This is a genomic window from Streptomyces sp. Xyl84 (genome assembly GCF_059731885.1).
Map to the genome: position 1 here is coordinate 4,834,509 of NZ_AP029182.1, position 115,343 is coordinate 4,949,851.

Consider the following 115,343-nt stretch of genomic DNA (forward strand, 5'->3'; position numbering starts at 1 on the left):
CCGGAGGTCGAGCGCAAGGCGGTGTGGGACTACACGGACGAGCCCGACTACAACCTTCCGGCTCCGCATCCGGACGGCTGGGGCACGTACAAGGAGATGAACGGGTACCTGCGGGGCGACGCGTCGAAGTGGAGCCCATATGTCCAGCACAACATCGACGAGGTCGACAAGGCGCTCGCCGGCCACCCCGTTCCCGAGGACGTGATGGTCGTCCGTGGCACCGGCATCGGGCACCTCCAGCTCGACGACCCGCTCGAGATGCTGCACAACACCTATGACGACCCTGGATACCTGTCGACGTCGCTCGGCGACCATCCGGTGAGCGCTTTCGCGCACTCCGAAGCGATCCTGCACCTCAGGGTCCCCAAGGGGACTCCGGCTCTGTGGGTCGAGAAGGTCGGTAAATTCGGCATGGGTGAGCGGGAACTGCTGCTGGGACGGGGCACGGCATACCGGGTGACACGCGTGTTCATGGAAAATGGCCAGGTGCAGGTGTACGGGGAAGTCCTGCCGAGATAGCAAGTACAGGAAGGCAACACCATGAGCCGCGAACGGCACGTCTCTCCTCGGACCACGGAGCCCCTTCGGTTCAACGAGGTCGCCAGCGCGCCGCACTACGCCCGCAGCACGGACAAGCCTGTCCAGTTCGTGACCGTCGCGAACCCGCAGGGGACGGTCCTGGGCTATGTCTGGGCCAACGACGAGGACGACGCCGCAGGCTGGAAGGTACGCCGGGCCGGGGGCGACGAGGCCTTCAACCGGGGGGCCCTGTACGTGTCCAAGCTCCGGGACGCCAGAACGCGGGGGCTGCGCCCGACGGCGGCCCTGGCCGAGATCGTCCGGGACACCGACCCCACCGGCCCCAGTCATGTCGTTCCCGGCTCCCTGCGGCAGGCGCCGAGCCTGGCCACCGTCAAAGACCTGGCCGACCAGGACTGACCGCCGCCGGACATGTCGAGCGCTTCGAGCGGTACGCGCCACCCCGTCCACTACACCACCGCCACCACCCCCGACGGTGAAGTCATCGGCTACGCCTGGGGCGACTTCGACGATGTCGGCTGGATCGATCGGCCGGCGAGCAGTCTCAGTGCCTACCAGGCGGGGCGGGAGTGGTACCGGAAAGTGGACGAGGCTCAAAGGGAGGGCCTGGCGCCGCGCGCCGTGGTCGCCTCGCTCAGCCGGGAACCCGGTGCCGGGCCTGTCACCGGCGCCCCTTCCGTCGCCGCGCTGGAGGAACTCTCCCGTACGGTCACGGCCGCCGACGACCGGCGTCTGCTCGCCCAGCTCCATCCCTGCGACAGCCTGGCATGGCAGGAGTTGTCCGACGCCTTCGACGTGCTCACGGACGAGGACCGCAAGGTCGGATCAGGCGGCGGGCAACTGTCGCGGGAGGGGGTGTACCACGTGTCCTTCCCCGTCTACACCAAGCCGCTGTGGCGCGCCGTCCACGCGCTCGGCGGGGTGGGTGCCGTCACCCCGGAGCACCGTTGGGTCGACAACCCCATGGACCCGCACGCGCCCGTCGGCGCTCTGCACCCCGCTGACGCGGTACGCGCCGCCACCGCGATCGTGCGGGGCGAGCGGATGTGCGAGGGAACGCTGGCCACGGCCTTGAAGATCGGCCTGCTGGACGCCGTTGCGCTCTCCCTGCGCACCTGGAACGCCTCCCGGCGGGACGAGAGGGCAGGGGCCGCCGGGCCGCACCCCGGGTGTACGGGCGGTCCGTTCATGCTTTATGTTGCGGAAGCGAAGTAGGGGGATCCGCGATGCCGCAGGAAAGGTCGCCCCGCGCGGTGCGGGCGCAGGCGCCGGTGCGGGCCGGGGCACAGATGAGTCCGGCCGAGGCCGAAGCCGTCGCCCGTGCCGCGCACGCCGGGCAGACGGACAAGGCCGGACGGCCGTACGCCGAGCACCTGTCGGCCGTCGCCGAGGGGGTTCGCGCACGGGGTGGAGGTGACGACCTCGTCGCCGCCGCCTGGCTGCACGACGCGCTGGAGGACGGTGCGCTCGGTGAGGAGTGGCTCGACGCGGCCCCGCTGCCGCAGCGGGCCAAGGACGTCGTACGGGCCGTGACCAAGCGGCCGGGAGAGGAACCGGAGGCGTACGCGCGCCGGATCCTGGCCACTCCCGGCGCCCGGCTGGTCAAGGCGGCCGACCTCGCGCACAACGCCGACCCGCGCCGCCTCGCCGTCCTGGACGAACCCACCGCCCGGCGGCTCGCGCACAAGTACGCCACGATGCGCGGCCACCTCGGCCTCGGCCCGGACGACTGACCGCACGACCGCCCCACCACCGACCGACCGCTCGCACCCGGCACGGGGCGCGCACACGCCACGAGTAAGCGCCCGGCACGAGCACGTACACGACACCAGCACGTACACAGCACGAGCACGCACCTACAGCTACGCACAGGACGACGGGATGGCACGGGACTACGACAGCCAGCTGCTCGAGTCGGTGGCGGTGCGCCGGCGCCGGATGCGCGACGCACTGCTGTTCGGCGCGCAGCGCGGACGGCGCACGGTGGACGAACGGCTCGGCAAGGTCTTCGCGGGCATCGCCATCGCCGCCGTCCTGTGCGCGGGGTGCGTCGGCTGGTCGTTCCTCCAGTCCACCCTGGCCAAGCAGAAGGCCGAGCAGAAGAAGCAGCAGCAACAGCAGGAGCAGTTGTACAACCCGTCCCCCTCCGTGTCGGGCGGACCGTCCGCCTCCGGTACCCCCGCCGGTTCCAAGGCGCCCGGCAGGCAGGGGGAGAAGCGGTGAGGACACTGTGCGCGACCGACATGATCACGTCACGCAGGGCCGGTGACGGGGAAATCGCGATGATAGGTTCCGGTGAGTGGTGAGCACAGCAACGACGTCACGGACCCAGCTGAGCCGGGTCACCCTGGTCGGTGAACGCCGACGCGCCGACATCGTCCTGCCCTCGGACACCCCGATCGGCCAACTGCTCCCCGACATCCTGCGGCTGCTGGACGACCGCGCGTCCACGCGCCCGGCCACCCGGCAGTTGATCACCTCCGACGGCTCGGTCCTGCCGCACGACGCGACCCTGTCCTCGGCCGAGGTCCCCGACGGCGCGGTCCTCCAGCTCGTCCGCGCCCACGCCGCACCGCCCGCACCGGTCGTGCACGACGTCACCGACCAGGTCGCCGACGACCTCGACCTGCGCGCCTGGCGCTGGCGCCCGGCCGCGCGCCGGGCCAGCGCCGGGGTGGCCACCGTGGCCTTCGCGGTGGCCGCGGGCCTGCTCGCCCGGCGCGAGTTCGCGCTGGAGAACGTCACCGCCGCTCTCGCCGCCGTCACCGCCGTGTGCCTGGTCGCCGGCGCCCTGGTGGCCCGGATCGGCCAGGGCAACCGGGGACTGGCCACCGCGCTGCTGCTCGCCACCGGCGGGCTCGGCCTGCTCACCGCGTGGACCGCCGCCGACGCCTACGACTGGTCGGGCACCGCCCGGCTGGCCGGTGTGGTCGGCGCCCTGGTGGTCACCCTCGTACTGCTGGCCTACTTCTCACCGCTGGGCCGCGGCGGCCTCGTCGGCGCGGGCGCGGCAGCCGTGATCGCGCTCGTGTGGGAGGCCGTGGCCGCCCTCCAGGACCGGCCGGACCGGCTCGGTGCGGTGATGGCCGTGATCTCCGTGGTCCTGCTCGGACTGCTGCCGCGGCTGGCCCTGATGGCCTCCGGGCTCACCGCACTCGACGACCGGCGCAGCTCGGGCGTCTCGGTCAGCCGCCACCAGGTCGCCAACGCCCTCGCCGCCACCCACCGCGGACTCGCCCTGGCCACGGTGGTCACCGCCGCCTCCGCCGCCGCCGGAGGCTGGCTGCTGACCACCGCCCGGCAGCCGACCGCGTGGACGGTGACACTGGCCTCGCTGACCGCGGTCGTACTGCTCTCCCGGGCGCGGGCCTTCCCGCTGGTCGCGGAGGTCGTGGCCCTGTTCGCGGCGGCGGCCGTGCTCGTCGTGCGGCTCGCGGTGCTGTGGATGCACCACGCGGGCGGCGCGGGCGCGCTGGTCCTGCTCGGCGTGGCCGCGCTGCTCCCGCTGCTCGTCCTCGCGGTGGAACCGCCCGAGCACGTGCGGGTGCGGCTGCGGCGGTTCGCCGACCTGATCGAGTCCCTCGGCGTGATCGGGCTGTTCCCGCTCGCCGTCGGGGTGTTCGGCATCTACGGGCAACTGCTCGACAAGTTCTGAGACTGACGGACGACGCGCCGGCGCTCCGGGCGGGATGACGAGGCAGGGAAGAAGGCGACATGCCGAACGGGGACAACTGGCAGAGCGACGTGCTGCGCGATCTGAGGAGCGGCACGTCCCGGCGGGAACCGCAGGAACAGGAACCGGCGCAGGCGCGGCGGGCGCAGCAGGACCTGCCGCAGCAACAGCCGCAGGAACAGCCGGAGCAACGGGGGCAGGAGCAGGCGCAGGTGTGGCAGGCACCGCCCGCGGGCGCGTCCGGGCAACAGCAGCAGACACCGGCCCCGGCCCCGGCGCAGGCACCCGCCGCGGCGGCGGCCCCGGCGTACGGCTACCCGCCCCAGCAGGCCCCCGCCCAGCCCCACACCCACGCCCAGCACCCCGTGCCCCAGCACCCCCTGCCCCAGGCCCGGACCGCCCCGCAGGTCCCCGCCGCGCGTCCCGCACCCCACGCCCACCGCACCGCCACCCCCGACTCCCGTCCCGTGGTCGACAAGCGGCTGGCCGCCGCGGGCGGCAAGCCGCGCCGCGGTGAGCCGTTCACGGCGCGGGCGCTGCGCGCGGTGCGCCGTACCGTCTCCTCCTCGGCCGCGCGCGAGGTCGCCGAGACCACCGCCACCGCCGAGGTGCTCCAGCAGGCCGTCACCACCGGCCGGCAGATCGCCGTGACCTCCATCCGCGGCGGTTCCGGCAAGACCACCGTCGCCGCGCTGCTCGGCACCACCTACGCGCACTACCGGCAGGACCCGGTGCTGGTCGTCGAGGCCGACCCGGCGCTCGGCTCGCTGCCGCTGCGGCTCGGCGCGGAGAGCCTGCGCTGGACCACCGGCGACCTGGCCGGCCTGGTGGAACCGCAGATGTCCCTGCTCGACGTCACCGGCTACCTCGTCCAGCTCCCCGACAACGCCTGGCTGCTGCCCGGCAGCCAGGGGCAGGTCGGGGCGATGCTCGACACCAAGGGCTACGAGCGGGTCATGGTCTCGCTGCGCCGCTACTTCGGTGTGACCGTCGTGGACTGCGAGACCCTGCCCGCCGAGGTCGCCCGTACCGCGCTGTCCGCCGCGCAGGCCCGGGTGCTCACCGTGCCCGCCACGCTGGAGGGCCTCGCCAGCACGCACGCCGTCCTGGAGTGGATGCGCGGGCTGCCCCGCTCCATCACCACCTCCACCGTCGTCGTGCTCACCGAGACCGTGCCGCACACCGGGGTCGACCTGGACAAGGCGGCCGAGCAGCTGAAGGCGACCGGCGCGGCCGTCCGCGTGCTGCCCTACGACCGGCACCTGGCGGCCGGCGGCGCCATCCGCACCGACCTGCTCGCCCGCGCCACCCGGCAGGCCGCGACCGCCCTGGCCGCCGAGGTCTTCCGGCTGTCCCAGACACGCCGCTGAACCCCGCGGACGCGCCGCCGAACCCCGTAGACGAGCCGCTGGACCCCGTAGACGAGGGGAACACGAGGACGAGGCACCCACGATGAGCACCCGACTGATCCACCGCCCGGCCCGGACCACCCGGCCCCCGGCCGCCCCCGAGCCCCGCACCATAGAGGCGCCGCCCAACCTGCCCGAGGGCAAGGCCGGTTCCATCGCCACCTCACTGCTGCCCGTGGCCGGCGTCATGTCGTCCGTCGTGATGATGACGGTCGTGCGCAACAGCCAGTTCGCCGGCCTCGGCGCGATCATCCTCGTCGTCACCCTGGCCGGATCCCTGACGCTGGTCTTCTCCCAGCGCGGCAAGGCCCAGCGCACCCGCCGCACCCAGCGCGAGGCCTACCTCGCCTACCTGGAGGACCTGCGCGAGGAACTCTCCAAGGAGGAACGCGAGCGGCGCGAGCGCGCCCAGGTGCTCAACCCCCCGCCGGACGCCCTCTACGACATCGTGCGCGACCCCGCCCGGCTGTGGGAGCGGCGCCGGACGGACGGGGACTTCCTGCGGGTGCGGGTCGGCACCGGCGAGATGCCCGTACGGGACCTGAAGGTGGCCCAGCAGGGCTCCTCCGTGCTCACCCCGCCCGACCAGTTCATGCTGAACGAGGCGTCCGCGCTGATGTCCCGTTTCAGCACCGGCACCGAACTGCCGCTCACCGTCCCGCTCGACCGGGTCGGCAACATCAGTGTCATCGGCCGCCGCGAGGACACCCTCCGCGTCGCCCGCGCCCTGATGGTGCAGACCGCCGCCACCCACGCCCCCGACGACGTCGCCATGGCCCTGGCCGCCCCCGGCGACCGGATCGGCGACTGGGAATGGGCCAAGTGGCTGCCGCACCTGCTCGACACCGAGCAGTTCGACGGCCCCGTCGCCGCCCGCCGCATCGCCCCCTCCCTGCCCCAGCTCGCCCGGCAGGCCGGCGCCGAACTGCGCCGCCGCGCCTCCTACGCCGCCGAGGTGCGGCGCGGCCTGTCCGGCCCCGACGCCCTCGCCATGACCTCCCGGCTCCTCGTCGTCGCCGACGGACACGGCGCCGACGCCGTGGAACTGCCGCGCCCCGACGACGCGGTGGGCCTGCGCGAGATGAGCGTCACCGTGCTCCACCTGCTCGACGAACGCGTCCAGGAACCCGGCAGCGTCGGCGTGCGCATCACCGTCGAGGAGGACCGCGTCCTCATCGAGGACCTGCGCGAGGCCGAACCGGTCAGCGCGCACGGCACCGTCGACGAGGTCGGCGTGCCCTTCGCCGAGGGCCTGGCCCGCATGCTCGCCCCGCTCAGGCTGTCCGCCGAGTCCATGGTCGACGCCCCGCTGACCGGGCCCGTCGACTTCGCCGACCTCCTCGGCATCGACGACGTCGCCCGCCTCGACCTGGACCGGCTGTGGGCGCCGCGCGGTGAACGCGCCTTCCTGCGCGTCCCGATCGGCGTCAGCGACGCCCACGAACCGGTCCTGCTCGACCTGAAGGAGTCCTCCGAACTGGGCATGGGCCCGCACGGCCTGTGCGTGGGCGCCACCGGCTCCGGCAAGTCCGAGCTGCTGCGCACGCTCGTCCTCGCCCTGGTCGCCACCCACCCGCCGGAGGACCTCGCCCTCGTCCTCGTCGACTACAAGGGCGGCGCCACCTTCGCCCCGTTCGCCGACCTCCCGCACGTCGCCGGCGTCATCACCAACCTGGAGAACCAGGCCGGCCTCGTCGAACGCGTCCACGCCTCCCTCGCCGGCGAGGTCAAGCGCCGCCAGCAGGTCCTCAAGGACGCCGGCAACGTCGCCGACATCGGCCACTACGCCGCCCTGCGCGCCGAGAAGCGCCCCGACCTCGAACCGCTGCCGCACCTGTTCGTCGTCATCGACGAGTTCGGCGAACTCCTCACCGCCAAACCGGACTTCATCGACCTGTTCCTGTCCATCGGCCGCATCGGCCGCTCCATCGGCGTGCACCTGCTGCTGTCCAGCCAGCGCATCGAGGGCGGCAAGCTCAAGGGCCTGGACACCTACCTGTCCTACCGGCTCGGCCTGCGCACCTTCTCCGCCGACGAGTCCCGCACGGTCCTGGACACCACCGACGCCTTCCACCTGCCCCCGCTGCCCGGCTTCGGCTACCTCAAGGTCGACACCAGCCACTACGAGCGGTTCAAGGCCAGCTACGTCTCCGGCGCCTACCGCGGCCCCGTGCAGCGCGAGACCGAGGACACCGGGCCGCTCGCCCTGGAGTACGAGGCGTACAACACCCTCGGCCAGGACGAGTCCGCGGGAGCCGAGGAACCGCAGATGCGGCGCCGCGAGACCGGCCCCACCGAGATGGGCGTCCTCGTCCAGCAGATCGAGAACGCGGGCGCCCGCACCGTACGCCGCATCTGGCTGCCCCCGCTGCCCGACGCCGTCGCCCTCGACAAGGTCGCCGGGCCCGTCGAGGTCGGCGCGCGCGGCATGCAGCTCGCCAGGCGGCGCGGCCCGCTCCAGGTGCCGCTGGGCGTCCTGGACGACCCGACCAAGCAGTGGCAGGGCCAGTGGTACCTGGACCTCACCGTCGCGGGCGGCCACGCCGCCGTCATCGGCGGCCCCCAGTCCGGCAAGACCACCCTGCTGCGCACCCTCGCCCTGTCCCTGGCACTCACCCACACCCCCCAGGAGGTCGGCGTCTACGGCCTCGACCTGGTCGGCGGCGGCCTCCAGGCCCTGTCCGGGCTGCCGCACGTCGGCGGCGTCGCCGGCCGCGCCGACCGCGAGCGCGCCGCCCGCACCATCGACTCGGTGCGCGGCATGCTCGACCAGCGCGAGGAACTGTTCCGCATCCACAACATCGACTCCCTGGAGCAGTTGCGCACGCTGCGCGCCGCGGGCCGGCTGCCCGAACTGGCGTCCACGGAGATCGTGCTGCTCATCGACGGCTTCGGCGCGCTGCGCGACGACTTCGAGGAACTGGACGACGCGGTCGTCGACATCCTCAAGCGCGGCAGCGGCTACGGCATCCACGTCGTCGCGGGCATGCTGCGCTGGAACGACGTGCGCATCGCCACCCAGTCCCAGTTCGGCACCCGCGTCGAACTGCGGCTGAACGACCCCAGCGAGTCCAGCATCGACCGCAAGCTCGCCGAGACCCTCTCCCCGGAGGAGAAGGGCCGCGTCCTCACCGACCGCAAACTCTTCGCCCAGGTCGCGCTGCCCCGCACCGACGGCCTCGGCGACACCGCCGAACTCGGCACCGTCCTGGAACGCACGGCCCGTACCGTCCGCGCCACCTGGACCGGCGACGTCGCCCAGCCGGTGCGCGTCCTCCCGCACCTGCTGGAACCGGGACTGCTCCCCGGCCCGGCCGCCGAGCCCCGCCGCGTCCCCGTCGGCCTGGACCAGACGAAACTCGCGCCCGTCCTGCTCGACCTGTTCGAGCACGACCAGCACCTGATGATCATGGGCGACAGCGAGTGCGGCAAGACCAACCTGCTCAAGGTGATCGCCGAGGGCCTGATCGAACGCCACGGCGACGACGAGCTGGTCTTCGGCGTCTTCGACCCCCGCCGCGGCCTGCGCGGCGCCGTCCCGGAGGAGTACCGCGGCGGCTACGCCTACAACGCCAAACTGGCCGGCGCGCTGGCCACCGGCATCGCGGGCGAACTGGAGAAACGGCTGCCCGACGAGAGCGCCGACCCCGCCGACCTGGAACCCGGCAGCTGGGGCTCCGGCCCGCGCATCGTCATCCTCGTCGACGACTACGACGTCCTGACCACCGCAGGACAGCAGCCCCTCGCCCCCTTCGTCCCGTACATCCCCTCCGCCGTCGACATCGGCCTGCACTTCGTCCTCACCCGCCGGGTCGCGGGCGCCTCCCGCGGCCTGTACGAGCCGCTGCTCCAGGGCCTGCGCGAGTCCGGCTCCGCGGCGCTCGTGATGTCCGGCGACCGGGGCGAGGGCCAGCTCTTCCCCGGCGTCTACGCCAGCCAGCAGCCGCCCGGCCGCGGCGTGCTGGTCCGCCGGGGCGAGCCGAACCGGCTGATCCAGACCGTCTACGCCGGGAACAGGTGAAAGAAGTCATGACCAAGGACGTCGTCGCCCTGACCAAGAAGATGCCCGACCCGCTGAGCGTGATCGCGGGCCTGCTCTCCGGCGGCCCCGACAAACTGGTCGGCGCCGAGGACGGCGGGGCCGTGGTGCGGCTCTGCGACGAACAGGGCAGGCCCCTCGTCTCCGTGGAGGCGCCGCTGCTCGTCCAGGTCAGGGGAGAGGCGCAGCGGCTGCTCGGCGCGAGCGAGCCCGAGGTGCCGTACTGGTGGACCGAGGCCCGCGCCACCACCGGCGTCAAGGAGGGCGAGGACCTCGCCGGGACCTTCGCGGCCCGGCTCGCCGCCCTCGTCGGCGGCACCGCCTGGCCCCCCGAGGCCGCGCGGTCGCTGGCCGTGGTGAAGACCGACGGGGTGAGCGTGGCCCCCGTGCCCGCCGCCGCCCAGCCCGCCGTGGACGTCCTCACCGACAAGGTCGCCGTCGTCATCCAGGACCGGCCCGTGGTCGCCATGACCGCCTGGCTCGCCGACGCGTTCCGGGCGGCCGCCGACGCCCGTCTCGGCCTGCAGATCGTCACCCCCGCCGGCACCCGCCTGTCCCCGGCGGTCCGCACCGCCCTGCCCGGCTGGCCCTCGCGCTGGGTCGTCCAGGACGAGCAGGACGGCTACTACGACGGCTTGTCCGGCGCCGTCCTGGAGTGGAACAACGGCCTGTTCGTCACCGTCGAGTCACCGCAGGCCACCCCCGACGACCCGCGCACCCCGGTCGCCGCCTCCTTCACCCGGGACGTCGCCGACACCGGCGAACGCCAGCTCGCCATCTCCTACCGGGCCGTCCACCCCGCCGACGACCGCCTCGTCCTCGGCGGCGCCCTGGAGGCCGTGTGGCGCGAGATCACCGGCGAACCGCCGGCCGGCTGGGGCACCGAGGAGCCCGCCAACCTGCCCTGGTCCCTGCGCCAGTTCACCGACGTCGCCCACGAACGGGCGCCCGAGCCGACCTGGTTCGTGGTCGTCGGCACCCCGGAGCGCCCCGGCCTCGCCACCGTCCGCGTCTCGCGCACCACCGGCGGCGTCGAGGAGGACGTCACCCTGGCGTTCGGCTACGGCCCCGGCCAGGAGGTACCGGCACAGGCGGTGCCGCGCGCGGCGGAGATCCTCGCCACCCGGCACGACCTGCAGTCCATGCTGGTGCAGATCCGCCGGGCGCGCCGCGACCTGTCGGTGCCGCCGCGCTTCGAGGGCCCGGGCGTCCCGTACGCCTTCGTCCTCGGCGCCGAGGAGGTACGCGCCATGCCCGGCGACCGCGCCCGCAACACCCCGCTCGACGGCCGCCCGCGCGAACTGGGCCCGAAGACCCGCCCGGCGCTGTACTACGACTTCCCGGGCGACCCGTCCGACCTGTCGGGCTGGCAGCACTTCGAGCGGCTGATGCGGCACCTGAAGGGCGAGCCGCCCGTCTGACCGGGCTCCGGACGGCCCCGACCGGACGCCGTGCGGCCCCGGCCGTCCGGCGTGGACGTGCGGCCTCAGCCGCCGGCCGGGGGCGAACGGAGAGGGGCGGCCGGGTTCGCGAGGCGGCATACGCCCGGCGCCGCGGAGGAGGGCGGCGGCCCGCCGGGGCGTGCGCCCGCTCAGCGCGCCGGCGCGGTCGGCGGCCGGGCGCCGCTCCAGGCGGCCCCGGTCCCGGCACCCGCGCCGGCCAAGGCCTCCTGCCCCGCCCCGCCGGCCTGCCCGCTGCCCTTCCCACCAGCGTGGCTGACGTCCTTCCCACCGGCGTGGACGCCGTCCGGGCGCGCGGCCTCCCGCCGGAAGGCCCACTCCATCCTCGGCTCCACGGCGAACCGGAAGACCCCGCGCACGGGCCGGGTGCACAGCAGGGTGGCGCAGGCCGATGCGAGCACGGTGACGAGGAGCGCGCCGAGCGGGCTGTGCAGCCAGGGCGTCTCGAACCAGCCCGCGTACAGCACGCCCTTGACCACGAAGCCGTGCAGCAGATAGCCGTACAGCGTGCCCGTGCCGAGCGCCGTGCACCACATCCGGCGCCCCGGCACCAGGGCGAGGAAACACCCGGTCAGCAGCACCGCCCCCGCGAACGTCACCAGCACCATGACCGGCCCCGCCCACCAGGGGGCGCCCAGGTCCTGAGCGGCGCCGTTGCGGTAGAGCCAGCCGGTGTTCACGCTCGGCGCGGTCCACCAGCCGAGGACCGGCGCCGCCGCGAACACGGCGGCCGCCGGCAGCCGCACCGAACGGCGGCGCACCAGCCGGAAGTGCTCCGGCTTCAGGCACAGCCCCAGCACGAAGCAGGGCAGGAACTGCAGGACGCGCGGCAGGTCCAGCGTGCCGCCCATGGCCGGGGACACCGAGCCCAGCATCGCGATCCCGAGCGCCACCGGCAAGGGGTGGCGCACCAGCTTCCACACGGGGGCCGTCAGCCGCCAGATGAACAGGGCGCACAGGAACCAGGTCAGGTACCAGGGCGAGAGAAGGCTGACGGACAGGTCACCGGAACCGCCGACGATGACACGGAAGAGTGAATACGCCGTCTCGAACAGGACGTACGGCACGACGACACCGGTGATCAGCCGCTTGACCCGGCTCGGCCGCAGATCGAAATCACGGGAGAAGAAACCGGAGATGATGACGAACGCCGGCATGTGGAAGAGGTACACGACGTTGTACGCGCCTTCCAGGAACCGGTTGCCGCTCATCACGGGGGCCCAGGAATGACCCCACGCCACCAGCACGATCGCGAGGTACTTCGCATTGTCGAAGAAGGGATCGCGCTGTTTTCCGGACCGGCCCGCGCCGCTGCGGGGTCTGTCCGGGACCGGCACTTCCGGGACCGGTGCCTGGGCTGGGGGGAGAGGTGTTCTGTTCTGGCCGGGGGAGGAGGCAGCGTGGAACATCTGAGGCACCTTAGCGTCGTCCGTGCGGTTTTCGCGGAACCTCCGACGGCGATCCCGGCTGTGCGCGGCGGCTGCCCAGAATTCTGCGAGGAATACGTGGCCGGGGGGTGGCGCGCGCCACACCGGCCGCACGGACCGGAACCCTCAATGTCCGGATTGGTCATGACCAGTTGACCGGAGCGGACGGACGGCGGCCGCCCGGCGACGGGAATTCGAATTACCGGCGAACGGCCTGTGCAGACATCGAAACGAAATCACCGAATTCCCCGGCGGGTCGCCGGAGCCCGCCGGCCCGCCACCGCACCGGCCCACCACCGCGACTCCGTGCGCCGCAACGCCCGGTGGGGCCTGGCGGGGGCCTGGTGGACGGGGCACGCCACCGCTGCGGTGCGCGGGCCGCGTGTCACGGACCTGACCGATGATGCGTCAGGCGCGGCATAGGCGGGCCGTGTTGGTGGCACGATGGTTCCAGCGGGGGCGTGGGGTGGGAGCCCCGGGCCGGGAGAGCGGACCGACCGAAGGTGTGATCAGTTGTGGCCATTTCACTGTCAGTGGTGCTGCTGTTGGCGATCATCCTGGTGGTGTTGCTCCGAGGGGGCTCCATCAAGGCGGGACCGGCCATCGTCGCCGTCCTCTTCGGCTTCTTCCTCGCCTCCACCGGCATGGCCCCGTCGATCAACCGCTTCATGAACTCGATAGCGGACACGATCAACTCGATCAACTTCTGAGGCGGACGGGACTGCGGCCCGACCCGGCCCGGGGCAGGCTCGGCCCGCCTCGCCCCCGCGAACACCAAGGGGCCAGGCCCGGGAATCACTCCCCGGACCTGGCCCCTGGCCACATGGAGCGGGCGACGGGAATCGAACCCGCGTAGCCAGTTTGGAAGACTGGGGCTCTACCATTGAGCTACGCCCGCACACAACGCGCGCCGCTGATCGACCGACCGCGGCACACAGGCATCGTAGCGGGTCCGGCCCCCTCCCCGCACACCCCTTCCGGGCCCGGCGCCCGCAGCGACCGCCCGCACCGCGCCCGCGCGCCCGCACAGGTCCGGACCCGCCACCCCCTCCCGACGGCCGCAAGCCCTCCCGCCCCGTAGCGGCTCCCTGCCCGTCCACAGCTCGGGCACGGCGCGATCTCACGGGCTCGGTCCACACCCAGCCCGGTCCGGCCGCACGGGCCCGGTCCGGCGCAGTGGCGTATCCCGGCGGGGCCTGCGGCGGCAGGGGCGGAGCCCCGCTGGGGCTTTCAGAGGGCGAAGCCCTGGTGGGGAGCAGGGGGAATCCCTGGTGGGGTTGCGGGGGGAAGCCTGCTGGGGGTGCAGGGGGCGAAGCCCCCGCGTGGGGTCCGGGGCGGAGCCCCGGGAGGGTGCCTTGCTCCTTACCGATCCGGGTGGGCGGGTGGGAAACGGGGTCGGGGCGGAGCCCCGGTACGGCACCTCGTCCCACCGAGCCGCACCGCCCCGCAAGGAACCACCCCCGCACCCCCCGGGAGGGAATTACGCGGCCGCACAGCCTGCGGCCATGTACCCTACGTGTCGCACCAGACGGGGTGTGGCGCAGCTTGGTAGCGCGTCCGCTTTGGGAGCGGAAGGCCGTGGGTTCAAATCCCGCCACCCCGACCATCCGCCGGCCACGGGCCGGCGCCACCGCACGCGGCCCGCAGGGCCGGGCGCCCCGGCCGACCCGCAGGCGGCCCCGCCCCGGACGGCCCAGGCGTCCCTACGGCCACCGACGGCCCAGGCGTCTCCCACGGTCAGGCGCCCGGAAGGTCAGGCGCCCCGGCCGGCCCAGGCGCCCCCTACGGCCAGACGCCCGGAGGGCCAGGCGCTCCCGGACCGCCCGCCGGCAGGCGCCCCAGTACGACCGCCGCCACCTCCGGCCCCGCCGACCACGCCGGACTCCCCCCAACCCCCACGGACACGCCGTGCACACAGCGGATTCCCGTGATTCCCGTGATCGCCTTTTGGGGCGCTGACCGGCTGCGGTTACTATGCAGACTGCGCGCCCGTGTGTCCGGCCTCCTGGCCTACGAACTCCTCCGGGCGGCTAATCCGCCGGACAACCCTCTGGCTCCGGCGAAATCCAAGAAGTCAGCCACAAGGAGACCGAACCGTGAAGAGCGCCGTGGAGACCCTGAACCCGACTCGGGTTCGGCTCACTGTCGAGGTGCCCTTCGAGGAGCTCAAGGACAGCCTCGACGCGGCGTACAAGAAGATCAACCAGCAGGTCACGGTGAAGGGCTTCCGCAAGGGCAAGATCCCGGCCCGGGTCATCGACCAGCGGTTCGGCCGCGGTGCGGTTCTGGAGGAGGCCGTCAACGACGCGCTTCCGAAGTTCTACACCGACGCGGTCAACGAGGCCGAGCTGAACCCGCTGGGCCAGCCCGAGGTCGACATCACCGAGCTGAAGGACGGCGAGACGCTGAACTTCACCGCCGAGGTCGACGTCCGCCCGACCGTCGAGATCCCGGACTACTCCGGCATCGAGGTCGAGGTCGACGCCATCGAGGTGACCGAAGAGGACGTCGACAAGGCGGTCGAGCAGCTGCGCGAGCGCTTCGCCTCGACCAGCCCGGTCGAGCGCGCCGCCGAGGACGGCGACGTCGTCACCATCGACCTGGAGGCCAAGGTCGACGGCGAGGTGCTGGAGGACGGCATCGCCAACGGCGTCTCCTACACCATCGGCTCCGGTGAGCTGCTGGACGGCATCGACGACGCCGTGAAGGGCGTGGAGGCCGGTGGCGAGGCCACCTTCACCTCCGAGCTGAAGGGCGGCTCGGCGGCCGGCAAGGAGGCCGAGGTCACCGTCAAGGTCACCCAGGTCGCCGCCCGCGAACTGCCCGAGCTGGACGACGACTTCGCGCAGCTCGCCTCCGAGTTCGACACCCTCGAGGAGCTGCGCGCGGACAGCCGCAAGCGCCTGGAGAACATGAAGCAGTACGACCAGGCCACGCAGGCCCAGGAGCGCGTCCTGGACAAGCTGCTCGAGCTGGTCGAGGTCCCCGTCCCCGAGAAGCTGCTCGAGGACGAGATCAACACCCGCAAGCACAACCTCGAGCACCACCAGCTCGGTCAGATGGGCCTGACCCTCGACAAGTACCTGGAGATCCAGGGCAAGACCGCCGAGGAGTTCGAGACCGAGACCCGCGACGCCGCGGTCAAGGGCATCAAGACGCAGTTCGTCCTGGACGAGCTGGTCAACAAGGAGAAGCTCAACGTGAGCCAGGAGGAGCTGACCGAGCACCTCATGCGGCGCGCGGCCTCCTCCGGCATGTCCCCCGACCAGTTCGCGCAGGCGGTCGTCCAGAACAACCAGGTTCCGCTGCTGGTCGGCGAGGTCGCCCGCGGCAAGGCCCTGGCCGTCGTGGTCGAGGCCGCGACCGTGAAGGACACCAACGGCGAGATCGTCGACCTGGAGGACGAGGAGGACGAGGCCGCCGAGGGCGAGACCGCCGAGGCCGCCTCCACCGAGGGTGACGGCGAGGGCGAGGAGAAGGCCGAGGCCTGATCCGGCACGGCGTCCGCGACGTACGTACGATGGGCCCTGGGGCATGTTCCCCAGGGCCCGTCGTCACACCTGGCCACCCCGCCCCGAGGGCCCCGGCGCTACGCCCCCGGCGAACACTCCCCTTCGCGGGATTCCCCGAAGGGGCCCGCGCGTTAGGGTCCATGAATACGAGGGCAGGGGAGTCCCCGGAACCGGCCGGACGGCCCCACGCCCCGGCAGAACACGTGAGACGGCCCGGCGCCGTCGTAAGACGAGCAGGTGGATACGTGACGAATCTGATGCCCTCCGCCGCCGGCGAGCCCTCCATCGGTGGTGGCCTCGGCGACCAGGTCTACAACCGGCTGCTCGGCGAGCGGATCATCTTCCTCGGGCAGCCCGTGGACGACGACATCGCGAACAAGATCACCGCACAGCTGCTGCTCCTTGCCGCCGACCCGGACAAGGACATCTTCCTGTACATCAACAGCCCCGGCGGTTCCATCACGGCCGGTATGGCGATCTACGACACCATGCAGTACATCAAGAACGACGTGGTGACCATCGCCATGGGCCTGGCGGCCTCGATGGGCCAGTTCCTGCTGAGCGCGGGCACGCCCGGCAAGCGCTTCGCGCTGCCCAACGCCGAGATCCTGATCCACCAGCCCTCCGCGGGCCTGGCCGGTTCGGCCTCCGACATCAAGATCCACGCCGAGCGGCTGCTGCACACCAAGAAGCGCATGGCCGAGCTGACCGCCCACCACACGGGCCAGTCGGTGGAGCAGATCACCCGCGACTCGGACCGCGACCGCTGGTTCGACGCCCACGAGGCCAAGGAGTACGGCCTCATCGACGACGTCATCACCCACGCCGCCGGCATGCCGGGCGGCGGCGGCACCGGGGCCTGAGCCGACTCAGCCCGTCCAGCCCCCGGCCGACCGCCCAGCCCCTTTCCAGGAGACATCGTGAACGACTTCCCCGGCAGCGGCATCTACGACCGTACGCGTGCCGAGTACACCGGCCCCACGGCCGAGTCCCGCTACGTCATTCCGCGCTTCGTGGAGCGCACCTCCCAGGGTGTCCGCGAGTACGACCCGTACGCGAAGCTCTTCGAGGAGCGCGTGATCTTCCTCGGCGTCCAGATCGACGACGCCTCCGCCAACGACGTCATGGCGCAGCTGCTGTGCCTGGAGTCGATGGACCCCGACCGTGACATCTCGGTCTACATCAACAGCCCCGGCGGTTCCTTCACCGCGCTGACGGCCATCTACGACACGATGCAGTTCGTCAAGCCCGACATCCAGACGGTCTGCATGGGCCAGGCGGCCTCCGCCGCCGCGATCCTGCTCGCGGCAGGTACGCCGGGCAAGCGCATGGCCCTGCCGAACGCGCGCGTGCTGATCCACCAGCCCTACAGCGAGACCGGCCGCGGTCAGGTCTCCGACCTGGAGATCGCCGCCAACGAGATCCTGCGGATGCGCTCGCAGCTGGAGGAGATGCTGGCCAAGCACTCCACCACGCCGATCGAGAAGATCCGCGAGGACATCGAGCGCGACAAGATCCTCACGGCCGAGGAGGCCCTGTCCTACGGGCTCGTCGACCAGATCATTTCCACCCGCAAGATGAACAACGCCGCCGTCCGCTGACGCGGACACCGCACCCGCCCGTCGCCCCTTGGCGCGGTCACGTCGAAGTGAACCGTGCCAAGGGGGGCCCGAACGGGGGGCCCGGCAAGGTACCGTCGACATAAGGCAGCACCAGGAGCCGCTGGACTCAACGCGTCCAGGCGTCTCCCAGGCGAAGGGGAAGCACACCGTGGCACGCATCGGTGACGGCGGCGATCTGCTCAAGTGCTCGTTCTGCGGCAAGAGCCAGAAGCAGGTCAAGAAGCTCATCGCAGGGCCCGGTGTGTACATCTGCGACGAGTGCATCGATCTCTGCAACGAGATCATCGAGGAGGAACTCGCGGAGACCAGCGAGGTGCGCTGGGAGGAGCTTCCCAAGCCCCGCGAGATCTACGAGTTCCTGGACGGCTACGTGGTGGGCCAGGAGGCCGCCAAGAAGGCCCTGTCCGTCGCGGTGTACAACCACTACAAGCGGGTCCAGGCCGGCGAGAACGGCGGCGGCCAGGGCCGCGAGGACGCCATCGAGCTGGCCAAGTCCAACATCCTCCTGCTCGGCCCGACCGGGTCCGGCAAGACCCTGCTGGCCCAGACCCTGGCCCGCATGCTGAACGTGCCGTTCGCCATCGCCGACGCCACGGCGCTGACCGAGGCGGGGTACGTGGGCGAGGACGTCGAGAACATCCTCCTGAAGCTGATCCAGGCGGCCGACTACGACGTCAAGAAGGCCGAGACCGGGATCATCTACATCGACGAGATCGACAAGGTCGCCCGTAAGAGCGAAAACCCGTCGATCACCCGGGACGTGAGCGGCGAGGGCGTCCAGCAGGCCCTCCTGAAGATCCTCGAGGGCACCACCGCCTCGGTCCCGCCGCAGGGCGGCCGCAAGCACCCGCACCAGGAGTTCATCCAGATCGACACGACGAACGTCCTGTTCATCGTGGGCGGTGCCTTCGCCGGCCTGGAGAAGATCATCGAGGGCCGCGCGGGTGCCAAGGGCATCGGCTTCGGCGCGACGATCCGCTCCAAGCGGGAGCTGGAGGCCAAGGACCAGTTCGAGGACGTCATGCCCGAGGACCTGGTCAAGTTCGGCATGATCCCCGAGTTCATCGGCCGCCTCCCCGTCATCACCTCGGTCCACAACCTGGACCGCGAGGCCCTGCTGAAGATCCTGGTCGAGCCGCGCAACGCCCTGGTGAAGCAGTACCAGCGCCTGTTCGAACTCGACGGTGTCGAGCTGGACTTCGAGCGCGAGGCGCTGGAGGCCATCGCCGACCAGGCGATCCTGCGCCAGACCGGCGCGCGCGGCCTGCGCGCCATCATGGAGGAGGTCCTCCAGGGCGTGATGTACGAGGTCCCGTCCCGCAAGGACGTCGCCCGCGTCGTCATCACCGCCGACGTGGTCCTCTCCAACGTCAACCCGACCCTGATCCCCCGCGACGCCCGCGGCCGGGGAGCGGGGGAGCAGAAGACGGCGTAGCCGCCCGCACGCACAGGGAAGGAGCCCCGGTCGCTCGACCGGGGCTCCTTCCCTGTGCGGTGCCGGTGTCAGAGCTTGACCCGGACCTCCTTGCGGAGCTTGGCGGTGGTGTCGGCGGCTGCCGACGGTTCGGTGCTCTTGCCCGACAGCATGTCGGCCATGTCCATCGGGATGACGAAGCCGAGGGTGCTGTGGTCGCCCCAGATGCAGACCGTCATGTTCACGGCCTTCGGCTCACCGGTGCTCGCCTCGGAGTTCGTGAACTTCGCCTGCTGGCACTTGAGGACCGCGCCGTCGAGCGCGTCGGGCGTGTACGCCTTGGGCTCGCCGATCAGGGTGACGTCCTGGTCCTCGCCGCCCTTCTTGGTCTGGTCCTTCATGTGGGCGAACATCGCGTCGACCGTCTTGGCCGGATCGTCGATGGTCCCGTAGACGCCGCTGAACTGGAGCTGCTTCATGGCCAGCGGGGCGTTCTTGTCCCCGGACTGGTAGGCCGCGCTGACGTCCTTGGGGTTGTGCACGCCCCACTTCTCGGCGTCCTTCATGTCGTCCTTCGACATGGTGCCGCTCTCGCCGTCGGACTTCTTGTAAGCACCCAGCACCGTCGCCGGCGTCACCAGCTTGTGCGGGCCGTCGTCCGCGACGGAGCTGCCGCCACCGCCGCCGATCACCATGTACGCCCCCACCGCGATCGCCGCCACGACCGCGACCGTGCCGATGATCAGCGCCGTCTTCCTGGCCCGGCCGCCGCCGCTGTCGGAGGCCGGCGGCTGGGGCATGCTGCCGTACGGGGGCTGCTGGCCGTACGGGGGCTGGGGCTGCTGGCCGTAGGGGGCCTGCCCCGGGACGCCCTGCGGGGCCTGCTGGCCGTAGGGCCCGGGCTGCGGCTGCGGGGGCTGCTGGCCGTACGGGCCGGGCTGCGGCTGCTGCGGGTAGCCGTAGCCCGGCTGCGGCTGCGGCTGGGGCGGCGGGGCCTGCTGGGGGTAGCCGTAGCCGGGCTGCGCGGGCGGCGCCTGCGGCGGCTGCTGGCCGTAGGGGCCCGGCTGTCCGTACGGCCCGGGCTGCTGGGGCTGCCCGCCGTACGGGCCCGGCTGGTTGTAGCTCATTACTGGGTTCCCCTCCAGATACTTATGCGTACCTGACATCCTGGCGCAGGCCCGCCGGGCGCAGGCCATCGGGGTGCGCACCGTTACAGAAGAATGCGGTTCGGGACAGCGCCGTGACGCCTCTAAACTGACCCCGTGACCGAGAACGCTCAGCAGCAGCCACCAGCGCCCGACACCGAACTGCCGACCCAGTACGCGCCGGCCGACGTAGAGGGGCCGCTGTACGAGCGCTGGGTGGAGCGGGGTTACTTCGAGGCGGACGAGAAGAGCGACAAGCCGCCGTTCACCGTCGTCATCCCGCCGCCGAACGTCACGGGCAGCCTGCACCTGGGCCACGCCTTCGAGCACACGCTCATCGACGCCCTCACCCGCCGCAAGCGCATGCAGGGCTTCGAGACGCTGTGGCAGCCGGGCATGGACCACGCCGGCATCGCCACGCAGAACGTCGTCGAGCGCGAGCTGGCCAAGGAGGGCAAGTCCCGCCACGACCTGGGCCGCGAGGCGTTCGTCGAGCGGGTCTGGCAGTGGAAGGGCGAGTCCGGCGGGCAGATCTCCGGCCAGATGCGCCGCCTGGGCGACGGCGTCGCCTGGTCGCGCGAGCGCTTCACCATGGACGAGGGCCTGTCCCAGGCCGTCCAGACCATCTTCAAGCGGCTCTACGACGACGAGCTGATCTACCGCGCCGAGCGCATCATCAACTGGTGTCCGCGCTGCCTGACGGCGATCTCCGACATCGAGGTCGAGTACCAGGACGACGACGGCGAGCTGGTCTCGATGAAGTACGGCGAGGGGGACGACACCATCGTCGTCGCCACCACCCGCGCCGAGACGATGCTCGGTGACACGGCCGTCGCCGTCCACCCCGACGACGAGCGCTACAAGCACCTGGTCGGCAAGCTCGTCAAGCTGCCGCTGACCGGCCGCTCCATCCCCGTCGTCGCCGACGAGCACGTCGACCCGGAGTTCGGCACCGGCGCCGTCAAGGTCACCCCGGCCCACGACCCGAACGACTTCGAGATCGGCCGCCGCCACGACCTGCCCGCCATCACGGTCCTCGACGAGCACGCCGTCATCACCGCGCACGGCCCCTTCCAGGGACTGGACCGCTTCGAGGCTCGCTCGGCCATCGTCGCCGCCCTGCGCGCCGACGGCCGGATCGTCGCCGAGAAGCGCCCCTACGTCCACTCCGTGGGCCACTGCTCGCGCTGCAAGACCACCGTCGAGCCGCGCCTGTCCATGCAGTGGTGGGTCAAGGTCGGCCCGCTCGCCGAGGCCGCCGGTGACGCGGTCCGCGAGGGCAAGGTCAAGATCCACCCGCAGGAGATGGAGAAGCGGTACTTCGACTGGGTCGACAACCTCCACGACTGGTGCATCTCGCGCCAGCTGTGGTGGGGCCACCGCATCCCGGTCTGGTACGGCCCGGACGGCGAGGTCGTCTGCGTCGGCCCCGACGACGAGGCCCCGACCGGCGAGGGCTGGCACCAGGACACCGACGTCCTGGACACCTGGTTCTCCTCCGGCCTGTGGCCCTTCTCCACGCTCGGCTGGCCCGAGCAGACCGAGTCGCTCGCGAAGTTCTACCCGAACTCCGTCCTGGTCACCGGCTACGACATCCTCTTCTTCTGGGTCGCCCGGATGATGATGTTCGGCCTGTACGCGATGGACGGCACCCCGCCGTTCCACACCATCGCCCTGCACGGCATGGTCCGCGACCAGTTCGGCAAGAAGATGTCGAAGTCCTTCGGCAACGCGGTCAACCCGCTGGACTGGATGGACAAGTACGGCTCCGACGCGCTGCGCTTCACCCTCGCGCGCGGTGCCAACCCCGGCGTCGACGTGCCGATCGGCGAGGACTGGGTCCAGGGCTCGCGCAACTTCGCCAACAAGATCTGGAACGCGACCCGCTTCGCGCTGATGAACGGCGCGACGGTGGACGGCCCGCTGCCGGACCCGGCGGCGATGTCCGCCACGGACCGCTGGATCCTCTCCCGCCTCAACTCCGTCGTCGCCGAAGTCGACGCGTTCTACGAGGACTTCCAGTTCGCCAAGCTGTCCGACGCGCTGTTCCACTTCGCGTGGGACGAGGTCTTCGACTGGTACGTCGAGCTGTCCAAGACCACCTTCCAGGCGGGCGGCGAGTCCGCCGAGGTCAGCAAGCGGGTCCTCGGTGAGGTCCTGGACGTCACGCTGCGCCTGCTGCACCCGGTCGTCCCGTTCGTCACGGAGACGCTGTGGACCACCCTCACCGGCGGTGAGTCGGTCGTCGTCGCCCAGTGGCCGGCCGACAGCGGCTTCCGGGACGCGGACGCCGAGCGGGAGATCGGGACGCTCCAGTCGGTCATCACCGAGGTCCGCCGCTTCCGCGCCGACCAGGGCCTCCAGCCCGGCCAGCGCGTCCCGGCCCGGCTGACCCTGGACGGCACGGCGCTCGCCCCGCACGAGGCCGCCATCCGCCAGCTCCTGCGGCTCCAGCCGCAGGGCGAGGCGTTCACGGCCACGGCCACCCTGCCGGTCGCCGGGGCGGAGGTCGCGCTGGACCTGTCCGGCACGATCGACGTGGCCGCCGAGCGCAAGCGGCTCGCCAAGGACCTGGCGGCGGCCGAGAAGGAGAAGGCCCAGGCGAACGGCAAGCTCGGCAACGAGGCGTTCCTCGCGAAGGCGCCCGACCACGTGGTCGACAAGATCCGTACGCGGCTGGCCAAGGCCGAGGAGGACATCGCCCGCATCACCGCCCAGCTGGAGCGGCTGCCGCAGGCGTGACGTCCGTACACCGCTGAGGGCCCCGGGACCGAGAAGGCTCCGGGGCCTTCAGCGCTCCCCGGCGCGCGGGGGCCGCGCCACCGACCACCACGCGCCCGCCGCGCGCACCGGGACCGGCCACCCCCGCACCGGCACCGCTCCCCGCCCCGCTGCCCCGTACCGGCGTCGGCTCGGGCCGCCACCCCGCGCACCGGCGTCGGCTCAGGCCGCCACCCCCGCACCGGCGCCGCGTCCGGCCCGCCCGCTCCGTACACTGGGGCCCGTGAGCGACCTCCCCCCGTACGACGACAGCGAGCAGCCCGATCCCGTGGACTCCTTCGACGAGATCATCGAGGCCGAGACGACCCGCGACCCCGATCTCGCGGTGATCGAGGCCGGCAGCCGCACCCTGCGCACCCAGGGCGGGCCGCCGAGCACCGACGTGCCCGCGCGGCCCGAGGACCCGGAGGTCGACAAGGCGCTGCGCGAGGTCGAGGCGGAGCTGGCGAGCCGCTGGGGCGAGACCAAGCTGGAGCCGTCGGTCAGCAGGATCGCCGCGCTGATGGACGTCCTGGGCGAGCCGCAGCGGTCGTACCCCTCGATCCACATCACCGGGACCAACGGCAAGACCTCCACCGCCCGCATGATCGAGGCGCTGCTCGGCGCCTTCGAGCTGCGCACCGGCCGGTACACCTCCCCGCACGTGCAGTCGGTCACCGAGCGGATCAGCCTGGACGGCGCGCCGGTCTCCGCCGAGCGGTTCATCGAGACGTACCAGGACGTCAAGCCGTACGTGGAGATGGTCGACGCCGCGCAGGAGTACCGGCTCTCCTTCTTCGAGGTGCTGACCGGCATGGCGTACGCGGCCTTCGCGGACGCGCCGGTGGACGTCGCCGTCGTCGAGGTGGGCATGGGCGGCAGCTGGGACGCCACGAACGTCATCGACGGTGACGTCGCGGTGATCACCCCGATCGGTCTCGACCACACCGACCGGCTCGGCGGCACCACGGGCGAGATCGCCGGGGAGAAGGCCGGGATCATCAAGCAGGACGCCACCGTGATCATGGCGCAGCAGCCGGTGGACGCGGCGCAGGTGCTGCTGAAGAAGTCCGTGGAGGTCAACGCCACGGTGGCCCGTGAGGGGCTGGAGTTCGGTGTCGTGGCGCGGCAGGTGGCCGTGGGCGGGCAGCTGATGACGCTGCGCGGTCTGGGCGGGGAGTACCCGGAGGTGTACCTGCCGCTGCACGGTGCGCACCAGGCGCACAACGCGGCCGTGGCGCTGGCCGCCGTGGAGGCGTTCTTCGGGGTGGGCGCGCAGCGCGCGGAGCCGCTGGACGCGGAGACGGTCCGCAAGGCGTTCGCGTCGGTCAGCTCGCCGGGCCGGATGGAGGTCGTGCGGCGGTCGCCGACGGTGGTGCTGGACGCCGCGCACAATCCGGCGGGCGCGCAGGTCACGGCTGAGGCGGTGCGGGAGGCGTTCGACTTCAGCCGGCTGATCGGTGTGGTCGGGGCGAGCGGCGACAAGAACGTGCGCGGTCTGCTGGAGGCGTTCGAGCCGATCTTCGCGGAGGTCGTGGTCACGCAGAACTCCAGCCACCGCGCGATGGACGCCGACGAGCTGGCCGCGATCGCCGTGGAGGTGTTCGGCGAGGAGCGGGTCCAGGTGGAGCCGCGGCTGCCGGACGCGCTGGAGGCGGCGATCACGCTGGCCGAGGAGGAGGGCGAGTTCTCCGGCGGCGGGGTGCTCGTCACCGGTTCCGTCATCACCGTCGGTGAGGCCCGACTGCTCCTCGGGAGGGGCTGACTTTCCGTGCGTACGCTGTGTTCCTCGACTCTGATCGGTGAGTTCTTCGTCATCGGCTTCGCCGCGCTGGTCGCGATGAAGGACCCGGACCTGTCCATGTCGGCCGTGTGGACGGTCAGCGGCATCGCGATGGTGCTGTGCGTGCTGCTGTGCGGGATGCTGAACCGGCCCGGCGGGGTGGCGCTCGGCTGGGCACTGCAGATCGCGCTGATCGCGTCCGGGTTCGTCGTGCCGGTGATGTACTTCCTGGGCGCGGTGTTCGCCGGACTGTGGTGGGCGTCGGTGCACTTCGGCCGGAAGATCGACGCGGCGAAGGCGAGATTCGCCGCCCAGGCCGCCGAGGCCGAGGGCGCCGGGCAGGCTGGGGCCGCGCCGGCCGCCGGGGCCGGTTCCGCCTCGGCTGACGCTGTGTGACGGAGACCTTGTAGGGTCGTGCCACCGCACATCTGTACAGCAGAAGGAGTCCATCGTGACCCAGCGCACCCTCGTCCTCCTCAAGCCCGACGCGGTCCGTCGTGGCCTGACCGGCGAGATCATCAGCCGTATCGAGCGCAAGGCCGGCTGGCAGATCACCGCGCTGGAGCTGCGCACCCTGGACCAGGACACGCTGGAGCAGCACTACGGCGAGCACAAGGGCAAGCCGTTCTACGAGCCGCTGGTGGCGTTCATGGCCTCCGGTCCGGTCGTGGCCATGATCGTCGAGGGTGAGCGGGTCATCGAGGGCGTGCGTGCCCTGGCCGGTCCGACCGACCCGATCGCCGCCGCGCCCGGCTCGATCCGCGGTGACTACGGCGTGATCGTGCGGGAGAACCTGATCCACGCCTCGGACTCGGAGGAGTCCGCCGAGCGCGAGGTGAAGATCTTCTTCCCCGGCCGTGGCTGAGCCGGGGGCGCCGGCCCGGGGGAGACCCCGGCACCGGCCCCCGCTCACCCTTTCTGACGTACCGTCAGTTCATCCGACCGCCTGACCTGGGCGGCCGTCCGCATCCGGCCGCCCCACGGCATACCCGGTGCCGATCGGGGGAACGCGTGCCCCCGATGGGCCGTCTCCACAAGCGAGGCGGTACGCCATCTGCTGACAATGGCGAAGACCCTCGCGCAGTGTTCGTGCAGGCGCGTTTACGATGGAAGCCTTCACGTCACAGCACCCACCTCGCCGTACCTGAAATGCCCTCAAAAGCTCCCAGGGAAGGCCAGACGAATCCTGATGGGGAACTCAATGTCGTTCATCGGCCGTGACATGGCTGTCGACCTCGGGACCGCCAACACGCTGGTGTACGTCAGGGGTCGCGGGATCGTACTCAACGAGCCGTCCGTCGTCGCGATCAACACGAACACCGGTGGCATCCTCGCGGTCGGCGCCGAGGCGAAGAAGATGATCGGGCGCACGCCCGGCAACATCGTCGCCGTGCGCCCGCTCAAGGACGGCGTCATCGCGGACTTCGAGATCACCGAGCGCATGCTCCGGTACTTCATCCTGAAGATCCACAAGCGGCGGTATCTGGCTCGTCCGCGGGTCGTGGTCTGCGTGCCCTCCGGCATCACCGGCGTCGAGCGCCGCGCGGTCATCGAGGCCTCCTCGCAGGCCGGCGCCCGCCAGGTGCACATCATCGAGGAGCCCATGGCCGCGGCCATCGGCTCCGGCCTGCCGGTCCACGAGGCCACGGGCAACATGGTGGTGGACATCGGCGGCGGCACCACGGAGGTCGCGGTCATCTCGCTCGGCGGCATCGTCACCGCCCAGTCCATCCGCGTCGCGGGCGACGAACTGGACAACGCGATCATCCAGCACGTCAAGAAGGAGTACAGCCTCCTGCTGGGCGAGCGCACGGCCGAGCAGATCAAGATCACGATCGGTTCCGCGTACGAACTCGACGCCGACGAGCACACCGAGATCCGCGGCCGGGACCTCGTCTCCGGCCTGCCCAAGACCGTCGTCATCTCGGCCGCCGAGGTCCGCAAGGCGATCGAGGAACCGGTCAACGCGATCGTCGACGCCGTCAAGACGACCCTCGACAAGTGCCCGCCGGAGCTGTCCGGCGACATCATGGACCGGGGCATCGTGCTGACCGGCGGCGGCGCGCTGCTGCGCGGCCTGGACGAGCGGCTGCGCCGGGAGACCGGCATGCCGATCCACATCGCCGAGGACCCGCTGGACAGCGTGGCGCTCGGCTCCGGCAAGTGCGTCGAGGAGTTCGAGGCGCTGCAGCAGGTCCTGGACGCCCAGCCGCGCCGATGACGCAACTTTTCGATTCCGCCGTACGAGATGATCTCCTCTCGTACGGCGGATCGTTGATATAGAGGCATAAGCTCCCACAAACGGGCCCCTCGGGTGCGCGCTTCGCCACCGGCGTTCTCCACGGGGTCACCCGAATTCCTACGAGGAAGGGCACGGCCGCCGCACGTGAGGGACACGAAAGAGAGCCGGCTGCTCCTGGTGCTGCTGATCGCCGTAGCGTTCGCGCTGATCACGGTGGACATCCGCGGCGGGGAGAACTCCCCGGTGGACGGCGCCCGGCGCGCCGCCGCCACCGTCTTCGGCCCGATCGAGAACGGCGTGTCGGGGGCGGTGGACCCGGTCGGCAACGCGGTCTCCGCGGTCCGCGACTCCGGCGACCGCCACGACCGGCTCGCCGCGCTGGAGAAGGAGAACGCGGCGCTCAAGGCCAAGCTCGGCAGCGACGACCGCACCCGCAGCCGCCTGGGCCAGCTGGACAAGATGCTGAAGCTGGCCGGCCAGGGCCAGTACGGCATCAAGGGCGCCCAGGTCATCGCCATAGGAGCCGCGCAGGGCTTCTCCTGGACCATCACCATCGACGCAGGCTCGAACGACGGCATCCGCCGCGATATGACCGTCCTCAACGGCGACGGACTCGTCGGCCGCGTCACCACCGTCGGTCCCGACTCGGCGACCGTCCTGCTCGCCAACGACCCCGACTTCACCGTCGGCACCCGCATGGAGGGCAGCGACGAACTCGGCTTCGCCTCCGGCCAGGGCGACCGCCCGATGCGCGTCCAGCTCCTCAACGGCAAGGCGGAGGTGAAGAAGGGCGACCGGCTCATCACCTTCGGCTCGCAGTCCGACAAGCCGTTCGTGCCCGGCGTCCCGGTCGGTGTGGTCTCCCGCGTCGACCCCTCCGGCGGCGACCTGACCCGCACCGTCTACGTCACCCCGTACGTCGGCTTCAGCAAGCTCGACGTCGTCGGCGTCGTCGTCCAGGCCCCGAAGAAGGACCCGCGCGACACGGTCCTGCCGCCCAAGCCCAAGCCGACCCCGACGCCCACCGTCACCGTGACCGTCACCCCCTCCGCCGACGCGAACACCGCCGGCCGCTCCGGGGACGGCACCACGGGCCTGCCCGACGCCGGCGGCACCGGCGGGCCCGACGCGCAGTCCACCGACGGCCAGCAGCAGTAGGAGCGAGAAAAGTCCCCATGCGTCTCAACCGGATCCTGCTCTCCACCGTGCTGGTCGTCGTCGCCCTGGTGATCCAGGTGAGCGTCCTGGCCCGGCTGCACCTGCCCGGTGCCGTCCCCGACCTGCTGCTGCTCACCGTGCTCGGCCTGGCCATGGTCTACGGCCACGTCGGCGGCTGCCTCGTCGGCTTCGGCGCCGGACTCCTCGCCGACCTTGCCCCGCCCGCCGACCACGCCGCCGGGCGCTACGCCCTCGTGCTGTGCGTCATCGGCTACCTCGCCGGACTCATCAAGCCCGAGACCGGCCAGGTCAGGTCGGCCACCGGCCCGATGGCCGTGGTGGTCGCCGCCGCCATCGGCTCCACCCTGCTGTACGCCGGGGTCGGCGCCCTCGTCGGCGACACCGCCGCCCGCCACGTCGGCCTGCCCGGCCTGCTGATCAGCGCCGCCGTCTACGACCTGCTGCTCGCCCCGTTCGTGGTCCCCGGCATCATGGCGCTGGCCCGGCGCGCCGAGAACGACCCGCTCGCCGAGGCCGGTTCGGCCAAGAAGTCCGACATCTCCTCGGGCTGGCTCTCCTCCGGCACCGGACTGCGCATCGGCGGCCAGCGCGGCGCGCTCGGCGGTCTGAAGACGAAGGCCCGCACCCGCACCACGCGGGTGGGCCGCATCAAGGGGGTCAAGCGCCTGTGACAGCACGGCGGTTGAACGGCGGCGGGTCCCACGCCCGCGCCGGACACGACGCGTCCGCACACTGAGAGGGGGAGGCAGCACCAGTGACCAACATTCCCGAGACCGGCCGGACCCCACGGGTCCAGACCCGGCTCGTCGTCATCCAGATCCTCGTCCTCTCCCTGCTCGGCACCCTCGGCGGCCGGCTGTGGTACCTCCAGATCCGCGAGGGCGCCCACTACCAGAAGGAGGCGTCCGGCAACCACGTCCAGCAGGTCGTCCAGCCCGCCACGCGCGGCTCCATCCTGGACGCCCGCGGCGTGCCGCTGGCCGACAACGAGACCCGCCTGGTGGTCTCCGCCTCCCGCACCGACCTGCTCAAGCAGAAGGACGACGGCAAGGCGGTCCTCACCAAGCTCGCCGGCGTCCTCGGCATGGACCCGCAGGAGATCCAGCAGAAGGTCCGGCTGTGCGACGCCAAGACCCCGCAGCCCTGCTGGAACGGTTCGCCCTACCAGCCCATCCCGCTCACCGACGAGGCCACGCCCAAGCAGGCCCTGCAGATCCGCGAGCGCGCCGAGGACTTCCCCGGCATCACCGCCGAGCCCGAGGCCGTGCGCCGCTACGCCGGCCCCGGCAAGTCCAACACCGCGCAGGTCCTCGGCTACCTCTCGCCCGTCACCGACGACGAGATCCAGCGGGCCAAGGACACCTCCTCGCCCTACCTGCGCTCCGACATGGTCGGCCGCTCCGGCCTCGAACGGCAGTACGACAAGGAGCTGCGCGGCAAGGCCGGCGTCACCCGCTACGAGGTCGACAACCTCGGCCGGGTCATCGGCAAGGCCAAGTCGGACGCGGCCGAGCCCGGTTCGAACCTGGTCACCAGCATCGACGCGCGCGTCCAGCGGGTCTCCGAGTACGAGCTGGACAAGGCCATGAAGGCCGCCCGCCGGCAGTACGACAGCATCACCGGCACCAACTACAAGGCCGACTCCGGCGCCGTCGTCGTCATGGAGGCCAAGACCGGCCGGGTCGTCGCCATGGCGTCCGCGCCGACGTACGACCCCAACGTCTGGGTCGGCGGCATCTCCGCCAAGGACTACGCCAAGCTCACCGGGAAGAACTCCGACTACCCGCTGCTGAACCGCGCCATACAGGGTCAGTCCGCGCCCGGCTCGACCTTCAAGGTGGTCTCCACGGCCGCCGCGGTCCAGGCCGGCTACGACTTCAACGGCGCCTACCCGTGCACCAGCTCCTACTCGGTCGGCGGCCAGACCTTCAAGAACTTCGAGGGCGAGAACTTCGGCGACATCACCCTCGGCCGCGCCCTGGAGGTCTCCTGCGACACCGTCTTCTACGGTCTCGCGGACAGCGAGTGGAAGAAGGACGGCGGGATCAACCCGAAGAAGGGCCAGCCCAAGGACTGGTTCTTCAGGACCGCCCACCAGTTCGGCCTCGGCAAGGAGACCGGCATCGACCTGCCCAACGAGGTCACCGGCCGCGTCCCCGACCGCCGCTGGAAGCAGAAGTACTGGGAGGTCAACAAGGACGCCTGGTGCAAGTCCGGCAAGAAGAACGGCACCTACGTCGAGAAGATCGCCTACGAGAACTGCCTCGAAGGCAACAAGATGCGCGAGGGTGACGAGATCAACTACTCCATCGGCCAGGGCGACACCCTGCTCACCCCGATCCAGGAGGCCGTGATCTACGGCGCGATCTCCAACGGCGGCACGATGTACACCCCGACCATCGGCAAGGCCGTCGTCAGCCCCGACGGCAAGCACGTCACCGAGATCAAGCCCCAGGCGCACGGCAGGCTGCCCATCACCAAGGCCACCCGCGACATGATGGACCAGGCGCTCGCCGGCGTCGCCACGCGCGGTACCGCCGCCTGGAAGTTCAACGGCTGGCCGCAGGACAAGATCCCGCTGCACGCCAAGACCGGTACCGCCGAGGTCTACGGCAAGCAGACCACGTCCTGGCTCGCCACCTACACCAAGGACTACACGGTCATCATGACCATCGCCCAGGCCGGTACCGGCTCCGGCGCCTCCGGTGAGGCCGTGCGCAACATCTACAGCGCCCTGTACGGCGTGCAGGCCGACGGCTCCGTCGACAACCGGAAGGCCCTGCTGCCCACCCCGCAGACGAGCCTGCCGAAGATCCAGCCCGACGGCACCATCCCCGCCCCGAAGATCCCCGGCGACCCGGCCAAGGACCAGGAGAAGATCGCCAAGCAGGTCGCCGAGCAGGGCTCCACCACCGCGCCCGACGGCCAGCAGACACCGGCGACCACCAACACCTCCACGGGCAACCGCGACACCCGCAGGCGCCCGCGCCGCCGGGGAAACAGGGGAAGCCGGAGGACCTGCGCATGACCGGCGCGAACAACTTCTCCGTCCCCGGCTACGGGCCCCAGCGGGCCGGCTGGACCCGGCTCCTCGCCCGTGACTCGGTGGTCCGCCGCCTGGACTGGCCGATACTGCTGTCGGCGCTCGCGCTCTCCGGCATCGGCACCGCCCTGGTCTTCTCGGCCACCCGCAACCGCACCGAGATCAACCAGGGCGACCCGTACTACTTCCTGATCCGCAACCTGCTCAACACCGGCATCGGGTTCGCCCTGATGATCGGCACCGTCTGGCTGGGCCACCGCACGCTGCGCAGCGCGGTCCCGATCCTCTACGGCGCCTCGCTCTTCGGCATCCTGCTGGTGCTCACCCCGCTCGGTGCCACCATCAACGGCAGCCGCAACTGGATCGTGCTCGGCGGCGGCTTCTCCATCCAGCCCTCGGAGTTCGTGAAGATCACGATCATCCTCGGGATGGCCATGATGCTCGCCGCGCGGGTGGACGCCGGCGACAAGGAGTACCCCGACCACCGCACCGTCCTGCAGTCCCTGGGCCTGGCCGCCGTACCGATCCTGATCGTGCTGCTCATGCCCGACCTCGGCACGGTCCTGGTCCTGGTGGCCATCATCCTGGGCGTGCTGCTCGCCTCCGGCGCCTCCAACCGCTGGGTGTTCGGCCTGCTGGCCACGGGCGCGGTCGGCTGCATCGCCATCTGGCAGCTGCACATCCTCGACGAGTACCAGATCAACCGGTTCGCGGCCTTCGCCAACCCCAGCCTCGACCCGTCCGGCGTCGGCTACAACACCAACCAGGCCCGTATCGCCATCGGCTCCGGCGGCCTCACCGGCGCGGGCCTCTTCCACGGCTCCCAGACCACCGGCCAGTTCGTCCCCGAACAGCAGACCGACTTCGTCTTCACGGTCGCGGGGGAGGAACTGGGCTTCGCCGGCGCGGGCCTGATCATCCTGCTGCTCGGCGTCGTCCTGTGGCGCGCCTGCCGCATCGCCCGCGAGACCACCGAGCTGTACGGCACCGTCGTCGCCGCCGGGATCGTCGCCTGGTTCGCCTTCCAGGCCTTCGAGAACATCGGCATGACCCTGGGCATCATGCCGGTCACCGGCCTGCCCCTGCCGTTCGTCTCCTACGGCGGCTCGTCCATGTTCGCGGTATGGGTGGCGGTGGGCCTGCTGCAGTCGATCAGGGTGCAGCGGCCCATGTCGGCGTAGCGCACCGGACACCGGACCCGGCCCGGCGCCGGCCCCGCCGCGGGCCGACGCCGGGCCGGTCCGTACCGCGGCCGGGCGCCGGGCCGGGCCCGTACCGCGGCCGTTCGGGGCAGTCCCTCGGCCGGGTTAGGCTTGAGGGTCCCCCCTGTCAGCTCACGAAGGTTCCCCGCGATGACCGTCGAGTCGGTTTTCCCGCAGCTCGAAGCCTTGCTCCCGCATGTGCAGAAGCCGATCCAGTACGTGGGCGGCGAGCTCAACTCCACCGTCAAGAGCTGGGACGAGTGCGACGTCCGGTGGGCGCTCATGTACCCGGACGCCTACGAGGTCGGCCTGCCCAACCAGGGCGTCATGATCCTCTACGAGGTGCTCAACGAACGGGAGGGCGTCCTCGCCGAGCGCACCTACAGCGTGTGGCCCGACCTGGAGGCGCTGATGCGGGAACACGGCGTCCCGCAGTTCACGGTGGACAGCCACCGCCCGGTCAAGGCCTTCGACGTGTTCGGCCTGTCCTTCTCCACGGAGCTGGGCTACACCAACATGCTCACGGCCCTGGACCTGGCCGGCATCCCCCTGGAGGCCAAGGACCGCACGGTCGACGACCCGATCGTCATGGCCGGCGGCCACGCCGCCTTCAACCCCGAGCCGATCGCCGACTTCATCGACTGTGCGGTCATCGGCGACGGCGAGCAGGCGGTCCTGGAGGTCACCGAGATCGTCCGTGCCTGGAAGGCCGAGGGCCGCCCGGGCGGCCGCGAGGAACTCCTCTTCCGCCTGGCGAAGACCGGCGGGGTGTACGTCCCCGGCTTCTACGACGTCGAGTACCTCCCCGACGGCCGTATCGCCCGTGTCGTCCCCAACAGGTCCGGCGTGCCGTGGCGCGTGTCCAAGCACACCGTGATGGACCTGGACGAGTGGCCCTACCCCAAGCAGCCCCTCGTCCCGCTCGCGGAGACCGTCCACGAGCGGATGTCGGTGGAGATCTTCCGCGGCTGCACGCGCGGCTGCCGCTTCTGCCAGGCCGGCATGATCACCCGTCCGGTGCGCGAGCGCTCCATCACCGGCATCGGCGACATGGTCGAGCAGGGCCTGAAGGCGACCGGCTTCGAGGAGGTCGGCCTGCTGTCGCTCTCCTCCGCGGACCACAGCGAGATCGGCGACATCGCCAAGGGCCTCGCCGACCGCTACGAGGACGACAAGATCGGCCTCTCGCTGCCCTCCACCCGCGTCGACGCCTTCAACGTGGACCTGGCCAACGAGCTGACCCGCAACGGCCGCCGCTCGGGCCTGACCTTCGCCCCCGAGGGCGGTTCCGAGCGGATGCGCAAGGTCATCAACAAGATGGTCTCCGAGGACGACCTGATCCGCACCGTCGCCACCGCCTACGGCAACGGCTGGCGCCAGGTCAAGCTGTACTTCATGTGCGGCCTGCCCACCGAGACCGACGACGACGTCCTGCAGATCGCCGACATGGCCACCCGCGTCATCGCCAAGGGCCGCGAGGTCTCCGGCTCCCACGACATCCGCTGCACGGTCTCCATCGGCGGTTTCGTCCCCAAGCCGCACACCCCCTTCCAGTGGGCCCCGCAGCTGTCGGCCGAGGAGACCGACGCCCGCCTGGCCAAGCTGCGCGACAAGATCCGCGGCGACAAGAAGTACGGCCGCTCCATCGGCTTCCGCTACCACGACGGCAAGCCCGGCATCGTCGAGGGCCTGCTCTCCCGCGGCGACCGCCGCATCGGCGCCGTGATCCGGGCGGTCTACGAGGACGGCGGCCGCTTCGACGGCTGGCGCGAGCACTTCTCCTACGACCGCTGGATGGCCTGCGCGGACAAGGCGCTCGCCCCCTTCGGCGTCGACGTCGACTGGTACACCACCCGCGAGCGCTCCTACGAGGAGGTCCTGCCCTGGGACCACCTGGACTCCGGTCTGGACAAGGACTGGCTCTGGGAGGACTGGCAGGACGCCCTCGACGAGACGGAGGTCGAGGACTGCCGCTGGACGCCGTGCTTCGACTGCGGGGTGTGCCCGGCCATGGACACGTCCATCCAGATCGGCCCGACGGGCCGGAAACTGCTGCCGCTGAGCGTGAAGCAGCCGACGGGGAGCGGGCACACGCACTGATCGCGGGCGGCCGGGAGCGGCCCGAGAGGCGCACGCCGCTCCCGGCTCCCCGGCGGGCTGAGGGCATCGCCTCTGCGGCCGAGTGGGTCCAGGTGACGAGAGGCGTCCGGACGAGGGTCCCGGACGCCTCTCGGTCGTTGAGGCCGCCTGTTTCCCACAGGCGGAAGTGAGACGGGCGGTGCACCGTGGCTCGGGGGAACTGACTGGGCTGACCGGCCACCGAGACGGCGAGCGCACCAGAACGACTGCCGCCCACGTCGCCGCACGGGCGCGCCAATCCCTGCGTGGTGAGGCGCCTGAGTACCGGTACTCAGGCGCCTTGGTGCAGGACGCCAATACAGTCACGGTAGTTGGCTTGCAGGCCACGGGATGTGTCTGAGGAGGCCATGTGCCCACGGGGGACAGCAGCTCATGGGCGTCGGGGGCTTTCGACGCGGTGAAGGACGCCGCAGGTGCCGCCCAGGACCTGATGACGGAGCTGACGTCGTTCACGAAGTTCCCAAAGCGCATCGACCAGCTCGTCCAAGACCTCAAGCAGACGCCGGCCAGCGCGCATCAGGTGGGCATGGACCAGCCGACCCGGGCCAGCTACGGCGGCGGGGCAGGGGTGTGGCATCCGGCTGACAGGCTGCACACGGCGCACGCCACTGTGGTCGAGTCGCTGGAGGAGCTGTCCAGGCTGGTCTCGGTCTCGATCGAGGGCATGGGGCTCGCGGTGCTCGCCTCGCACCAGGGATACGAGAACGTGGATGCGGATGTCCGTGACCGGCTCAACGCCATCCACGCGGAGGCGAAGAAGAACTTCGGCGCCGAGTACACGCCTGATCTGCCCCACCAGGCGGGCGAGCACAGTGGCGGGCGGGGCGGTCGGAAGTCCTCAGCGGAGGCGCCGGACGCCGAGACTGCGGGTGGCATCTGATGGGCGCCGATCCGTTCGCGGACATGTCCCATGAGGAGATGCTGGCGTGGCTCGATGAGGCGAACGCCAATGACCTGCAGGCTGGGGCGGACAAGTTCCTCGCGGCTGCCAAGGAGATCGAGAAGATCGCCGGTGAACTCAAGACCCGTCCGCAGTATGTGGAGTGGAAGGGACAGGGCGCCGACTCCTTTCGCACGTGGAGTGGAGACTTCGCCAACGCCACGCTGCGGGTCGCGGACTACGCCAACGATTCGGGCATGTACCTGTCGCACGCCGCGGACGCGATCGCCCGTGCGAAGGCGTCGGTACCCCGTGACGACGGTAGGGCCCAGGCGAACATCGATGCGGCGAAGGCGGCGCCACACGACCCTGATTCGGCGGGCATCCTGGCGAAGGCGACCGCGCAGAAGGAGCAGGTGCGCCAGCAGACCGCGGATGAGATGACGAAGCTGGGACACGACAGGCGTACCAGCAGTCGGCGGAACAGATCGCGGCACTGAAGAAGCCGGCGATCCCACCGCCACCGGCCGCGATCGTCCCGAAGGGCTCCAAGAGCATCGGATCTGGCAAGGACACGGCCTTCCCGGGGACCGCTACTGGGTCGGCTCCGTCTGGCGCGGTGTCCAGCGCAGGAGTCACAGGCGATGCCGGCATTGCGTCCGAGGGGATGCCGGACCATGCGCCGCAGGGCACAGTGGCGGGTCATGCTGGTGGGGTGTCTGCAGGCGGCACTCTGCACGCGGATCCCGCCAGTGTTCCGCACACCGGGATCGATTCGACGGCGATTCTCCCCACCACGCACACGCCGACCGCGACAAGGGTTGCGCTGCTTCCCACGCACAGCCCGGCCACGTCCGGCCCGAGCACGCCAAGCGTGCCGGTGCCGCCGATGACCGGCCCGGCGACGGGACGCACCGGTACGCTCTCGGGGGCGAAGCTGCCTTCCCGTCCGTCGCAGCCCCCTGGACAAGGCCGCACCATCGGTACACCCGTCCGCCCACACCGGGGCAGGGAACCGCACGCCCTCGGACGGGCACGCCCGGCTTTGAGGACGGACGTACCGCTCCTGGTGCCGGTCACGCGACCGCATCGGCGCAGTACGGACGCACTCCGGGCGCTCGGGGGATCGTGGGAGGCCGCCCCTCGCAGCCGCCCACGGGCAGGGCGATGCCGTACCGGGGCATCGTCGTCGGTGGCGAACCCGCGGGACAGGCCACCATGGGGCGCAGCATGTCCGGCGGCCGAGCGGAAGGCCGCAGCATGACCGGCTCGACGCCAGGGGGACGTCCCGGATCTGTGCCCCGCCCTGGCACCGGAAGAGGCGTCGTGGGCAACGAAGGCTTCGCAGGGCCGGCAACGCCCCGTGGACAGACACCTGCGGGCAGCACTGCCGCTCCCGGGCGGGGTGTCATGGGGGGCTCCTCCCGCCCAGCGCACGGCCCGTACAGCCTCCGGTGAGCGCGCCGTCCCGGGCACGGCGGCATCGCGTGACGGGATCGCGGGCGGCCTCCGCACTTCCGCAGCGTGACGGCAAGGAGCGCCGCAACAAGGACCGCCGCGATCAGCGTCCCGGATTCGTCGCCGAGGACCAGGAGACCTGGTTGCCCGACAGGCGCCGTATCGTGCCTCCCACTGTCGACTGACCGTCTCGCAGGGAACGGACCGCTTCACATGCCCAGCTTCACCGCCCGCCGCGCGGCACTCACCACCGCTGCAGGAATGCTGCTCGTGGGCGCGGCAGCGCTGCCCGCCCATGCCGAGTCGGTGCGCGGCCAGCAGTGGTTCCTGGACGCGATGAAGGCCGAGCAGATGTGGAAGACCAGCACGGGCCAGGGCATCACCGTCGCGGTCCTCGACACCGGGGTGAACGCGGACCATCCCGACCTGGCGGGCCGGATCCTGCCTGGCAAGGACATGGCCAGTACCGAACGTGGTGACGAGCACACCGACTACGAAGGCCACGGCACCAGCATGGCCGGCTTCATCGCTGCTACCGGAGCACGTGCCGGCGGGCACGGGGCGTTCGGCCTCGCACCCGGGACCAAGATCCTCCCCGTCCGCCTGCCACGTGTCGAGAAGCTCGATCCGGGCGTGGCGGACAAGGAGTTCGCCACGGCGATGGCCACGGGAATCCGGTACGCCACCGACCACGGTGCGAAGGTCATCAACATCTCCCAGGCGTCCACCGTCGGCGGAACGGAGCTGACCAGTGCGGTGAAGTATGCACTGGACAAGGGAGCCTTGGTCTTCGCCGGTGTCGGCAACGACGGAGACAAGGGCAACCCGGTGATGTACCCGGCGGCGACTCCGGGCGCTGTCGGTGTTGCGGCCATCGGGAAGAACCTCAAGAAGACGGCCGAGTCCGAGTTCGGGCCGCAGGTCGACATGGCCGCCCCGGGCGAGGACATGGTCGAGGCCTGCGGAGGCAGAACCGGTCTGTGCACGTCACACGGCACCAGTGATGCCACGGCGTTGGCGTCGGCGAGTGCCGCTCTGATCTGGTCCGCTCACCCGACCTGGACGAACAACCAGGTCTTGCGGGTCATGCTGAACACCATCGGCGCCCCGGTGGACGGCTCGAAGCGTACGGACTCGATCGGCTACGGCATCGTTCGCCCGCGTATAGCCCTGACCGAACCGGGCAACCCGGGCCCGGCCGATCAGTACCCGCTGCCGGACTTCCCGGTGAGGGCCTCCGCAGCGCCGTCGGTGTCGCCGTCGACCGGGTACGGGGACAGCAAGGAGCACCAAGCCGCCGGAGCCAGGAATGACTCGTCTTCGAGCACGGGGACCTGGGTGGCTGCCGGTGCAGGTGCCGTGATCGTCGCCGGCGCGGCCGCGGGTTTCGCTGCGATGCGGCGCCGGAAGCGCACGGCTGGAACCGGACAGGCCGCGCATTCGCAGGCGCCGTACGGGCCTTCGTCGTCGTACGGCCCGACCAGCAGGAATCCGCAGGACCAGCACCGACCCTATTGAGCCACACCCATATCCGGCCTGCGCGCTTCCTGCCCGCAACGCGGGTCTGGGTACAGATACTCAGGCCCAGATTTGAGTGATCGCACGGACACATCACAACTGCAACCTGCGTAGCGTGTACATCAGTCACCGCACCCATCACCGCCCGGTGGGGAAGGATGCATCCCCGGCCCGACCTCCGGGGGTGACAGGGAGGGAACCGCCCATGGCATGGGACGAGTGGGAGCAGCTCAAAGCAGACGCCGCAGCGCGTGGCGGTTCCGAGAAGGTGCACATCGACCAGGTCGCGGACCCGGGTGGCGGGAACGTTACCAGCAGCGTGACGGACGGACTCAAGTCGACCAAGGCCGCCTGGAACAAGGCGGGTGAGGGGGTCGGCGGTTTGCGGGACGAGATCGGCAAGGCTCTGGCCAAGCTATCGGACGGGCAAAGGGGTCTCGGCGACGATGCGGGGTGCCTGACTGCTGGCGCCCAGCAAATGGTGTGCAGCTCCTGGGCTCGCTACCTGAAGTCCGTCAGCGAGCGGTGTGGCGGTGTCAAAGAAGTCCTTGACCAGGTCGGGCATGACCTGCTCCTCACGGACGAGGGTGTCCGGGCCGCGTTCGGCAACGTCGACCTCAAGTACGCCGATACCCCCGCCCTCGGCGGTCACGGCTCGGGACAGTGACAGGCATCCATGGACCTCGCCACCCTCAAGAACCTCAAGCCGTCGGAGTTCGAGCAAGCAGCGGACGGCTATCGAGCGACCAGTGACATGGCCAGTGCGGCAAAGGACGAGATCGACAACGTCATCATCGCCGGCATGAACAAGTCCCTCCGTGGCGAAGCGCTGAAAGCTGCGATCGGGGAGCTGAAGAAGCTGTCCGCCAACTTTCACTACACTCAGATCGAATGCAGCCTGGCCAGCGTGGCGCTCAACGGTTTCGCCTACGACATGGACTCGGCTCGCAAGAAGCTCCTGTCGGCGCTGGATGACGCGGCGGCTCGGAAGTTCACGGTCAACCCTGACGGCAGCGTCACCTACCCCGAGGGCCGGCCGGTCAACGGTGCTGAGGAACCGCCCCAGGGAGGGTCGGTCAGCGGCGCCACCGACCCGACAGCGCAGGCCGTGGGTCGTCAGTCCGCCAACTTCGACCCCAACCCGCATCATGCCGAGGCCGTTGCCATTGCGGACCGGATCGCCGCCGCCCTGCAAGAGGCCACGGATGCGGACAGCAAGTGGGAGCCGAAGATCCGGGCGTTGAAGGCCGATGACGACCTCACCGTCTCCAACCGCGACTGGGTCGATGTGGGGTCGGACATGAAAGGCGTGTCCAAGGCCGGGGATCACTACTTCGACAGCATCAAGCACCCGCCCACGGACGGTGGCGCCGAAGGCAACGCCCAGTGGTGGAGGGAACTGAGCCCCGAAGAACGCACCGCGTACCTGTCGCTGCACCCCGACGTTGTCGGGGCTCTCGATGGCCTGCCTGCCGCTGCCCGCGACGAGGCCAACCGCACATTGCTTTCCGAGTCCGAGGCCAGGTACCGGCTGGACCTTGCCTCCATCCCTCCCGAGCCGGCCAACAAGTACACGATGATCAACACCATGAGCGGGCCGGTGCGGGTGCACTCGGACGAGTGGATGGCGTGGAACGAGAAGTACAGCACTCGGAAGGACCGTCTGGAAGACCGCTTGCAGGGCATGAAAGCTATTCAGGACCGGTTCGACCGGACTGGTGCGGACGGAATGCCCGAGGCGTACCTTCTTGGGTTCGACTCTATCGGCAAGGGAGGAGACGGCAAGGTCATCTTGGCCAACGGCAACCCGGACACAGCCGACCACACCGCCGTTTATGTTCCGGGAACGGGCACGCACTTGGGCGGCATCGACAAGGACATCGTCCGAGGGGAGCGACTCTGGGCATCCAGCACGGCACTGGCTCCGGGCCAGAACGTCTCGACGATCACCTGGTTCGACTATGACGCCCCGCGTTCGGCATATCCCGGACATGAGGGCGACATCATCCCGCAAGCCATCCATGACTCGTACGCGGAAAAGGCTGGGCCGACTCTGCGGGCATTCATGGATGGCACACGCGTTGCCCATCAAACCGAGTCGGGCCCCAGTAATCTTGGGCACACAACACTGATCGGGCATAGCTACGGCTCGACGGTGATCGGGGACGCGGCCAAAGCGGGATCATTCCTGGACGGCCCGCTCGCAGCCGACGACGTGGTCGTGGCAGGGAGTCCGGGTATGCAGGCAGCCCATTCCGGTGATCTCGGTATCGATCCGCACCACATGTGGGCAATGCAAGGAACGGGTGACGATGACTTCGTTACTGGCGGCGGTAGGCTCGTCGGTCTCGGAGGTGACTTCACGATTCCAACCGACGACGGTTTCGGGTCGACTGTCATGAAGACGGACGGCGGTGGGCATGGGGCGTACTGGGATGTCGACAAGAATGGCAACCCGTCCGAAGCGTTGAAGAATCAGGCTCGTGTCATCGTGGGCGACTATGAAGGTGTAACTGTTGAGGATTAACTGGGTGAATGTGGCGCGGAGAAACGGACCACTGTCGACAGTGTCCGTCATCGCGGCCGCCGCCTCCATCGTATTGACAGGTTGTGCATCTGTGGAATCCAAGAGTGATGAAGAAAAGCTCGGTTATAAGCCGCAGGAGCAGGTGGTTCAGACCTCGAAGGACGAGGTCAACGACATCTCCAGCAGACTCCTGGACTGGATGGGGGTGAAGGGAAAGGTCACGGAGTCCAGTGCTGCAGTGAATACTTGTGACGCCGTTGATCCGGACATGGAGAAGTACTACTCGATCCATCACCCGTGGTCCGTCTACGACCTTAAATCGGGAACCTTCCGGCAGGCCATGGACAACCTTCGAAAGGAACTCCCCGCGCACGGCTGGAGAATTACCAAGGACGGTGAGACGGAGTCGATCGCCCGCAACCCGGAAATCATCGCAGTTAACGAGAAGACGCATCACGCTGTCACGATCGAGTGGGCGAAAAAGCGCTCGGGTAATCTGAAGCAGATCATCACCGTGGATGTGAACTCACGCTGCTATAGGGCGCCGGCGGGCACGAACATCTCTGACGAGAGGTGATGCTGCTCCTCGTACGCCGCCATTCGTAAGACCGGACGGTAGTGCTGGCAGACGTCGCCGCGGCCGGCCTTGCCGTATCTTCCCGCCGCAGGACGTGCCAAGGGCCTCAGCTGCAAGCCGACCCACTCGCTCCGTCGGCAAGGTCCGTGAGAAGAGAGGCCCCCTGTCGGGTCAGCCCGACCCGGTGTCGGCTCGGTGAATCCCGGCACGGTGGTATCGGCGGACCAGGGCTTGGCCGGGACGGCCGACCGGGGCCGGAGGTCGAGGACTGCCGCTGGACGCCGTGCTTCGACTGCGGGGTGTGCCCGGCCATGGACACGTCCATTCAGATCGGCCCGACGGGCCGGAAACTGCTGCCGCTGAGCGTGAAGCAGCCGGCGGGGAGCGGGTACACGCACTGATTGCGGGCGGCCGGGAGCGGGCCGGGCGGGCTGCGGGGACCGCGGCCCGGCGGGAACCTCCGGTGGCCGCGACGCGTACTCTTGACACAAGGACCGGGCGCGAGACGACCCCGCCGAGGCGGGAGCCGTCCGCACCGGCCGGCGCCGGGAAAAGGCGCCGGCCCGAACGCTCCCCGCCGCAGGGGAGGGGGCCCGCGCTCCACCCGCCGTACACAAGGAGAAGTTCCCCTGGGCAAGCGACAGCCCGAAGGCCCGCCGCCCGCACCCGCGGTGCAGCGCATCCGACTGCGCTACACCAAGCGCGGCCGCCTCCGGTTCACCAGCCACCGTGACTTCCAGCGCGCCTTCGAGCGTGCGCTGCGCCGCGCCGAGGTGCCGATGGCGTACTCGGCGGGGTTCACCCCGCACCCCAAGGTGTCCTACGCCAATGCCGCACCCACCGGCACGGGCAGCGAGGCGGAGTACCTGGAGATCGCGCTCACCGCGTCCCGCGACCCGGAGCGGCTGCGCGGCCTCCTCGACGAGTCGATGCCCGCCGGGCTGGACATCGTCGAGGCGGTCGAGGCCCGCACGCCGGGGCTCGCCGACCGGCTGACGGCTTCCGTGTGGGAGCTGCGGCTGGACGGCGTGGAGCCCGCCGAGGCGGACCGCGCGGTCGCCGCCTTCAACGGCGCCGGGAGCGTCGAGGTACAGCGCATGACCAAGAACGGCACGCGCACCTTCGACGCCCGTCCCGCGGTCGTGAGTCTGGAGAGCGTCGAAACGCACGGTTCGGCGGCTGATAGGCCGACCGACCAGCCCTGTGCGATACTGCGGCTGGTCGTTCGGCACGTGACGCCTGCCGTACGACCCGACGACGTCCTGTCCGGTCTCCGCGCCGTGGCCGACCTGGCGCCGCCGGTCCCCGCAGCGGTGACCAGGCTGGCGCAGGGGCTGCTCGATGAAGAGACCGGTACGGTGACCGACCCGCTCGCGCCCGACCGCGAGGCAGACCCGGCCGCCCCGGCCGCTTCATCAGGGGCCGCCGACGCTGCCGCCGCGAAGGCGCCTGCTTAGGGAAGGTTCCGTAGGGACGGACGTCGAAGCGCCGCCCTCGTACTCGGGAGCCACCTGGGTCGGGCAGCGCACCGACCAGAAGACTTTCGCCAGGCCGTACGCGACAAGAGCGTACGGAACCGGCGAGACAGGACACAGAGAGCTCCCGTGCGGCGCCCGCGCCCCGGACGGCGGCCATCGCGCAACCGCGAGGCCGCGGACGTCAACGGTGTCCGATCGATGCGATCGGACACCGGACCAGGCGCGGCGCCCGGGAGCCTGACGGGAGATTCGCCCGCATGCTCGAACCGACCGAACCCACCCAGGGTTCCGAAGAACTGAACACCCCCAGCGACACCCTGCCGCCGCGTCGTCGGCGCCGTGCCGCTTCCCGCCCGGCGGGTCCGCCGGCCGCCGGCTCCGAGGCCCCGGCCGAGATCACCGCCTCCGCCGCGGCGCCCGCCGAGGCCGCCGCGCTCGCCGAGCAGGCGGAGGAGGAAGAGACGCCGCAGCAGGCGCAGGATGCCGCCGCCGTGAACGCGGAGCCCGAGGCGCCGGCCGCGCCCGCGCGCCGTACCCGCCGCCGGGCCTCCGCGCCCACCGGGGCACCCAAGGCCGCCCAGGCCGCAGCGGAGGCCGAGACGGTCGTACCGGTGGCCGCCGAGGCGTCGGCCGAAGCCTCCGCCCCGGCCGTCGACGAGACGTCCGCAGGGACCGTGGAGAGCGGCGAGGCCGCCGCCCCGCGCCGTACCCGCCGCCGTGCCACGCGCGGCGCCTCCGCGCCCGCCGGTGCCCCGGCGGCAGCGGAGACCACCGAGGCGGTGCAGGCCGCCGAGGAGACGGCTCCCGCCGCCGCCCAGGCGGTCACCGAGACGCCCCCGCCCGCCCGGCGTACCCGGCGCCGCGCCTCTGCCGCCGCCGGCGCACCGCAGGCCGCCGCGTCCGAGGCCCCTGCCGCTGCCGGGACGCCCGCTGCCGCGGAGCCCGCGGCCCAGGCCGCGCCCGCCGCCGCCCCCGCCGAGGAGGAGGCCGCCCCGCAGCGGACCCGCCGCCGCGCCACCCGCCGTGTGTCGGCCCCGGCCGGTACGCCCGAGGGCGGTACGGACGAGACCGTGTCCGAGGCGCAGGCCCCGGCCGCCGAGGCCGCTGCCGAGGAGGAGGCCGCTCCGCCGCGCACCCGCCGCCGCGCCACGCGCCGTGCGGCGGCAGCCACCGCCGAGACGCCCGCCGCCGAGACGCCCGTGACCGAAGAGCCGTCGGCCGAGCCCGCGCCCGCCGCCGCCCCCGCCGAGGAGGAGGCCGCCCCGCAGCGGACCCGCCGCCGCGCCACCCGCCGTGTGTCGGCGCCCGCCGCCGAGGTGAGTGAGCCGGTCGCCGAGGCCCCCGCCGCCGAGCCCGCCCAGGCCGCCGCCGAGCCCGAGCCCGCGCCCGCCGCCGAGCCCGCGGAGGAGGCCGCGCCGCGCCGTGGCCGTCGCCGGGTCGTGCGGCGTGCCGCGACCGGGTTCGCCGAGCCCGCCGCGCAGGCCGCCGCCGGGGAGGCGGAGGAGGCGCCGCGCAAGCCCGCCCGCCCCGCCGTCGCCGTCTTCCAGCAGCCCGTCTTCGCGGAGCCGAAGTTCCAGACCCCGCAGCGGGCCGCCGCCGAGGCCGCCGCCGAGGCCGTCCCGGACGAGGAGCCCGACGAGTCCGCGGTGGCCGAGGCGCCGCCGGCGGAGAAGGCCGCGCAGACCGAGCAGGCCGAGCAGGCCGGATCGAGGCGCCGCCGCCGTCGCCGGGGCGCCGGGGACGACGAGGAGCCCGAGACCCAGGCCGTCCGGGCCCCGCAGGCCGTCCCCGCCGCCGAGGACGAGGCGGAGGAGGACGAGGAGCCGGCCGAGGACGCCGCCGACGGCGACGAGGGCGAGGAGCCCGGTTCCCGCCGCCGCCGTCGCCGGGGCGGCCGCCGCCGTCGCCGCGGCGAGTCCGCGGAGGCCGGTGGTGACGAGGAGCCGGAGGAGAGCGGGGACCTCGCCGCCGTGCAGGCCGCGCAGGACGCCGAGGACACCGCCGAGCAGGCCGAGGAGGACGCCGAGGAGGGCGACGAGGACGAGGAGCACGCGGGGACCGCGGGTTCCGGCGGCAACAGCAGCAGCCGTCGCCGCCGCCGCAGGCGCCGCCGGGCCGGGGACGGCGGCCCGGAGGCCGAGTCGTCCGCCGACGACCCCGAGCGCACCGTCGTCAAGGTCCGCGAGCCGCGCGGCAAGAAGGACGAGCGGGCCGGTGACGGCACGGACGAGGTGCAGTCCATCAAGGGCTCGACCCGCCTGGAGGCCAAGAAGCAGCGCCGCCGCGAGGGCCGCGAGCAGGGCCGCCGCCGCGTCCCGATCATCACCGAGGCCGAGTTCCTGGCCCGCCGCGAGGCCGTCGAGCGCGTGATGGTCGTCCGCCAGCACGGCGACCGTACGCAGATCGGCGTCCTGGAGGACGGCGTGCTCGTCGAGCACTACGTCAACAAGGAGCAGTCGACCTCGTACGTCGGCAACGTCTACCTCGGCAAGGTGCAGAACGTCCTGCCGTCGATGGAGGCCGCCTTCATCGACATCGGCAAGGGCCGCAACGCCGTGCTGTACGCGGGCGAGGTCAACTTCGAGGCGCTCGGCATGTCGGGCGGCCCGCGCCGCATCGAGTCCGCGCTGAAGTCCGGTCAGCCCGTGCTGGTGCAGGTCACCAAGGACCCGATCGGGCACAAGGGCGCCCGCCTGACCAGCCAGGTCTCCCTGCCGGGCCGCTACCTCGTGTACGTCCCCGAGGGCTCGATGACCGGCATCAGCCGCAAGCTGCCCGACACCGAGCGGGCCCGGCTGAAGACCATCCTCAAGAAGATCGTCCCCGAGGACGCGGGCGTCATCGTGCGTACCGCCGCCGAGGGCGCCAGCGAGGAGGAGCTGCGCCGCGACGTCGAGCGCCTGCAGGCGCAGTGGGAGGAGATCCAGAAGAAGGCCAGGAACGGCGGCGGCAGCGCGCCGACCCTGCTGTACGGCGAGCCGGACATGACCGTCCGCGTCGTGCGCGACATCTTCAACGAGGACTTCACCAAGGTCGTCGTCAGCGGTGACGAGGCCTGGGAGACCGTCCACGGCTACGTCTCGCACGTCGCGCCCGACCTCGCCCCGCGCCTGTCGCGCTGGACGAGCGAGGTCGACGTCTTCGCCACGTACCGGATCGACGAGCAGCTCGCCAAGGCGCTGGACCGCAAGGTCTGGCTGCCCAGCGGCGGTTCGCTGGTGATCGACCGGACCGAGGCGATGGTCGTCATCGACGTCAACACCGGCAAGTTCACCGGCCAGGGCGGCAACCTGGAGGAGACGGTCACCAGGAACAACCTGGAGGCGGCCGAGGAGATCGTGCGCCAGCTCAGGCTGCGCGACCTCGGCGGCATCATCGTGATCGACTTCATCGACATGGTCCTGGAGTCCAACCGCGACCTGGTGCTGCGCCGCCTGCTGGAGTGCCTGGGCCGGGACCGTACGAAGCACCAGGTGGCCGAGGTGACCTCGCTGGGCCTGGTGCAGATGACCCGCAAGCGGGTCGGCCAGGGTCTGCTGGAGTCCTTCTCCGAGACCTGCGTGCACTGCAACGGGCGCGGTGTCATCGTCCACCTGGAGCAGCCGTCGGCGGGCGGAGCGGGTGGCGGCAAGCGCCGCAAGCGCGCCCGTGCCGGTGCCGAGCAGCCGCACGAGCACGAGCACGAGCACGAGGCCGTGGCGGCCCAGGTCGCCGTGCCGACCGCGGAGGAGGAGGCGGAGGCCGAGTCCGAGGCCGTCGAGGCCCCCGCGGTCTCCGAGCCGGTCGCGCTGCCCGCGTTCGAGATGTCCCCGGACGAGGAGCTGTACAGCTCCGTCGCCGAGGCGGAGGCGGCGGCCTCCCGGGGCCGTGGCAGGCGCCGGGCGAGCCGGCGGGCGTCCGCTCCGGCGGGCGCGCCGAAGGCCTCGGCCGACGGGGCGGCCCCGGCCGCGCCCGCCGCCGCGACGGCGCAGGGCGTGACCGCCGAGCAGGAGGCCGCGCGTCCGGTGCGTCCGGAGCCCGCCGAGCAGGCGCAGGCCGAGCCCGTGGCCGCCGAGGACCCGGTGGTCCCGGCCGCGCAGGCGGCCGAGGCACCGGCGGCCGAGGCCCCGGTCGCCGACGAGGCCGCGCCGAAGGGCCGTACCCGCCGCCGCGCGACCCGCAGGGCGTCGGCGCCGGCCGGTTCCCCGCAGGGGGCCGAGGCGGCCGTGGTGACGGTCCCGGAGGCCGCGCCCGAGGCGCAGCAGGTCCCGGCCGAGGCGCCGGTGGCCGAGCCGGTGGAGCAGGCCGTGCAGGCGGAGCCCGAGGCGCCGGCCGAGACGGCGGCTCCGGCCCGTCCGCGCCGTCGCGCCGTGCGCAAGGCCACCGCGCCGACCGCGTCCGAGGAGGCGGCCGTCGTGGTCGTCCCGTCGGGCCAGGCCGGTACGGACACGCCTGACGCGCAGGCCGCCGCCCCCGAGGCGGAGGACGCCGCCGAGGAGGCCGCTCCGGCCAAGAAGACGGCCCGCAAGGTCGCCAAGAAGGCCACGGCGAAGAAGGCCGCGACCAAGAAGACGGCGGCCAAGAAGACCGCCGCGAAGAAGGCGACGGCCAAGAAGGCGGCGAAGACCGCCAAGACGGCCACCGCCGCGAAGAAGACGGCCGCGAAGAAGGCGGCGTCCGCGCCGGCCTCCACGGCGGCCGACGAGAGCTGAGCCGCACCCGCGGTCCGGGCCGGTCCGACGGACAGGCCCGGACCGCGGGCCGCTCGGACCCGCGCACGGGCGCCGCACCGCGCCCACCGGGGTCACGCGTGGCCCCGGGGCGGGGAAGCGTCTCCTGCCGCCGCCCCGGCCCGAGGGGCGGCGGTACGAGGTCCGCGGGGCTGGGTCCGGCCACCGGACGGACGCGGCTCGGCTTCCGCGGCCGGGCCGGTTTCCGCGACCGGACCCGGACGAGGGGGGCCGCGTGCCCGGTGGGGCGCCCGGCCCGGCCGCGGCCGTCCGGCCCGGTGCTCCGGCCGTGAGCAGCCGCACATCCGTGGGGCCGGGCCCGGTTTGACCCCTTCGGGGGTGGGACCGTAATCTTGACCGTCGGCGTGCCGACTGAGCACGTCACATCCCCGTAAACCTCTTCCTCCCGGGCACTGGGCTGGCCGGGAGAGGTCGTCCGCAGTGCGGGCGGCTGGCCTGCGGGGGTGCCGTTTCCCGAGCGAGAGAGTGAGATCCGCGTGTACGCCATCGTGCGCAGCGGTGGTCGCCAGCACAAGGTTGCTGTCGGCGACATCGTTGAGGTTGACAAGATTTCCACCGCCAAGGTTGGCGACACGGTCGAGCTCTCGACCCTGCTCGTTGTCGACGGCGACGCTGTGACCAGCGACCCGTGGGTGCTGGCCGGCATCAAGGTCCAGGCTGAGGTCGTGGACCACCACAAGGGGCAGAAGATCGACATTCTGCGCTACAAGAACAAGACCGGCTACCGCCGTCGTCAGGGCCACCGCCAGCAGTACACGGCGATCAAGGTCACTGAGATCCCCGCGGCTGCGAAGTAAGGGACTGAGGAGACATGGCACACAAGAAGGGCGCATCGTCCACCCGGAACGGTCGCGACTCGAATGCCCAGCGGCTCGGCGTGAAGCGCTTCGGCGGTCAGGTCGTGAACGCCGGTGAGATCATCGTCCGCCAGCGCGGCACCCACTTCCACCCCGGTGCGGGCGTCGGCCGCGGCGGCGACGACACGCTGTTCGCGCTGCAGCCCGGTGCGGTGGAGTTCGGTACCCACCGCGGCCGCAAGGTCGTGAACATCGTTCCGGTCGCCTGACCGGAGACTTTCGCGAGGCGGACCTCACTTCCCGGTCGGGAAGGCGGGTCCGCCTTTCGCGTGTTACGTAAGAGACGTTCCCGTAAGTTCTGGAGGCACGAACCATGACCACCTTCGTGGACCGCGTCGAGCTGCACGTCGCCGCGGGTAACGGGGGCCACGGCTGTGCCTCCGTGCACCGTGAGAAGTTCAAGCCGCTCGGCGGCCCCGACGGCGGCAACGGAGGCCGCGGCGGCGATGTGATCCTCACCGTCGACCAGTCCGTGACCACGCTGCTCGACTACCACCACTCCCCGCACCGCAAGGCCACCAACGGCAAGCCCGGCGAGGGCGGCAACCGTTCCGGCAAGGACGGCGAGGACCTGGTCCTGCCGGTGCCGGACGGCACGGTCGTCCTGGACAAGGCGGGCAACGTGCTGGCCGACCTGGTCGGCCACGGCACCTCGTACGTCGCCGCGCAGGGCGGCCGGGGCGGCCTCGGCAACGCGGCGCTGGCGAGCGCCCGCCGCAAGGCGCCCGGTTTCGCGCTGCTCGGCGTGCCGGGGGACCTCCAGGACATCGTCCTGGAGCTGAAGACCGTCGCCGACGTGGCGCTGGTCGGCTACCCGAGCGCCGGCAAGTCGTCGCTGATCTCGGTGCTCAGCGCGGCCAAGCCGAAGATCGCGGACTACCCGTTCACGACCCTGGTGCCCAACCTCGGCGTGGTGACGGCCGGTTCCACCGTCTACACCGTCGCCGACGTGCCCGGTCTGATCCCCGGCGCCAGCCAGGGCAAGGGCCTCGGCCTGGAGTTCCTGCGGCACGTGGAGCGGTGCAGCGTGCTGGTGCACGTGCTGGACACCGCGACCCTGGAGTCGGACCGCGACCCGGTCTCCGACCTCGACATCATCGAGGAGGAGCTGCGGCAGTACGGCGGCCTGGGCGACCGGCCGCGCATCGTCGTCCTGAACAAGATCGACGTGCCCGACGGCAAGGACCTCGCCGACATGGTCCGGCCGGACCTGGAGGCGCGCGGCTACCGCGTCTTCGAGGTGTCGGCGGTGGCGCACATGGGTCTGAAGGAGCTGTCGTACGCGCTGGCCGAGCTGGTCGCCAGGGCGCGTGCCGCGCGGCCCAAGGAGGAGGCGACGCGGATCGTCATCCGGCCGAAGGCCGTCGACGAGGCCGGGTTCACGGTCACCCGCGAGGACGAGGGCCTGTTCCGCGTGCGCGGCGAGAAGCCCGAACGCTGGGTGCGCCAGACCGACTTCAACAACGACGAGGCCGTGGGCTACCTCGCCGACCGGCTCAACCGCCTCGGTGTCGAGGAGCAGTTGCTCAAGGCGGGCGCCCGCAACGGTGACGGCGTGGCGATCGGTCCGGAGGACAACGCGGTCGTCTTCGACTGGGAGCCCTCGGTGATGGCGGGCGCGGAGATGCTCGGCCGCCGTGGCGAGGACCACCGTTTCGAGGCACCCCGCCCGGCCGCGCAGCGCCGCCGTGACCGGCAGGCCGAGCGCGACGACTCCGAGCGCGAGTACGACGACTTCGAGCCGTTCTGACCCGCAGGTCCCCGCCGGGTCCGGGAGCCGTGAGTGCTCCCGGACGCGGCGGGGGCGTGCCCGGTTCCCGGCTGTGATTTATGTCAACACTCGTAGCCGATTGGCCCGGTATGCCGCATTTGCTGGCGGTTGCGGTTGTGGCACGGCCATGCGGACGTGGGGTAAACACACTGCATACTTGTCTCGCCGTGTTTTTACCGGATCACCTAGTGGGGGCGTGCCGTTCACCCAGCCGTTCCCGTCGGAGGAGCTCCCGCAGTGCGAAACCCTGAAGCCTCCCGGTTGGTTGGCGTGTACCGCCGCGCGGTGCCGGTCGGCGCGCGGCGAGTGATCGCCGAGCACGTGGGGACCGACTTCCGCGAGCAGCTCAAGTCGGGGATCGCCGCCGCGGCCGAGGTGCGCAACCAGGTCAAGCGGGTGCGGGTGGTCCGGCGTCACCGGTCGCTGCTGGCACGGCACGACAGGACCGTCGTCAGCGTCGACGGGACACCGCGCATCGCCCACGTCGTCCCCGGCATCACGCCGCTGGAGGCCCGCCGGGCCAACCTCGACGAGGTGGCCGCCGCGCTGCGCGGCGCGGGCGTCGAGTACTTCTGCGTGCGCTCGGGCTCCGAGACCTCCGCCGCGCTCGCCGTACGGCGCGAGGACCGCGAGCGGGTGCTCACCGCACTGCGCCAGGCCTGCCGGGTCCGTCCCGGGTACGTGGTCCCGGTCCGCGGCCGCCAGCCCCAGGAGGAGTCCGCGCTGCCCGGTTACGGCGCGGGTCCCTGGAAGCGGGTCGCCGGCGCCGACGTCTTCCGGTGCACCTGGTACCTCACCGACCAGACGGGCCGCCTGGTGCTGGGCCTGCGCTACGGCTGCGACATCGAGTTCTGGCGGCAGGAGGGCGACGAACTGGTCTCCCCCCGGCGCAACGTCGTCGCCGAGGCCGTCCCGGTCCACGAGGCGTCGGTCGAGGCCGACGAGAGCCTGTTCACCGAACTGGCCCCGCTGCCCGCCGAGCGGGAGCAGCGGGAGCAGGAACCGGTGCGCGTGCCGACCCGCCCGGCCTTCGCCGCGGCCGCCGTCGGACGGCGTACGTTCCCCATCGACGTGGTGTACACGTGGGTGGACGGCTCCGACCCGGACTGGGTGCGCCGGCGGGCCGCCTTCTCCGACCGGCCCTACCACGAGGAGGCGGCCAACGCGGCCCGCTACCTCAGCCGCGACGAGCTGCGCTACTCGCTGCGCTCGCTGCACCTGTACGCGCCCTGGGTGCGCAACATCTACCTGGTGACCGCCGACCAGACACCCGAGTGGCTGAACACCGACCACCCGCGGATCAAGGTCGTCAGCCACAAGGAGATCTTCAAGGACCCCGACGCGCTGCCGACCTTCAACTCGCACGCGATCGAGAGCCAGCTCCACCACATCGAGGGTCTCTCCGAGCACTTCCTGTACTTCAACGACGACGTGATGCTCGGCCAGGAGGTGCTTCCGCAGCACTTCTTCCTGCCCAACGGGCTCGGCAAGTTCTACCTCTCGCCCGCCCTCGTCCCCTTCGGCGAGCCCTCCCCGGACGACCCGCCGGTGGCGGCGGCCGGGAAGAACAACCGCAGGCTCATCGCCGAGCGCTTCGGCGACAACATCTTCCGCAAGATGAAGCACGTGCCGCACGCGCTGCACCGCGGGGTCCTGGACGAGATCGAGCGGGAGTTCCCCGAGGAGCACCGGCGCACCGCCGCCAGCCGGTTCCGCAGCGTCGACGACATCTCGGTCGCCTCGTCCCTGCACCACTACTACGCCTTCCACACCCAGCGTTCCTTCTCCGGTGAAGGACTCGTGTACCGCTACTGCGACGTGGGCAAACCCGGTGTCGAGCGCGTGCTCGGCCGACTGCTCGCACAGCGTGACGCGCACGTGTTCTGCCTGAACGACACGACGTCCACGGAGGCCGAACTGGGCCGCCAGCAGGCCCTGATGGGCCGCTTCCTCGACGAGTACTTCCCGTACCCCAGCCCCTACGAGCGTGGTGCAGACAACCGATGAGACAACTCCCTACCCCGCACAAGGTGATGCGCAAGGGGTACGACGTGGTGCGCTCGGCACGGTCGCGACTGGACAGTCTCGTCCTGGTCCCGCCGAGCGCCGACGACTGGCCGCGGGTCACCGCCGAGCACCTCTCCCTGCTCGACGGCCGGACGCTGAACTTCTGCGTCCGCGTGCCCGGCGAGGTGACCGCCTCGTCCGCCTCCCTGCTGCTGGGCGGATCCTCCACCCCGGTGGTGATCCCGCTGACGCTCGTCCAGCGCAGTGACGGACAGGTCGAGGCCCAGGGCACCGCCGTCCTCGACCTGCTGGAGGCGGACGCCGACGCCCACCCGCCGGTGCCCGCCGGGGTGCGCAGGTTCCTGCTGGGGTCCGGCCAGTGGCGGCTGTCGGTCGTCTTCACCGACGCCACCGGCACCGAACGCCGCTTCGCGGTGGCCAAGGCGCCCCGGCTGATGCCGGACGGCCCGACCGTCCCCGAGCCGGTGCGCCCGGACGGCACCTACTGCCGTCTGATCGCCTCCGGCACCGGACGCGCGTACGTGTCCGTGGGCAGGGACGACGCCGAGGCGGAGATCCTGGCCGTGAAGATCGGCTGGTCCGAGGTGACGCTGGAGGGCCGGCTCGTCAACGCGCCGGCCGAGGAGTGCAGCGGCGACGTCGAACTGGTGCGCCGCAGCGGCAAGGCGGCCCGGGTCGTCCCGGCCACCTGGCACGGCGACGTCTTCGTCTGCTCGCTCACCGTGGCCGACTTCGGCGACCTCGGCACCAAGGAGCAGATCTTCGACGTACGGCTCCAGCGCCCGCGCCGCCGGGCGCTGAAGATCTCCCGGCAGCGCACCGACGTACGCAGCCCCGGGGACGTCTTCCGGATGCCCCACCGGCTGCTGACCGCCGACGACGAGTCCGTGCTCAGGATCAACCCGTATTACACGCCCATCGGCAGCCTCGCCTTCCGAGCGGCCCACCTCCCCTCTGGATGTTGACACCAATGAAGATCACGTTTCTGCTCACCTGGGGCGACGAGATGGGCGGCACGGAGCAGGCCGTCTACACCCAGGCGACGCACCTGGCACCCCGGCACACCGTCGAGGTGCTCAGCGTCTTCAAGACCCGTGAGCGCCCCTTCTTCTCCGTGGACGAGCGGGTCCCCGTGCGCTACCTGGTGGACCGCACGGGCAAGACGGAGCGCCCGGTGCGCGACAGCGACATCGGCGCCGAGGAGTGCCGCCGGCTGGCCGGGCTGCCCAGCGACCTGATCAGCCCCAAGTGGGAGGCGACCTTCGACGCCCTCTCCGACGTCGAGATGAACCGCGCCCTGCGCACCCTCGACACCGACATCCTCATCACCACCTCCCCGGCGCTGATGTCCGCCGTCGCCGACCTGGTGCCCTCCCGGGTGATCACCATCCACCAGGAGCACCGGCCCTCGCAGCTGCGCGGCGGCACCGGCGAACCGCTGCTGCTGCGGGCCCCGGAGATCGACGCGCTGGTCGTGCTGACCGAGCGCACCAAGCAGTGGCTCGAGGAGTCGCTCGGCAAGGCCGCCCCGCGTCTGGCGGCCATCCCGAACGCCATCCCCGAGGGCTTCCGCCCCCGCTCCAGCCTCACCGGCAAGAGCATCGTCATGCCCCGCCGGCTCGTGCCCGACAAGCAGGTCGACCACGCCATCCAGGCGTTCGCCAAGGCGCTGCCCGAGCACCCCGGCTGGCGGCTGCGCATCTTCGGCGACGGCCCGCAGATGTCCCGGCTGCGCAACATGGTCCAGGGCCTCGGTCTGCACGACTCCGTGGAGATTCTCGGCCCCAGCCAGCACATGACCGAGGAATGGGCCAAGGCCAGCCTCACCATGCTCCCGTCGCAGGACGGCGAGGCGTTCCCGCTGGTGCTCCTGGAGGCCTTCGCCGCGGGCGTCCCGGCGGTGGCGTACGACATCGTCACCGGTCCCGCCGAGATCATCCGGCACGGCGTGGACGGGCTGCTCGTCGCGCCCAACGACATAGAGGGCCTCTCCGAGGCGATCTCCCGTCTGATGGGCGACGAGGAACTGCTGCGTTCCTACGGCGAGAAGGCCCACGAGGGCTCCGCGCGCTTCGCCGCCGACGTGATCGTCAAGCAGTGGGAGGAGCTGTTCACCGAGCTGCTCTACCGCCGCGACGACCCGCAGCGCATGGCGCAGCGCGCCGACCGCATGGCCCACCGCGTCGCCCACGGCGGGGCCGGCCGCTTCCACGCCGCGGTCGCCGCCGACCGCACCGCACCCTCCTCGGGCGACCAGCGCGCCCGTGAGCTGGTGATCGGCGCGTCCAACCGCTCCCTGGTACGGGCCAGCGGCCGGCTCTCCGAGGTCCACGACGACCTCCAGGGCACCGACATAGTGCAGCGGAACTTCGAGACCGTCGTGGCCGCGCTGGAGAAGCACGGCATCCCCTACGTGCTGGTGCGCGACCGGGAGGACAGCCCGCGCCGGCGCCTGGCCGTGGACACCGTCCACCAGGCGGCCGTCCGCAAGGCCCTGGCCACCGACTACGAGGGCAAGGCGGTCTACGCCGAACTCCTCAAGCCCCGCACGCACGCGCCCGGCGTCCTGCTCGCCGAGCGCCTGGAGGCCGCCGGCGAGGTGGCCGGGCTGCGGGTCTTCCGTCCCGTGGTGACCTCCAGCCGCACGCTGCGCTTCGGCCCCGCCTACGGCTGTGACGTGGAGTTCTGGCGCCAGGTCCCGGAGGAGGAGGGCGGCGACGGCCAGTTCGTCGCGCCGCTGCGCGCCAGCGCCGTCGGCCCGAAGCTGCCGTCGCTGACCGCGGACGCCCACATGCGCGTGCGCGACCGGGAGTACCCGACGCTGGAGCCGTTCACCAAGAGGCTGGTCAGCGACATCACCTTCCCGGTGGACGTCGTCTACACCTGGGTCGACGACTCGGACCCCAGCTGGCAGGAGCGGCGGGCGCGCCGGCGCGCGGAACTCGGCTTCGCCGCCGAGGCCTCCGGCTCCGGTGACGAGGCCGCGCGCTTCCGCAACCGGGACGAACTGCGGTACTCGCTGCGCTCCCTGGCGATGTTCGCGCCCTGGGTGCGCAAGATCTACCTGGTCACCGACGACCAGACCCCGCAGTGGCTGAACACCGAGCACCCGGGCATCGAGGTGGTCTCGCACCGCGACATCTTCACCGACCCGTCCTGCCTGCCGACGTTCAACTCGCACGCCATCGAGAGCCAGTTGCACCACATCGACGGGCTGTCGGAGCACTTCCTGTACATGAACGACGACGTGTTCATCGGCAGGCCGCTCAACCCGCAGAAGTTCTTCCAGGCGAACGGCACCAGCCGCTTCTACTGGACGCCCACCACCGTGCCGATCGGGGACCCGGCCGAGACGGACGAGGGCTACTTCGCCGCGGCGAAGAACAACCGCAAGCTGCTCGAGGAGCGCTTCGGGGTGACCGTGGCGAACAGCTTCGCGCACGCCCCGCACCCGCTGCGCAGGAGCGTCCTGGAGAGCATCGAGGCGGACTTCCCCGAGAGCGTGGCCCGCACCGCCGCCAACCCGATGCGCGGCTGGCAGGACATCTCGATGGTCTCCTCGCTGCACCACCACTACGGCTTCCTGACGGGCAGCGCGGTGCCGAGCAGCATCCGCTGCGCCTACATAGACGTGGGCACCTACTCCCGTCACCCCGAGCTGACGCGTCTGCTCGCGATCCGCGGCCACGACGCGTTCTGCCTGGGCGAGTCGCAGGACGCGGAGGTCCCGGACCAGGAGCAGGCCCGCATCATCAGCTCGTTCCTGCGCGCCTACTTCCCGGTGAAGAGCCCGTACGAGCTCTGATCCGGCAGGACACGGAGAGGGGGGCTTCCCCGGCACCGAGTGCCGGGGAAGCCCCCCTTCCGCTGTGTTCCGCGGTGCTAGCGGACCACGTAGCCGAAGCGGCCGCCGGCCGCCGGCAGACCGCCCTTGCCGGGCTGGTACGTGGTGATCGCCGCGTTGGAACCGCCCGCGGTCACGTTGGACAGCGGCAGGGCGTAGACCGTGCCGTAGCTGCCCGGGCCGTAGGGCATGCCCAGGTACAGCTGGGTGCCGCTGTAGTGGATGCTCTGGCCGAGGTGCTGGTCGGCACCGGCCGGACCCGGGATGCCGGAGGTGCCGGCCTCGATCCAGCGGTTGTTCGCGCCGGGCGAGCCGAGCAGCGAGAAGGTGGTGATGGCACCGGCCTTCGCGGTGGTGCCGATGGCCTCGTCGGTGATGCCGACGGCCAGCTTCATCGTCGCCGTGGTGCTCACCGCGCGCGGCGCGGTGTTCACGGCGGCCACGGCGGTGCCGAAGTGGTCACCGGCCTCGGCGGTGCCCGGCACGGTGTCGGTGCCGGTGCCGGACGAGTACGAGTTCAGCTGGCTGTAGGTGCCGGCCGCGGTGACGCGGAAGGTCTGCACCATGCCGGCGTCGGTCTTGTTGACGCCGTCGATGTCCAGGTCTTCACCCGGCACGCCGATCGCGATGATCGACTCGTTGGCGGTGGCCGCGCCCGAGGGGCGGTAGGTGACCATGGCCAGCGACTTGCCGAACTGGTCGCCCGGCTCGGCGCCGCCGGAGACGGTGTCCAGGTCCTGGTCGAGGCCGAACAGCGGGGTGGGCCGCTTCTCGGAGTTCAGCTGGTGCGAGAAGACCGCCACGTTGCCGGCGCCGGCGTCGGTGCCGATCGTCTCGTTCGAGGCGGAGATGGCGATGTGGTTGGCGTCGGCCGCGACCGCGCCGCCGAAGCCGTCGTTCGCCTCCACGGCGCCGGGCACGCCGGTGCTGTCCTGGCTGATGGCGATGTTGGTGTCGCCGTGCACGTAGAAGGCCATGCCCGCCTTGGCGACGCTGCCGATGGCCTCGCCCGGGGAGCCGATCACGACGAACGGCTCACCGGCGGCGGTGACGCCGGCCGCGACGGACTGGCCGGTGCGGTCACCGGCCTCGGGGGAGGACGACTTGAAGGAGCCGGTGCCCGAGCCCTGCTCGAAGTGGGTGTCCTTCAGGGAGCCGGTGCCGATGCCGGCCGGGGCGCCGTAGAGGATGTCGACCATGCCCGCGTCGGCGGCGGTGCCGAGGTCCTCGGAGGGGGTGCCGACGACCAGGTCGGTGCAGCCGTCCTCGTTGTAGTCGACGGTGTCCATGGCCTCGCCGAACCAGTCGCCGGCCTCGGAGCCGCCGGGCACCCAGTCGAGGTCCTGGTTGATCTCGGCGGTTCCCTTGCCGCCGCCGTAGACGATGCGGACGACACCCGCGCCGTCCTTGCCGCCCACGGCCGCCTTCGGGTCGGCGATGGCGACGTCCTCGACGCCGTCGCAGTTGAAGTCGGTGATGCGCGCGGCGCCGGTCTTGGAGCTCACCCAGGAGGCGAGGTCGTCGACGCGGGTGGCGACACCGCCGGTACGGGTCTCGGTCGCGTCGATGCCGAAGCAACCGCCCTGGTAGGACCGGCTGTTGAGGGCGACGAGCTGGGAGGTGCCGCCGCTCGTGCGCACCACGGGACCGCCACTGTCGCCCATGCAGGCGGCGGCGCCGTCCTTGCCGGTGACCGCGGCCGTGGTGGCGTCGGCGGAGTCCACGGTCAGCGCGCCGCTGTGCAGCTTCAGGGGCGCCCACTCGGTCTTGCTGCGCCCGTAGCCGGCGAACTTCAGCTCCTCGCCGGCGGCGGGCGCGGTGGTGGCCAGGGCGATGGGGGCGACGTTGGTGACCGGGCGGTTCAGCCGGGCCAGGACCACGTCGCGGTCGGTGCGGGGCACCAGTTCGACGATCTCGCGCACGGCACCGTCGGTGCCGCTCAGGTCGGTACGGCCGATGGTCGCGGTCGTCTTCACCTTCGGCTTGCCGGCGGGCACGGTGAGGTCCGTGGCGGGGTTGTCGGCGAAGCAGCTGGCCGCGGTGAGCAGCCATTCGGTGTCGACCAGGACGCCGGAGCAGCCGTGGTCGTGGTCGCCGACGATGACCTGCGCGGTGGGGGCGAAGGAGGCGTCGGTGACCGGGTTGCCGGTGACGGCGGACGCGGGCGCGGCGCACACGGCCAGGGGGCCCGCGAGGACCGCGGTGGCGAGTGCGGCGAGACGCACGTGTCTGGATTGTGGCATGGAGAAAGTCCTTGAGCTTGTGATCCGCGGGGCCGGTGCGGCCGCGCGGAGGAGGGGGCGGACGGCGGAGGGCCCGGGGTTACTTGGAGGTGCGGATCTCCACGAGCATGTGCTCCCGGCCCTGCGGGTCAGCGCTCTCGCCGACCGCGGTCCAGGTGTTCTTGGCGACGTCGAAGCTCTTCTGCTCCGAGTCGACGGTCATGTCCACCTGGGCCGCGTAGTCGTTGCCCCGGACGGCGTAGACGGAGGGGATCTCCATCGTCAGCCAGCCGGTGTTCCCGGTGACCTGGAAGCAGATCTTGTCCTTGCTGCGGGCCCAGACCTCGAGGAAGCCGGTGCCGCTCGCGCAGTCGACGAGCGTGATGTGCCCGTCGCCCCGCTTGAGGACGATGTTCTTCTCCGCGAGGATCTTGTCCGCGCCCGGGTAGTTGAAGTCCTCCACGGCGTAGCCGGGGGCCTCGCCGGCGACGGAGGTGACCGAGTCGGCCGTGACGTCCTTGGCGGCGGAGGTACCGCCCGTCAGTGCCGTGAACGCCAGGGCGCCCGCGGCCGCGGCGGCCAGAACGGTGCCGGCGATCCTTCTCTGGTACGGCTTCGCCATTACGGCACGTGCCTTCATCACAGTCCTCACTCGTCGGCCTCCGGAGCGGATGGTCCGGAGCGCATTTCATGCAGTCGTGTGAAGGCAGCCGGAAGTGACGCGCAGTGCCCCCACTCCCGGCAATCGAACGAATGGCGACGTGCCCGCCCTGCCATTCATTTGGCGTACGGCCCTGACCGGGCTTCTGTCCGACTGTCGGGAAACTGCTCGAACTTGGCTATAAAACCCTCTGCGATGAACCCTTGTCCACTTCGCAAAGTACCTAAATGGGGCGTAAAGTGGAAGCCTCGTTGTGAGGTGAATCACAGCGGGGGGATGTTTCTCAGACGGCCAGCAGAAACGCCAGAAATCCCATCACGATAACCGAAACGTAGACGGCCGCCTGATATCGCGCAGGGTACTCGTACTTGTCCCTGCGTACGCCCCTTCGCCATTCTTCGCACCATTCGGTGAAGAGTTTCCCGGAGGGGAGCAGGCCGAGGGCGAGACCCGTCCAGGTGAAGGAGTAGAGAACCAGCATCTGCCGCGCGTTCCAGTGCTGCTGCTGGAGATTTCCCACCGCGACCATGCCGAGGCAGCAGGCCGCGGAAACGACGGCCACCCACAGGGTCAGCCTGCGGACTTTCATCCAGCGGTGCATCTCGGCAGTGAGCAGGAAAGCGGCGAAAGCCGCCATGAGCAGCAGCCAGCCGAGGGGAAGCCGCGCGAGCATGACCGCTCCTTTCGGAAAACCCGCCAGGTCCTGTCGTCGAATTCCCGTCGTCGCCCGGAGGGCGGCCCTGCGGCGTCCGGTGCGCGCTCTCGGCGTGCCGGGCGGAAGTCCTCGTACCGGGCGTACTCGGGCTTTCGTCCGGTGCGGCGAGAGGGCGTGCCGGGCGTCGCGGGGCGGGCGGGAATTCGACGACAGGGCCTGGGGCCGGCGGCGGATGCGCCGCCGGCCCTGGCGGGGACCTTACACCGGGCCGCTCAGAAGAGGGATCCGAGCAGACCCGTCACCGGCGAGATGAGATCGTGTCCCGCCTGCGTGAGCTTGGTCGCCACCTTGGTCCCGCCGAGCGCTCCGATCCACTTGGACTGCCCGAACGTGATCAGGCTGAGCGCGGCGCTCCCGAGGGAGGACTGGAACTCGCTGCTCGTCCAGCCGTAGCCGATCCCGGTGAACAGGACGTTCAGTCCGGTGAATGCGAGCGAGGCATATCCGAAGCCGGTCGCGATGCCTTCGAGCGCCAGTCCGGCCGGCGGGAAGAAGACACCCACCCCGAGCCCGACCAGGCCGATGCCGACCGAGGCGAACCCGGTGCCGATGCTCGCCCAGTTGGTGGCGTTCGCCAGCCACCGGGCGTCCTTCTTCCACCAGGGCAGGCCGCCCTTGACATCGTCGTTGTCGGACGTGTCGGCCGGGTTCTGGCCGGCCTCCTTGGCCTTGCGGGCCTGCTCGGCCGCCGCCTTGGCCGCCGCCGCGATCTCCGCCTTCCGCTTGGCCGCGGCGATCTGGTGGGCCTGGCTCGCCGCCGCGGCGGCGGTCTGCGCGTCCTTGCCCGCCTGGACGGCCGAGGCACGCGCCGAGGCCGCCGACGCCTGCGCCGAGTTCGCCGACGCCACCGCGCGCTGCGCGGCGTCCACCGCGCGGTTGGCGGAGTAGTTCGCCGAGCGCGCGGCCGTGCGGGCGGTGGCCGCAGCGGCCTTCGCGCGGTCGGCGGAGGCCTGCGCGTCCTTGGCCGACTGCTCGGCGGCGTCCGCGTTCGCGTCCGCCTGCTGCGCGGACGCGGCGGCCTGGTCGGCGGCCTTCTTCGCCTTGTCCGCCCACTGCAGCGCCTCGGTGGCGGCGTTGCGGGCCTTGGCCGCCGCCTCCTGCGCCCGGGCCGCGTCCTCCTGCGCCTTGTTCGCGATCTTCGCGGCGGCGGCGATCGCGCCCTGCACGGCGGCGATGTGGGCGGCCGAGTCGTAGTCGAGCTGCGCGGTCTTGTACTGGACGGAGGCGATGAAGTTGCGACGCATCCACGTCGGGCCCTCCATCGCGGCCTGGGCGTGCGCCTTGGTGTACGGGCCGCCCTTGTCGATGAGGGCGGCGGTGGCGACCGCGTCGTCCTCGCGCTGCGCCGCCTCGTAGGTGACGCTGAGGAACTCGTGCAGGGCCTCGGCGGTCCCCGCGTTCAGGGCGTCGTTCGCCGCCTTCGTCACCGCGCTGCCCGGGCCGGCCGCCAGGACGCGGGAGACCGCGACCCGGTTGTCCGTCGCGGCGGCCTCGACCACACCGGTGGAGAGGAAGGACGTGCCGGCGTCCGGGTCGTCGCTCTCCAGCGCCCTGGTCGCGGCGTCGGCCACGTCCGGGGTGGTGATCTGCGCCAGGTACAGGACGGTCTCGCGGTCGTCCTGCTTCTGGGCGAGCGCCCGGTCGGTGTCGATCCAGCCGTGCACGTCGGCGTCGGCGCCGGACAGCGCGAACCGGGCCGCCTCGCGCGACCAGGAACCGCGGGAGTCCAGGTGGGCGAGGGCCGCCTTGCGCCCGAGGGTGGCGGCGAGCCCCAGGTCGCCGCTCTTCAGGGCCGCCTCGGCCTGCGCGACGAGGTCCTTGGTGGCCTGCTCGGCCTGCGAGACCTGGGTGCGCTTCTCGGCGTACTCCGCCCGCTCCCGCTCCTCGATCTCCGCGAGGTCGCGGGCCTCCTCCAGCGCCTGCTTCAGGTCCTCGTCCAGCCGCTGCCACTCGGCGTCGCGGGCCTGCTTCTCCACCGCGACCGCCTGGTTGACGGCGTCGGTGGCGGTGTTGGCCGCCGCGGTGGCCGCGTTGGCGAACTCGGTGGACTTCTTCGCGTACTCGACGGCCTGGCCCGCGTACTTGACGGCCCACTCGGCGGCGTCCGCGGCCTTGTCCGCGTGGTCGGCCGCGCTGTTGGCGGCGTCGCGTGCGGTGCGCGCGGCACTGGCCGCGGTGTTCGCCAGGGCCTGCGCCGTACCGGCCGCGTTGGTGGCGATCTGCGCGTTGCTGCTCGCGATCTGCGCCTGCCGCTTGGCCTCGGCGGCCTCGGCCTGCGCCTTGCCGGCGGCGGACGCGGCGGTGGCGGAGGCGTTCGCGGCGGCGGCCGCGTTGCGGGCGGCCGAGGCGGCGGCCGAACCGGCGCTCGCGGCCTGCGCGGAGGAGGTGGCGGCGTAGTCGGCGGCCTTCGCGGCACTGCGCGCCTTGGCGGCGGCGTTGCGCGCGGCGACGGCGGCGTCCTTGGCGGCGGACGCCTTGGAGGCGTCCTTGGAGGCGGCGATGGCCGCGTTGTAGGCGCGGGCGGCGGCGGAGCCGGCGGTGGCCGCCGCCTGGCTCGCGGCGGTGGCGGCGTAGGCGGCCCGGCGGGAGGCCTGCACGGCGGCGTGCGAGGCGCGGATGGCGACGCGGGAGGAGTCGGCGGCGCCCTGCGCGGCCTGCGCCGCCTTGCGGGCGGCCTTGCCCGACTTGACCACGTCCTCCTGGGCGGCCTGGGCCTCGGCCGCGGCCTTCTCGGCGGCCTCCTTGGCCTTCGCGGCGGCCTCGACGGCGCGGGCGGCGGCCTCCTCGGCCTCCTTCGTCTTCGCGTCGGCGATCTTGCCCTCGCGCTCGACGACCGCGACCAGTTCCTCGATCTTGGCGGACTCCTGGTCCCGGGCCCGGGCGATGTGCTGGCCGGTGTCGAGGAACCACTCGACGTCGTCGGCGGTGCCGTCCAGTGCACGGGTGGCGTACTTCTGCACCTCGGGGCCCGCGTTCACGGTGAGCGCGGACACCTGGAAGCGCATGTCCTCCAGGCGGGCGCTGTACTGCCCCTCGGTGAGGAAGTCCTCCAGGGCCTCCTGCGTGCCCGCGCTCAGGGCGGCGTCGCCGTCCCGGCGCACGGCTTTGTCCCCGGTCGCCATCACGGTGCTGGTGGCGACGCGCAGGTCCTCCACGATCGCGGTCTTGAAGCCGGAGCCGAGGTAGTCGGTGACGGCCGCGTCGCCGCCGTCGAGCGCGGCGGAGGCGGCCCGCCGGGTGCCCGTGCCGCCCGCCGCCAGCGAGGTCAGGACGGCCACGCGGTTGTCCTCGGCCGTGGCCGCGGGCAGTTCGGTGGCCAGGAAGGTCTGGATGTCGGCGTCGGTGCCGCTCAGCGCCAGTTCCGCGGCGGCGCGCACGGCCGGGCCGCCCAGCAGCCATGCCTTCACGGCCTTCGCCCGGTCGGTGTCGGGCAGGTTGAGCGGGTCGCCATCGTCGTCCGCCGGGGGCGTGTCGGCGGCCCAGGCGGCGACGGGGTTGAGGACGAGACTCGACGTGGCGGTGACGGCCGCGGTGGCGGCGAGGGCGCCGAGAACGCGTCGTCTGCTCCAGTAGGTGGTGTCCAAAGCGGTCCTTCGTTGTCGGTGCCCGACGGCTGCGCGAAGGCGGCGGAGCGCCGCCGGACAGACTGGTGTCCACCGCGCGCATGTCCCCCCGTTGGTGCAGAAGTTGAGCAGGGACACGACAGAGCGCCACGCGAAGATACGCACTCCGGGGAATTTGTTGAACACCCGTGGAGGATTCGTTGGCCAAATACGGACCCTCACCGATGGTTTTGCGCCATCTTCCGGTCAACCGGGCGCTTCCCCACGGGGCTTGAGCGCCGGTTGAGAGACACCTCACGTTTCAGACGCGCCCCGGGGCGCGATCCGGTCATTCGTCCGCGTACTGGACGAACGAGCGGTCGCCGGCCGGCTCGCGTAGATTGCGAGGCGGATCACCGCAGGGACGGGATCACCGGAACACGGAGGGGACGGGCGGCAAGGTGGCAGGGGCAAGGCAGGCCGTGCGGGAGGCCCGCAGGATCGTCGTCAAGGTGGGCTCCTCGTCGCTGACCACCGCCGCCGGCGGCCTGGACGCCGACCGGGTGGACGCCCTCGTCGACGCCCTCGCCAAGCACGGCGGCCCCGGGCACAAGGAGGTCGTCCTCGTCTCCTCCGGCGCCATCGCCGCCGGTCTCGCCCCGCTCGGCCTGCGCCGCCGCCCCAAGGACCTCGCCCGCCAGCAGGCCGCCGCCAGCGTCGGCCAGGGCCTGCTCGTGGCCCGCTACACCGCCTCCTTCGCCCGCTACGGCATCCGCGTCGGCCAGGTCCTGCTGACCGGCGACGACACCAGCCGCCGCGCCCACCACCGCAACGCCTCCCGCACCCTCGACAAGCTGCTGGCCATGGGCGCCCTGCCGATCGTCAACGAGAACGACACCGTCGCCACCGACGAGATCCGCTTCGGCGACAACGACCGTCTCGCCGCCCTCGTCGCCCATCTGGTCCGCGCCGACCTGCTCGTCCTGCTCTCCGACGTGGACGGCGTCTACGACGGCGACCCGAGCCGGCCGGGCACCTCCCGGATCACCGAGGTGCACGGCCCCGCCGACCTCGCGGGCGTGGAGATCGGCAGCGCCGGCAAGGCGGGCGTCGGCACCGGCGGCATGGTCACCAAGGTCGAGGCCGCCCGGATCGCCGCCGCCGCGGGCATCCCCGTCGTCCTCACCAGCGCCGTGCACGCCGCCGACGCCCTGGCGGGCAACGACACCGGCACCTACTTCCACCCCACCGGCAGGCGCTCCGCCGACCGGCTGCTGTGGCTCCAGCACGCCTCCACCCCGCAGGGCGCCCTCACCCTCGACGACGGCGCGGTGCACGCGGTCGTCGAGGGACGCAAGTCGCTGCTCCCGGCGGGCATCGCCGCCGTCGAGGGTGACTTCGCCGCCGGCGACCCGGTCGAACTGCGCGACGGCCGCGGCCACCCCGTCGCCCGCGGCCTCGTCAACTTCGACGCGAAGGAGATCCCCCGGCTGATCGGCCGCTCCACCCGGGAACTCGCCCGCGAACTGGGACCGGCGTACGAACGCGAGGTCGTACACAGGGACGACCTGGTGCTCCTGGAGCCGTAATGGGCCGAAACGTCCGGCCGTCCGGTCCCTGAAGGTGGGGGACCTTCCGCAAAACCGCCCCACGGAGCCGTAGGGCCTGCTGCACTTTGTCCCGGGGACACATTCCGCACGAGCGCTGGGTGAAGGAGGCCGTCGTGAGACGAGTGCGCCCTGGGGTGGCGGCGTCCCGCGGTGGTGCCGGCGGGTCCCCCTCCCGCGCACCCGGTGAGGAACGGGCCCTGACCAGCGTCGCCGCCGGCGACCGGTACGCGCGGGAACAGCAGGCCCACGAGCGCCAGGGGGAGCGCGGGACGCGCCGGGCGCACGACGGGCGCGAGGAACCGGCGGACCTGCCCCGGCTGTGGCACATCACCCTGCGGGTCTCCGGTGCCGGGACCCCGCTGCAGGAGGTCCGGCGCGGCCTGGAACAGCTCGCCCACGACCACCCCTTCCTGCTGACCAGCCGCTACGCCGACGACCACGCCGAGATCCGCTACTGGGAAGAGGCCCGCGACCTGCACGACGCGGCCGCCGTCGCCCTGCGCCTGTGGGGCGAGCACCGGCAGAGCGCCCGGCTGCCGCCCTGGGAGATCGTCGGCCTGGAGGTCATCGACCGCGAGACCTACCACCAGCGCCTGGCCGAGGGCTACGGGCCGCCCCCGGCCACCCCGGTCGGCGTCCACCCCTTCTGACGTCCTTCCGGCCCGCCTCCCGACCTCGCCCGGGCTGCCCCGCCGGGACCGTCTCGCGGGCGACCACGCCCGTCTCGCGGTGTGGAACAGCGCGTGAACGCCCCAGCTCGGCGCACTACGCTTCCCCCATGACCACGCTCTCGCCGTACGACTCGATGTCCCCTGTGGCCCAGGCCGCCTACCGGGCCAAGGCCGCCGCAGCCGACCTCGCGCCGCTGCCGCGCGCGGAGAAGGACGACGCGCTGCTCGCCATCGCGGACGCCCTGGAGGTCCGTACCAGCGAGATCGTCGAGGCCAACGCGAAGGACGTGGCCAAGGCCCGCGCGGCCGGCACCGCCGAGGCCATCGTCGACCGGCTCACGCTCACCCCCGAGCGGGTGCGGGCCATCGCCGCAGACGTGCGCGACGTGGCGGCGCTGCCCGACCCGGTCGGCGAGGTCGTCCGCGGCTCCACCCTGCCCAACGGACTGGACCTGCGCCAGGTCCGCGTCCCGCTCGGCGTGGTCGGCATCATCTACGAGGCCCGCCCCAACGTCACCGTGGACGCCGCCGCCCTGTGCCTGAAGTCGGGCAACGCGGTCCTGCTGCGCGGCTCGGCCTCCGCCTACGAGTCGAACACCGCCCTGGTCCGGGTGATCCGCGACGCGGTCGGCGGCGCCGGACTGCCCGCCGACGCCGTCCAGCTCGTCCCCGGTGAGAGCCGTGAGAGCGTGCGCGAGCTGATGCGCGCCCGCGGCCTGGTCGACGTGCTGATCCCGCGCGGCGGCGCCTCCCTCATCCGCACCGTGGTCAACGAGTCCACCGTCCCCGTGATCGAGACCGGCACCGGCAACTGCCACGTCTACGTCGACGCCCAGGCCGACCTCGACATGGCCGTCGACATCCTGATCAACTCCAAGGCCCAGCGCCCCAGCGTCTGCAACGCCGCCGAGACGCTCCTGGTCCACCAGGACATCGCCGCCGAGTTCCTGCCGCGTGCCCTGGACGCCCTCGCCGACGCCGGGGTCACCGTGCACGCCGACGAGCGGGTCATGGCGTACGCGAAGGACTCCCGCGCCACGGTCGTCGAGGCCACCCCGGAGGACTGGGACACCGAGTACCTCTCCTACGACATCGCCGCCGCCGTCGTCGACTCCCTGGACCGGGCCGTCAGCCACATCCGGCTGTGGAGCTCCGGCCACACCGAGGCCATCGTCACCACCTCGCAGCAGGCCGCCCGCCGCTTCACCCGGCTGGTCGACTCCACCACCGTCGCCGTGAACGCCTCCACCCGGTTCACCGACGGCGGCCAGTTCGGCTTCGGCGCGGAGATCGGCATCTCCACGCAGAAGCTGCACGCCCGCGGCCCCATGGGCCTGCCGGAGCTGACCAGCACCAAGTACATCGTCACCGGCGACGGGCACATCCGGCGCTGAGCCGCCGCCCGCCGCGGCCGTCGCCGGCCGTCTCACCTGGCGGATGAATTTCCGCACCGTCTGCCCAAATTGACCCCCCAGGTCTACTCTGGACCCGTGCCGGAGGACGTGGGGGGCACGCCGTTCCCGGACGGCTGGGAGCCCGACGACGACCACGACCGCGGGGTGTCGGACGAAGAGTTCGCCTCCGTGGTCTTCGACGAGGCCTTCGTACGGGCGGCCGTGATCCACGAGCCGACCGCCGTCGAACGCCTCCTGGCCGCGGCGCAGGCCAGAGCCGAGGCCACCGAGGCCGAGGCCCGCCGCGCCCGCGCGAGAGGCGAGCGCTACGACGACGGCTTCGGGACCGGTCCGCGCGCGCTCGGCGCCGACCACGGCCTCGACGACCTGGACGACCCCGACGTGCTCGAACGCCGCTTCGGCGGCCCCGGCGCGTCCGGCAGACAGGTCCGCTGGCACCGGCCCGTCGCCTGGGTGCTCGCGCTCGTCATGGGCATCGGCATGGTCGCCCTGGCCTTCGCGGCCGTCTACCGGGGCGGCTCGTCCGGCAGCCGCGAGCAGGCACCGCCGCCCGCCTCGACGGGCCTGGAGCAGGGCAGCGCCGCCGCGCCCCCGGCGTCCGCCGCCCCCTCCCGCCCGCCCGTGCCGGCGGTCCCGCGCAGCCACTGAGCATCCGCCGGCCACGCCGGTGAGCGGTTGTCAGAACTTGGCGCACAGCAGCGCGTTTACCGGCGCTTGCCGGGACCTACCCTGAAAGTATGGGAGGGCCTGGCGACCCGCCTGAAGGGGTTCCCGACGGCACCCCCTCGGGCGCGGAGGACGAATACCGATCCGTCGTCTTCGACGAGTCGTTCGTCCGCGCTGCCCGCCTCCAGGAGTACTCCGCCCAGGAGCGGATGACCGACCACACGCCCGCCGTCCGCCGCCGCCCGCGCCCGCACCGCGCACTGCCGCGGCAGGCGCTGTTCCTCGTCCTGCTGATCGCCGTCGCCTTCGCCACCGCGATCTACATGGGCGTACGCACGCCGTACCGGTCCCTGCTGCCGCCGCGGGCCGTCGAGCAGCTGCGGGCGACCGTCGTCCCGCTCGCCCCCGCCGGCGAGGTGCCCGGCAGCAGCGACCTCGCGGGCCTGTACGCGCGCAGTCCCGCCGCCCGGTACGCCACCGGCGCCGAGGGCCTGCCGCTGCCCGCCCACCGTGGCACGGCGCACTTCTCGGACAGCCAGGTCGTCGCCGCCCTGACCGGCGCGCGGGACTACATCGTGGCCTCCTCCCTCGACCCCGGGGTGCTCGTCGGCGGCCGGACGGACGCCGTGCGGGCCCTGCTGGACCCGGGCCAGCTCGGCCAGTTCGACCGGAGCGTCACCGGCGCGAACGCCGACGGGAGCACCGGCGCAAGCACCGGCCGGGGCGGGGCCGGGAGCGCTCGCGGGGGTGCGGGCGGGGCCGCCGCCACCGCATGGCTGGTCCGCTTCGACCCCGGCCGCGTCCAGCTCGCCGACCCCCTCGTCCGGGTGCGGGGCTCCCTCCGGGTCGCCGAGGCGGACTCCGCCACCCTGGAGGTCACCGCCGACCCCGTCCTCGTCTACGCCCTCAAGCCCGCGGGCGCCGGCGCCACGGCCCCGGCCTCGCTCTTCACCGTCCGGCGGGAACTGCGGTTCCGCTTCGACCAGGACGACCTGCGGCTGCACCAGGTCCAACTGGTCGTCGCCACCGTCGAGGCGGGCCCGCTGTCCTGCGGCGACGACGCGGCCGACCGCTTCCAGCCGCTGCTGGCCGGCCGGAGCGCGCGGGCGGGCGGCCCGGCCGCGACCGACCCGTACGCGCCCGACGGCGTGAGCGCCGTGTGCGGCGCGCTGGCGCCGGGCGCCCAGCCGAAGGCGTGAGGCTCAGTCCTCGTCCCGCTCGTCCCGCTCGTCCCGCTCGCGCCGCTCGCGCCGCTCGCGCCGCTCGTGCGAGGGGCCTTCGCCGGGCGGCTCGTCTCTCGCGTCCCGGCCCTCCCCGGGCGCGGTGCCGCCGGCACCGGTGTCTTCGGCCCCCCTGGAGTCCTTCGGCGGCGCCGAGCCGGTGAATCCGCTGAAGCCGCGCCGGAACCGGTCGCCCAGGTCGCCCGCCCCGCCCGCGAGGTCGGTCACCAGCTTCATCAGCGGGTCCTTGGAGTTCTTCACATGGCCGGCGTAGTGCGCGGCCGACTCCCGGAAGGAGTCGCCGACCGAGGTGTCCTTGTCCTCGCTGCGGCGCGGGTAGTGGCCGTCCACGATCCGCTGGTAGTCGCGGGACTCGGCCCACTTCTTCAGCTCGGCCGCGCGCACGGTGGTGAAGGGGTGGGTGCGCGGCAGCACGTTGAGGATCTTCAGGACGGAGTCGCGCAGGTCGCCCGCCGACTCGTACTCCTCGGCCTGCCGCAGGAAGGCGTCGACGTTCATCTCGTGCAGGTGGTTGCCGCCCGCGATCTTCATCAGGCCGCGCATGGACGCCCGCAGGTCCTGCCCGACCAGCAGTCCGGCCCGGTCCGCCGACAGCTCCGACTTGCGGAACCACTCGCGCAGCGCCGTCACGATCGCCATGATCGCGATGTTGCCCAGCGGGATCCAGGCCACCCGCACCGCCAGACTGGTCAGGAACAGCAGGATCGTGCGGTACACCGCGTGGCCCGAGAGGGCGTGGCCCACCTCGTGGCCGACGACCGCGCGCATCTCCTCCTCGTCGAGCAGCTCGACCAGCCCCGTGGTCACGACGATGACCGGCTCGTCCAGGCCGATGCACATCGCGTTGGGCTGCGGGTCCTGGTTCACGTACATCGGGGGGACCTTCTCCAGGTCCAGGATGTAGCAGGCGTCCCGCAGCATGTCGTGCAGGTGTGCGAACTGCTCGTCCGAGACGCGCACCGAGTCGGACAGGAAGAGCAGCCGGAGACTGCGCTCGGGCAGCAGGCCGCTGAGGGCCTTGAACACGGTGTCGAATCCGCTCAGCTTGCGCAGCGCGACCAGCGCGGAGCGGTCGGCCGGGTGCTCGTACGCACGCGAGGAGATCCCCGGGAAGCGCGTGCGCCGCCGGCCGGGCACCCGCTCGGGGCCGTCGTGTTCGCGGCGGTCGTCGGACATGTGATCCCCCATGTGCGTCTGTGTCGCCCAATGTGCCCCCGAAGCAGGGGCCAGCCTGGGCGGCGATACCGTGGACGGGCAGTACAGCGAAGGAGTCACGCCATGGAGCACTACCCCGCAGCCGCCCGGCTGGCCGAGGCCGCGAACACCACAGCGCAGCATCAGGGATCGGGCGACCTGCTCCGCATCGTCCTGGTCGTGATGGTCCTGGGCTGTGTGCTCACCGGCTGGTTCCTCCTGCGCGGCTACAAACGGAACGACGACTGACCCTCCCGCAAGGTTCCCGCGCCCCCGCACGGTCCCCGCACCCGGTGCCGGGGGCCGCGCAACCGTGGAGTCGGGGTGAGCGGCGTGAAGGCGGGCGCTTACGATGGGCGGGCATCTTTATCCCGCCCACACCCGGATAGGTCTGCCGAAGATGAGCATCCCCAGCACCGCTGCCCAGTTGGTCAACCTCGCCGAGGCCGAGGGCGGCAACCACGAGAGCCTCAACCCCGCGGTGACGGGCGGCGCCGCCCTCATCATCCTGCTGCTCCTGCTCTGGATCACCACCCGCTTCAACCGCGACCGCTGAGCCCGGCGGGAGCCTTCGGGCCGGGCCGGTAGGGTCTGCACGCATGGGAGAGCAGGACATGCCTACCGGTCCGGTGAGTGACACGGTGAAGCACCTCGGCGACGGACCCGGCAGCGGCCCCTCGTCCTCGGGCAAGCGCCGCCTGGGCGTCATGGGCGGAACGTTTGACCCGATCCACCACGGTCACCTCGTGGCGGCCAGCGAAGTGGCCGCGCAGTTCCAGCTGGACGAGGTGGTGTTCGTCCCCACCGGCCAGCCCTGGCAGAAGTCCCACCGCAGGGTCTCGGCCGCCGAGGACCGCTACCTGATGACGGTCATCGCGACCGCCGAGAACCCGCAGTTCTCCGTCAGCCGCATCGACATCGACCGCGGCGGTGCCACGTACACCGTGGACACCCTGCGCGACCTGCGCGCCCTCAACCCGGACACGGACCTGTTCTTCATCACGGGTGCCGACGCCCTCGGCCAGATCCTCACCTGGCGCGACTCGGAGGAGCTGTTCTCCCTCGCGCACTTCATCGGGGTGACCCGGCCGGGTCACCACCTCACCGACCCCGGTCTCCCCGAGGGCGGTGTCTCGCTCGTCGAGGTCCCCGCCCTCGCCATCTCGTCCACGGACTGCCGGGCGAGAGTCGCCAAGGGGGACCCCATCTGGTACATGGTGCCGGACGGAGTCGTGCGCTACATCGCCAAACGCGAGCTGTACCGCGGCGAGTGAGCCGAGAGGGGCACCGGTGAACGACCGATACGACGCTGCGTACGGGGACGACGGTTACGAACTGGTCGGCTACGACGACTACGGCCGGCCCGTGTACCGGCAGGTCCCGGCGCAGCAGACCCCGCAGCAGACGTACGACGCGTACGGCCCGCAGGGCTACGGCTACGACCCGTACGCCGCGGGCGGCGGGCAGCAGGCCGCCCCGGCCGCCGGCGATCCCTACGGGACCTACCCGCCGTCGCAGGAGCCGTACCCGGCGCACCAGCCCCCGGGGGCCTCCGGAGCCGCCGGTGCCTACGACCCCTACGACCCCTACGGCCAGGGCGCCCCTACGGCTCCGGCGGCCCCGTACGACCCCTACGACCCGTACGGACAGGCGGCCGGCGGCGGGCAGCAGCACCGGGTCGCCGAGCAGACCGCCGCCCGCATCCCGCAGCAGGCCGGGCCGCCGGCGGACCCGGCCGCGGGCCCTGCCGCGCACCCCGCCGCCGACCCGGCGGGGGAGGAGACCACGGAGCGGCCCGACGGGCCGGAGGCGGGTGCGGGGGAGTACCACACCGAGCAGTTCGCCTTCGTCGAGGAGCCGACCGACGACTCCGAGGACGTCATCGACTGGCTGAAGTTCACCGAGAACCGCACCGAGCGCCGCGAGGAGGCCCGCCGCCGCGCCCGCAGCCGTGTGATCGCCCTGGCGGTGGTCCTCGCCCTGGTCGCGGTCGGCGGCGTCGGCTGGCTCTGGTACGCGGGCAAGCTCCCCGGGGTGTCGTCGTCCGGCGACGGCGGTGGCGCGGCGACCGCCGCGGGCGCCCAGAAGCGCGACGTGATCGTCGTCCACCTGCACGACACCGCCAAGGGCGGCACCTCGACGGCGCTGCTCGTCGACAACACCACCACCAAGCAGGGCACCACGGTGCTGCTGCCCAACTCCCTGGCGGTGGCGGCCGACGACGGCACGGCCACGACCCTCGCCAAGTCGGTCAAGGACGACGGCTCCTCCGGGACCCGTGAGCAGCTCGACACCGTGCTCGGCACCAGCATCCAGGGCACCTGGCGCCTGGACACCCCCTACCTGCAGAACCTCGTCGACCTGGTCGGCGGCATCGAGGCCGACACCGACGCCGACGTGCCCGACCCGGACACGAAGAAGAAGGGCACGACGGCGCTCGTCCACAAGGGCCGGGCCCAGACCCTCAGCGGCCGGATGGCCGTCGCCTACGCCACCTACCGCGCCCCGGGCGAGGACGAGAACGCCCAGCTGAAGCGGTTCGGGCAGGTGATGCAGGGCGTGCTGCGCAAGATCTCCTCCGACCCGCAGGCCGCCACCACCACCGTGCAGACGCTGGCGCAGATCCTCGACCCCTCGCTCACCGACAAGGACCTCGGCACGTTCCTCGCCAAGCTCTCGGAGCTGGCCAAGGGCGGTGACTGCAAGACCGCGCTGCTGCCCGTGCAGAGCGACGGCACGCTGTCCGCGCAGACCAGTGACAGCGTGGTCAAGGCCATCCTGGGCGGCACCGCGAAGAGCCCCGCCCAGGGCTCGGCCGTCCGCGTCGCCGTCCAGAACGCCTCCGGCACCAAGGCCGACACCGACAAGGCGCGCGTCGCCCTCCTCAACGGCGGTTTCACCTTCGTCGAGGGCGGTACGGCAGCCGCGGCCCGCTCCGCGTCCCAGGTCGTCTACGCCGACGCCGCCCACAAGGACGACGCCACCGAGGCGGCCAAGACGCTGGGCCTGCCGGCGAGCGCCGTGACGAAGGGCACGGTCACCGCGAACGCCGACGTCTCCGTCGTCCTCGGCCAGGACTACAAGCCCGCCTCCGCCCGGTGACCCGTAATCGCGTGGGGCGCTGTCGGCGGTCCGTGAGACCCTTGGTCTCAAGTGACCGCCGACGGAAAGCCCTGTAGTGACCGCGACCGACCGTTCCCTCGAGCTGATCAACGCCGCCGCCCAGGCGGCCGCCGACAAGCTCGCGCACGACATCATCGCCTACGACGTCAGTGACGTCCTGTCGATCACCGACGCCTTCCTGCTGGCGTCCGCACCCAACGACCGCCAGGTCAAGTCCATCGTCGACGAGATCGAGGAGCGGCTGCTCAAGGAGCTGGGCGCCAAGCCGGTGCGCCGCGAGGGCGACCGCGAGGCCCGCTGGGTCCTCCTCGACTACGTCGACATCGTCGTCCACGTCCAGCACAGCGAGGAGCGTGTCTTCTACGCCCTGGAGCGGCTGTGGAAGGACTGCCCCGAGCTGGAACTGCCCGAGGACGCCAGGGCGACCCGGGGCAAGGCCGAGGAGCACGCCAGGCTCCAGAGCGCCGAGGAGCCGGCCCAGCCGGACGGTGAGTGGCGGTGAGCGGCGCCGGTGAGGGAGCCGGCCGGCCGCAGGGCCGGGGCCGCCGCGTCATCCTGTGGCGGCACGGCCAGACGTCCTGGAACGTGGAGCGCCGCTTCCAGGGCTCCACGGACGTCGAGCTGACCGAGACCGGCATCGGCCAGGCCCGCCGCGCCGCCCGCCTGCTGGCCTCCCTCGGTCCCGACGCGATCGTCTCCTCCGACCTGAAGCGGGCCGCCCGCACGGCCGCGGAGCTGGCCGCCCTCACCGGCCTGGACGTCGCCCGGGACGAGGGCCTGCGCGAGACCTACGCGGGTGTCTGGCAGGGGCTGACGCACGAGGAGATCATCTCCCGGTACGGCGAGGAGTACTCCGCGTGGAAGCGCGGCGAGCCGGTACGCCGGGGCGGGGGCGAACTGGAGAGCGAGGTCGCCGACCGCGCCGCCCCCGTGGTGCTGCGGCACGTGGACAAGCTGCCGGAGGACGGTACGCTCGTCGTCGTCAGCCACGGCGGCACCATCCGCACTACCATCGGGCGCCTCCTGGGCCTGGAGGCCCGTCACTGGGAGAGCCTGGGCGGCCTCTCCAACTGCTGCTGGTCCGTCCTCGGCGAGGGCGCCCGCGGCTGGCGCCTGCTGGAACACAACGCCGGCACCCTGCCGGAACCGGTCCTGGGCGACGACACCTGACCCGAGCCCCCACCCGTATCGCCGCGGGGACCCGCCCGCGCAGATGCCCGGTCCCGCCTGCCCTGCCGCGCGGGGCCGCCGGCTTCGCCGTCCCGGGCCGCCCGTGCGAGCGCGCCGCCCCGCAGGGCCCGGGCGCCCGAGCCCGCCCGCTCTGCCGCGCGGGCCCGCCCGCCTCGCCGTCCTGGTCCGCCCGTGCGAGCGCGCCGCCCCGCCGCTGACGGATGCCGCCCCACCGGGCCCAGGCGCCCGGGCCTGCCCGCTCTGCCGCGCGGGCCCGCCCGCCTCGCCGTCCTGGTCCGCCCGTGCGAGCGCGCCGCCTCGCCGCTGACGGGTGCCGCCCCACCGGGCCCAGGCGCCCGGGCCTGCCCGCTCTGCCGCGCGGGCCCGCCCGCCTCGCCGTCCTGGTCCGCCCGTGCGAGCGCGCCGCCTCGCCGCTGACGGGTGCCGCCCCACCGGGCCCGGGCGCCCGGGGCCGCCCGCTTCGCCGTCCTGGTCCGCCCGTGCGAGCGCGCCGCCTCGCCGCTGACAGGCGCCGCACCATCACGCCCTGAGTCGCCCCACCGCCGCGCGGGGCCGCCGCCCCCGCGCTCACGGCCGGACCGGACGGCCCGGCCGCCCCCTCCGCCGACCGCCGGGCCGGCGTGGCCGTTCGTACCGCCGCGCCTGGCCGACCCCGCGACGCGGCCCGTTCCTCCCCATGGCGCCACCCGGCCGCCGCCCGGTCGGCGCGACGGACCGGGCCGTCCGTCTCCGACGGGTCGGCCCGGCCGGGACCCCGCGAGGCCCGGATTTCACTTTCCGGCAGGTCGCAGGCTAAAGTTCTTCTTGTTCGCCCCGCCGAGCGGGGAGCGAACGAGGGGCTATAGCTCAGTTGGTAGAGCGCCTGCATGGCATGCAGGAGGTCAGGAGTTCAATTCTCCTTAGCTCCACAGATCGGCACCCTTCACGGGTGCCAGTGATCGGTGATGAGAATCCCGTCCCTGAAGGGGCGGGATTCTCTGCGTTCCGCCCCCGCCGGCCGAGCCCCCCGAGGCCCGGGGGCGTATGCCTCCGCGAAGACACCCCGGCGTGCGCCTGCCCGCCGGCCCGGTCGCCGCGCCGGCCGCCGTGGCCGGACCGGTACCGAGGCGTCGCTGACCGTATTGGCCCGGCCGTGGCAGAATCAAACGGCCGGAAGGGGGCGCGGCCCGACTGGGAGGGAGTGACGATGCCTGCGAGCATCCTCGAGGAGGGCGGTCACCTCCTCGGCGCGGCGTTGATACGGGACACCGTCACCCGCCTCGTCTGCCCCTCCTGCGGCTCGCTCCACGTGGCCCAGGTCCTCGGTGACAACGGCGGGGTGTCGTACGTGTGCACGGCCTGCGGCCACAGCTGGAGCTGATCGATGGGTGCACACAGGCGAAAGTGCGACTGGTGCGGCAGCGGTACGCCGATCGTCCGTGACATGGAGCCGATCAACCCCGACTACCAGTACTGGTGCGAGGAGTGCGCGCGGGCGCTGATCATAAAAGGCGACCCGATCGAGACGTACCGCGAGCTGGAGGGCGAACCGATCTACGGGCGGCTGCTGGAGGAGCACTGCACGCTGAAGCGGTTCTACTCGTTCGTCACGGCGTGAGCACCGCAGGTCAGAGCCGCCGCGTCCCCCGCCCGAGTGGTGAATACCGGTCATAACGGGCATAGCGGAAACCGATTTGGTGAAGCACCCCCTGGACCGTGTAATGTTGGCGTCGCCGCCGGGGAAACCGGGCGGAACGAAGCAAGGGGCTATAGCTCAGTTGGTAGAGCGCCTGCATGGCATGCAGGAGGTCAGGAGTTCAATTCTCCTTAGCTCCACAGAAGTCGAAGGCGGGTCACCCACCAGGGTGGCCCGCCTTCGGCGTACCGCTCGCGTGGCGGCCTGCGGACCGGTGCATGCACCGCCTCTCCCCGGCGTGCCGGCCTGCCTGCGGACCGCCGCCGCGCCGCCCGCACGCTCAGCCGGCCGCACGCTCAACGGCCCGCCGCACGCCGCCCGCGCCCTGGGGAGGGGGGCCGGCGCAGGTACCGCGAGGCCGCCCGCGATCACGGCCGCTCACCGAGGAGCGCGCCGGTCGGGCCGGCGCTCCTCCGCCGGCGGTCGTCACGCCGGGTGATCACAAGGCTGTCGCGGGGCGCTCGACGGCTGCGGTACCCTGACGCCATGCGTGCCGTACGCCTTCTGCTTAGCGAGCCGCGCTGATCAGTCCCGACCGCCGGGCGAATCGGTTGGTCGGAATCGGCGCGGCGTCCCCTCCTGTGCGAGGGGATTTTTCATTTCCGGAAAGTCGCAGCCGCGGGCAGAGACGATCGATGGAGCTTTGAGGATCATGAGCGAGACGAACCCCGCCGCCCCCGCCGCCATGTCGGCGGAGGCTGCGCCGCACCGCTACACGGCCGCCGTGGCGGCCGACATCGAGGCACGCTGGCAGGACTTCTGGGACGCGGACGGGACGTACGCCGCGCCCAACCCCAAGGGTGACCTGGCGGGCGACCCCGAGCTGGTCGCCCGCCCCAAGAAGTTCATCATGGACATGTTCCCGTACCCCTCCGGTGCGGGCCTGCACGTCGGCCACCCCCTGGGCTACATCGCCACCGATGTGTACGCCAGGTTCCAGCGCATGACCGGCCACAACGTGCTGCACACCCTCGGCTTCGACGCCTTCGGCCTGCCCGCCGAGCAGTACGCCGTGCAGACCGGCACGCACCCGCGCGTGTCCACCGAGGCCAACATCGAGAACATGAAGGCCCAGCTGCGCCGGCTGGGCCTGGGCCACGACAAGCGCCGGTCCTTCGCCACGATCGACCCGGACTACTACAAGTGGACCCAGTGGATCTTCCTGCAGATCTTCAACTCCTGGTACGACGACGAGGCCCGGCAGGCCCGCCCGATCACCGAGCTGATCGCGCGGTTCGAGTCCGGTGAGCGGCCCGTACCGGGGCACAAGCGCGCGTGGGGCGAGCTGAGCGCCGCCGAGCGTGCCGACGTCCTGGGCGAGTTCCGCCTGGCCTACGCCTCCGACGCGCCCGTCAACTGGTGCCCCGGCCTGGGCACCGTGCTGGCCAACGAGGAGGTCACCGCCGAAGGCCGCTCCGAGCGCGGCAACTTCCCGGTCTTCAAGGCCAAGCTGCGCCAGTGGAACATGCGCATCACCGCCTACGCCGACCGGCTGCTGGAGGACCTGGAGGAGCTGGACTGGCCGGACGCCATCAAGCTGCAGCAGCGCAACTGGATCGGCCGCTCCGAGGGCGCCCGCGTCGACTTCCCGATCGACGGCGAGAAGATCACCGTCTTCACCACCCGCCCGGACACCCTGTTCGGCGCGACGTACATGGTGCTGGCCCCCGAGCACCCGCTGGTCGAGAAGTTCACCCCGGCCGCCTGGCCGGAGGGCACCCACGACGTGTGGACCGGTGGCCACGCCACCCCCGCCGAGGCCGTCGCCGCCTACCGAGCGCAGGCCGCCGCCAAGTCCGACGTGGAGCGCCAGGCCGAGGCCAAGGACAAGACCGGCGTCTTCATCGGCGCGTTCGCGACCAACCCGGTCAACGGCGAGCAGGTCCCCGTCTTCATCGCCGACTACGTCCTGATGGGCTACGGCACCGGCGCGATCATGGCCGTCCCGGCGGGCGACCAGCGCGACTTCGAGTTCGCGCGCGCCTTCGAGCTGCCGATCCGCTGCGTCGTCGAGCCGACCGACGGCCGCGGCACGGACACCTCCACGTGGGAGGACGCCTTCGGGTCCTACGACGCGAAGATCATCAACTCCTCCAACGACGAGATCACCCTGGACGGCCTGGGCGTCGTCGACGCCAAGGCGCGCATCACCGAGTGGCTGGAGCGGTCCGGCACCGGCGAGGGCACCGTCAACTTCCGCCTGCGCGACTGGCTGTTCAGCCGTCAGCGCTACTGGGGCGAGCCCTTCCCGATCGTCTACGACGAGGACGGCATCGCCCACCCGCTGCCCGAGTCGATGCTGCCCCTGGAGCTGCCCGAGGTCGAGGACTACTCGCCGCGCACCTTCGACCCCGACGACGCCGACACCCAGCCCGAGACGCCCCTGTCGCGCAACGAGGACTGGGTCAACGTCACCCTGGACCTGGGCGACGGCCCCAGGAAGTACCGCCGCGAGACCAACACCATGCCCAACTGGGCCGGTTCCTGCTGGTACGAGTTCCGCTACCTGGACCCGCACAACGAGCGGCAGCTGGTCGACCCGGAGATCGAGCAGTACTGGATGGGCCCCCGCGAGGGCCGGCCGCACGGCGGTGTCGACCTGTACGTCGGCGGCGCCGAGCACGCCGTGCTCCACCTGCTGTACGCGCGCTTCTGGTCCAAGGTCCTGTACGACCTGGGGCACGTCTCCTCCGCCGAGCCGTTCCACAAGCTGTTCAACCAGGGCATGATCCAGGCCTTCGTCTACCGTGACAGCCGTGGCATCGCGGTGCCCGCCGCCGAGGTGGAGGAGCGCGACGGCGCCTACTACCACCAGGGTGAGAAGGTCTCCCGGCTGCTGGGCAAGATGGGCAAGTCCCTGAAGAACGCCGTCACCCCGGACGAGATCTGCGCCGAGTACGGCGCCGACACGCTGCGCCTGTACGAGATGGCGATGGGCCCGCTGGACGTCTCCCGGCCGTGGGACACGCGCGCGGTGGTCGGCCAGTTCCGGCTGCTGCAGCGGCTGTGGCGCAACATCGTCGACGAGGCCACCGGCGAGGTCACCGTCACCGACGCCGAGCCCGACGAGCAGACGCTGCGCGCCCTGCACAAGGCGATCGACGGCGTGCGCCAGGACCTGGAGGGCCTGCGCTTCAACACCGCCATCGCCAAGGTCACCGAGCTGAACAACCACCTGACCAAGACGGGCGGCCCGGTACCGCGCGCGGTCGCCGAACCGCTGGTGCTGATGGTGGCCCCGCTGGCGCCGCACATCGCCGAGGAGCTGTGGCACAAGCTGGGCCACACCGACTCCGTCGTCCACCGCGACTTCCCGGTCGCCGACCCGGCGTACGCGGTCGACGAGGCCGTGACCTGCGTCGTCCAGATCAAGGGCAAGGTCAAGGCGCGCCTGGAGGTCTCCCCGTCCATCTCCGAGGACGAGCTGGAGAAGGTCGCGCTGGCCGACGAGAAGGTCGTCGCGGCACTGGGCGGCGCGGCCGTCCGCAAGGTGATCGTGCGGGCGCCGAAGCTGGTGAACATCGTGCCCGCGTGACGTGACGCGCGCTCGCCTCGGGGTAGTCCCCTACGGGCAGGTTCGGGGTTCTGCCGGAACCCTGGACCTGCCCTGGGCGTTTACCGTGGAAGAGCGGCGCGGCCTGCGCCGCCGAGCCGAGGAGGAGCTTCGTGGAAGCAGTCGTCGCGGTCGTCGCCGTGCTCTTCGTGCTCTGTCTGGCCCTCGGCGCCTACGCCACGGTCAAGGCGGTCGGTGCCGCCAAGCGCGGCGTGGACCGCACGATCGGCCAGGCCCGCCGCGCCGTGGAGGACCAGGCCCTGCGGGCCAAGTCCTTCGCCCAGCCGGGCCCGGCGGGCGAACTGGCCCAGCTCCGGCTCACCCTGCGCACCTCGATGCGCGCCACCCAGGACGCCCTGCACGCGGGCGCGGCCGAGGACGAGTCCCTCAAGGAATCCGTCGCCCTGTTCGACCGCCTCAGCGCCCACGGGCACGAGCTGGACCACGAACTCAAGCGCCTGGAGAGCGAGCCGGACCGGGCGACGCTCGCCGAGCGGCTGCCGCACCTGACCGAGCGGACCCGGCGCATCACGCAGTCGGCCGACGCCCTGCGCTGGGCGGCCCGCGACCGGGCCCGCCGCTTCGCCGACGACGATCTGGACGCCCTGAGCGCCCAGATCGGCGTCGAGGCCGACGCCCTGCGGCACTGGACCAGCGCGCAGCCCGCGGCCGACACCCCCGCATGGGGCGAGCCCTCCACCGCGCCGCCGCGCGCCGGGACACCGGCCGCCGGGGCCCCCGGGTCCGACGAGCGGACCCCGCCGGCCGAAGCCCCCCGGCCGGACTCCGCCCAGGACCGGACCCGCGCCGCCCTGACCCCGCCGGGACGCCGCCCCCCGTACTCCTGGCAGAAGAAGCCCCGCCCGGAGAGCACCACCTGATCCGGCCACGCGCACACCCGGTCAGAGGGGCTGGGCTGCCGCCCCGGCGCTACGGCAGGTAACCTCCAGCTCATGTCCCGCCATGTCGCGATCGTCACCGATTCAACGGCCTACCTGCCGCCGCGGACGATGGAGCGCCACGGCATCACCACGGTCCCGCTGACCGTGGTCCTCGGCGACCAGGCGCTCGAAGAGGGCACCGAGATCTCGACCCGCTCCCTGGCCCAGGCGCTCCAGAAGCGGCGGTCCGTCACCACCTCGCGCCCCAGTCCCGCGCTGTTCGCCGAGACCTACCGCAAGGTCGCCGCCTCCGGGGCGACGGAGATCGTCTCGCTGCACCTGTCCGCCGAGCTGTCGGGCACCTACGACGCCGCCGTGCTCGCGGCGCGCGAGGCACCGGTGCCGGTCCGGGTCGTGGACACCGGGACCGTCGCGATGGCACTCGGCTTCTGTGCCCTGGCCGCCGCCGAGACGGCCGGCGGCGGAGGCACGGTGGACGAGGCGGTCACGGCCGCCGAGAAGCGGGCCGCAGGCACCTCCGCCTACTTCTACGTCGACACCCTCGACTATCTGCGCCGCGGCGGCCGTATCGGCACCGCGCAGGCCCTGCTCGGTTCCGCCCTCGCCGTCAAGCCCCTGCTGCAACTCCAGGACGGCCGGATCGAACTGCTGGAGAAGGTACGGACGGCCTCCAGGGCGATCGGCCGCCTGGAGGAGATCGTGGCCGAGCGGGCGAGCGGAGCAGGCATCGACCTCGCCGTCCACCACCTCGCCGCCCCCGACCGGGCGGCGGCCCTCGCCGACCGGCTGCGGGCCCGTGTACCGGGCCTCGCCGACCTGCACGTGAGCGAGGTCGGTGCGGTCATCGGCGCGCACACCGGACCCGGGCTGCTCGGGGTCGTGGTCTCTCCGCGCTGAGACGCCGACGGACCGGACGCGACGAGGCTGCCGGGGCGGCTCGGTCGTCGACGGAGCGGTCGGGGACGGCCCAGCCGTCGACGGAGCTGGGGAGACAACTCAAGGGATCACTCGTGCGGGTGACGGAGTTGTCCACAACCGGTGGGTAGTCCCCGGGAATCGAGCAAGATCATCGCGGGGTGGCCGGGCTGCCCGATGCTGACGGCATGGCACTTCGATCACGCTCACGTTCCGGTCCGGCGGCCGCCACCAGCGGTCCCGGCCGCGTTCCCGGTTCGGACGGCCGGACCCGCGACCGCCGTCACCCGCACCGTGGCCACGCTCCCGCACGGCACGCCCTGCGTCAGCGGCAGGCCCCGGCCGAGGATCTGCGCCGGCGCGCGGAAGTCCTCTTCGCCGGCTCCACGGCGCCGGCCGGGGGGTCGGGCAGCGGACCGCCTCGGACCCCTGGGCCGGGCACGGCCGACGCGGTGCGCACCGGGGAGGCGGTCGGCGAGGCCGGCGCGGGTGCGGTGGCGGGCGCGTCCGACGGGGCCGACACGTCCTACGCCCCTGACGCATCCGACGTGCCAGGTGCCCCCGACGTGCCCGGCGCCCCCGACGTGGCCAGCACCCGCGACGTGGCCGACGCGGCGCGGACCTGGCAGGACCGGACGCCGCGGCAGGGGACGTGGCGGGACCGGACGTCGCACGAGCGGACCCCGGGGGAGCGGGCGCCGCACGACCGGACGTCGCACGACCGGGCCCCGGGGGACCGGACGTGGCGTGAGCGGGCCGGTCTCGCGCTGCGGGAGCGGATGCCCCTGTGGTTGCAGACGCGGTGCGCGCTCGAGCGCAGGAACGTGATCGCCCTCACGGTGGTGCTCGTGGCTGTCGCGGCCCTGGCCGTACAGCACTTCTGGACCGGCCGCACCCAGTCCGTCGCGGCCCCCGAAGTGGTGCGTGCGGCGGCACCGCGCCCCGGTCCGGACGAGGGCAGGAGCGCCCGTGCCGGCACCTCGGTCTCCGCACCGGCCGCCGCCCCCTCGTCCGGGGCGCCGCAGATCGTGGTGGACGTCAGCGGCAAGGTCCGCCACCCCGGGGTCCACCGCCTCCCGGCGGGTGCCCGGGTGGCCGACGCGATCCGGGCGGCGGGCGGCGCACGGCCGGGCACCGACCTCGGCGGTCTCAACCGGGCCAGGTTCCTCGTGGACGGCGAACAGGTGGTCGTCGGCGGACCGGCACCCGCGACAGGACCGGCCGGGACAGGACCGGCCGCGCCGGGCGGGGCGGCCGGCGGCGGGTCCGGTCCGGGCGCGGCAGGGGCACCGGCGGCCCCCGTCTCCCTCAACACCGCCACCGCCGACCAGTTGGAGACGCTGCCCGGCGTCGGCCCGGTACTGGCCCGGCACATCATCGACTACCGCACGCAGCACGGAGGGTTCCGTTCGGTGCGGGAACTGCGGCAGGTCAGCGGTATCGGCGACCGCCGCTTCGCCGACCTGCGCGACCTGGTGCGGGAATGAGCGCGGACAGGAAGGCGCCGACCGGAGCCCCGTCCGGGCCTCCCCCCGCCACGCCCGCCGGCCGCACTCGCCCGCCGGTGCACGCCGACGCCGGCAACCGGCTCGGAGCCGCTCACCCCCGGCAGGAGGGACCGGCCGACCTCCGGCTCGTGCCACCCGCGCTCGCGGCCTGGGCGACGGCGGCCCTGGCACTGGACGTCTCCGCGAGGTGGGCGACGGGTTTCGTGATCGTCTGCCTCGCGACGACCGCCGTCCTCGTCCTCAGCCGTCGGCACGGGCACCGGCACCCGCCGGACCGGACACGGACCGGGCGGCTGCCCAGGGCTCGGACGGGCCGCCTGCACGGCGCCGCGCCGGCCTGGGTGCGCACCTCCGTCTCGGCCGCGCTGCTCGCCGCCGCGGCAGCCGCCGCCTCGGCGGGACTGCACGGCGCGGACCTGCGGCGCGGCCCGGTGCCCGGGCTGGCACGGCAGTACGCGACGGTCACCGCGGAGGTGGAGCTGACCTCCGACCCGCGGCTCACCCGGCCCCGGGTCAGCGGCGACCACATGGCACCGGTCTCCGTGCTGGTGGACGCCGAGGTGCGACGAGTGCGGGGACCGGACGGAGCGGAGGCGAGGACCCGCGCCCCGGTGCTGGTCCTCGTGGACGCCGGCGCGCGGGGAGACGAGGGGCCGGGTGCGTCCGCCGCCCGGGGCGGGGGCTCGCCCTGGCTGGGACTGCTGCCGTCCACGCGGCTGCGGGTGACGGCACGGCTGGCGCCCCCGCTGACGGGCGGCGACCGGATCGCCGCGGTGCTGAGGGTCCGGGACGGCGCGGCGCCCGAGGTGACCGGGGGCCCGTCCGGCCCGCAGCGCCTGGCGGGACGCCTGCGGGCCGGGCTGCGCGCGGCGACCGACGGACTCCCGGCGGACGCGCGGGCCCTGCTGCCGGGACTGGTCGTCGGGGACACCTCGCGGATCAGCCCAGAACTGGACGAGGCGTTCAAGGAGACCGACCTCGCCCACGTCCTGGCCGTCTCGGGAAGCAACCTCACGATCCTCCTCGCCCTGCTCATCGGGCCGCCCGGCCTGGCCCAGCACGCCGAGCGCCGGGGCCTCGCGCCCGGACTCGGCCTGCCGCTGCGGGTCACCGCACTGCTGGGCGCGGCGCTCACCCTCGGCTTCGTCGTCGTGTGCAGGCCCGACCCGAGCGTGCTGCGGGCCGCGGCCTGCGGGGCGGTGGTGCTGCTCGCCCTGGCCACCGGACGGCGCAGATCGCTGATCCCCGCCCTGGCCACGGCCGTGCTGCTGCTGGTGCTCTACGACCCGTGGCTGTCCCGCAGTTACGGCTTCCTGCTCTCGGTCCTGGCGACCGGCGCCCTGCTCACGCTGGCGCCCCGCTGGAGTGCGGCGCTGCACCGGCGCCGGGTGCCCGCCCGCCTGGCCGAGGCACTCGCCACGGCAGCCGCGGCGCAAGTGCTGTGCGCGCCGGTCGTCGCCGTGCTGTCCGCCCGGGTGAGCCTGGTGGCGGTGCCGTGCAACCTGCTGGCGGAGATCGCGGTCGCCCCCGCCACGGTGCTGGGCTTCGCGGCGCTGGCGTGCGCCCCGGTGGCCATGGCGCCGGCCAAGGCGCTCGCCTGGTGCGCGAGCTGGCCCACCAGGTGGATCGCGGGCGTCGCCCGCACCGGAGCGGGACTGCCCGGCGGGGGAGTGGACTGGCCGGGCAGCTGGACCGGAGCGCTGCTGCTGGGGCTGGTCACGGTGGGGGCCGTGCTGCTGGGCCGGCGGCTGCTGGGGCGTCCGTGGCTGTGCGGCGTCTGCGGGGTGCTGCTCCTGCTGGCGGTGGTGCGGCCGCCGTCGCTGACCCGGGTGCTCACCGGCTGGCCGCCGCCGGGGTGGCGGTTCGCGATGTGCGACGTGGGGCAGGGCGACGCGACGGTGCTGGCGGCGGGGCCGGGAGCCGGTGTGGTGGTGGACGCCGGACCCGATCCCCACCGCGTGGACCGCTGCCTGCGCGCCCTCGGGATCACCCGGATCCCGCTGGTCGTCCTGACCCACTTCCACGCCGACCACGTGACCGGCCTGCCCGGTGTTCTGCGGGGGCGCTCGGTGGGCGCGATCGAGACCACCGGGTACGAAGAGCCCGCCGAACAGGCCGGGTTCGTGCGGAAGGAGGCGGCGCGGCGGGGCGTCCCGCTCACCCGTGCCGTCGCGGGGGAGGAGCGGCGCACGGGCGCACTGTCCTGGCGGGTCCTGTGGCCGCCGGACCGCCCGTCGGCCCGGCCCGACGGCCCCAACGACGCCAGCGTCACCCTGCTCGTCCGCTCCGGCGGCCTGCGGCTGTTGTTGCTGGGCGACCTGGAACCCCTCGCCCAGCAGGAGTTGGCGCGCTCCCCAGAGGCGGCAGGGCTGACCCGGGTAGACGTCCTCAAAGTCGCCCACCACGGATCGGCGTATCAGGACCCCGACCTGATACGGCTGGTGTCCCCGAGACTGGCCCTGATCTCCTGCGGCGCGGACAACATGTACGGCCACCCCGCCCCGCGCACGGTGGCGGCCCTGCGGGCGGAGGGCGCGACGGTCCTGCGAACGGACCACGACGGCACACTGGCCGTCACCGGGGAGGGCACGGCGCTGCGCGTGGCCCAGGAGTGAGGACACGGCTGTCGCGCGGGCGGAGGCGCACCTCTGCGGGCGCGGCGTCCGGGTGAGCATCTTCCGCTCACGCGGGCCGGTGGACGTCGCGGTGCGAGTGGCGCATCGCCCGGGCCGCCGACGCGGTCGGCACCGGGCCGATGCGTGCTGTCGCTGCCGAGCGCGGCCAAGGGTGAGGGGGGTGTGGTCAGTTCGGAGGCGGTGGGGGGACTGTGCGAAATCACGCCGGGAGCGGTGAATTCGGGCCACACGGTGCCACTCGTGCGAGCCGCAGCACATGTGATGGTTTCCCATGATGTGATCCCGTGTTGCCTCGAAAGCCTCATCGGTGATCGAATGTTTCTTTGGTAACAGCTGTTTTCACATCGTGCAGAAGGTGTCGTAGATGATCGGCCGGTTGCTGGGAAGCCGAACGAAGCGGGCGCAACGGACGAGTCCCCTGGCGGCGGTGTGGACCCCACCGAGCGCGGGGGCGCTCAGCTGCCGGGTGCTCGACCCTGTCAACCAGCCGGTGCCGCAGGCGGAGTTCACGGTGATCGACACCGCGGGGCGCAAGGTGGTCAGCGGCGGGACGGACCCGTTCGGGTCGTTCGTGGCGGCGGTGCCTGCGGGGGAGTACCGGCTCGCGGTGTCCGCCGAGGGGTACGCGCCCTACCGGGCCGCGGCGACGGTCGCGGAGAACTCGCTCACCTCGCTCGGAGATGTGACGCTCCAGGTCACGCAGCCGCCCGAGCTGCCCGCGCCCGGCGACTGGGAGATCGAGCCCACGCATTCCGCGATCGGTTTCACCGCCCGGCACATCGGGCTGGCCCGGATCCGCGGCCGGTTCAACTCGTTCGCCGGGGTGGTGCGGGTCGCCGAGGACGTCGAGCGTTCGGCGATGCACGTGGTGATCGACGCGGCGTCCATCGACACCAACGTCAGGATGCGCGACGACCATCTGCGTTCGGGGGACTTCCTGGACGTGGCGCGGTTCCCGACCCTGGAGTTCTACAGCGACCGGTTCGCGCACCGCGGCGGCAACAAGTGGGCCGTCACCGGAGCACTGTCGCTGCACGGCGTGACCCGTACGGTCACCCTGGACACCGAGTACCTCGGCCTCGGCAACGGCATGGAGGGCGAGGTCCGGGCCGCCTGCCGCGCCACCACCGAACTGCACCGTGACGACTTCACGGTGAGCTGGCAGACGATGCTGGCGCGCGGCATCGCCGTGGTGGGCCCGACCATCAAGGTGGAACTCGACATACAGGTCGTGCCCAAGGGCTGAGCGGCCGGCCACCGTCGCTGACGGGACGCACACGCGGTGACCGACAATGGCGTGCGTGAGTGACGTGAGACATGTCCTGGTGCTGCCCGACCGCGATGCGGCGGAGGAGGCCGCGGAGGCGCTCGGGGAGCGGTTCGGGCTCCGGGAGGAGCCGCAGCTGGTACGGGACGCGCTGGCCGGCGAGGACGACGCCGAGGACGCCCAGTGGCTCGTCGTCCTGCGCGACGAGGAGGACCGGCTCGACCCGGCGGAGCTGGACGCGTTCGCGGGGGAGTGGGACGGCTGGCGTGAGGAGCCGTAGCGACGGGGAGCGGTAGCGGTGAGTCGTCGCAGTGACGAGGAGCCGTGGCAGCGGGGCGTCGTGGCGGCAGGGCACCGTGATGGCGGGGCGTCGTGGCGGCAGCGGCGCCCTGGTGCCGGGTCGTCGTGGTGGCGGGGCGTCGTCGCAGCCGGGGACGAGTCGTGCGTCCTGATCCGCCCCGATGCCTCTGATGCGCCCCGGTGCCGCATGGGCGGTCGCGGGGCGGGGGCGTTGTCAGCGGGGCGTGCGATGCTTGTCGCGATGGCCAGGAAGACTGCGAACGACGACCCTCTCGCCCCGGTGACACTCGCCGTGGGCCAGGAGGACCTGCTGCTCGACCGTGCCGTGCGGGAGGTGGTGGCCGCCGCGCGGGCCGCCGACGCCGACACGGACGTGCGGGACCTGACCCCGGACCAGTTGCAGCCCGGCACGCTCGCCGAGCTGACCAGCCCCTCGCTCTTCGCGGAGCGCAAGGTCGTGGTCGTCCGCGGCGCACAGGACCTGTCGGCCGACACGGTCAAGGACGTGAAGGCGTACCTGGCCTCGCCCGCCGAGGAGATCACCCTCGTGCTGCTGCACGCGGGCGGTGCCAAGGGCAAGGGTCTGCTGGACGCGGCCCGCAAGGCGGGCGCGCGGGAGGTGGCCTGCCCGAAGATGACCAAGCCGGCCGACCGGCTGGCCTTCGTGCGGGGCGAGTTCCGCGGGCTGGGCCGCTCGGCGACGCCCGAGGCGTGCCAGGCGCTGGTCGACGCCATCGGCAGTGATCTGCGGGAGCTGGCGTCGGCGGTGTCCCAGCTCGTCGCGGACGTGGAGGGCACGATCGACGAGGCCGTCGTCGCCCGCTACTACACGGGCCGGGCGGAGGCCTCCAGCTTCACCGTCGCCGACCGGGCCGTCGAGGGCCGTGCGGCGGAGGCCCTGGAGGCGCTGCGGTGGTCGCTCGCGACCGGCGTGGCGCCGGTGCTGATCACCAGCGCGCTGGCGCAGGGCGTGCGGGCCATCGGCAAGCTGTCCTCGGCGCGCGGCGGGCGCCCCGCCGACCTGGCGCGGGAGCTGGGCATGCCGCCGTGGAAGATCGACCGCGTCCGCCAGCAGATGCGCGGCTGGACCCCGGACGGGGTGGCGGTGGCCCTGCGCGCGGTGGCCGAGGCGGACGCCGGCGTGAAGGGCGGCGGCGACGACCCGGAGTACGCCCTGGAGAAGGCAGTGGTCACCATCGCCCGCGCGGCCCGCTCACGAGGACGCGGCTGAGCCCGCTCCCGCCCGAACGGCACGGAACCTCCCTCGCGGAGGGTGCCGTCGCTCGCCCTCCCCCGGACGGCCCCAGCACCGGCTTCCCGCACCGAACCCCCCTCGCGGAAGCACCGTCGCCCTCCCTCGGACGGCCCCAGTACCGCCCGCCCCCGACACGAACCGCCCCGACGTCCTCCCCCCAGCAGAAAGCCGAAGGCCCCGTCGGCCGTCCCTGGGGAAGGGAGGGCCGTCGGGGCCTTCGGATGACGCTCGTGGACCCATGCCCGCGTGGCGAACGCAGGCCGCGCACGGGTCCGGGGGGCCGGGCGGGAGCGGATGAGAGAGGGCCCGCTCGGGTCCGTCCGGCGTCAAGTCAGGGACTCAGCCCTGGAGGGACGCGACCTTCGAAGCAAGCGCCGACTTCTTGTTGGCGGCCTGGTTCTTGTGGATGACGCCCTTGGAGACGGCCTTGTCGAGCTGGCGCGCGGCAGCGCGCTGGTACTCGGTGGCCTTCTCGACGTCACCCGCGGCAGCGGCCTCGCGGGCCTTGCGGATCGCCGTCTTCAGGGAGGACTTGACCGCCTTGTTGCGCAGCCGAGCCTTCTCGTTGGTCTTGATCCGCTTGATCTGGGACTTGATGTTCGCCACGAATGAGCCTTCTCTTTCGAAAATTTTCCGATGTGCCTCGCGCTAGAGGGCATGAGACACAGCCCCCCACGTTACCAGCGGCCCGTTCCAGCGCCCAAACCGGTCGCGGCGCACCGGTCCCGGCCGGACATGGGACCATGGAAAGACTACGTATCGATCCGACCCGAGACCGCAGACGGACAAGCACACGTATGCGGACGCCTCAAGAATCAGGACCCTGCGTGCCCGCGACCCCCAGCCATGTGCCCGAGCCGAGCCGTACCGACCCGGCGCTGATCCGCAATTTCTGCATCATCGCGCACATCGACCACGGCAAGTCCACTCTCGCCGACCGGATGCTGCAGCTGACCGGTGTGGTCGAGCAGCGGCAGATGCGCGCCCAGTACCTCGACCGCATGGACATCGAGCGCGAGCGCGGCATCACGATCAAGTCCCAGGCGGTGCGGTTGCCGTGGGCCCCGACCCACGAGCCCGGCAACACGCACATCCTCAACATGATCGACACGCCGGGACACGTCGACTTCACCTACGAGGTGTCCCGTTCGCTCGCCGCCTGCGAGGGGACGATCCTCCTGGTGGACGCGGCCCAGGGCATCGAGGCGCAGACCCTCGCCAACCTCTACCTGGCGATGGAGAACGACCTCACGATCATCCCGGTCCTCAACAAGATCGACCTGCCGGCCGCGCAGCCGGAGAAGTTCGCCGAGGAGCTGGCGAACCTGGTCGGCTGCGACCCCGACGACGTGCTGAAGGTCTCCGCCAAGACCGGTCTCGGCGTCGAGGCGCTGCTGGACAAGGTGGTCGACCAGATCCCGGCCCCGGTCGGTGTCAAGGACGCCCCCGCCCGCGCGATGATCTTCGACTCGGTCTACGACTCCTACCGCGGCGTGGTGACGTACGTCCGTGTCATCGACGGCCAGCTCAACAAGCGCGAGCGGATCCGGATGATGTCCACCGGCGCCACGCACGAGCTGCTGGAGATCGGCACCAACTCCCCGGAGATGCTGCCGGCCGACGGCCTCGGCGTCGGCGAGGTCGGCTACCTGATCACCGGTGTGAAGGACGTCCGCCAGTCCAAGGTCGGTGACACCGTCACCAGCCAGCACAAGGGCGCCACCGAGGCGCTCGGCGGGTACAAGGACCCCAGGCCCATGGTCTTCTCCGGGCTGTACCCGCTGGACGGCTCCGACTACCCGGAGCTGCGCGAGGCGCTGGACAAGCTCCAGCTCAACGACGCCGCGCTGGTCTACGAGCCGGAGACCTCCGCCGCGCTCGGCTTCGGCTTCCGCGTCGGCTTCCTCGGCCTGCTCCACCTGGACGTGATCCGGGAGCGGCTGGAGCGCGAGTTCGGCCTCGACCTGATCGCCACCGCGCCCAACGTGGTCTACCGCGTGATCATGGAGGACGGCACGGAGATCACCGTCACCAACCCGAGCGAGTTCCCCGAGGGGAAGATCGCGGAGGTGTACGAGCCGGTCGTGCGGGCCACGATCCTCGCGCCCACCGAGTTCATCGGCGCGATCATGGAGCTGTGCCAGACCCGGCGCGGCACCCTGCTCGGCATGGACTACCTGTCCGAGGACCGCGTCGAGATCCGTTACACCCTCCCGCTCGCGGAGATCGTCTTCGACTTCTTCGACCAGCTGAAGTCCAAGACCCGCGGTTACGCCTCCCTGGACTACGAGCCCACGGGCGAGCAGTCCTCGAGCCTCGTCAAGGTCGACATCCTGCTGCACGGCGACAAGGTGGACGCCTTCTCGGCGATCACCCACCGGGACCAGGCGTACGCGTACGGCGTGCGGCTCGTCGCCAAGCTCAAGGAGCTGATCCCGCGGCAGAACTTCGAGGTGCCCGTGCAGGCGGCCGTCGGCTCGCGCGTGATCGCCCGCGAGACCATCCGCGCCATCCGCAAGGACGTCCTCGCCAAGTGCTACGGCGGTGACATCTCCCGCAAGCGGAAGCTGCTGGAGAAGCAGAAGGAGGGCAAGAAGCGCATGAAGATGGTGGGTTCCGTGGAGGTTCCGCAGGAGGCCTTCATCGCGGTGCTCTCCAGCGATGACAGCGCGGCGCCGGCCAAGGGCAAGAAGTAACCGGCGGCACCGCGGGGCGGGTGTCCGCCGCGTCGGTGAACCGGGTGAAAAGGGGCCCGTCGCACGAAAGTGCGGCGGGCCCCTGCGCACGCACGTGGTAGCGCTCTGTGGGAAGTCTCAGGCCACAGCCCCTTACGCGGTGGCCGGTCGCCCTTTACCCTGATGCCTGCTCGCTAGTTACTCGCGAGTTAAACAACGCCGAACCACCACCCGTGAGTCAACCCAGCCGCACCTGAGCCAGCCGCCGCACTGCCGCGGGCCCCGGAGGATGTCGTGAGCGACGCACAGACCCTGATCGAGAACCGTCCGCCGTCCGTGGCGGCCCTCTTCCTGGAGCGTGTGGCGGCCACACCGGACGCCGAGGCCTACCGCTACCCCGTACCGCCGTCCTCCGGCGAGGGCCCGGACGAGTGGCGCTCGCTGAGCTGGGAGCAGGCCGCCGAGCGGGTGTACGCCATCGCCGCCGGACTCATCGATCTGGGGGTGCGCCCCGAGGAGCGGGTCGCGCTCGCCTCCTCCACGCGCGTGGAGTGGGTGCTCGCCGACCTCGGCATCATGTGCGCCGGCGCGGCCACCACCACGGTGTACCCGCAGACCAACGCCGACGAGTCCGCGTTCATCCTGTCCGACTCCGAGAGCAGAGTGCTCGTCGCGGAGAACGCCGCACAACTGGCCAAGGCCGTCGCACGGCGCGCCGAACTGCCCGAGCTGCACCACGTCGTCGTGATCGACCCGGCGGGCGTGGAGAAGGGCGAGGACGACTGGGTCCTCACCCTCGCCGAACTGGAGCAGCGCGGCGCCGCCTACCTGGAGGAGCACCCGGAGCTGATCAAGGAGCGGGTCGGTGCGATCACCAAGGACCAGCTCGCCACCCTCATCTACACCTCCGGCACCACCGGCCGCCCCAAGGGCGTCCGCCTCCCGCACGACAACTGGTCGTACATGGCGAAGGCGATCGCCTCCACCGGCCTGCTCGGCCCCGACGACGTGCAGTACCTGTGGCTGCCGCTCGCCCACGTCTTCGGCAAGGTGCTCACCTCGGGGCAGATCGAACTCGGGCACGTCACCGCCGTCGACGGCCGCGTCGACAAGATCATCGAGAACCTGCCGGTCGTGCAGCCCACCTACATGGCCGCCGTGCCGCGCATCTTCGAGAAGGTCTACAACGGGGTCGCCGCCAAGGCCCGCGCCGGCGGCAACGCCAAGTACAAGATCTTCCAGTGGGCGGCCGAGGTCGGACGCGAGTACGCCAAGGTCACGCAGGACAACTTCCAGCGCACCGGCGTCCACTCCGCGCCCTTCGGGCTCGCCGCCCGGCACAAGGTCGCCGACACCCTGGTCTTCGCCAAGATCCGCGAGGCATTCGGCGGCCGGCTGCGCGCCTGCATCTCGGGCAGCGCCGCCCTCGCTCCCGAGATCGGCTACTTCTTCGCGGGGGCCGGCGTCCACATCCTGGAGGGCTACGGCCTCACCGAGTCCTCCGCGGCCTCCTTCGTCAACCCCGGCGAGGCCTACCGCACCGGCACCGTCGGCAAGCCGCTGCCCGGCACGGAGGTCCGCATCGCGGAGGACGGCGAGATCCTGCTGCGCGGCCCCGGCATCATGCAGGGCTACCACAAGCTGCCCGAGAAGACCGGCGAGGTGCTGGAGTCCGACGGCTGGTTCCACACCGGCGACATCGGCGAGCTGTCCCCGGACGGCTACCTGCGCATCACCGACCGCAAGAAGGACCTCATCAAGACCTCCGGCGGCAAGTACATCGCGCCCGCCGAGGTCGAGGGCCAGTTCAAGGCGGTGTGCCCGTACGTCTCGAACATCCTGGTCCACGGCGCCGACCGCAACTTCTGCACCGCCCTCATCGCGCTCGACGAGGCCGCGATCCTGGAGTGGGCCGAGGAGAACGGTCTGGGGGGCAGATCCTACGCCGAGGTCGTCGCCGCCCCGCAGACCGTCGAGCTGATCGACGGCTACGTCAAGCAGCTCAACGAGGGCCTGCAGCGCTGGCAGACCATCAAGAAGTTCCGCCTCCTGCCGCGCGACCTGGACGTCGAACACGGCGAGATCACCCCGTCCCTGAAGCTGAAGCGGCCGGTGGTGGAGCGCGCGTACAAGCACCTGATCGACGACATGTACGCGGGGGCGCGGGAGGCGTGAGGGCGTGTCTCACACGTAGCACAGTTCTCGCCCCCGGCGGCCGAGTTCGGTAACTCCGTGCTTATGAGTGCGGCCGGTCTGTCACCCTGTCGGCAACGAACGACCTATCGTCCGATTGCTCGGGGAGCTGTAGATGGGGGCCATTCCGACGCAGCGGGAGACGGGTTCCCGCGCCGGTGAGCCGGCCGCGCGGCAGGGTGCGCAGGCGGGCGGCGAGGTGTGCGCCACGCTGCCCGGCAGCCCGCTGGCGCCGGGCACCGCCCGTGCACTGGTCCGCGCGGGGTTCCAGCAATGGCGCGACCTCGGACTCGGCGTCGCGGACCGGTTCGCCGACGAGGTGCTGGTCGTCGTCAGCGAACTGGTCACCAACGTCGTCGTCCACGCGGGCACGGACACCGAGCTGACCTGCCGGATGGAGGCGGAGACCGGCGCGTGCGTCGTCGAGGTGACCGACCGGCACCCCTCGCGCGCCCCGCGCGACCACGACCACGGGCAAGGTCACGGCCCCGGTCGGGAGACGCCCTGCGAGACCGCCGAGTACGGCCGCGGCCTGCGGCTGGTCGCCGCGCTCGCCCAGGAGTGGGGCATCACCTACCGGGCCGGGGCCAAGACCGTGTGGGCGCGGCTGTCCGCCGACGCCGGGAAGGACGCGGGCGACGAGGGGAGCGCCGAGGCCGCCGGGCAGGACGCCGCGCCCTGGCTCGGCGTCGCCGAGATCCTCGCCCCCGCGCCCCAGCGCGCCGAACGCGACCGCGAATGGCTGGGCCGCGGCGCGCTGTCCTTCCTCGCGGAGGCGTCCGACCTGCTCGCCGGGCAGCTCGACGAGGACCTCGTCGCCGCGCTCACCGGCCAGCTCGTCGTCCCCCGGCTGGCCGACTGGTGCGCGGTCTGGCTGGAGGACGAGTCCACGGCACGCGGCCTGTGGCACGACGCCACCGGCGCGCCCGGCCCGCGCCTCGCCCGCGTCTGGCACGTCAGCGAGAACCACCTCGAGGAGCTGCGCCGCGCCCTGGAGAAGGACCCGCCGCGCCCGGCCGACGACGTGCTGAGTTCCGGTCCCGTCCCCTACCCGTGGCCCGGCGAGGCGCTCGGCCCGCACGCCGCGGACGGAGCCGCGCTCGCCTACCGGCTGGTCGCGGGCGGCCGCCCGCTCGGCACGCTCGTCATCGGCCGGGCCGGGCTGCTCCGCTTCCCCGACGAGATCACCGGCCTGGTGGAGGATCTCAGCAGGCGGGTCGCGCTCGGCATCGGCGCGGCCCGGCAGTACGCCCGCCAGGCCACCATCAGCGCCGTGCTCCAGCGCGGACTGCTGCCCGGCGCGGTCGCCGAGATCCCCGGCATGCGCAGCGCCCTCGTCTACGAACCGTGCGACCAGGGCGGCCCGAGCGGCGACTTCTACGACCTCTTCCCGGCCGGTGACGGCCGCTGGTGCTTCGCCATCGGCGACGTCCAGGGCAAGGGTCCGGAGGCCGCCGTGGTCATCGGCCTCGCCCGGCCATGGCTGCGGCTGCTGGCCCGCGAGGGGTACGGCGTCGCCGACGTCCTCGACCGCCTCAACCAGCTCCTCCTCGACGACGCCACCGAGGCCGCCGACGCGGCGGCCCGCGCCCTGGTGGGCCCCGTCGCGCCCGGCGACGCCCCGCAGACCCGCTTCCTGTCCCTGCTCTACGGCGAGCTGGCGCCCTTCGAGGGCGGTGTGCGCTGCACCCTGGCCTGCGCCGGTCACCCGCTGCCGCTGGTGCTCGCCCGCGACGGCGGCGTCCGGACGGTCGCCCGCCCGCAGACGCTGCTCGGCGTCATCGAGGACGAGACGTACCTGTGCGAGAGCTTCGAGCTGGTGCCCGGCGACACCCTCCTGTGCGTCACCGACGGGGTCACCGAGCGGCGCTCCGGCTCCCGCCAGTTCGACGACGGCGACGGGCTCGCCGCCGCCCTCGCCGGCTGCGCGGGCCTCGACGCCGGCCTGATCGCCGAACGCATCCGGCAGCTCGTGCACGAGTTCGGCGAGCGCCCGCCCGAGGACGACCTGGCCCTCCTCGTGCTCCAGGCACAGTGACGAGCCGGCCCTCCTCGTGCTCCCGGCACGGTAAGGACGGCCGTACTGGACAATGGAAGGCATGCCTTCCGCACTCCCCGACGGCGAGCCCGTCCCCGCCGACGGCGCGCTGCCCGCGTCCGCGCTCGCCGGGGCCGCCGGCCGGCCCCTCGGGTTCTACCTGCACGTGCCCTACTGCGCCACCCGCTGCGGCTACTGCGACTTCAACACCTACACCGCCACCGAGCTGCGCGGCACCGGCGGTGTGCTCGCCTCCCGCGACAACTACGCGGCGGCCCTCGTCGAGGAGGTGCGGCTGGCCCGCAAGGTCCTCGGCGACGACCCGCGCCAGGTCCGTACGGTCTTCGTCGGCGGCGGCACGCCCACGCTGCTCGCCGCCGACGACCTCGTACGGATGCTGGCGGCGGTCCGCGACGAGTTCGGTCTGGCCCCCGACGCGGAGGTCACCACCGAGGCCAACCCCGAGTCGGTCGGCCCGGCGTACCTGGCGGCCCTGCGGGAGGGCGGCTTCAACCGGATCTCCTTCGGCATGCAGAGCGCCCGGCAGCACGTGCTGAAGATCCTCGACCGCACCCACACCCCCGGCCGCCCCGAGGCCTGCGTCGCCGAGGCCCGCGCGGCCGGTTTCGCGCACGTCAACCTGGACCTGATCTACGGCACGCCCGGCGAGTCCGACGACGACTGGCGCGCCTCCCTGGACGCGGCCCTCGGCGCGGGCCCCGACCACGTCTCCGCCTACGCGCTGATCGTCGAGGAGGGCACCCGGCTCGCCCGCCGGATCCGCCGCGGCGAGGTCCCCATGACCGACGACGACGTGCACGCCGACCGGTACCTGATCGCCGAGGAGACGCTGTCCGCGGCGGGCTTCGACTGGTACGAGGTGTCCAACTGGGCCACCTCCGAGGCGGGCCGCTGCCTGCACAACGAGCTGTACTGGCGCGGCGCGGACTGGTGGGGCGCGGGCCCCGGCGCGCACAGCCACGTCGGCGGCGTGCGCTGGTGGAACGTCAAGCACCCCGGCGCGTACGCCGCCGCCCTGGCCCAGGGCCGCTCCCCGGGCGCCGGGCGCGAACTGCTCACCGAGGAGGACCGCCGGGTGGAGCGGATCCTGCTGGAGCTGCGGCTCAAGGAGGGCGCGCCGCTCTCCCTGCTGCGTCCGCAGGGCCTGGCCGCCTCCCGGCGCGCGCTGTCCGACGGGCTCCTGGAGCAGGGCCCGTACGACGCCGGACGCGCCGTGCTCACCCTGCGCGGGCGGCTTCTGGCGGACGCGGTGGTGCGGGACCTGGTGGACTGAGGCGCGCCGGGCCGGGGGAGCTACGCGGGTTCCGTCACGAAATCGATCAGCTGCTCGACCCGGCCCAGCAGCTCCGGCTCCAGGTCCTTGTACGAGCGCACCCGCGCGAGGATCTGCTGCCAGGCGGCGCCTGTGTTCTCCGGCCAGCCCAGCGCGCGGCAGACGCCCTTCTTCCAGTCCTGGCCGTGCGGGATCCGGGGCCAGGACCCGATGCCGAGGGAGGCCGGCTTCACGGCCTCCCAGACGTCGATGTACGGATGGCCGACGACCAGGGCGTGCTCGCTGGTCACCGACCCGGCGATGCGCCACTCCTTGCTGCCCGGGACGAGGTGGTCGACGAGGACGCCGAGGCGGGCGTCCGGGCCGGGCGCGAACTCGGCGACGATCGAGGGGAGGTCGTCGACGCCCTCCAGGTACTCCACGACGACGCCCTCGATGCGCAGGTCGTCGCCCCACACCTTCTCGACCAGCTCGGCGTCGTGCCGGCCCTCCACGTAGATGCGGCCGGCGCGGGCCACGCGCGCGCGTGCGCCGGGCACGGCGACCGAACCGGAGGCCGTGCGGGTGGGCCGTACCGGACCGGCGGCGGGCCTCACCAGCGTCACCGGCCGCCCCTCCAGCAGGAAGCCGCGCGGCTGGAGCGGGAAGGCGCGGTGCTTGCCGAAACGGTCCTCCAGGGTCACCGTGCCCGCCTCGCAGCGGATCACCGCCCCGCAGAATCCGGTCACCGGTTCCTCGACGACCAGGCCCGGCTCGGCCGCGACCTCCGGCACCGGCTGGGACTTCTTCTTCCAGGGCGGGGTCAGGTCGGCGGAGTACTGGCGCATTCGAGTGACGATAGGGAGATCCGGGGCGGTGATCAGCGCGACACGCCGAAGCGCTCGGCCAGCGCGTCCCGCTGGGCCCGGACGAAGGCCGCGTCGACCGCCGCGCCGTGCCCGGGGACGTACAGCGCGTCCTCGCCGCCCAGCTCCAGCAGCCGGTCCAGAGCGGCCGGCCACCGCTCGACCACGGCGTCCGGGCCCGCCTGCGGTTCGCCGGACTCCTCGACCAGGTCACCGCAGAAGACCACCGGCCCCCGGCCCGGTCCCTCACCGGGCACCACCACGGCGAGGTCGTGCGCGGTGTGCCCCGGGCCCACGTTCGCCAGCAGCACCTCCCGGCCGCCGCCCAGCGGGACGGTCAGCCGGTCGCGGACCTCGCGGCCGGGCCGCACCAGGGCCGCGGCGGCCTCCTCGGCCGCCCGCGCGTCCAGCCCCTGGCGCACCGCGTCCGCGCGCAGCTCCGCGCGCTCGCGCGCGTCGCCGAGCACCGCGCCCGCCCCCTCTGCGGCGAAGACCTCGGCCGCCCCCTCGAAGGCCGCCGCCCCGAAGACGTGGTCGAAGTGCAGGTGCGTGAGCGCGAGAAGAGTCACACGGCCGCCCGTGATCTCGCGTGCCCGCGCACGCAACCGCGCGCCCTCCGCGACGGACGCCCCCGGGTCCACCCACAGCACGGCACCGTCCCCGACGACCAGTGCGGCCGTGCAGTCCCACACCGGCAGCCGCACCCGGCCCACGCCCTCGGCCAGCCGCTCCCACCCCAGGTCTTCCCAAGTCACCGTCATACCCGGACGCTAGCGTTGCGCGGACCAGTCTTGCCCCCGGTGTACCCGACGGCCGTACACTGGGCCGGGGGATGCTGGCACTCGTATGCGCCGAGTGCCAGGCGGGAACCGAGTGACGACTCTGGAGGTGTGCGCGATGCTCAGCGAGCGAAGGCTGCAGGTGCTGCGTGCCATCGTCCAGGACTACGTCGGCACCGAGGAGCCGGTGGGGTCCAAGGCCCTCACCGAGCGGCACAACCTCGGCGTCTCACCGGCCACCGTCCGCAACGACATGGCCGCCCTGGAGGACGAGGGCTTCATCGCCCAGCCGCACACCAGCGCCGGCCGCATCCCCACCGACAAGGGGTACCGCCTCTTCGTCGACAAGCTCGCCGGGGTCAAGCCGATGACCGCGCCCGAGCGGCGCGCCATCCAGAACTTCCTCGACGGCGCGGTCGACCTCGACGACGTGGTGGCCCGCACGGTGCGGCTGCTGGCGCAGCTGACCCGGCAGGTGGCCGTGGTGCAGTACCCCTCGCTGACCCGTTCGACCGTCCGGCACGTGGAACTGCTCTCGCTCGCGCCCGCGCGGGTGATGCTCGTGCTGATCACGGACACCGGGCGGGTCGAGCAGCGGATGATCGACTGCCCGGCGCCGTTCGGCGAGACGTCCGTGGCGGACCTGCGGGCGCGGCTGAACAGCCGGGTCGCGGGCCGCCGCTTCACGGACGTGCCGCACCTGGTGGAGGATCTCGCCGACGGCTTCGACGTGGAGGACCGGGGGACGGTCGCCACCGTGCTCTCCGCCCTCCTGGAGACCCTCGTCGAGGAGAACGAGGAGCGGCTGATGATCGGCGGCACCGCCAATCTGACCCGCTTCCCCCACGACTTCCCCCTCACCATCCGGCCCGTTCTGGAGGCGCTGGAGGAGCAGGTCGTCCTGCTGAAGCTGCTCGGTGAGACACAGGATCCGGGCATGACCGTGCGCATCGGTCACGAGAACGCCTACGAAGGACTCAACTCCACGTCCATCGTGTCGGTGGGCTACGGTTCGGGCGGCGAGGCAGTCGCCAAGCTCGGCGTGGTCGGACCGACCCGCATGGACTACCCGGGAACGATGGGAGCGGTACGCGCAGTGGCACGGTACGTCGGACAGATCCTGGCGGAGTCGTAAGTGGCCACGGACTACTACGCCGTTCTCGGCGTGCGCCGCGACGCGTCGCAGGATGAGATCAAGAAGGCGTTCCGGCGGCTCGCGCGCGAGCTCCACCCGGACGTCAACCCGGACCCGAAGACCCAGGAGCGGTTCAAGGAGATCAACGCCGCCTACGAGGTGCTGTCGGACCCGCAGAAGAAGCAGGTCTACGACCTCGGCGGCGACCCGCTCTCGCAGTCCGGCGGGGCCGGCGCGGGCGGCTTCGGTGCCGGTTCCTTCGGCAACTTCTCCGACATCATGGACGCGTTCTTCGGCACGGCGTCGCAGCGCGGGCCGCGCTCGCGCACCCGGCGCGGCCAGGACGCCATGATCCGGCTCGAGGTCGAGCTGGACGAGGCGGCCTTCGGCACGACGAAGGACATCCAGGTCGACACGGCCGTCGTGTGCACCACCTGCAACGGCGAGGGCGCCGCGCCCGGCACCACCGCGCAGACGTGTGACATGTGCCGCGGCCGCGGCGAGGTCTCGCAGGTCACCCGGTCCTTCCTGGGCCAGGTCATGACCTCCCGGCCCTGCCCGCAGTGCCAGGGCTTCGGCACCGTCGTGCCCACCCCGTGCCCGGAGTGCGCCGGCGACGGCCGCATCCGCGCCCGCCGCACGCTGACGGTGAAGATCCCGGCCGGTGTGGACAACGGCACGCGGATCCAGCTCGCGGGCGAGGGCGAGGTCGGTCCCGGCGGCGGCCCGGCCGGTGACCTCTACGTCGAGATCCACGAGCTGCCGCACGCCACGTTCCAGCGCCGCGGCGACGACCTGCACTGCACGGTCACCATCCCGATGACCGCGGCGGCCCTCGGCACCAAGGTGCCGCTGGAGACGCTGGACGGCATGGAGGAGGTCGACATCCGGCCCGGCACGCAGTCCGGCCAGTCGATCCCGCTGCACGGCCGCGGCGTCACGCACCTGCGCGGCGGCGGCCGGGGCGACCTCATCGTCCACGTCGAGGTCCAGACCCCCACCAAGCTCGACCCGGAGCAGGAGCGCCTGCTGCGGGAGCTGGCCGAACTGCGCGGCGAGGAGCGCCCCCAGGGGCAGTTCCAGCCCGGGCAGCAGGGCCTTTTCTCCCGGTTGAAGGACGCGTTCAACGGCCGCTGAGGCCGGCTGAACGCCCTGCGGCCGCACCGGAGGCGGCCACCGACGCCGGTGGCCGCCTCCGGCACGTGCAGGCGGACGCCCGGATTCGGAGCCGTACGCGGGACGTGACACCATGCGGTCATGTCCTCCGCATTGTCCGCGCTGACCGATCTCTTCCCCCGTCCGATCGTGCAGGCTCCGATGGCGGGCGGCCCGGCGGGGCCGCAGCTCGCCGCCGCGGTGTCCGAGGCCGGCGGGCTGGGCTTCCTGGCGGCCGGGTACAAGACGGCGGACGGCATGTACCAGGAGATCAAGCAGATGCGCGGGCTGACCGGCCGCCCCTTCGGGGTGAACGTCTTCATGCCCCAGCCGGAGCACCCCGGTGCGGGCACCGGCTCCGCCAAGACGGCCTACGCCGCGCCCCCGTCCGGCGCCGTGGACCTCTACGCGCAGCAGCTGGCCGGTGAGGCCACCTGGTACGAGACGGAGCTGGGCGACCCCGAGTGCGGGCGCGACGACGGCTACGAGGTCAAACTCGCCGTCCTGCTCGACGACCCGGTCCCCGTGGTCTCCTTCCACTTCGGCGTCCCCACCCGCCAGGTCATCGACTCCCTGCACCGTGTCGGCACGTACGTCCTGGCCACCGCGACCACCGTCGACGAGGCGCTGGCCGTGGCGCGGGCGGGCGCGGACGCGGTGATCGCCCAGGGAGTGGAGGCGGGCGGCCACCAGGGCACCCACCGCGACCGGCCGGAGAACGACGGCGCCGGCATCGGCGTGCTCTCCCTGGTCACGCAGATCCGCGAGGCCGTGGACCTGCCGGTCGTCGCCGCCGGCGGCATCATGCGCGGCAGCCAGATCGCCGCCGTCCTCGCGGCCGGAGCGAGCGCCGCGCAACTCGGCACGGCGTTCCTCGCCACCCCCGAGTCCGGGGCGCACGCCCTGCACAAGCAGGCCCTGACCGACCCCGTCTTCCCGCACACCGAGCTGACCCGCGCGTTCTCCGGGCGGCCCGCCCGTGCCCTGGTCAACCGCTTCGTACGCGAACACGGCCCGTACGCGCCCGCCGCCTACCCCGAGGTCCACCACCTCACCTCGCCGCTGCGCAAGGCCGCCGCGAAGGCCGGCGACCCGCAGGGCATGGCGCTGTGGGCGGGCCAGGGCCACCGCCAGGCCCGCGCACTGCCCGCGGGCGAGCTGGTCGAGGTGCTGGCGGCCGAACTGGACGCCGCCCGGCGGGAGTCGGCGGCCGGTTCGCGCAGGGGAGGCGATGCGCGATGACCGCACCCGTGTTCGTGGCCGGCCGGCTGGAGGACGGCCCGGGCCAGTTCGTGCTGGACGGCGCCGAGGGGCGGCACGCCGTCTCGGTGAAGCGGCTGCAGCCCGGCGAGCGGGTCGTGCTCACGGACGGCGCCGGACGGTGGGCCGAGGGCGAGGTGAGCGCCACCGAGGGCAAGGACCGGCTCGTCGTGCAGCTGGGCCCGGTGAGCGAGGAAGCCCCGCCCTCACCCCGGATCACCGTCGTCCAGGCCCTCCCCAAGGGTGACCGCGGTGAACTGGCCGTGGAGACCATGACGGAGGTCGGTGTCGACGCGATCGTGCCCTGGGCCGCCTCCCGCTGCATCACCCAGTGGAAGGGTGAGCGGGGACTCAAGGCGCTCGGCAAGTGGCGGGCCACCGCCCGCGAGGCCGGCAAGCAGTCGCGCCGCGTCCGCTTCCCCGAGGTCGCGGACGCCGCGACGACCAAGCAGGTCGCCGCGCTCCTCGCCGAAGCGGACTTCGCCGCCGTGCTCCACGAGAGTGGCCGGGAGCGGCTGGCCACCGCCCACCTCCCTGCCCGGGGAGAGATCGTGCTGGTCGTGGGACCCGAAGGCGGCGTCTCCCCCGAGGAGTTGGCGCTGTTCGCGGAGGCCGGCGCCGGGCCCTACGTCCTCGGGCCTACTGTGTTGCGTACATCGACCGCCGGCACCGCCGCCGCGGCCCTGCTCCTGGGCCGCACGGGCCGCTGGTCCTGACCGCGCCAGGGGGGAAACACCGTGGAACTCACCCAAGTACGGCTCCTCGTCACCGACTTCGCCGCCTCCTACCGCTTCTACGCCGACGTGCTCGGCCTCGAGCCGCAGTCCGGCGCGGCGCAGGGGCCGTACGAGAAGTTCAGCCCCGCCACCGGGTCCGCGGGCATCGCCCTCCAGGACCGGGCGATGATGGCACAGGTGCTGGACGAGCTGGGCGACACCGCCGGCGGGCACCGCTCCCTGGTGGTGCTGCGGGTGGACGACCTGGACGCCTGCTGCGCGGAGATCACCGGCCGCGGCGCCACGCTGCTGCACGGCCCGGCCCCCCTGACGGACCGGATGCGCGTCGCCCACCTGAAGGACCCGGAGGGCAACCTGGTGGAACTCCAGGAGTGGCTGCGGCCGCGCTCCTGACCGCGCGCGGGCACGCACGGCGCACAGGTGGCCGTATGCGCTCCACCGCCCACGGCGGACCGGTGACACCCTGCCGGGCATGGGGGCATCGAGACGGTTCCGGCACCTGCCGGGCGGACGGCGGGCGCCGGCCCCGGCCGCAGCGGTACGACGCGCGGTCAGCGGCGGGCCGGGCGGAGCGCGAAGTGATCACCGAAGTGATCCGTTCCCCTGTCCGTGACCGCGGGCCCTGCGTAGGGTGATCGGGTGACTCAGTCCGCATCCTCCGCATCGACCGTACCGTCCGCCTACCTCCGTTTTCCGCACCTGCACGGGGAGTTGGTCGCCTTCACCGCCGAGGACGACGTGTGGCTCGCGCCGCTGGACGGCGGGCGGGCCTGGCGGGTCAGCGGCGACAACGTGCCGGTGAACCACCCGCGCATCTCGCCCGACGGCACCACCGTCGCCTGGACCTCCACCCGTGACGGCGCCCCCGAGGTGCACGTCGCGCCGGTCGACGGCGGGCCCGCCGAGCGCCTCACCCACTGGGGCAGCTGGCGCACCCAGGTGCGGGGCTGGACGCCCGGCGGCGAAGTCCTCGCGATCAGCACCCAGGGCCAGGCCAGCCTGCGCCGCACCTGGGCCCGCGCCGTCCCGCTGGACGGCTCGGAGGCCGCCGTCCTGCCCTACGGCCCGGTCGGTGCCGTCGCGTACGGGCCGCACACCGTACTGCTGTCCGCGACCATGGGCCGGGAGGCGGCCTGGTGGAAGCGGTACCGGGGCGGCACGGCCGGGAAGCTGTGGATCGACCCGGAGGACACCGGCGAGTTCGTACGGCTGCACGAAGACCTGGACGGCAACCTCGAGTACCCGCTGTGGGTGGGGGACAGGGTCGCCTTCCTCTCCGACCACGAGGGCACCGGCGCGCTGTACTCCTCCCGGGCCGACGGCTCCGAACTGCGCCGCCACACTCCTCTGGACGGCTTCTACGCCCGGCACGCCGCCACCGACGGCACCCGGGTCGTGTACGCGAGCGCCGGTGAACTCTGGCTCCTGGACGACCTGGACGGCGCCGAACCGCGCCGCCTCGACATCCGGCTCGGCGGACCGCGCGTCGACCTCCAGCCCCACCCGGTCAACGCCGGCCGCTGGTTCGGGTCCGCCGCCCCCGACCACACCGCCCGCGGCAGCGCCGTCGCCGTCCGCGGCGCCGTCCACTGGGTCACCCACCGCTCGGGCCCGGCCCGCGCGCTGGCCGCCGAACCCGGCGTCCGCACCCGGCTGCCGCGCACCTTCCGCGCCGACGGCGAGGAGTGGGTGGCGTGGGTGACCGACGCCGAGGGCGAGGACGCCCTGGAGTTCGCGCCCGCCACCGGCCTCGCCCCCGGCGCCACCCCGCGCCGCCTCGCCGCCGGACAGCTCGGCCGGGTCCTGGAACTGGCCATGGCCCCCGACGGCAGCCGCGCCGCCGTCGCCTCCCACGACGGCCGGCTGCTCCTCGTCGAACGCGAGACCGGCGAGGTCCGCGAGGTGGACCGCAGCGACAACGGCGACGTCACCGGCATCGCCTTCTCGCCCGACTCGGCCTGGATCGCCTGGTCCCACCCGGGCCCGAGCCCGCTCAGCCAGCTCCGCCTGGCCAACACCACCGACCTGTCGGTCACCGAGGCCACCCCCCTGCGCTTCCAGGACTACGCGCCCGCGTTCACCCTGGACGGCAAGCACCTCGCCTTCCTCTCCCACCGCTCCTTCGACCCGGTCTACGACGAGCACGTCTTCGACCTGGCGTTCGTGGAGAGTTCCCGCCCGCACCTGATCACCCTGGCCGCGACCACACCGTCCCCGTTCGGGCCGCAGCGCCACGGCCGCCCCTTCGAGTCCGCCGACAAGGACGAGACCCCCGAGGGCGAGGGCACCCCGGCCACCCGGATCGACCTCGAAGGCCTCGCCGACCGGATCGTGCCCTTCCCGGTCGAGGCCGCCCGCTACTCCAACCTGCGCGCCGCCCGCGACGGCGTGCTGTGGCTGCGCCACCCGGTGACCGGCGTGCTCGGAGCCTCCCGCGCCACCCCCGAGGACCCGGACCCGAAGACCGAGCTGGAACGCTACGACCTCGCCCAGCAGCGCATCGAGCACCTCGCCGCCGACGCCGACCACTTCGAGGTCAGCGGCGACGGCAAGCGCGTCCTGCTGTGGTCCGACGGCAAACTCAGGGTCGTCCCCAGCGACCGGCGCGCCTCCGGCGACGAGGACAGCGACTCCAACATCACCGTCGACCTGGGCCGGGTGCGCCAGACGGTCGACCCGGCCGCCGAGTGGCGGCAGATGTACGAGGAGACCGGCCGCATCATGCGGGACCACTTCTGGCGGGCCGACATGAACGGCGTCGACTGGGACGGCGTCCTCGACCGCTACCGGCCCGTCCTGGACCGCGTCGCCACCCACGACGACCTCGTGGACCTGCTCTGGGAGGTGCACGGCGAACTCGGCACCTCGCACGCCTACGTCACCCCGTTCGGCGCCTTCGGCGACGGCGCCCGCCAGGGCCTGCTCGGCGCGGACCTCTCCCGGCACGAGGACGGGAGCTGGCGCATCGACCGGATCCTGCCCTCGGAGACGTCCGACCCGAACGCGCGCAGCCCGCTCGCCGCGCCCGGCGTCGCGGTCCGCGCCGGGGACGCCGTCACCGCGGTCGCCGGCCGGCCGGTCGACCCGGTGACCGGCCCCGGCCCGCTGCTGGTCGGCACGGCCGGCAAGCCCGTCGAGCTGACGATCTCGCCCGCCGGCGGCGGGGAGGCGCGGCACGCCGTCGTGGTGCCCCTCGCCGACGAGGAGCCGCTGCGCTACCACGCCTGGGTCTCCGACCGCCGCGCCTACGTCCACGAGAAGTCCGGCGGCCGGCTGGGCTACCTGCACGTCCCCGACATGCAGGCGCCCGGCTGGGCGCAGATCCACCGCGACCTGCGCGTCGAGGTGGCCCGCGAGGGCCTGGTCGTGGACGTGCGGGAGAACCGCGGCGGGCACACCTCCCAGCTCGTCGTGGAGAAACTGGCCCGGCGCATCGTCGGCTGGGACCTGCCGCGCGGCATGCGGCCGGAGAGCTACCCGCGGGACGCGCCGCGCGGTCCGGTCGTCGCCGTGGCCAACGAGTTCTCCGGCTCCGACGGCGACATCGTCAACGCGGCCATCAAGGCGCTGGGCATCGGACCGGTCGTCGGCACCCGCACCTGGGGCGGCGTCATCGGCATCGACAGCCGCTACCGCCTGGTCGACGGCACCCAGATCACCCAGCCCAAGTACGCGTTCTGGCTGGAGGGTTACGGCTGGGGCGTGGAGAACCACGGCGTGGACCCCGACGTCGAGGTCGTCCAGCGCCCGCAGGACCACGCGGCGGGCCGCGACCCGCAACTGGACGAGGCGATCAGGCTGGCCCTGGAGGCCCTGGAATCCAGCCCCGCCAAGACAGCGCCGGACCTGCCCGCCTGACGCCCCGTCCGGACCGCGGGCCGGCCGCCCACCGGCCCGCGGCCGACCGACTACGATGCCCCGTACCAGCTCACCGGCCCGAAGGAGCGCACGCGCATGGCAGGGGAACCCCAGGACGACTGCCTGTTCTGCAAGATCGTCGCGGGTCACGTCCCCGCGACCGTCGTCCGCGAGACGGAGACGACCGTCGCCTTCCGCGACATCAACCCCCAGGCGCCCACCCACATCCTGGTGATCCCCAAGGCGCACTACAAGGACGCCGCCGCCCTCGCCGCGGGCGCCCCGCAGCTCGCCGCCGACGTGCTGCGCGAGACGCAGGCCGTCGCCGACGACGAGAAGCTGGAGAGCTACCGCACCGTCTTCAACACCGGCTCCGGCGCCGGCCAGACCGTCTGGCACGCCCACGCGCACGTCCTCGGCGGCCGCGGCCTGCAGTGGCCCCCCGGGTAGGGAGCCGTGTCCGTCCGTGAACTCGTCGTCCTCGGCACCGCCAGCCAGGTACCGACCCGGCACCGCAACCACAACGGCTACCTGCTGCGCTGGGACGGCGAGGGCATCCTGTTCGACCCCGGCGAGGGCACCCAGCGACAGATGCTGCGCGCCGGCGTCGCCGCCCACGACCTGAACCGGATCTGCGTCACCCACTTCCACGGCGACCACAGCCTGGGCCTGGCCGGAGTGATCCAGCGGATCAACCTCGACCGGGTCCCGCACGAGGTCACCGCGCACTACCCGCGCTCGGGCAAGCGCTTCTTCGACCGCCTCCGGTACGCCACCGCCTACCGCGAGACGGTCGCCCTCACCGAGGCCCCGGTCGACGCCGACGGCGTCCTCGCGGTGACCCCGGCCTACACCCTGGAAGCCCGCCGGCTCTCCCACCCGGTGGAGTCCTTCGGCTACCGGCTCGTCGAACCTGACGGGCGCCGGATGCTGCCCGACCGGCTCGCCGCGCACGGCATCAAGGGCCCCGACGTGGGCCGGATCCAGCACGAGGGCTCCCTCCGCGGGGTGCCCCTGGAGGCGGTGAGTGAGGTGCGGCGCGGGCAGCGGTTCGCGTTCGTCATGGACACCCGGCTGTGCGAGGGCGTGCACGCGCTCGCCGAGGGCTGCGACCTGCTGGTCATCGAGTCGACCTTCCTCGACGAGGACGAACCGCTCGCCGTCGAGCACGGCCACCTGACCGCCGCCCAGGCCGCCCGGGTGGCCCGGGACGCGGGCGTACGCCACCTCGTGCTCACCCACTTCAGCCAGCGCTACACCGAACCCGACGCGTTCGAACGGCAGGCACGCGCGGCCGGGTTCGAGGGCGAGCTGACCGTGGCCCACGACCTGCTGCGGGTGCCGGTTCCGAAACGTCGGTGAAAGAGCCGTACGATTCTCTGATGCCCCTGCCCAAAGCTGAACTGCACCTCCACATCGAAGGCACCCTGGAGCCCGAGCTGGCCTTCGAGCTGGCCGCGCGCAACGGCGTGAAGCTGCCGTACGAGGACACCGACGCCCTCCGCGAGGCCTACCGGTTCGCGGACCTCCAGTCCTTCCTGAACCTGTACTACGAGCTGATGGCCGTCCTGCGCACCGAGCAGGACTTCGCGGACCTCGCCGACGCCTACCTCGCGCGGGCCGCCGCGCAGGGCGTGCGGCACGCGGAGATCTTCTTCGACCCGCAGGCCCACCTCGCGCGCGGCGTGGAGATGGGCACGGTCGTCGAGGGGCTGTGGCGGTCGCTCGGCCGCAGCGCGCAGCGGCACGGCGTCTCCACCCAGCTGATCCTGTGCTTCCTGCGCGACGAGTCCGCCGAATCGGCCCTGGCCACGCTGGAGGCGGCCAGGCCGTACCTCGACCGGATCGTCGGCGTCGGGCTCGACTCGGCCGAGGTCGGGCATCCGCCGGCGAAGTTCCGCGAGGTGTACGAGGCCGCCGCCGCCCTCGGGCTGCGGCGCGTGGCGCACGCGGGGGAGGAGGGGCCGCCGCAGTACATCACCGAGGCCCTGGACGTGCTCGGCGTCGAGCGCGTCGACCACGGCCTGCGCTGCATGGAGGATCCCGCGCTGGTCGAACGCCTCGTGCGCGACCGGATCCCGCTGACGCTGTGCCCGCTGTCCAACGTCCGGCTGCGCACCGTCGACACCCTCGCCGACCACCCGCTGCCCGCCATGCTGGACGCGGGCCTCGTGTGCACGGTCAACTCCGACGACCCGGCCTACTTCGGCGGCTACGCGGGCGACAACTTCGACGCCGTGCACCGCGCCCTCGGCCTGGGCGAGGACCGGCTGCGCGAACTGGCCCGCAACTCCTTCCTCGCCTCCTTCCTGGAGCACGACGAGGAGCGCCGCCAGCGCTACCTCGCCGAGGTCGAGGCGTACGAGTTCTCTTGAGGCGCGCGCCCGCGCCGGGGAGGCGGCCGGACTTCCCAGGGTCCCGCCGCACCCGGCGTGACGGCCCCGCCCGGTGGGCGCGGTGGTGCACACTGGCCTGATCCGCACCATGCCAGGGGAGCGCACCGTGACCGCGTCCAGCACGCCCGCCGGAGAAGGACCGGAACAGCAGGAGAGCCGGGAGCGCCCGCAGCGCCGGGAGCAGCAGGGGCACCCGGAGCAGCAGGGACGTCCGGAGCAGCAGGGACCTCCGGAGCAGCAGGGGTGTCCGGAGCAGCAGGGGTGTCCGGAGCAGCAGGGGTGTCCGGGGGCGCAGGAGTCCCCCGAGGACCGCGAGTACCCGCGGGACCGGGAGTACGTCGTCGGGGCGGCCCACGCCCCCGCCGCGCCCCAGGTCGACCCGCTGGCCGCGCTGCGCACGGTGGACGACCCGCCCTGGGACGTCTACCTCACGGGAACGGTCTTCCTCGACATCATCTTCACCGGCCTCGACTCGGCCCCGGTGCGCGGGACGGAGTCCTGGGCGCGCGGGATGGGGTCGAGCCCGGGCGGTGTGGCCAACATGGCGACCGCCCTGGCCCGCCTCGGTCTGCGCACCTCCCTCGCGGCCGCCTTCGGCGACGACCACTACGGGGAGTACTGCTGGGACGCGCTGGAACAGGGCGAGGGCATCGATCTCTCGCCCTCGCGCACGGTCCCCGGCTGGCACTCCCCGGTCACCGTCTCCATGGCGTACGAGGGCGAGCGCACGATGGTCTCGCACGGCCACGAACCCCCGCCGGAGGACGTGCTGCTCCAGGACGGCGGGCCCCTCCGGCTGCCGCCCGCGCGGGCCGCGGTCGCCTCCCTGACCCCCGGCAGGCCCGAGCCCTGGATCGCGGAGGCCGCCCACAAGGGCACCCGCGTCTTCGGGGACGTCGGCTGGGACGACACCGGTGCCTGGGATCTGGCTGGCCTCGCCGACCTGGAGCACTGCGAGGCGTTCCTGCCCAACGCCGAGGAGGCGATGCGCTACACGCGCACCGACTGCCCGCGCACCGCCGCGCACGCGCTGACCGCCTTCGTCCCGGTCGCGGTGGTCACCCTGGGGGCGGAGGGCGCCTACGCGGTCGACCGGCGCACGGGGGAGAGCGCCGAGGTGCCCGCCATCGCGGTCGAGGCCCTGGACCCCACGGGCGCGGGTGACGTCTTCGTCGCCGGGTTCGTCACCGGCACCCTGGCCGGCTGGCCGCTGGCCGACCGGCTCGCCTTCGCCGGGCTCACCGCCGCGCTGTCGGTACAGGAGTTCGGCGGCTCCCTGTCGGCGCCGGGCTGGTCGGAGATCGCGGCCTGGTGGCGCCGGGTCCAGTCGGTGCCCGGCCAGGACCCGGCGGCCCTGCGGCGGTACGCCTTCCTGGAGCGGCTGCTGCCCCGTGCGTGCGTCGAGCCGTGGCCCCGGCGCCGGGCCGTGCCCACCATCGGCTTCGGCCGGTCCGTGTGACGGGCGCCGGGCGAGGGCAGACGCCATTGACAGACAGATGACGTTTGCTGCTCAATGAGCGGCAGGATCAAGCATGTTTTTGCACGAGTACCGCACTTCCTGACCCATGGCTCCCTCCTGACCCTCCGTCGAAGGACATGCGTCGTGCGCAGACCAGCAGGCACACCGTCACGCAAACCCTCGCGCCGGCCCAGGGTGCTCCTCGCCGCCCTCGCCCTGAGCCTCGCCCTCCCCGTCGGACTCACCGCGCAGGACCGGGCCCAGGCCGCCCCCGGCACGCCCGCGCCCCGCCTCACCACGTCTCCGGGCGAGGTGGACCTGACCGTCCCGCGCAGCCGCACCGCTCCCGGCTACCGCCTCCAGGTGACGACCGGTCAACTCTCCCTCACCACCCGCCGCTCGGGGGAGACCGTCCTGGCCACGGCCCCCGCCGGGACGGGCGCCCTGCGCTTCCGCACCGCCGGCGCCTGGCAGCACGCCACCCGCGTGACCGGCTGGACCTGGCACGGCGGCACCCTCACCCTCACCGCGGCGACGACGGCACCCGGCACCACGGTCCAGGCCCGGATCACCCCCGCCGCCGACCGCTACCAGCTCGACTGGCGGGTCACCGGCCAGGCCGCCCCCGACCGCCTCGGCATCGCCTACGACCTCTCCTCCGCCGGCCACTGGTACGGCCACGGCGAGGCCCAGACCCCGGCGGGCGGCCCCGGCACCGACCAGCCCTGGCCCCTCGACAGCGGCCAGGTGGTCCACTCGGCCTTCGGCCCCGCCTCGTACTACATGGTCGACCCCTTCTGGTACACCTCGCGCGCCACCGGACTGCGCGTGGACACCGGCCACGTCATGGACGTCGCCGTCAACCAGGGCAAGGACGGCCTCGGCCGCTTCGACATCGAGTCCGCCGACCCGTACAAGGCGACCGTCTTCGTCGAGTCCACGCCGCTGGACGTCTACCGCGACTACATCGGCATCGTCGGCAGGCCGGCGAAGAGCGACGCCACCTACCGGCAGTACGCCGAGCCCGTCTGGAACTCCTGGGCGCAGTTCTACACCCACGTCGACCAGGCGAAACTCCTCGACTATGCGCAGGACCTGCACGACAACGGCGTCAAGGGCCACACGCTCCAGCTCGACGACAAGTGGGAGTCGAACTACGGGAACATGACCTTCGACGCGAAGGCCTACCCGGACCCCAGGGCCATGTCGCGGAAGATCCACGACCTCGGCTTCGACTTCGGCCTCTGGGTCACCCTGTGGATCAACCTCGACTCCGACCAGTACCGTTACGCCGCCGACCACGGCTACCTGCTCAAGTCCGCCGCCGACCCCGGCAAGCCCTGCACGGTCACCTGGTGGAACGGCACGGCGGGCATCGTCGACCTCGCCGATCCGGACGCCAAGGCCTGGTACGAGGGCCGCCTGAAGTCCCTCATGAGCACCTACGGCATCGACGGCCTGAAGTTCGACACCCGCTTCATCGACGAGAAGTGCGCCCCGCACGAGGGCTACAAGCCCACCGACTACCAGCGGCTCGGCGCCCAGCTCGCCGACGAGTACGACCTCCAGGGCGTCGGCATCCGCGTCCACTGGGACAGCACCGCCCACCGGGCCGGATTCGTCACCCGGCAGGAGGACAAGGGCACCGGCTGGAACTCCCTGCGGGCCTCCGTCAGCCAGAACCTGGCCATCTCCACCATCGGCTACCCCTTCGTCACCACCGACATGATCGGCGGCTCCCTCGGCCAGCCGGCCCCCAGCAAGCAGGTCCTGGTCCGCTGGGCGCAGTCGGCGTCCCTGATGCCCCTGATGTACGCGTCCACGTCACCCGTCGACACGAACGACCCCACCACCGGCAAGAAGGTGGTCTACGACCAGGAGACCATCGACCTCTACCGGGCCGCGATCGCCCGCCACGGCCGCCTCGCCCCCTACATCTGGGACCAGGTCCAGGCCACCCTGCGCACCGGCGACCCGATCATGCGCCCCCTGTTCTTCGACTTCCCGAAGGACAAGGCCGCGTACACGATCACCGACGAGTGGATGCTGGGCCCGGCGGTCCTGGCGGCCCCCCAGCTCACCGACGCCCCCACCCGCACCGTCCACCTGCCCCCGGGCACCTGGTACGACGTGGCCCACGCCAGGACCGTCCACGGCAACCGCACCCTGACGTCCTACGCCACCCCGCTGGGCACGGCCCCGGTCTTCGTGAAGCTCGGCGCGAAGGGAGCGGAAAAGGCCCTGCGGGCCCTGCGCTGACCTCCCTGCCGCCGACGGGCCGGCCGCTCCCTCCGGGACGGCCGGCCCGTTCGTGCGGGGCACCGTGGCGGGGGTTCCGGCCCGCCGTGCCGGGCGGGCGCGCGGGCGAAGCGGCTCTCAGAACCCCAGTCGCCGCAGCTGCTTCGGGTCCCGCTGCCAGTCCTTCGCCACCTTCACGTGCAGGTCGAGGAAGACCGGCGTCCCCAGCAGCGCCTCGATCTGCTTGCGGGACTTGATCCCGACCTCTTTCAGCCGCTTGCCCTTCGGCCCGATGATGATCCCCTTCTGGCTGGGCCGCTCGATGAAGACGTTCGCGTGGATGTCCAGCAGCGGCTTGTCCGCCGGCCGGTCCTCGCGCGGCAGCATCTCCTCGACGACCACGGCGATGGAGTGCGGCAGCTCGTCCCGCACCCCCTCCAGCGCCGCCTCACGGATCAGCTCGGCCACCATCACCTGCTCGGGCTCGTCGGTCAGATCCCCCTCGGGATACAGCGCGGGCCCCTCTGGCAGCAGCGGGATCAGCAGATCGGCGAGCAGTTCCACCTGCTCGCCGCCGGTCGCCGACACCGGCACGATCTCGGCCCACTCGATCCCCAGCTCCTTGCCGAGCTGGTCGATCGCGATCAGCTGCTCGGCGAGCGCCTTGGAGTCCACCAGGTCCGTCTTCGTGACGATCGCGACCTTCGGCGTCCTCTTGATCCCCGCCAGCTCCTTGGCGATGAACCGGTCACCGGGCCCGATCTTCTGGTCGGCCGGCAGGCAGAAGCCGATCACGTCGACCTCGGCCCACGTCGCCCGCACCACGTCGTTCAGCCGCTCGCCCAGCAGCGTCCGCGGCTTGTGCAGTCCGGGCGTGTCCACCAGGATCAGCTGCGCGTCCGGCCGGTGCACGATGCCGCGCACGGTGTGCCGGGTCGTCTGCGGCCGGTTGGAGGTGATCGCCACCTTCTGCCCGACCAGAGCGTTCGTGAGGGTGGACTTGCCCGCGTTGGGGCGGCCCACGAAACAGGCGAAGCCGGCCCGGTGGGCAGCCTCGGCGGACTGCTCGGATGACTGGGTACGAACGCTCATGGCGCCCATTGTCCCTGATCCACGACGCCCCGCCGCACGCCCGGCCCGCGGCCGCCCCCGCCAGGCCTCACCGCGGCCCCGGCGCGCGCCGGCCGGCATCCCCGCACCAGCGACGACACCATACGAAACGTCACGGAAACACACCCGTACGCGACCGGAAACGCACAGCGGTGACCCTCTGACGAGCCCCCGCCCGCGTTGGAGACGCCGTGACCGCAGTGACCACCGTGAACCTGGCTGCCCCCCGCATCGACACCGGCGACACCGCCTGGCTGCTGGCCGCCACCGCCCTGGTCCTCCTCATGACCCCGGGCCTCGCCCTCTTCTACGGCGGCATGGTGCGCACCAAGAGCGTGCTGAACATGCTGATGATGAGTTTCGTGTCGATCGCCCTGGTCACCGTGGTCTGGCTGGTCTGCGGCTACTCCCTCGCCTTCGGCGGCGACACGGCCGGCGGCCTGATCGGCGGTCTGCGCGAGGCCGGCCTCGCGGGCATCGGCCCGGCCGACGTCCACGGCACCGTCCCCACGCTCCTGTTCGCCACCTTCCAGCTCACCTTCGCGATCATCACGGCCGCGCTGATCAGCGGTGCGGTCGCCGACCGTACGAAGTTCGGTGCCTGGCTGGTCCTGGTGCCGGTGTGGACGCTGCTCGTATACGTTCCGGTGACGCACTGGGTGTGGGGTCCGGGCGGCTGGATCGGGCAGGGCCTCGGCGCGCTCGACTTCGCCGGCGGCCTCCCCGTCGAGATCACCTCCGGCGCCTCCGGACTCGCGCTCTGCCTGGTCCTCGGCCCGCGCCTCGGCTTCAAGAAGGACGCGATGCGCCCGCACAACCTGCCCATGGTGATGCTGGGCGCCGGTCTGCTCTGGTTCGGCTGGTTCGGGTTCAACGCGGGGTCCGCGATGGGCGCCAACGGCCTGGCGGCGGCCGTCTTCCTCAACACCCTCGCCGCCGGCTGCACCGGCCTGCTCGGCTGGCTGCTGGTGGAGAACAAGCGCGACGGGCACCCCACCACCCTGGGCGCCGCCTCGGGCGCGGTCGCGGGCCTGGTCGCGATCACCCCGTCCTGCGGCACGGTCTCCCTGCCCGGCGCCCTGGCCGTCGGCCTCGCCGCGGGCTGCCTGTGCTCGTACGCGGTGAGCTGGAAGTTCAGGCTGAACTACGACGACTCCCTGGACGTCGTCGGCGTCCACCTGGTCGGCGGGGTCGTCGGCACCCTGCTCATCGGCCTGTTCGCGCGCAAGGCGATGACCGGCGGCACGGACGGACTCCTGTACGGCGGCGGGCTCGCCCCGCTGGGCAGGCAGACGCTGGCGGTGGCGGCCGTGGCGGCGTACGCCTTCGCGACGACGTACGGCCTGGGCAAGCTCCTCGACAAGGTCCTCGGCCTGCGGGCGAGCGAGGAGCAGGAGCACACCGGTCTCGACCTCACGGTGCACGCCGAGACGGCCTACGATCACGGGGTCCTCGGGCACGGCGCCCCCGTCGGCGCGTCCCCCGTCCCCTCCTCCGCCCGGAAGGCCGGCCACCAGGCATGAAGCTCATCACCGCGATCGTCAAGCCGTACCGTCTCGACGAGGTCAAGACCGCGCTCCAGGAGATGGGCGTGCACGGGCTGACCGTGACCGAGGCGAGCGGCTACGGCCGTCAGCGCGGCCACACGGAGG

At 72.4% G+C, this 115,343-nt stretch carries 87 protein-coding genes and 4 tRNA genes (2 of these 91 cut by a window edge); 79 read left to right on the forward strand and 12 right to left on the reverse strand.

Translation table 11 applies throughout. The features are described 5' to 3' along the window. The 9 genes from AC6I72_RS20980 to AC6I72_RS21020 all read left to right on the forward strand — a co-directional run. Nucleotides 1–519, forward strand: the final stretch of a protein-coding gene (locus tag AC6I72_RS20980; RefSeq protein WP_498002655.1) for an ADP-ribosyltransferase. Its footprint begins 2,055 nt before the window's first position; the window shows 519 of its 2,574 coding nt (coding positions 2,056–2,574); its start codon lies beyond the left edge, outside the window; it ends in the stop codon at nucleotides 517–519. A gap of 21 nt (nucleotides 520–540) precedes the next feature. Continuing rightward, nucleotides 541–939, forward strand: coding sequence for a hypothetical protein (locus AC6I72_RS20985; protein WP_498002656.1), 399 nt, complete (start codon nucleotides 541–543; stop codon nucleotides 937–939). 12 nt (nucleotides 940–951) lie between these two features. Beyond that, nucleotides 952–1,755, forward strand: a complete 804-nt coding sequence (locus tag AC6I72_RS20990; protein WP_498002658.1) for a DUF6508 domain-containing protein — start codon at nucleotides 952–954, stop codon at nucleotides 1,753–1,755. Between the two features lie 74 nt (nucleotides 1,756–1,829). Beyond that, nucleotides 1,830–2,273: an HD domain-containing protein gene (locus AC6I72_RS20995; RefSeq protein WP_037854591.1), complete on the forward strand. Its 444-nt coding sequence runs from the start codon at nucleotides 1,830–1,832 to the stop codon at nucleotides 2,271–2,273. 148 nt (nucleotides 2,274–2,421) lie between these two features. Continuing rightward, nucleotides 2,422–2,763, forward strand: a complete 342-nt coding sequence (locus AC6I72_RS21000) for a hypothetical protein (RefSeq protein ID WP_498002659.1) — start codon at nucleotides 2,422–2,424, stop codon at nucleotides 2,761–2,763. A 76-nt stretch (nucleotides 2,764–2,839) separates the two neighbouring features. After that, nucleotides 2,840–4,195, forward strand: a complete 1,356-nt coding sequence (gene eccD, locus AC6I72_RS21005) for a type VII secretion integral membrane protein EccD (RefSeq protein WP_498002660.1) — start codon at nucleotides 2,840–2,842, stop codon at nucleotides 4,193–4,195. 59 nt (nucleotides 4,196–4,254) lie between these two features. Then, nucleotides 4,255–5,583: a CpaE/TadZ family protein gene (locus AC6I72_RS21010; protein WP_498002661.1), complete on the forward strand. Its 1,329-nt coding sequence runs from the start codon at nucleotides 4,255–4,257 to the stop codon at nucleotides 5,581–5,583. A gap of 82 nt (nucleotides 5,584–5,665) precedes the next feature. After that, nucleotides 5,666–9,643 carry a type VII secretion protein EccCa gene (gene eccCa, locus AC6I72_RS21015; RefSeq protein ID WP_498002662.1) on the forward strand — a complete coding sequence of 1,326 codons (3,978 nt, stop codon included), beginning with the start codon at nucleotides 5,666–5,668 and terminating at the stop codon, nucleotides 9,641–9,643. 8 nt (nucleotides 9,644–9,651) lie between these two features. After that, a complete protein-coding gene (locus AC6I72_RS21020; protein ID WP_498002663.1) occupies nucleotides 9,652–11,082 on the forward strand; it encodes a DUF6177 family protein in 1,431 nt (476 codons plus the stop codon). 170 nt (nucleotides 11,083–11,252) lie between these two features. Here the strand turns inward: AC6I72_RS21020 and AC6I72_RS21025 are convergent, their stop codons facing one another. Continuing rightward, on the reverse strand, nucleotides 11,253–12,530 hold the full coding sequence (locus AC6I72_RS21025) for an acyltransferase family protein (RefSeq protein ID WP_498002664.1): 1,278 nt from the start codon (nucleotides 12,528–12,530) through the stop codon (nucleotides 11,253–11,255). Nucleotides 12,531–13,063: 533 nt separating this feature from the next. Here AC6I72_RS21025 and AC6I72_RS21030 point away from each other — a divergent pair. Beyond that, a complete protein-coding gene (locus tag AC6I72_RS21030) occupies nucleotides 13,064–13,258 on the forward strand; it encodes a hypothetical protein (protein WP_037854478.1) in 195 nt (64 codons plus the stop codon). Between the two features lie 114 nt (nucleotides 13,259–13,372). Here AC6I72_RS21030 and AC6I72_RS21035 read toward each other — a convergent pair. Further along, nucleotides 13,373–13,446, reverse strand: a tRNA-Gly gene (locus tag AC6I72_RS21035). A 631-nt stretch (nucleotides 13,447–14,077) separates the two neighbouring features. Here AC6I72_RS21035 and AC6I72_RS21040 point away from each other — a divergent pair. From AC6I72_RS21040 to clpX, 5 genes are all read left to right on the forward strand, one after another. Next, nucleotides 14,078–14,154 (forward strand) — tRNA-Pro (locus AC6I72_RS21040). A gap of 490 nt (nucleotides 14,155–14,644) precedes the next feature. Continuing rightward, entirely contained in the window at nucleotides 14,645–16,039 is a 1,395-nt protein-coding gene (gene tig / locus AC6I72_RS21045) for a trigger factor (protein ID WP_498002665.1), read from the forward strand. Between the two features lie 278 nt (nucleotides 16,040–16,317). Next, nucleotides 16,318–16,923, forward strand: coding sequence for an ATP-dependent Clp protease proteolytic subunit (locus tag AC6I72_RS21050; protein ID WP_051812654.1), 606 nt, complete (start codon nucleotides 16,318–16,320; stop codon nucleotides 16,921–16,923). A 57-nt stretch (nucleotides 16,924–16,980) separates the two neighbouring features. Continuing rightward, complete coding sequence (locus AC6I72_RS21055; protein ID WP_498002666.1) at nucleotides 16,981–17,661, forward strand: ATP-dependent Clp protease proteolytic subunit; 681 nt, start codon at nucleotides 16,981–16,983, stop codon at nucleotides 17,659–17,661. A gap of 169 nt (nucleotides 17,662–17,830) precedes the next feature. Beyond that, nucleotides 17,831–19,117, forward strand: coding sequence for an ATP-dependent Clp protease ATP-binding subunit ClpX (gene clpX / locus AC6I72_RS21060; RefSeq protein ID WP_037854474.1), 1,287 nt, complete (start codon nucleotides 17,831–17,833; stop codon nucleotides 19,115–19,117). A gap of 68 nt (nucleotides 19,118–19,185) precedes the next feature. On the opposite strand, the gene AC6I72_RS21065 is transcribed toward clpX, so the two are convergent. Beyond that, entirely contained in the window at nucleotides 19,186–20,223 is a 1,038-nt protein-coding gene (locus AC6I72_RS21065) for a hypothetical protein (protein WP_498002667.1), read from the reverse strand. A gap of 135 nt (nucleotides 20,224–20,358) precedes the next feature. On the opposite strand from AC6I72_RS21065, the gene AC6I72_RS21070 reads away from it, so the two are divergent. From AC6I72_RS21070 to AC6I72_RS21185, 24 genes are all read left to right on the forward strand, one after another. After that, entirely contained in the window at nucleotides 20,359–22,983 is a 2,625-nt protein-coding gene (locus AC6I72_RS21070; RefSeq protein ID WP_498002668.1) for a valine--tRNA ligase, read from the forward strand. A 262-nt stretch (nucleotides 22,984–23,245) separates the two neighbouring features. Then, the gene (gene folC, locus AC6I72_RS21075; protein WP_498002669.1) at nucleotides 23,246–24,766 is read left to right on the forward strand and encodes a bifunctional tetrahydrofolate synthase/dihydrofolate synthase; all 1,521 of its coding nucleotides are present in this window, start codon (nucleotides 23,246–23,248) and stop codon (nucleotides 24,764–24,766) included. Nucleotides 24,767–24,772: 6 nt separating this feature from the next. Beyond that, nucleotides 24,773–25,180, forward strand: a complete 408-nt coding sequence (locus tag AC6I72_RS21080) for a DUF4233 domain-containing protein (RefSeq protein WP_498002670.1) — start codon at nucleotides 24,773–24,775, stop codon at nucleotides 25,178–25,180. Nucleotides 25,181–25,235: 55 nt separating this feature from the next. Continuing rightward, a complete protein-coding gene (gene ndk, locus AC6I72_RS21085; protein ID WP_037854465.1) occupies nucleotides 25,236–25,649 on the forward strand; it encodes a nucleoside-diphosphate kinase in 414 nt (137 codons plus the stop codon). Nucleotides 25,650–25,985: 336 nt separating this feature from the next. Next, nucleotides 25,986–27,005 carry a rod shape-determining protein gene (locus AC6I72_RS21090; protein WP_037854464.1) on the forward strand — a complete coding sequence of 340 codons (1,020 nt, stop codon included), beginning with the start codon at nucleotides 25,986–25,988 and terminating at the stop codon, nucleotides 27,003–27,005. 165 nt (nucleotides 27,006–27,170) lie between these two features. After that, nucleotides 27,171–28,184: a rod shape-determining protein MreC gene (mreC, locus tag AC6I72_RS21095; RefSeq protein WP_498002671.1), complete on the forward strand. Its 1,014-nt coding sequence runs from the start codon at nucleotides 27,171–27,173 to the stop codon at nucleotides 28,182–28,184. 17 nt (nucleotides 28,185–28,201) lie between these two features. Further along, nucleotides 28,202–28,876, forward strand: coding sequence for a rod shape-determining protein MreD (mreD, locus tag AC6I72_RS21100; protein ID WP_037854460.1), 675 nt, complete (start codon nucleotides 28,202–28,204; stop codon nucleotides 28,874–28,876). An 83-nt stretch (nucleotides 28,877–28,959) separates the two neighbouring features. Further along, on the forward strand, nucleotides 28,960–31,233 hold the full coding sequence (gene mrdA / locus AC6I72_RS21105; protein WP_498002672.1) for a penicillin-binding protein 2: 2,274 nt from the start codon (nucleotides 28,960–28,962) through the stop codon (nucleotides 31,231–31,233). Beyond that, nucleotides 31,230–32,429 carry a rod shape-determining protein RodA gene (gene rodA / locus AC6I72_RS21110; RefSeq protein WP_498002673.1) on the forward strand — a complete coding sequence of 400 codons (1,200 nt, stop codon included), beginning with the start codon at nucleotides 31,230–31,232 and terminating at the stop codon, nucleotides 32,427–32,429. The genes mrdA and rodA overlap by 4 nt, the downstream gene beginning before the upstream one ends. Nucleotides 32,430–32,600: 171 nt before the next feature. Then, nucleotides 32,601–34,550, forward strand: a complete 1,950-nt coding sequence (locus AC6I72_RS21115) for a TIGR03960 family B12-binding radical SAM protein (RefSeq protein WP_498002674.1) — start codon at nucleotides 32,601–32,603, stop codon at nucleotides 34,548–34,550. A 388-nt stretch (nucleotides 34,551–34,938) separates the two neighbouring features. Then, a complete protein-coding gene (locus tag AC6I72_RS21120) occupies nucleotides 34,939–35,469 on the forward strand; it encodes a hypothetical protein (protein ID WP_498002675.1) in 531 nt (176 codons plus the stop codon). Then, nucleotides 35,469–35,969: a hypothetical protein gene (locus tag AC6I72_RS21125; protein WP_498002676.1), complete on the forward strand. Its 501-nt coding sequence runs from the start codon at nucleotides 35,469–35,471 to the stop codon at nucleotides 35,967–35,969. Before AC6I72_RS21120 ends, AC6I72_RS21125 begins: the two co-directional genes overlap by 1 nt. Nucleotides 35,970–37,140: 1,171 nt before the next feature. Next, nucleotides 37,141–38,445 (forward strand): type VII secretion-associated serine protease mycosin, encoded by a 1,305-nt coding sequence (mycP, locus tag AC6I72_RS21130; RefSeq protein ID WP_498002677.1) that lies wholly within the window; start codon nucleotides 37,141–37,143, stop codon nucleotides 38,443–38,445. Between the two features lie 205 nt (nucleotides 38,446–38,650). Beyond that, entirely contained in the window at nucleotides 38,651–39,112 is a 462-nt protein-coding gene (locus AC6I72_RS21135) for a hypothetical protein (RefSeq protein ID WP_498002678.1), read from the forward strand. Nucleotides 39,113–39,121: 9 nt separating this feature from the next. Next, nucleotides 39,122–40,972, forward strand: coding sequence for an alpha/beta hydrolase (locus AC6I72_RS21140; RefSeq protein ID WP_498002679.1), 1,851 nt, complete (start codon nucleotides 39,122–39,124; stop codon nucleotides 40,970–40,972). 40 nt (nucleotides 40,973–41,012) lie between these two features. Beyond that, a complete protein-coding gene (locus AC6I72_RS21145; RefSeq protein ID WP_498002680.1) occupies nucleotides 41,013–41,549 on the forward strand; it encodes a hypothetical protein in 537 nt (178 codons plus the stop codon). A gap of 671 nt (nucleotides 41,550–42,220) precedes the next feature. Next, the gene (locus AC6I72_RS21150) at nucleotides 42,221–43,006 is read left to right on the forward strand and encodes a TIGR03936 family radical SAM-associated protein (protein WP_498002681.1); all 786 of its coding nucleotides are present in this window, start codon (nucleotides 42,221–42,223) and stop codon (nucleotides 43,004–43,006) included. A gap of 278 nt (nucleotides 43,007–43,284) precedes the next feature. Continuing rightward, nucleotides 43,285–47,718, forward strand: a complete 4,434-nt coding sequence (locus tag AC6I72_RS21155; protein ID WP_498002682.1) for an Rne/Rng family ribonuclease — start codon at nucleotides 43,285–43,287, stop codon at nucleotides 47,716–47,718. A gap of 515 nt (nucleotides 47,719–48,233) precedes the next feature. After that, the gene (rplU, locus tag AC6I72_RS21160; RefSeq protein ID WP_004931419.1) at nucleotides 48,234–48,554 is read left to right on the forward strand and encodes a 50S ribosomal protein L21; all 321 of its coding nucleotides are present in this window, start codon (nucleotides 48,234–48,236) and stop codon (nucleotides 48,552–48,554) included. Nucleotides 48,555–48,568: 14 nt separating this feature from the next. After that, entirely contained in the window at nucleotides 48,569–48,823 is a 255-nt protein-coding gene (gene rpmA, locus AC6I72_RS21165) for a 50S ribosomal protein L27 (protein ID WP_037854440.1), read from the forward strand. A gap of 104 nt (nucleotides 48,824–48,927) precedes the next feature. Beyond that, complete coding sequence (obgE, locus tag AC6I72_RS21170) at nucleotides 48,928–50,364, forward strand: GTPase ObgE (protein ID WP_498002683.1); 1,437 nt, start codon at nucleotides 48,928–48,930, stop codon at nucleotides 50,362–50,364. A gap of 258 nt (nucleotides 50,365–50,622) precedes the next feature. Then, nucleotides 50,623–52,392, forward strand: coding sequence for a stealth family protein (locus AC6I72_RS21175; RefSeq protein WP_498002684.1), 1,770 nt, complete (start codon nucleotides 50,623–50,625; stop codon nucleotides 52,390–52,392). Continuing rightward, nucleotides 52,389–53,378 carry a hypothetical protein gene (locus tag AC6I72_RS21180; protein WP_498002685.1) on the forward strand — a complete coding sequence of 330 codons (990 nt, stop codon included), beginning with the start codon at nucleotides 52,389–52,391 and terminating at the stop codon, nucleotides 53,376–53,378. Before AC6I72_RS21175 ends, AC6I72_RS21180 begins: the two co-directional genes overlap by 4 nt. Before the next feature lie 5 nt (nucleotides 53,379–53,383). Beyond that, nucleotides 53,384–56,218: a stealth conserved region 3 domain-containing protein gene (locus tag AC6I72_RS21185; protein ID WP_498002686.1), complete on the forward strand. Its 2,835-nt coding sequence runs from the start codon at nucleotides 53,384–53,386 to the stop codon at nucleotides 56,216–56,218. A gap of 77 nt (nucleotides 56,219–56,295) precedes the next feature. On the opposite strand, the gene AC6I72_RS21190 is transcribed toward AC6I72_RS21185, so the two are convergent. The 4 genes from AC6I72_RS21190 to AC6I72_RS21205 form a co-directional block, all read right to left on the reverse strand. After that, entirely contained in the window at nucleotides 56,296–58,500 is a 2,205-nt protein-coding gene (locus AC6I72_RS21190) for a S1 family peptidase (protein WP_498002687.1), read from the reverse strand. Nucleotides 58,501–58,579: 79 nt separating this feature from the next. Beyond that, nucleotides 58,580–59,101, reverse strand: coding sequence for a hypothetical protein (locus AC6I72_RS21195; protein ID WP_498002688.1), 522 nt, complete (start codon nucleotides 59,099–59,101; stop codon nucleotides 58,580–58,582). Between the two features lie 322 nt (nucleotides 59,102–59,423). Then, complete coding sequence (locus AC6I72_RS21200; protein WP_498002689.1) at nucleotides 59,424–59,813, reverse strand: hypothetical protein; 390 nt, start codon at nucleotides 59,811–59,813, stop codon at nucleotides 59,424–59,426. 254 nt (nucleotides 59,814–60,067) lie between these two features. Then, complete coding sequence (locus AC6I72_RS21205; protein WP_498002690.1) at nucleotides 60,068–63,439, reverse strand: ALF repeat-containing protein; 3,372 nt, start codon at nucleotides 63,437–63,439, stop codon at nucleotides 60,068–60,070. Between the two features lie 419 nt (nucleotides 63,440–63,858). On the opposite strand from AC6I72_RS21205, the gene proB reads away from it, so the two are divergent. The 5 genes from proB to AC6I72_RS21230 all read left to right on the forward strand — a co-directional run bounded on the left by proB (nucleotide 63,859) and on the right by AC6I72_RS21230 (nucleotide 68,958). Beyond that, the gene (proB, locus tag AC6I72_RS21210; protein WP_498002691.1) at nucleotides 63,859–64,986 is read left to right on the forward strand and encodes a glutamate 5-kinase; all 1,128 of its coding nucleotides are present in this window, start codon (nucleotides 63,859–63,861) and stop codon (nucleotides 64,984–64,986) included. A 143-nt stretch (nucleotides 64,987–65,129) separates the two neighbouring features. Then, nucleotides 65,130–65,657 (forward strand): DUF8830 family protein, encoded by a 528-nt coding sequence (locus AC6I72_RS21215; protein WP_498004758.1) that lies wholly within the window; start codon nucleotides 65,130–65,132, stop codon nucleotides 65,655–65,657. Between the two features lie 128 nt (nucleotides 65,658–65,785). Further along, nucleotides 65,786–67,072: a glutamate-5-semialdehyde dehydrogenase gene (locus tag AC6I72_RS21220; RefSeq protein WP_498002692.1), complete on the forward strand. Its 1,287-nt coding sequence runs from the start codon at nucleotides 65,786–65,788 to the stop codon at nucleotides 67,070–67,072. A 96-nt stretch (nucleotides 67,073–67,168) separates the two neighbouring features. Next, nucleotides 67,169–67,741, forward strand: coding sequence for an SCO2584 family spore wall biosynthesis protein (locus AC6I72_RS21225; RefSeq protein ID WP_498002693.1), 573 nt, complete (start codon nucleotides 67,169–67,171; stop codon nucleotides 67,739–67,741). A gap of 89 nt (nucleotides 67,742–67,830) precedes the next feature. Continuing rightward, the gene (locus AC6I72_RS21230) at nucleotides 67,831–68,958 is read left to right on the forward strand and encodes an SCO2583 family membrane protein (RefSeq protein ID WP_498002694.1); all 1,128 of its coding nucleotides are present in this window, start codon (nucleotides 67,831–67,833) and stop codon (nucleotides 68,956–68,958) included. A 3-nt stretch (nucleotides 68,959–68,961) separates the two neighbouring features. Here the strand turns inward: AC6I72_RS21230 and AC6I72_RS21235 are convergent, their stop codons facing one another. Continuing rightward, a complete protein-coding gene (locus AC6I72_RS21235) occupies nucleotides 68,962–70,176 on the reverse strand; it encodes a M48 family metallopeptidase (protein ID WP_498002695.1) in 1,215 nt (404 codons plus the stop codon). A gap of 102 nt (nucleotides 70,177–70,278) precedes the next feature. Between AC6I72_RS21235 and AC6I72_RS21240 the strand changes: the two genes are divergently transcribed. The 18 genes from AC6I72_RS21240 (at nucleotide 70,279) to holA (ending at nucleotide 88,495) form a co-directional block, all read left to right on the forward strand. Further along, entirely contained in the window at nucleotides 70,279–70,443 is a 165-nt protein-coding gene (locus AC6I72_RS21240) for a hypothetical protein (RefSeq protein ID WP_037854412.1), read from the forward strand. 151 nt (nucleotides 70,444–70,594) lie between these two features. Beyond that, nucleotides 70,595–70,750, forward strand: a complete 156-nt coding sequence (locus AC6I72_RS21245) for a hypothetical protein (RefSeq protein ID WP_199811562.1) — start codon at nucleotides 70,595–70,597, stop codon at nucleotides 70,748–70,750. A 43-nt stretch (nucleotides 70,751–70,793) separates the two neighbouring features. Further along, nucleotides 70,794–71,468: a nicotinate-nucleotide adenylyltransferase gene (gene nadD / locus AC6I72_RS21250; RefSeq protein WP_498002696.1), complete on the forward strand. Its 675-nt coding sequence runs from the start codon at nucleotides 70,794–70,796 to the stop codon at nucleotides 71,466–71,468. A gap of 16 nt (nucleotides 71,469–71,484) precedes the next feature. After that, nucleotides 71,485–73,296 (forward strand): LCP family protein, encoded by a 1,812-nt coding sequence (locus tag AC6I72_RS21255; protein ID WP_498002697.1) that lies wholly within the window; start codon nucleotides 71,485–71,487, stop codon nucleotides 73,294–73,296. Between the two features lie 76 nt (nucleotides 73,297–73,372). Next, nucleotides 73,373–73,819: a ribosome silencing factor gene (gene rsfS, locus AC6I72_RS21260; RefSeq protein WP_498002698.1), complete on the forward strand. Its 447-nt coding sequence runs from the start codon at nucleotides 73,373–73,375 to the stop codon at nucleotides 73,817–73,819. Beyond that, on the forward strand, nucleotides 73,810–74,487 hold the full coding sequence (locus AC6I72_RS21265) for a histidine phosphatase family protein (protein WP_498002699.1): 678 nt from the start codon (nucleotides 73,810–73,812) through the stop codon (nucleotides 74,485–74,487). Before rsfS ends, AC6I72_RS21265 begins: the two co-directional genes overlap by 10 nt. Nucleotides 74,488–75,343: 856 nt before the next feature. Then, nucleotides 75,344–75,416: transfer RNA gene (locus AC6I72_RS21270), tRNA-Ala, on the forward strand. A gap of 278 nt (nucleotides 75,417–75,694) precedes the next feature. Then, a complete protein-coding gene (locus AC6I72_RS21275; protein WP_366724292.1) occupies nucleotides 75,695–75,868 on the forward strand; it encodes a hypothetical protein in 174 nt (57 codons plus the stop codon). 3 nt (nucleotides 75,869–75,871) lie between these two features. Next, nucleotides 75,872–76,105, forward strand: coding sequence for a hypothetical protein (locus AC6I72_RS21280; RefSeq protein ID WP_006136074.1), 234 nt, complete (start codon nucleotides 75,872–75,874; stop codon nucleotides 76,103–76,105). A gap of 145 nt (nucleotides 76,106–76,250) precedes the next feature. Then, nucleotides 76,251–76,323: transfer RNA gene (locus tag AC6I72_RS21285), tRNA-Ala, on the forward strand. A 512-nt stretch (nucleotides 76,324–76,835) separates the two neighbouring features. Beyond that, on the forward strand, nucleotides 76,836–79,718 hold the full coding sequence (leuS, locus tag AC6I72_RS21290; protein WP_498002700.1) for a leucine--tRNA ligase: 2,883 nt from the start codon (nucleotides 76,836–76,838) through the stop codon (nucleotides 79,716–79,718). 131 nt (nucleotides 79,719–79,849) lie between these two features. Continuing rightward, nucleotides 79,850–80,617 (forward strand): hypothetical protein, encoded by a 768-nt coding sequence (locus AC6I72_RS21295; protein WP_498002701.1) that lies wholly within the window; start codon nucleotides 79,850–79,852, stop codon nucleotides 80,615–80,617. 72 nt (nucleotides 80,618–80,689) lie between these two features. Next, nucleotides 80,690–81,535 carry a DegV family protein gene (locus tag AC6I72_RS21300; protein WP_498002702.1) on the forward strand — a complete coding sequence of 282 codons (846 nt, stop codon included), beginning with the start codon at nucleotides 80,690–80,692 and terminating at the stop codon, nucleotides 81,533–81,535. A 785-nt stretch (nucleotides 81,536–82,320) separates the two neighbouring features. After that, entirely contained in the window at nucleotides 82,321–83,040 is a 720-nt protein-coding gene (locus tag AC6I72_RS21305) for a ComEA family DNA-binding protein (protein WP_498004759.1), read from the forward strand. A gap of 77 nt (nucleotides 83,041–83,117) precedes the next feature. Beyond that, nucleotides 83,118–85,676: a ComEC/Rec2 family competence protein gene (locus AC6I72_RS21310; RefSeq protein ID WP_498002703.1), complete on the forward strand. Its 2,559-nt coding sequence runs from the start codon at nucleotides 83,118–83,120 to the stop codon at nucleotides 85,674–85,676. A 385-nt stretch (nucleotides 85,677–86,061) separates the two neighbouring features. Beyond that, nucleotides 86,062–86,943 carry a YceI family protein gene (locus AC6I72_RS21315; RefSeq protein WP_498002704.1) on the forward strand — a complete coding sequence of 294 codons (882 nt, stop codon included), beginning with the start codon at nucleotides 86,062–86,064 and terminating at the stop codon, nucleotides 86,941–86,943. 55 nt (nucleotides 86,944–86,998) lie between these two features. Beyond that, entirely contained in the window at nucleotides 86,999–87,244 is a 246-nt protein-coding gene (locus AC6I72_RS21320; RefSeq protein ID WP_078883927.1) for a hypothetical protein, read from the forward strand. A gap of 261 nt (nucleotides 87,245–87,505) precedes the next feature. Next, nucleotides 87,506–88,495: a DNA polymerase III subunit delta gene (gene holA, locus AC6I72_RS21325; RefSeq protein ID WP_498002705.1), complete on the forward strand. Its 990-nt coding sequence runs from the start codon at nucleotides 87,506–87,508 to the stop codon at nucleotides 88,493–88,495. 363 nt (nucleotides 88,496–88,858) lie between these two features. Here holA and rpsT read toward each other — a convergent pair whose 3' ends face one another. Then, on the reverse strand, nucleotides 88,859–89,125 hold the full coding sequence (gene rpsT / locus AC6I72_RS21330; protein ID WP_133041041.1) for a 30S ribosomal protein S20: 267 nt from the start codon (nucleotides 89,123–89,125) through the stop codon (nucleotides 88,859–88,861). A gap of 221 nt (nucleotides 89,126–89,346) precedes the next feature. Between rpsT and lepA the strand changes: the two genes are divergently transcribed. The 4 genes from lepA (at nucleotide 89,347) to hemW (ending at nucleotide 96,719) form a co-directional block, all read left to right on the forward strand. Further along, nucleotides 89,347–91,215 (forward strand): translation elongation factor 4, encoded by a 1,869-nt coding sequence (lepA, locus tag AC6I72_RS21335; RefSeq protein WP_498002707.1) that lies wholly within the window; start codon nucleotides 89,347–89,349, stop codon nucleotides 91,213–91,215. Nucleotides 91,216–91,488: 273 nt separating this feature from the next. Then, nucleotides 91,489–93,369, forward strand: coding sequence for an AMP-dependent synthetase/ligase (locus tag AC6I72_RS21340; RefSeq protein WP_498002708.1), 1,881 nt, complete (start codon nucleotides 91,489–91,491; stop codon nucleotides 93,367–93,369). Nucleotides 93,370–93,502: 133 nt separating this feature from the next. Then, nucleotides 93,503–95,425 (forward strand): SpoIIE family protein phosphatase, encoded by a 1,923-nt coding sequence (locus AC6I72_RS21345; RefSeq protein WP_498002710.1) that lies wholly within the window; start codon nucleotides 93,503–93,505, stop codon nucleotides 95,423–95,425. A 61-nt stretch (nucleotides 95,426–95,486) separates the two neighbouring features. Then, the gene (hemW, locus tag AC6I72_RS21350; protein ID WP_498002711.1) at nucleotides 95,487–96,719 is read left to right on the forward strand and encodes a radical SAM family heme chaperone HemW; all 1,233 of its coding nucleotides are present in this window, start codon (nucleotides 95,487–95,489) and stop codon (nucleotides 96,717–96,719) included. Nucleotides 96,720–96,739: 20 nt separating this feature from the next. Here the strand turns inward: hemW and AC6I72_RS21355 are convergent, their stop codons facing one another. After that, on the reverse strand, nucleotides 96,740–97,546 hold the full coding sequence (locus AC6I72_RS21355; protein WP_498002712.1) for a DUF3097 domain-containing protein: 807 nt from the start codon (nucleotides 97,544–97,546) through the stop codon (nucleotides 96,740–96,742). 32 nt (nucleotides 97,547–97,578) lie between these two features. Then, complete coding sequence (locus tag AC6I72_RS21360) at nucleotides 97,579–98,325, reverse strand: MBL fold metallo-hydrolase (protein WP_498002713.1); 747 nt, start codon at nucleotides 98,323–98,325, stop codon at nucleotides 97,579–97,581. Nucleotides 98,326–98,461: 136 nt separating this feature from the next. Here AC6I72_RS21360 and hrcA point away from each other — a divergent pair, with 136 nt between their 5' ends. The 11 genes from hrcA to AC6I72_RS21415 all read left to right on the forward strand — a co-directional run bounded on the left by hrcA (nucleotide 98,462) and on the right by AC6I72_RS21415 (nucleotide 112,602). Beyond that, the gene (gene hrcA, locus AC6I72_RS21365; protein WP_498002714.1) at nucleotides 98,462–99,478 is read left to right on the forward strand and encodes a heat-inducible transcriptional repressor HrcA; all 1,017 of its coding nucleotides are present in this window, start codon (nucleotides 98,462–98,464) and stop codon (nucleotides 99,476–99,478) included. After that, the gene (dnaJ, locus tag AC6I72_RS21370; protein ID WP_037854366.1) at nucleotides 99,479–100,615 is read left to right on the forward strand and encodes a molecular chaperone DnaJ; all 1,137 of its coding nucleotides are present in this window, start codon (nucleotides 99,479–99,481) and stop codon (nucleotides 100,613–100,615) included. A gap of 120 nt (nucleotides 100,616–100,735) precedes the next feature. Then, nucleotides 100,736–101,875 (forward strand): nitronate monooxygenase, encoded by a 1,140-nt coding sequence (locus AC6I72_RS21375; protein WP_498002715.1) that lies wholly within the window; start codon nucleotides 100,736–100,738, stop codon nucleotides 101,873–101,875. Then, a complete protein-coding gene (locus AC6I72_RS21380; RefSeq protein ID WP_498002717.1) occupies nucleotides 101,872–102,609 on the forward strand; it encodes a 16S rRNA (uracil(1498)-N(3))-methyltransferase in 738 nt (245 codons plus the stop codon). The genes AC6I72_RS21375 and AC6I72_RS21380 overlap by 4 nt, the downstream gene beginning before the upstream one ends. A 21-nt stretch (nucleotides 102,610–102,630) precedes the next feature. Next, nucleotides 102,631–103,023, forward strand: a complete 393-nt coding sequence (locus AC6I72_RS21385; protein WP_498002718.1) for a VOC family protein — start codon at nucleotides 102,631–102,633, stop codon at nucleotides 103,021–103,023. A gap of 246 nt (nucleotides 103,024–103,269) precedes the next feature. Further along, entirely contained in the window at nucleotides 103,270–106,488 is a 3,219-nt protein-coding gene (locus AC6I72_RS21390) for a S41 family peptidase (protein ID WP_498002719.1), read from the forward strand. A gap of 96 nt (nucleotides 106,489–106,584) precedes the next feature. Next, entirely contained in the window at nucleotides 106,585–106,938 is a 354-nt protein-coding gene (locus tag AC6I72_RS21395; protein ID WP_498002720.1) for a histidine triad nucleotide-binding protein, read from the forward strand. Between the two features lie 6 nt (nucleotides 106,939–106,944). Further along, a complete protein-coding gene (locus AC6I72_RS21400) occupies nucleotides 106,945–107,850 on the forward strand; it encodes a ribonuclease Z (protein WP_498002721.1) in 906 nt (301 codons plus the stop codon). 20 nt (nucleotides 107,851–107,870) lie between these two features. Further along, nucleotides 107,871–108,863 carry an adenosine deaminase gene (locus AC6I72_RS21405; RefSeq protein ID WP_498002723.1) on the forward strand — a complete coding sequence of 331 codons (993 nt, stop codon included), beginning with the start codon at nucleotides 107,871–107,873 and terminating at the stop codon, nucleotides 108,861–108,863. A 403-nt stretch (nucleotides 108,864–109,266) separates the two neighbouring features. After that, entirely contained in the window at nucleotides 109,267–110,343 is a 1,077-nt protein-coding gene (locus AC6I72_RS21410) for a carbohydrate kinase family protein (protein ID WP_498004760.1), read from the forward strand. A 144-nt stretch (nucleotides 110,344–110,487) separates the two neighbouring features. Further along, nucleotides 110,488–112,602 (forward strand): glycoside hydrolase family 31 protein, encoded by a 2,115-nt coding sequence (locus AC6I72_RS21415; protein WP_498002725.1) that lies wholly within the window; start codon nucleotides 110,488–110,490, stop codon nucleotides 112,600–112,602. Nucleotides 112,603–112,719: 117 nt separating this feature from the next. On the opposite strand, the gene era is transcribed toward AC6I72_RS21415, so the two are convergent. After that, complete coding sequence (era, locus tag AC6I72_RS21420) at nucleotides 112,720–113,673, reverse strand: GTPase Era (protein ID WP_498002726.1); 954 nt, start codon at nucleotides 113,671–113,673, stop codon at nucleotides 112,720–112,722. Between the two features lie 227 nt (nucleotides 113,674–113,900). On the opposite strand from era, the gene AC6I72_RS21425 reads away from it, so the two are divergent. Together AC6I72_RS21425 and AC6I72_RS21430 are read left to right on the forward strand one after the other, a co-directional pair. After that, on the forward strand, nucleotides 113,901–115,214 hold the full coding sequence (locus AC6I72_RS21425) for an ammonium transporter (RefSeq protein WP_498004761.1): 1,314 nt from the start codon (nucleotides 113,901–113,903) through the stop codon (nucleotides 115,212–115,214). Beyond that, nucleotides 115,211–115,343: the start of a P-II family nitrogen regulator gene (locus AC6I72_RS21430; protein WP_037854343.1), read on the forward strand. Its footprint extends 206 nt past the window's final position; only the first 133 of its 339 coding nucleotides appear in the window; its start codon is at nucleotides 115,211–115,213; the stop codon falls past the right edge of the window. The genes AC6I72_RS21425 and AC6I72_RS21430 overlap by 4 nt, the downstream gene beginning before the upstream one ends.

Bases quoted from the DNA above. Each gene is read 5' to 3' on its own strand.
- AC6I72_RS20985 (WP_498002656.1), top strand. From the start codon at position 541: ATGAGCCGCGAACGGCACGTCTCTCCTCGGACCACGGAGCCCCTTCGG.
- AC6I72_RS20990 (WP_498002658.1), top strand. From the start codon at position 952: ATGTCGAGCGCTTCGAGCGGTACGCGCCACCCCGTCCACTACACCACC.
- AC6I72_RS20995 (WP_037854591.1), top strand. From the start codon at position 1,830: ATGAGTCCGGCCGAGGCCGAAGCCGTCGCCCGTGCCGCGCACGCCGGG.
- AC6I72_RS21000 (WP_498002659.1), top strand. From the start codon at position 2,422: ATGGCACGGGACTACGACAGCCAGCTGCTCGAGTCGGTGGCGGTGCGC.
- AC6I72_RS21010 (WP_498002661.1), top strand. From the start codon at position 4,255: ATGCCGAACGGGGACAACTGGCAGAGCGACGTGCTGCGCGATCTGAGG.
- eccCa (WP_498002662.1), top strand. From the start codon at position 5,666: ATGAGCACCCGACTGATCCACCGCCCGGCCCGGACCACCCGGCCCCCG.
- AC6I72_RS21020 (WP_498002663.1), top strand. From the start codon at position 9,652: ATGACCAAGGACGTCGTCGCCCTGACCAAGAAGATGCCCGACCCGCTG.
- AC6I72_RS21025 (WP_498002664.1), bottom strand. From the start codon at position 12,530: ATGTTCCACGCTGCCTCCTCCCCCGGCCAGAACAGAACACCTCTCCCC.
- AC6I72_RS21050 (WP_051812654.1), top strand. From the start codon at position 16,318: ATGCCCTCCGCCGCCGGCGAGCCCTCCATCGGTGGTGGCCTCGGCGAC.
- AC6I72_RS21065 (WP_498002667.1), bottom strand. From the start codon at position 20,223: ATGAGCTACAACCAGCCGGGCCCGTACGGCGGGCAGCCCCAGCAGCCC.
- AC6I72_RS21090 (WP_037854464.1), top strand. From the start codon at position 25,986: ATGTCGTTCATCGGCCGTGACATGGCTGTCGACCTCGGGACCGCCAAC.
- mreD (WP_037854460.1), top strand. From the start codon at position 28,202: ATGCGTCTCAACCGGATCCTGCTCTCCACCGTGCTGGTCGTCGTCGCC.
- rodA (WP_498002673.1), top strand. From the start codon at position 31,230: ATGACCGGCGCGAACAACTTCTCCGTCCCCGGCTACGGGCCCCAGCGG.
- AC6I72_RS21115 (WP_498002674.1), top strand. From the start codon at position 32,601: ATGACCGTCGAGTCGGTTTTCCCGCAGCTCGAAGCCTTGCTCCCGCAT.
- AC6I72_RS21125 (WP_498002676.1), top strand. From the start codon at position 35,469: ATGGGCGCCGATCCGTTCGCGGACATGTCCCATGAGGAGATGCTGGCG.
- mycP (WP_498002677.1), top strand. From the start codon at position 37,141: ATGCCCAGCTTCACCGCCCGCCGCGCGGCACTCACCACCGCTGCAGGA.
- AC6I72_RS21135 (WP_498002678.1), top strand. From the start codon at position 38,651: ATGGCATGGGACGAGTGGGAGCAGCTCAAAGCAGACGCCGCAGCGCGT.
- AC6I72_RS21140 (WP_498002679.1), top strand. From the start codon at position 39,122: ATGGACCTCGCCACCCTCAAGAACCTCAAGCCGTCGGAGTTCGAGCAA.
- AC6I72_RS21155 (WP_498002682.1), top strand. From the start codon at position 43,285: ATGCTCGAACCGACCGAACCCACCCAGGGTTCCGAAGAACTGAACACC.
- rpmA (WP_037854440.1), top strand. From the start codon at position 48,569: ATGGCACACAAGAAGGGCGCATCGTCCACCCGGAACGGTCGCGACTCG.
- obgE (WP_498002683.1), top strand. From the start codon at position 48,928: ATGACCACCTTCGTGGACCGCGTCGAGCTGCACGTCGCCGCGGGTAAC.
- AC6I72_RS21180 (WP_498002685.1), top strand. From the start codon at position 52,389: ATGAGACAACTCCCTACCCCGCACAAGGTGATGCGCAAGGGGTACGAC.
- AC6I72_RS21185 (WP_498002686.1), top strand. From the start codon at position 53,384: ATGAAGATCACGTTTCTGCTCACCTGGGGCGACGAGATGGGCGGCACG.
- AC6I72_RS21190 (WP_498002687.1), bottom strand. From the start codon at position 58,500: ATGCCACAATCCAGACACGTGCGTCTCGCCGCACTCGCCACCGCGGTC.
- AC6I72_RS21195 (WP_498002688.1), bottom strand. From the start codon at position 59,101: ATGGCGAAGCCGTACCAGAGAAGGATCGCCGGCACCGTTCTGGCCGCC.
- AC6I72_RS21200 (WP_498002689.1), bottom strand. From the start codon at position 59,813: ATGCTCGCGCGGCTTCCCCTCGGCTGGCTGCTGCTCATGGCGGCTTTC.
- AC6I72_RS21220 (WP_498002692.1), top strand. From the start codon at position 65,786: ATGACCACGCTCTCGCCGTACGACTCGATGTCCCCTGTGGCCCAGGCC.
- AC6I72_RS21230 (WP_498002694.1), top strand. From the start codon at position 67,831: ATGGGAGGGCCTGGCGACCCGCCTGAAGGGGTTCCCGACGGCACCCCC.
- AC6I72_RS21235 (WP_498002695.1), bottom strand. From the start codon at position 70,176: ATGTCCGACGACCGCCGCGAACACGACGGCCCCGAGCGGGTGCCCGGC.
- AC6I72_RS21240 (WP_037854412.1), top strand. From the start codon at position 70,279: ATGGAGCACTACCCCGCAGCCGCCCGGCTGGCCGAGGCCGCGAACACC.
- AC6I72_RS21245 (WP_199811562.1), top strand. From the start codon at position 70,595: ATGAGCATCCCCAGCACCGCTGCCCAGTTGGTCAACCTCGCCGAGGCC.
- nadD (WP_498002696.1), top strand. From the start codon at position 70,794: ATGGGAGAGCAGGACATGCCTACCGGTCCGGTGAGTGACACGGTGAAG.
- AC6I72_RS21275 (WP_366724292.1), top strand. From the start codon at position 75,695: ATGCCTGCGAGCATCCTCGAGGAGGGCGGTCACCTCCTCGGCGCGGCG.
- AC6I72_RS21280 (WP_006136074.1), top strand. From the start codon at position 75,872: ATGGGTGCACACAGGCGAAAGTGCGACTGGTGCGGCAGCGGTACGCCG.
- leuS (WP_498002700.1), top strand. From the start codon at position 76,836: ATGAGCGAGACGAACCCCGCCGCCCCCGCCGCCATGTCGGCGGAGGCT.
- AC6I72_RS21300 (WP_498002702.1), top strand. From the start codon at position 80,690: ATGTCCCGCCATGTCGCGATCGTCACCGATTCAACGGCCTACCTGCCG.
- AC6I72_RS21315 (WP_498002704.1), top strand. From the start codon at position 86,062: ATGATCGGCCGGTTGCTGGGAAGCCGAACGAAGCGGGCGCAACGGACG.
- holA (WP_498002705.1), top strand. From the start codon at position 87,506: ATGGCCAGGAAGACTGCGAACGACGACCCTCTCGCCCCGGTGACACTC.
- AC6I72_RS21345 (WP_498002710.1), top strand. From the start codon at position 93,503: ATGGGGGCCATTCCGACGCAGCGGGAGACGGGTTCCCGCGCCGGTGAG.
- hemW (WP_498002711.1), top strand. From the start codon at position 95,487: ATGCCTTCCGCACTCCCCGACGGCGAGCCCGTCCCCGCCGACGGCGCG.
- AC6I72_RS21355 (WP_498002712.1), bottom strand. From the start codon at position 97,546: ATGCGCCAGTACTCCGCCGACCTGACCCCGCCCTGGAAGAAGAAGTCC.
- AC6I72_RS21360 (WP_498002713.1), bottom strand. From the start codon at position 98,325: ATGACGGTGACTTGGGAAGACCTGGGGTGGGAGCGGCTGGCCGAGGGC.
- hrcA (WP_498002714.1), top strand. From the start codon at position 98,462: ATGCTCAGCGAGCGAAGGCTGCAGGTGCTGCGTGCCATCGTCCAGGAC.
- AC6I72_RS21375 (WP_498002715.1), top strand. From the start codon at position 100,736: ATGTCCTCCGCATTGTCCGCGCTGACCGATCTCTTCCCCCGTCCGATC.
- AC6I72_RS21380 (WP_498002717.1), top strand. From the start codon at position 101,872: ATGACCGCACCCGTGTTCGTGGCCGGCCGGCTGGAGGACGGCCCGGGC.
- AC6I72_RS21395 (WP_498002720.1), top strand. From the start codon at position 106,585: ATGGCAGGGGAACCCCAGGACGACTGCCTGTTCTGCAAGATCGTCGCG.
- AC6I72_RS21405 (WP_498002723.1), top strand. From the start codon at position 107,871: ATGCCCCTGCCCAAAGCTGAACTGCACCTCCACATCGAAGGCACCCTG.
- era (WP_498002726.1), bottom strand. From the start codon at position 113,673: ATGAGCGTTCGTACCCAGTCATCCGAGCAGTCCGCCGAGGCTGCCCAC.